We start from the raw sequence: 115,343 nt of genomic DNA on the forward strand, positions 1-115,343 counted from the left end.
AGATAGAAAATTTAGATATCTTTGAATATCTCAAAGATATGAGCCCAGATTGAAGCATTTGTTTGAGCTCTTTTTTTATGCTATACTTAAATTAAATGCTTTAATAGTAATTCAATTACTTCTTTTAAAGAAAAGATGCAAAAATACATTCACCATAAAAAAAAGCGAGTGCTGAAAGCTGGAAATAGCTTCTATAAAAACTTTTTAATAGATCTTATAATTCCGTAATGAATGCCTTCATGAAAATTATTAAACGGAATTGCAATGTTTATACTATCTAAAACAACGCCTGTACTTGTTGGATATTCTGTATAATTCTGAAAAATACCTGCGTTAAAATCTTCTTCTAAAGTGTCTGGTAAGCCAATTAAAAGTTCTTTTAACTCTTCAAATTCTTCTGCTGTAAAGGTTTTTGTTGGTACTGTTCCTTTTCTGTGTGCCTCTATCAATTCGTCTGGACATAAAGGATTTAAGCCTGATAATTTATAGTGCAACAATTGTTGTGTTACTACCAAATGTGCCACATTCCAAGCAATGTTATTTTTAAAACCTTCAGGAATTTTATGAAGATCATCTAAGGTTAAGCCTTCTAATTCTTTCATTAAAAGTGCTCTCGATTTTTTTAAAATATAAAAGTGAGTGTTCATTTTTATCAGTAATTTTGATACTGTAAATATAATTGATTAAACATGAAGAAAGTCTATTTTTTGCAAACTTGTGATACCTGTAAAAGAATTTTAAAAGAGGTAAATACAGCTGGGTTTGAGCATCAAGAAATTAAAACGAATAATATTACTGAAACACAGCTCGACGAAATGTATGCGCTTTCTGGCAGTTATGAAGGGTTATTTAATAAACGTGCAAGATTATATACATCTATGGATTTGAAAAACCAAAACTTATCTGAAGCCGATTATAAGAACTATTTGTTGCAAGAATACACCTTTTTAAAACGTCCTGTTTTTATAGTTGATGATACAATTTTTATAGGGAATAGTAAAAAAGTGGTTGCGCAATTGAAAGAAGTTCTATAAAAATTCGTTGTACTTGTCATTTTGACTTTATAAAGAAATCTAAACAAATTCTTATTTGTGTGATTTCATCACAAGGTTGAAATGACAAGTTGATTGTTTTGTTAATCGGTTTTGATGTTAGATTTCGACATCATTTCTGCAAGCTCATCTGTGGTTAAATTGGTTTTTATGCCCAATAGTACCAATTGATCTCCTTGGCTATTGGCTTGTAGAATAATTTCTTTTATAATATTATTCTTTTCTAAAATGTAAAAAGAAGCTTTACCATCATCTCCTTTTACACGAGCCATAGTTTTTAACCTGTTCTTTTTAATGTACTTTTTAAAATCTTTAGATACAGTTGCATCTTCATTATTAAAAACCATTAATTTAAAATCGCTCGATTTTTTTAGTAATTTTTGTAAATCGTCATGATCATCATCACTTAAAAAAGAACCTGCAAATGATGCGTTTAAGTTTATTGAAAAAGCAGATTGCTCTTTATGTGTTTTGTAAAAATTTTTAAAAGTAACTTCTTGCGCTGTGCTGTTTAATGCAAAAAGCAAGCATAAAAAAAAGGTAAATCGTTTCATGTTATTTGGTTTTCTTATAAAACGATTCACCTTTAATTTTGTTACAACAAAAAGTGTAACTATCAGAATTTCATTGCAATACCCATATTTGCACCTTGTATATTAAAATGAAACGAAGGATTAAATTTATAACTTGTAGAAGATATACCTGCATTATACAATTCAACCGCTTTTGAGGCTTTTTTATTAAAGCCTTTAATAATTGGAATTGTTGCTGCAATTAAAGCAGCGCCTGCACCTGCTAATGCCCATTGAGGATCTCCACCACCTATTGACGTTCCTAGAGGGTAACCTACTAAAAATCCACCAGCAGTACCCAATGCTAATGCCCAATTTTGATTTGATTTTGCTGATGATATTAAATCTAACGCTTCTTGATTATTTTTCATAATCTCTTGCATATTTTTTACATTCAGCATTTTACCATCTTGTAAAAATTGATAACCACCCCAAACTTTTTTCATTTCAATTTCTTGTGCATGAAATGCTACTGCCCCAAATAAAATAGCTGCAATAAAAATTATACGTTTTTTCATGTTTATATTAATTTTGATTGATATACTTTAATTAACTGTTTGGCTTCTTTTTCTGCACTCCAATTTTGTACTATTTCTGTTCTTGCTGCTGCCCCTAAAAGTGGGTTTTCTCCTTTTATTTGTTTTAATAATAATTTTTCTAATTGATTGCTATTTCCAGCATCAAACAAATATCCATTTTTTTGGTGAGTAATTAACTCTGAGTGTACACCCACATTTTTGGTTGCAATTACAGAACATTCACAAGCCATAGCTTCTGCAGTAACCAAAGAAAAACCTTCAGAAAAACTGGGTGCCACAACTATTTTTGAAGTTTGGTAATACTTAATAATTTCTCTAGTTTCGTTTACAAAATAAACCTGTTTTTCTATGTTGTATTTTTTTGCTATTGTTTTTAATTCTTTTAAAAACTCAGGTTTATCTACTTGCCCAACAATAACTAATGCCCAATCTTTATGATGTTTTAAAACTTTAGCGGCTTCTAGCAAAACAATTTGTCCTTTTGCTTTTCGCACTCTTCCCGCATTTAAAATTATGTTTTCTTGATCTACATTTCTAAGCCATACGCTTTTTTTAGGAACAAATTCGCTAACGCGCACTCCATGGCCAACAATGGTGTTTTTAATGCCCAAACCTTTACTCATACTTTTTACAAGCGTAATAACTATATCTGATTTGTTGAGTAAAAATAGCGTTAATTTAGATGGTTTAGTTTCTGCATGCCTAGTAGCTACCAAGGTAAATTTTGCGCCTAACATACGATACCAAAGCATTTTTAGTATTTCGTTATTTCTATGACAATGCACCACTGTTTTTTCATCAGAAAATAAAATAGATTTTAATTTTGAGGTGGTTATATGAGTTCCGTCTATATTTGAACCATATACGTAGGTTTCAAACTCGTCATCAAAAAAAGGAAGTACATTTTCTATACTTCTTGTAATACCTGTTTTACGTTTATGAAAATGGGTATGAATTAAAATGGGTTTCAAAGATTAAAATTTGTAGTTAGATGTATGAAGTTGGAAGTATCAATTTTGAACTTTAAACACAAAATTTTAACTATTTATGCAAATTTACGTGATATTATTTCCATAAAACGATTTTCTAACTCTTCTTTTTCAGACCAATCGTAATCTGGTTTTACTAAAGTTTTGATAAATGTTTTTGCATCTTTTTCTGACTTAAACGTATTTAACTGAGAAATAACGCGATTATAATCTTCATGTTGATTATTAAATAAGTGTTTTACAAAGGCAATTCTATCATTTAAACCAATTTGTATGTTAGCTGCCAATTTGTCGTTTAACGATTTTGGTTGTGCATTTTCAAAAAAATCAGCCATAACATCTACAGAAACAATATCTTGCAACTCTTCTTCTAAAGACATTATTTTACACTCTTCAACTTTTGCAGCATCACTTACTATTGGTGTATTAGGTTCACTCTCGTTTTCAACCTCTTTTAACTGCGATTCTATAACATCTTCCACATTTTCTTCTGATATTACTTCATCTGATGCTTCTTTTGATGAAAACATTAACGCTTCTAATTCATCAAAGGGCTGCTCTATTGGTGCTTCTGTTTTACTTTCTTGTATTTGATGTACTTTTTCTTTTTCAGCTTCATCAATTACTGTTTCTTGAACTTTTTGTTCAGTAGTTGATTCTTCTTCTTTCAAATTTTCTTTAGCATTAAAAGCTGTAGTTATTTTTTCTATCAATACCTCTTTTGTAGTTTCTAAATTCGGGGTGGTATTTACATATTCTTCTACAAAAGCCAACATAGACAGTTTTTCATATACTTCTTTAGATTTTTCTTTTAGCGCAAACACATCATCTTTATTTTTCATAGTTAAAATGCTGTGTGCTAAACTGATTAAATCTGCTTCCAATTTTTTGTGCATAAGTTCTCTGTTGATATTAAATTTTACTATGATTTATTCCTAAATTTGTAAGCGCCGAAAAATAGACTTAATTTATAACGCCTAAAATTACAAAATGTTTCTTGAAAATACCGTAAATCATACAGAACAATTTGGTTGGATAGAAGTTATTTGCGGATCTATGTTTTCTGGCAAAACAGAAGAATTGATCAGACGCTTAAAACGCGCCCAATTTGCAAAGCAAAGAGTAGAAATTTTTAAACCTGCTGTAGATACACGTTATGATGAAGAAGAGGTAGTTTCTCATAACGATTCTAGAATTCGCTCTACACCTGTACCTGTTTCTTCTAATATTAGATTATTAGCCAATAATGTTGATGTGGTGGGTATTGATGAAGCTCAATTTTTTGATGATGAAATTGTAGCGGTTTGTAATGACTTGGCAAATAGAGGTGTACGTGTTATTGTGGCTGGTTTAGATATGGATTTTAAAGGAAATCCTTTTGGACCAATGCCTGCCTTAATGGCAACTGCAGAATACGTAACCAAAGTACATGCGGTTTGCACACACACAGGAAATTTAGCACATTATAGTTTTAGAAAGGCGCAAAATGATAAGTTGGTGATGTTAGGTGAAACTGAAGAATATGAACCTTTAAGCAGAGCTGCATACTATAAAGCTGTGAGGAATAAAAAAGAAGAAATTTCTTCAGAAATTAAATCTGAGTCTAATAAAACAGATTCTGAAACAAAGTAATAAGATACTGAAACTAGTTCAAGAGATACTGAATCTAGTTCAGCATAAAAATATGAATAACCATGTAACCGTTTTAGAAATTGACGGAAATGCGTTGCTGCATAACCTGAATTATTTCAAGAAAAAACTAAATGCTGACACTAAAATTTTAGCCGTTGTTAAAGCTTTTGGCTACGGATCAGATGGCGTTCAAGTGGCGCAATTTTTACAAGATAAAGTAGATTATTTTGCAGTGGCTTATACTCACGAAGGTGTTGCTTTACGTAAAGCTAATGTAAAAACACCTATTTTGGTTTTGCACCCACAAATACCAAATTTACAAGCTGTTATTGATTATCGTTTAGAACCAAATTTATACAATTTTAAAATTTTTAATGCTTTTTTAAAATTGGCAGATAAATTTCCGTTAATGAATTACCCTGTGCATCTTAAATTCAACACAGGTTTAAATAGATTAGGATTTTGGCATACAGATATTCCTAAAATAATAGCAGATTTAAAAGAAACCAATCATATTAAAATACAATCTTTATTTTCTCATTTGGCAGCAAGTGAAGATTTAGAAGAGCAAGATTTTACCATCAATCAAATTAATAATTTTGCATACATTGCTCAGCAATTTTACAAACACTTGGGTTACGAACCTATGTTGCATATTTTAAACACTTCTGGAGTTGTTAATTTTGCAAAAGCTCAGTTTAATATGGTTCGCGTTGGCATTGGTTTATATGGCTTTGGAAATGATCAACAAGAAACAGCGCAACTAAAAAATACACACAATCTAAAATCGATAATTTCTCAAATTCATATCATTCAACCAGGTGAAACTGTGGGCTATAACAGAGCATTTGTAGCTAAAAGACCAACCAAATCTGCTACAATACCTGTTGGTCATGCAGATGGTTTATCTAGAAAATTAGGAAATAAAAAAGGATTTGTACTCATCAACAATCAAAAAGCAAAAATAATTGGCAACGTTTGTATGGATATGATTATGGTTGATGTTACCAAAATTGATTGTAATGAAGGTGATGAGGTTATTATTTTTAATACTCAACAAATGATACAACATATAGCTACTATTTCTGAAACTATTGTTTACGAAACCCTAACTGCTATTTCTACACGTATTAAAAAGATTTTAAAATAATATTCCACAAAACTTAAAAATCGGAAACTTAAAAGGGCAAACGATACCTTTTATCGAATAAACAAATTGCCCAAAAATTATTTTTTCTACTTTAGCTTAGATTAACTAATTAAAAATCAAATACAAATGGGAATGCTTAAAGAATTTAAAGCCTTTGCAATGAAGGGAAACCTTGTAGATATTGCTGTAGGTTTTGTAATGGGTGCCGCTTTTAAACAGGTTGTAACTTCTTTTACTGGAGGAATAGTTTCTCCTTTAATTGGCTTAATTTTTAAAGCTGATTTTAAAGATTTAAAATGGATTGCTAAAGAAGGTGTGGCTGATGAAACAGGTAAGGTTGTGGGTGAAGTTGCTGTTTTATATGGAGATTTTATTACCAACGTTATCGACTTTATAATCGTAGCTTTTGTAATGTTTATGATGATAAAAGGAATTAACGCCACAAAAAAGAAAGAAGAACCTAAACCTGAAGCTCCAAAAGGTCCAAGTCAAGAAGATTTATTGGCTGAAATTAGAGATTTGTTGGCTAAGAAATAATACCAAAATTATTTTTATAGTAAGAGGCTTTCTGAGAAGATAGCCTCTTTTTTGGTATCTTTAGGTATGTATTCTAGATTGATGTGGCTACTCCTATTTTCATAATCTAGATGATGAAATGACAACTTTTGCCCAAAAACACTACAAACCTGTTTTTATTGCAGAAGCTTATCCTATTTTAAAAACAAAAACGGATTTTTTTCGCAAACTTTAACAACAAAAACACAGATAAACAAATAACGGAAAAATTGGTTTGTTCCTTTTTTTAAAAGTGATAAATACCAATACAAATGTTGTAAAAGCATTCAGTTCAATTAATTTGGAATGAAAATCTCAAAGCATATGGTAAAATATCGATTACTTTAAAAAGGCATCCTCTCAAATTCAAAAAAGGAAGTACATTACTAAAATTAGTCGTCAAATATTAGCAAAACCGAGTATATAGTACCTCAAAAAATTCTATTTCTCAAAAAGAAATAAGTAATAATTTGGCTTTTCAATCGACTATAAAAAACAAGATATTGTATCTTTAACCCTTTCATGAAAAGCAAATAATATGCAGAAAAATAAAGTACTAAACTATATTGAAGATGTTTTAAACAACATGCCTTCAGATTGGTTATATTTAACCACACACAGACTTGATATTTATAATGAATCTTTAGCTAAAACCGCATTTTTAGACAACTTTACACATTTATATCATCATAATAATTCTACAAAAAGTGCTTTAAAAAACTTACCAACTGCTTACGACTATATTCGCTTAGGGCATCCATTATCTTGTATTTTAGAGTGGACCATTGCAAATTTAACCGCTCAGAAATCAGAAAATATCATTAGTTTTTCTTCAAGAACAGCTCCAGTTTTAGCAATACTTAGAAAAAATTTACTAGATAACAAAAACACTCAGATTCTTTATATTGATGAGCTCCCTGAATTTTTTAATACAAATCTTATTAAAAACGTTTATGGTTATCAATTTGAAATTAAAAAAATTGAGTCGCTGAACAATACTTCTAAATTTGACGGAAGCACTATTTTTATCTCGCAAAAAAATGATATTTCTAATTTTAATAATCACACAAATATCGATTTTTTTGTAAACTGTACCCAAAACCTGGGCAGTATCATTTTGGTTAACGGACAAAAAAACAAAAGCTATATTTCAGACATTCAGCATGTAAGGAGAAGAGAAACTATTGCAATGACGCCTAAAAATGCTCTTATGGCTTTACAGTCTTTAATTCAATTAAATTCTGTTGATTTTTCACAAATTGATATCACATCTAACAAAAAAATAGTGTTAGAAGTTATTAAAAAAATTACAGGTACTCGTACAAAACCCTTAGTAGCTTCGAGTGGTTTGTCTATGCAGTATGCTATAATGATGGGGTTAATTGATGACGCTCAAAAGCAGCATCCTCAAAAACCCATTAAATTTATTGTGCCACCCAATTGTTATGGGGGCACAAATGACCAGGCCAGAAGAGTTGCTGCGTGTTTAAAAAATGTAGAGATTGTAGATTTACCTGTAGATGGTGATAATGATATGGTGCAAAGTATTGATACAGTTTTGGCAAAAATTGCAAAAGATGATGCTATTCCATATATCATTGCAGAAATTCCAACCAATCCAAGAGTAGAAGTACCAAATTTAGATGATTTAAAAAATGTTTTAAGTAAAAAAAGGACTACAAATTCTGGTAAAATTGCCATTGATCCTGTGTTTATTTTAGACCAAACTTTTTGCCCAAATGTACACTTTTTAGGTAAAGGTAAAATACTATCTGAAGTACGCACAATTTCGTATGCAAGCGGTTCTAAGTTTCCAAGTGGAGGAAAGTGTACAGCTGGCTATTGTGTAGGAACTGATAAAACACAGCTTTTGTTAGATAAAATAGCTATTCATTTACAGCTTTTCGATAACGAAGCTACAAATCATCAATATGAAATCTTAGCAAACCAAATGCCATCAATGAATCAAAGAATTGAGGCTGCTTATCAAAATACACGTGAGTTTGTTACTTTTATTCAAAAAAATTTACCCACTGCAAAAATAAATTTTGTTTCAGAACATTTGGCTAAAAAAGGTTTTACACCCTCTGTATTTTCTTTAGATTTACCTACAAAAGGAAATTCTGACACTGAAAAAGAAGCTTATAAGAGAGCACTTAACTTGAAGTTAATCAATAAAATGATTACCGAAATTCCTGATGAAAGTAAATTTTGTGTAAGCTATGGGCAACTAAAAGGTTCTTATTGGACTATCCCTGCAACATCAACTCAAGGCACAACAAAAGAAGGAGATAAAGATTATATTGTACGTACTTCACTTTCTGGAAATATGAATCTTGAATTGCATAAAAAAGTATTTTTAAATTTTGTAAAAGAAATTTAAAACGTTCAATTTGTAATAAATACTTAATTTAGCACAAAAATTTTTGATTACCATTGATGAGCTCAAAAATCTTACTATTTACAGTATTAAGTTTTAATTGTTTTTTTGCGATAAGCCAAACTACGTACACAGAAAATTTCGATACAAAAGGTTATCCTAAAAATATCCCGAAAAATAGTTATTGGAAATTTTTTAACGATATTCATCCACAACAAATAGGTTGGGAAAGTTTTATACCTGGTGACGGATTTGCATACATTACTGTAGATGCCGATAAAAGTAACGATACGGATTTAACATACCCGTATCAAACCATAGTTTTTGGAGGTGTAGGAGAAAATCATCGTTTAGAAGTACGCATGAAAGGTGCTGCTGTAGATGGTGGTTTGGCTGCGTTTATTTTTACATATGGTTATGTTGGTGATGTTTTTAATGAAGTTGATATTGAGGTTGTTGCTCAAGATTTACAATCAGGAATTCCTAAACATGATATTTTGCCTCCAAATGGATGGACAGATGCAAGATTTAACACTTGGCGAGATGCAAATGAAATTACAGCATTGCCTTTTACAGGTTCTTCAAAACCTGTGATTGATATAAACAACAACAGAATATCTTTAATAGATGATAAATTTCATACCTATACCATAGACTGGAAAGAAGATCAAGTAGATTTTTTTATTGATAATGTATTACAAGAATCTTTTAACACCAATATTGCTAGAGGATGGTCTGAAGTAATTATTGGATATCGAAATTTGCCTTGGGCTGGCGATTTTAGATGGACAGGCACACACACTATGGTTATTGATTACTTTAAAATAGAAGAACTTAATGAAGTATCAAAACTATCGGTTGCCGACCAAAATTCGGATATTGAACCTCAAATTTCAATCTTTCCAAATCCTACAGCTAATGAAATAAATTTGAGTATTAAAACACCTTTAAAAGTGGTAAAAATGGAATTATTTAATGTGCTATCTTCTAAATTTTATAAGGTTGATGCTATTGATTTACAATCTAAAGAAATTCAAAAAATTGATATTTCAAAGCTATCAAAAGGTGTTTATTTCTTAAAAACAGCATTTGAAAACGGCAAAACCATCTCTAAAAAACTGGTTAAACTTTAAGTTTTTAAAATCTTTAAAAAAATATTTCTATTAATTTCTTTAGCTCCTAAACTTGCCAAATGTTTATTATAAATTTGGCAATCTATCAATGTATAATTTTTATTTTTTGCTAAGTGAACAAATGCCAATTTAGAAGCATTAGACACTTTGCTAAACATGCTTTCTCCACAAAAAACTTGGTTAATTTCTACACCATACAAGCCACCAACTAATTTTTTTTCTTTCCAAACTTCTATAGATTTTGCAACTCCTCTTTTGTGTAAATTGATGTAAGCTTGCTCCATATCATCTGTAATCCACGTGCCAAAACCATCTTTTCTGTTGATGTTTTTGCAATTATAGATTACCTCTTCAAATGCTTGATTTTCTGTGATTACAAACTCATTATTTTTAATGATTTTTCGCATCGATTTTGACACTTTTATATCCTCAGGAAACAGCACCATTCTCTCTGATGGGCAATACCAAACAATAGGATCACCTTCAGAAAACCAAGGGAAAATTCCGTTTTTGTAAGCGTAAATTAAACGTTCTTCAGACAAGTCGCCTCCCAAAGCTAAAATACCATCTGGTGTTGCAAATTTATAATCTGGAAAAGAAATTGTATCCGTAAGCCAAATCAATTTTAGTAGTTTTTATAAAGTAAAATTAACAAATTCTTAAAAATGCGTTAATGTTAAATATAAAGGAAATTTGTCGAAAATTGTCACTATTTTTGCAAATCATTTTGATAAATGATCCCTGCAAATGCCAAAAAGAGAAAAATCGAAAGGAAAAAGATTCAAACTGATTCATAAATATTATGAACGCACTGGTTTTTATGCTTTTGTTGGCAAAAACCTTAAAAGTGCAATTTTACCAATTTTAGGTATTGTTTTAGTCATTTTTTTATTTAACAAATACGTGTACAATGTTAATGAGGGTTTGCGTCATTTTACAGAAACGTTTTCTAGAGGTACTGTATTGGCTGTATTTTTTATATCTGAAACTTTATTGGGCTTAATTCCTCCAGAAATATTTATTGCATGGACAAAAAAAACAGGAACACCTATAATTAACTTGGCTATTTTAGCAACACTTTCTTATTCAGGAGGGTTAATTTCTTACTTTTTAGGAAGAATGACCTTAAAAATACGTTCAGTAAAAGAATATTTAGAAATTAAAATGGCAAAGAATTTGGCAAATACCAAAAAATGGGGTGGCATTTTAATTTTAGCAGGCGCTTTATTACCTCTACCTTTTTCTATTGCTTGTGTTGCTGCTGGTATGATTAAATATCCTTTTAAAAATGTTTTTTTCTTCGGATTATTTCGTTTTGCAAGATTTGCAATTTATGCGTGGGCAATTTTTAAAGTAGTACATTAAAACAATTATCTTTGCAATATGGGATTAACAAATAACGATATTTTTAAAAAACTAAGAGTAGCACACAAACTGCGTGATACAGATATTATAGAAATTTGTGCTTTGGTAGATTTTAAAGTAACTAAAGGTGAGTTAGGGGCTATTTTTAGAAAAGAAGATCATCCTAAATATGTAGAATGTGGAGATCAGTTTTTGCGTAATTTTTTGAACGGATTGATTATTCATTTGCGTGGGCCAATGCCTAAAAAATCGTAGATTTTTTTTTAGACACTTAGTCAGTTAGATTTTTAGAGACAAGAACCAAGACTAAAAATATATTAATCAAAAAAAAGAGAGAATTCATTAAATGAATTCTCTCTTTTTTATCTTGTCTCTTAATTCTATAAAATCAAAAAAACAAAACCATTAAATATCTAATAATCTAAAATGGTAAATCATCTGGCTCATCATCAGAAACCTTAGATGCTGGCTCAAATTGATCTACTGGTGGTAAGTTGCTGGGTGCACCTTGTTGAGATAAATTTTCAATTCTCCACCCCTGTACAGAGTTAAAATATTTTGCTTCTCCTTGTGGATTAATCCACTCTCTACCTCTTAAATTGATAGATACTTTTACGTCTTGCCCTACTTTAAAATTGTTTAACAAGTCTGTTTTGTCTTGTATAAACTCAATCATAATCATTTGCGGATATTGTTCATCAGTAGTCACTACCATTTCTCTCTTTCTGAATCCGTTTGAACCAAATGTTTGAACCTCTCCAATCAATTTTATTTTTCCTATAACTTCCATACTATAAACTTAACTATTTAATTAAAAGCACTTTCCAAGCACTTTCTACATCATTTATTTTTAAAAACTTCTGAGCAAATGTATGTTTTTTTACGGTTTCTAACCCAATAAATTCAGGATGTTCTTTCGCAAAGTTATCAACAGCCTTTGCATCTGGTAATTGAGCAACATTGCCCAACATTCCTAGATTATTACCTGTTAAAACATCACTATTTTTTATTGATTGTGGTATTTGATCTACCCCCATTCCTAAACTAGATATTGGTTTCGGAATTTCGAAAAAACCATCTTTGGCTCGCGAATAGTAACTCCCTCCTGCCCTTGCTACTAAATCAATTTTATATTGATCTATTGCATCATTATCATCCAAAACAGCCTTACTAATATGTATTTTTACTACTTCACAAATAATTAAATTTCCAGCTCCACCTTCATTTCCAGTATAAATAATGTCGGTAACTTTACACTCAAATTGCACAGGAGATTCTGCGACTCTAAAAGGTTGTACAATATCAGATTTTAGCATCGTTAAACCCGATTTTTCAAACTCGTTTACACCTTTTGGGTACATTGTACTACTCAAAGACATTTGCTGTACAATGGCATAATTTACCACATTAATTACAACCTCTTTTGTAATTTCTACATTATCTAAGGTATCTTTTGTAGTATTATTTCGTACACTTCTTGCTGGTGAAAAAATCATTATTGGCGGATTTGCACCAAATACATTAAAAAATGAAAATGGCGATAAATTGGGGTTTCCATCAGCATCAATAGTACTTGCAAAAGCTATTGGCCTTGGAGCTACTGCACCTAATAAATAACTGTGTAATTTGGGGGTTGATATTTCTTTTGGGTCTATTGAAAGCATAATCAAAAAATTTACTAGTAAAGATACTATCAAATCTTGAAACGAGTTATATACAAGAAACCTTTATATTTGTTTTTAATGGAAATTTTCTCAAATACACTTTTATTCAAACGCATTACAATTTTTGTTTCGTTTATAATCGTTTTGTCTATTCTTTGGAATACCTACTCTTTTTTTCAAAAATTTAAACAAGAAGAGCGTATTAAAATGGAAATTTTAGCAGCTGCGCAAAAAGAAATAGGTTCAAGCACAGATTTAAATGCAAAAGTAGATCTACCGCTTAAAATACTAGAAAATAATAGTAGTATTCCTATGATTTTAGTTGATGCAAAAGATAACGTTATCAATACGCAAAACTTAGACTCTGTTAAATCATTAAATCCAGAGTACTTAAAAAAACAATTGGCTATTATGAAAGAACAGAATGAGCCAATTTTAATTAGTTATGATGGAAAAAACAAACAATATATCTATTACAGAGATTCAGATTTATTAAACAAACTTACTTATTATCCATTAGCTTTAATTTTAATTTTAGTGCTGTTTTTAGCTGTCATTTATTTATTTTACAGCTCTAATAAAGCTGCTGAAACCAATAAATTATGGACAGGAATGGCCAAAGAAACTGCACATCAAATTGGCACACCTCTATCTTCTCTTCTAGGTTGGATATCTATCTTAAAAATGGAGAAAGTTGATGAAACCTATATTGATGAAATTGAAAAAGATGTTCATAGGTTAAACACAATTGCCAATCGTTTTTCTAAAATTGGTTCGATACCTGAACTAAAAAAAGAAAATGTTGTTACGATTACAAAGCAATCTTTTGACTATTTAGAGTCTCGTAGTTCTAAGCAAATTTCATTTTCGTTTTCTTCTCCCAAAAACGAAATTTACACCAACCTGAATACTGAATTATTTGGCTGGGTTATAGAAAATTTAATTAAAAATGCCATAGATGCCATGTTAGGCAAAGGAGAATTAAGTTTACATATAGAAAACACATCAAAGAAAATAAATATTACAGTTACAGATACAGGAAAAGGAATACCCAAAAAACTATTTAAACAAATTTTTAAACCTGGTTTTACAACCAAAAAACGGGGTTGGGGTTTAGGTTTATCGCTTTCTAAAAGAATTGTAGAAGATTATCATAATGGAAAAATATTCGTAAAAAAGTCTGTAATTGATAAGGGTACTACTTTTACGATAGTACTGAATAAGATGTAGTTTATTGGTGATAAATAACACTAGCTGCGCTGAGAATGAATTCTAAAAAAATAAAATTTATCGTTTTTTAAAAATCAATATGCATAGACACAAGTAAAACCTTCAAATTCTAAAAACTCTACTGCATAAGAAAAAGTTTCTCCGTTAAAACGGATTTCTCCAGCCGTTTTTCCATCAGCAAATTTAAAATCAGCAACATAAATATCACGTAAAAAAAGTAGTTTTTTCTTTCCGTAAATTTTGTACAAACTTTCTTTGGCTCCCCAAACAATGGTTAGTTTACTAATTAAAGCATCAGCATTGGCAATGGTTTTATACTCTTCAATTGGTGTAAATTTATGAGCCATTTTTAAAATTTTATCACGCTGTTTTTCAATATCAATACCAACTTCTTTTTCTGTAGAATATATAATTGCTGTAAAATTAAAAGAGTGTGTAATAGAAATATATCGTCCTTTATCTAAATGAGGCTTCCCAAATTCATCATACATTAAATCAGCATCAGTTAAATTAATTTCTTTTAACAAGTGTCTTATAGATAAAAATCCTTTTTGATGTAAATCAGATTTCATCGAATTAAATCGAATTTTATTCTTTTCGGTCAAAGAAATTCCTGCTTTTAATTCATCAATAGATTCTTCTATTTTCCAGATAAAAATTTTGGTTTCTGGGCTGATAGTTAATGTTTTGTAAAGAGCCATATATTTTAATTTCTATGTTGTAACTTTGCAGTCGCAAAAAATAGACAATAAATATACATAATATGAGCACAAAAACAGCTTACGTACCATTTAAAGTTAAAGATATTTCTTTAGCAGATTGGGGTAGAAAAGAAATAGAATTGGCAGAAGCAGAAATGCCAGGATTAATGAGTTTAAGAGAAGAATATAAAGATGCTCAGCCATTAAAAGGTGCAAGAATTGCAGGTTGTTTGCACATGACCATTCAGACTGCGGTTTTAATTGAAACGTTACAAGCTTTAGGAGCTGAGGTAACTTGGAGTTCTTGTAACATTTTTTCTACACAAGATCAAGCTGCTGCTGCAATTGCTGCTACAGGAACACCTGTGTATGCATGGAAAGGGATGAATGAAGAAGAATTCGATTGGTGTATTGAGCAAACTTTATTTTTTGGTGAAGACAAAAAGCCATTAAATATGATTTTAGATGATGGTGGAGATTTAACCAACATGGTTTTAGATAAATATCCAGAATTGGCTGCAGGAATCAATGGTTTATCAGAAGAAACAACCACAGGAGTTCATAGACTTTACGAAAGAGTAAAAAACGGAACGTTACCAATGCCAGCAATCAATATTAACGATTCTGTTACCAAATCTAAATTCGATAACAAATACGGTTGTAAAGAATCTGCTGTAGATGCAATTAGAAGAGCAACAGACATTATGTTAGCAGGTAAGCGTGTTGTGGTTTGTGGTTATGGTGATGTTGGTAAAGGTACAGCTGCTTCTTTTAAAGGTGCAGGTTCTATTGTTACGGTTACAGAAATCGACCCAATTTGTGCATTACAAGCTGCAATGGACGGTTTTGAAGTTAAGAAATTAGAAACTGTGATGGCAAATGCTGATATCATTATCACAACAACAGGGAATAAAGATATTGTAAAAGCAGAGCACTTTAAAGGTGTAAAAGACAAAACAATTATCTGTAATATTGGGCATTTTGATAACGAATTAGATATTGCTTGGTTAAATGATAACTATGGTGATACAAAAGTAGAAATCAAGCCACAGGTTGATAAATATACCATTGATGGTAAAGACATCATTATTTTAGCAGAAGGACGTTTGGTAAACTTAGGCTGTGCAACTGGGCACCCAAGTTTTGTAATGTCTAACTCATTTACCAACCAAACTTTGGCACAAATGGAGCTTTGGAACAATGCAGATGCTTACGAAAACAAAGTATACATGTTACCAAAACATTTAGATGAAAAAGTAGCAAAATTACACCTAGAAAAAATTGGTGTAGAGTTAACAGAATTACGTAACGACCAAGCAGAATATATTGGTGTTACTGTAGAAGGACCATACAAACCAGAGCATTACAGATACTAAATTATATAGTTCTGACTAAGCATAATTAGCCTATCAAAGGTTTTTTCTTTCACTAGAAAAAGCCTTTTTTTTATTCATGTCATCCTGTAAATAGTCTTGCAATAATTTTATTTAAATTAAGTCTAAATAAAATTTGTGATTTCAAAGTCAATTATTATTTTCGCATTTTATTTATATTCATTCTAAACAACTGATATTTTTTGTGTGTTTTAGAAGTATAGATATTAAGTTGATTATAAAATAGAGGTCTCATGCGTAAAAAGAAGTATAGTTTAAAAAAGTTCATCAATGATATTCACCTTTGGTTAGGTTTAGGCAGTGGAATTATTCTTTTTTTGGTTTGTTTCAGCGGAACCATTTTAGTTTTTGAACATGAAATTAAAGATGCTTTTTCTGATGAATTTCGTATTGAAAAAAAACCTCAAAAATTAAGTGTAGACACTTTAGTTTTAGCTTTAAAAAACAATAATCAAGGGGTAGTTTCGAGTGTAAAAATACCTTCTGATGACTTAAAAGCCTATAGCTTTAGAGTAAAAAAAGACCCTAAACAAAGAAGAGGAACTACAATTTTGGTAAATCCGTACACTGCTGAAATCAAACAAGTAGAAAAATCTAGTGCAGATGCATTTTTATCAACTATGTTTAGATTACATAGGTGGCTGTTATTAGACACCAAAATAGGCAGACCAATTGTAGGTGTGGCTACCATTATATTTATACTATTGGCTATTTCTGGTATTGTTTTATGGTTTCCTAAAAAATTAAAATGGAAGTATATAAAACAAGGCTTAAAAATTAAAACCAAAGCAAATTTAAAAAGGATTAATTATGATTTGCACAATACATTGGGCTTTTATGCATGTATTTTTTTAATTATAATGTCTATAACCGGTTTGTGTTGGTCTTTTACAAGTTACAGATCTGGTTTAAGTACTTTAATTGGCGCAAAAGTTTTTAATAGAACTAGCCCCAAACTTGACGTAAAAAACCATATTGAAGACAAAACAATATCATATAATCAGGCTGTAGCAATTGCAAATACTACCTTAAATTACTCAGGGGATCTTTCTATAAGTTTCCCTTCTAAAAGAAATAATTATTTCAGTATTAGTAAAGCTAATAAAGCAAATTGGTCTCCTGTAACTTCTGATAAGTTATACTTAAGCACTTCTGGTGAAATTTTGGATGTACAATATTTTAAATATAAACCCTTAAATGTACAATTTGCTTCTTTAATAAAACCAATTCATACAGGTGAAATTTTTGGAAATATTTCTAAAATAATTTACTTCTTGGCTTGCTTAATAGCTACAAGTTTACCGATTACAGGAACCATTATCTGGCTTAATAAATTAAAGAAAAAGAAGAAGAAAAAAGATATTTAAGGCGTGTTTGATTTAAAAACCACTAATTATTAATCGATTATAATCTTTGCTCTTTGAAAAGACCGTCATTTCAACTGTAATGAAAAAATCTTAATTTACATTTGAGATTTTTCAGCTACACTATTTGCTTTGTAAGCTAATTTCAATAAAAAATTTATTTTTATCGTTGTTGTATAAGAAAAGTTGCGTGGTTTAAGCACTAAAGTTAGCAAATAAATCACAGATAGAAAGTCCGCGAGGACTTTCGTAAACTGGCTTTTACCAGCAATTTTTTTTATACGTTGTTAGCTGTAGTTTTTATTTTTTCTTTTTTATTACTCCAAAACTTTTTGAATATTTCATTTCAATTTCATTATTTCCTCTTTCTATTATTTCAATTGGTTCTTTTTCCATAAGTTTTTGATGAAATTCAAACATTCTTTCGTTGTTTAACTTATCTAATTCTTTTTCAAAATTAGGGTCATCTATTCTTTCTCTTAACAAAATAATATTTTTTTCATATGTTCTTAAATGACTTGAACCAAGTCTATAAACACTTTCAAATTTTTTAATCAAATCAATGTCGGATGTGTTTTCTACATTTTTTACATAAAGTTGATGAATTTGGTCTTTAAACTTCTTTTCTGTTTGATTAATGTTGTCAATGTTCAGATTATGAGCAAATTCATTTCTTATTTTTCTAACGCAATCACACATTATGATTATGTTTAAAGGAATAAGCCTTAAAGATTTTAAAATAGAAATTTTAACAGAAAATGTAAAATCACTTCTTTTAGTAAGAATTTTATAATCTATAAATAAACATTTTAAAATTCTATCTAAATACCATTCAACAATAATTCCAGCTAAAATTATTTTTGAACGGTCGTCTCCAGTTTCAGAAATTCTGTTATATAATTCAACAGTTTTGTCATTGTTTAAATCGACATTTTCAAAATCGAAAAGAGATTTAGTGAATACAGTTTTTTTCTCGTTATTCATCTGTATATGTTGTTAAAGAGTCTTTAAATCTGAATGCTAAATAATTTTTTTTGTTAATATCTACATAATGGTCTAAATAGTATTCAGTTCCATTTTTGTCTTTTAAATCGTAAACATTTGAAGGTCCAGTTTTGTCAATCCATTTTTTTAAAACTTTGAGCGATTTCGTTATTCTTTCATTTTTATTACAGATTAAAATTTCTTTTTCAGATATTTTTATGTAGTTCTTTTCAGATATTTCAATTATTGAGTTTCTGTTTATTGGAAATTGTGTTTTCTTTCTGTTTTTAGTAGAATATATTTTCTTTGCTTTTCCTGCTATTAAATTTTTAGTTTTGTAAACTGTAAACCCAGAATCTTTTTCTTTAACAAATTCAATATTTTTCTCTTTTTTAAATTTGTTCTTGTTGTTTGAATTGCAAGATATTAATGATAAAGTTAATAGTCCTAAAATTAAAATTCTTTTCATAAATTTTCAGATTTTGAGTTTGCTTGGAAATTACAGCTAACTCAGTAATATTAAAAATAACAATTTGCTGTTTTTCGATACATAAAACCTGTATCAACCTGAAAAGCTATATCGAAATCACATTATTTAGTTCTTAGTATATTGTAAAAAAGTAGTTGTATTACTCTAATAATTTTGTAGAAACTTTTACTATTTTGCAAATACTTACAGGTACTATATGAAAACAACACAAAAAACAGGCTTACTTCTTGGGCCTCTTTTATTTTTTATCATTCAATTTTTACCAGTAGCCTTGGTTTCTAATAAAGGTGATGCAGTAATTGCAGTAGCAGTTTGGATGGTAATTTGGTGGATCACAGAAACCGTAAATATTGCAGTTACAGCACTATTACCTTTAATTTTATTTCCACTATTAAAAGTGATGCCCATTGTAGATGTTGGTGCCAATTATGGTAGCCCAATTATCTTTTTATTCTTTGGTGGTTTTGTGTTGGCATTGGCTTTAGAAAAAGTGAATTTACATAGAAGAATTGCCTTAACTATTGTGAAATTGACAGGGACAACTCCAGAAAAAGTAGTGCTAGGTTTTATGTTGGCCACAGCTTTTATGAGTATGTGGATTAGCAATACAGCTTCTACTGTAGTAATGTTACCAATCGCGATTTCTGTAATTAAACTTTTGATAGATGATAAAGATGGTTTTACAAAAGGCAATAAAAATTTTGCATTAAGCATTATGTTAGGTATTGCATTTGCTGCCAATGCAGGTGGAATAGCCACAGTTATTGGCACACCACCAAATTCGGTTTTAATAGGTTTATTAGAAAATCAGTATAACATTCAAATTTCCTTTTTAACTTGGATGAGTTTTGGTTTGCCATTTTCTTTACTAATGATTACAGCAGTTTATTTTGTATTGGTAAAATGGATGTTTCCTTGTAAAGGCATCGTATTTACATCATCAGAAAATTTAATTCATCAAGAATTAGAGCAACTAGGTAAAATTTCATCCGAAGAAAAAAGAGTAATGACCATTTTTTTAATCACCGTTTTTTTATGGATTTCTAGAACATTAATCAATTCTATTTTTCCAGGATTAAAGTTGTCTGATACCATTATTTGTTTAATAGGTGCTTTAGCTTTATTTGCAATTCCAATAAACTTTAAAAAAGGAAATTTTATATTGGAATGGAAAGATACCAGCCAATTGGCTTGGGGAATTTTATTATTATTTGGTGGTGGTTTAGCCCTTGCCAAAGGAATGGCTTCTTCTGGTTTGGTGGCTTTAATTACGGATACAATTGCAGCAGGAGAATTCAATATTTTATTGACAGTTTCATTACTAATTGTACTTATGTTATTTATGACAGAATTGATGAGTAACGTGGCTTTGGTTGCTGTTTTAGCGCCTGTTGTTGCAGGAATTGCAATTGGGTTAAACATCCCGATTTTAAATTTATTAATTCCAGTAACTATGGCAAGCAGTTGTGCATTTATGTTGCCCATGGCAACACCACCAAATGCCATTGTTTTTGCGAGTGGTTATGTAAAAGTAAATCAGATGGTAAGAGCAGGTGTTATTTTAAATGTTATTGCTGTGTGTTTGCTGATTTTCTACTATCAGTTTGTAATTCCACTTTTCTTTTCATAATTCTAAGTTGATGTATCCTTAAAATCATCAATCTGAGCCTGATTAAAATTTAAACAAGCACAGATTAATGAAAAGATTATTTATCAGCTAAAAACTCAACTGACTTTTTTTTTGATGTATTTACATCATTTTTAGAAATAGAAAAATTAGATTTTACCTTTATGATTATCGGATAAAATAATCCGATTGCAGATAAGCATCCACCTAAAATTAATATGTTATGAATACTTGTAAACGTATTTCCAGCAGTTAAAATTCCTAAAATAAGAATTACAGAAATAGGTAGGGATAATGCTAAAATGGATAGCGCAAAATTGGTGTCAAAAGTTTTGTCTTTCGTGTTTTCTTTTTGTTCTTTAAAGTTTACTGCAGAAATATGGGCAAAAGGCCAAAAACTAGCAGAACTTAAAGAAAAAGCAATCATTACTAAGATGTCTTTTTTTATAGAAATATCAGCAAAAAAGACAATACCAGCAATTAACAACAAAGTAAATCCGGCTCTTAAAAGTAATAAAGAAAACAATTGAAAAAATTGTTGCTTTTTAAACTTTACTGCCAAACCTATAAAAAGTAGCACTAAAGGTGTCATAATATAACTCAACCTTGTTAAGGTACTTGATAAAAAGTTCGGAATTTTATCTAAAGTAATGCCAAAAGAAACTAATATTAAGGCAACCAAAATAAATAGATTTACGGGTTCGTAAACTAAGGTTTTAGCCAACGATTTTAATTTTGTTTTAAGTGAATTGGCTTCGAAATCTGCATTTTTATAATGCCATTTTAAAGCGACTAAATACAATAAAAAGAGCACAAAAAATTTGTTACCCAAATCTGCCATTGCAGCTTTTGCTAAAGATCCATCACCCAAAAATTCTAAAATAAAAGGAAAACAAGACAAACCAGGTGCTAAAGATGGTATTAATAATCTTGCACTTCTTCCTTTATCAGAATTCATAGGTATGCCAATTAGCGAAAGTAAAATAGGCGTAATTGCAAATAAAACAATGTTTAAACCTAATGCCAATACAGGAAAAAGAATTAGGTTACCATCTATTTTTACTTTTAAAAGTGCAATAAAAATGGTTGCAGGTAAAGCAATTGTAAGAATTAAACTTTTAATTCCGTTTGTTTCATCACCAACAGAAATCTTCTTTTTTAAAAGAAATCCGATAAAAATAAAAAGTAAAAATGAAATGGATTTTTCTAAAGCTCCATCCATAAATTAAGCAAAAATTTCTGTGATTGCGTTGGTAAAGGTTTTCATTTCTTCCATAGTACCTATACTAACTCTACACCAATTTTTATCCCAGAATTTAAAAGCTCTTACAGCAACGTTTCTGCTATAAATTTCTTTTAAGAATTTTTTTCCTGTCATCGGAATTTCAAAAATAATAAAGTTGGTTTCAGATGGTAAATAAGAATAGTTGTTTTCTTTTAAATAAGACATGGTGTAATCTCTTGCATCAGCAATTTTAGTTTTACACATATCTAAAAAATCGGTATTTTCTAAACTTGTAGTTGCTGCAGCAATAGATGGCCCTGTAATACCCATTCCACCTCTTGTAATTTCAGAAATTACATCTAAAGTTTCTTTTTTTCCAATAACATAGCCAATTCGTAAACCAGCCATTCCGTGAATTTTAGAAAAAGTTCTGGCAACAATTACATTTTTACCTTCTGCAACTAACGTATTCATAGAATCTTTTATGCCGTTTTTAGACAATTCAATATACGCTTCATCTACAAACACAGGTACTTTTTCTGAAACTCTGCTACAAAATTCTCTTAATTTTTTTGCATCTGTAATAGAACCAGTTGGGTTGTTTGGGTTACAGATGTATACTAGTTTGGTATCTTCATCAATACCAGCTTCCATGGCATCTAAATCGTGTTGAGAATCATCTAATAATTTATAAGATTTCCATTTACCACCTACAGATTTTGCCACTACAATTAAAGACATATAACTTGGGTCTGCACTCACTACATTTCCTCCATTTTGAAATAAAACCATGGCAACTTTTTCTAATAAATCAGAAGAACCTGGCCCCATTAAAATTTGATTTGGATCTATCCCTTCATTTTCTGCAATTTTTGCTTTTAAATTGGTTAGGGTTTTCCAAGAATATCGATTTCCTGAAAACACTTCTTTTTGAAAAGCTGCTGCTGATTTTGGTGGTGGCCCATAAGGATTTTCATTCGCTCTTAAAATGGTCATTGGAGCCTCTTCTTTTAAAAGTGGAGGTGTAAATTCGTTAAAATAATTGTTAGAATTGTATAAGAAAGTTCGGTTTTCTTTTTGAGCAGTTAGTACATTAGAGCTCCAAATTTCATGAGGTACAAGTGCCAAAGCACCTAGCGTTAATGTTCCTTTTTTTAGCCAATCGCGTCTGCTTAAATTTGATGATTTCATTAGTTGGTTTGTTTTTTGAATTTACATCAACTAAGTTATAAAAGATTATATTTTTTGAAGTATAGATATTTCAATATAAATCACAAATAATTTGTTTTTATTGAAAAATATCTTACAAATTTAATAAAACGATATTTATAATACGCAAAACACCTTTTTATACTGATAATTATTCAATGAATAGAAAGTTAGATCTGAATATTTAAGATTTCTATTATAGTTAGAATATGGTTAATTTCTTATCAAACTAAAATTACCTGATCTGGTTTTTATAACATCATTTTGACTGACCAAAATTACTTGGAACCAAAAATCATTTGAAGGTAAAGGTTTGCCATTATAATTACCATTCCAACCCATATCAGTTATGGTAAACTTAGCAATTTGTTTACCAAATCTGTTAAAAATTGTAATCTGCCCACTTTTATAAAAACTATTATTTAAGCCTTTAATTTGCCAATAATCATTATTACCATCGCCATTTGGTGTAAAAAAACTTGGGAAACTAATTAAAGAAATTTCGAGTGGAATTGTACCACAATTATTTTTATCGTTAACCTCTAAAGTGTAAATTCCTCCATCTAAATTTTCAAAATTTGGGTTTTCTTGATAATCATAAACAATGTTATAATTTTCATTTAACAAACGATACTCATAATCGCCTAAACCCAAGTTTGTAGTATTTACTTTTATAAAATTATTATCAGAATCATCTTGTACAATAACATCAACAATTGAAATAGTTGATGCAGAAGACTCACTAATTTTTATGCGCATTTCATCAGAATTACAACCTTTATCTGATGTAGCCAACACAGTATAAACTCCTCCTTTAAATACGTCTATTGCTTGAGATGTACCTACAGTTGCTCCGTTTTCATCTGTCCATAAATAGGAATAATTACCTAAAGGATTCTCAGCTTTAATTGCTAATCTTGGATTGGTATTCATACAGATGATATCTTCTGTAATTAAATTGAAAGATGGTTTTTCATTTACAATAAAATTGATGGTGGTTTCTTGAAAACAAACATCATAAATTGGGTTTTCTAAACGCACTTTTATAATTTGTGATGCGGTTGTAAATGGGTTTGGTAATGGACTTGGTAGTGGATTATCGTTTTCATCAAAATAAGTAACAATTAAATTTGTTTGCGTACCTAAAATTGTATTTTGAATGTTTGATGTATCAAAAGCTGCTATTCCATCAAAATCATCATCACATGCTTCTTGAGGTAAAATTGGGTTGGCAACAGGTACTGTATTTACTACAAAATTAATAGTGGTTTCATCATAACATTGGCCATCTGCATCTTGAGAATTTGTATTTGTTACTCTAGCAATTATATTTTGTGAAGCTGTTACAAAAGGATTGGGTAATGGGCTACTCAATTGCGCTCCATTTTCATCAAAATAAGTAACAGTAACATTGGTTTGGTTACCAATAATTGTAGATTCTATTGTGGATGTATCAAAAGAAAAGAATCCATCTCTATCATTATCACATTCAGGATTTATAACAACCGAATTTGCAACAGGAACTTTTTCTACATTTAAAACAATATGTGCCCCAAGCCCCAAACAATCGTTATCTACCTCACTATCAACACGAATAAAAATAATTTGTTGATTGGGCGAGTTTGTATTTTGATAATTGCTAATATCTGCAATTGCATTTTCTTCTTTTAAGGCATCAAATTCGTTTTGATAATAATTGATGATGAGTTGCTGATTTGGCGGAAAAATATTTTGAATTTCTTCTGACACAGAGCTAAAATTGAAAGTGGCTATACCATCAGTAAAATCATCGCCATCATCACATTGAAAAAAAGATTTGGAATAATTTAGGGGAATTTGAGTGGTAGAGACAAAAAGATTTACTTCACCCACTTTATAACAACCATTGGTATTTTCTACTCTTGCCCAAATTTTATCTACACTTACAGTTTCATTTTCGTATTGAGTGCTATTTGTGATAGCAGTTCCATTATTTTCAGCTTCAGTTTGATCTTCATAAAAAGTGATCCTGTAGTTTTTTGGGTCTGTAATAATTTTTTCTTTGACTTCATTTAGATTGAAAAAACTAAAGCCATCAATATCAGCATTGTCACATTGTTTTAAAGAAACTGAAGGGTTGATGTTAGGTGCTTCAAAAATTTCGATTTCCTTAGGAATTGTATAAACTGTATTATCTATGTGAGTAACTGTAGCTTTAATATTGTAAATTCCTGCTGATGAAAACTGATGATTCACATCAATATTAGTAGAGGTATTATTTGCTCCAGAATCTGGGTCATCAAAATTCCAAACCACAGATTTAATTTCTGATTGATTGGTTAGACTTAAATTATTTGTTAAGTTACTACAAGTATTATCATTGGTAATTTCGAAAGGAAGTATTGTTTTTACTTCTCCATTTACAGTGATATAAAAATTAGCATTTGGTCTTGCTAACCTCATATCTTTGGTGGTTTGATAAGTGTTAGATTCACAGCCTATCGATCTAAACCAAGAAAAATCTGTATCACTTTCTGTACCTGCAATAAAAGCATTTGCATCACCATAATTAACACCTTTGTGAACTTCAACTAATATGTTTTTTACATCAGCAGGAATTGTAATTGGTTGATTAAAGTTAATTGTAATAATTTTAGAACTTACTGCACTCCAAGAAAAAGGTTGTAAATCTTCTATTTGACTACTTCCAATTAAATCGTCTTCAGAAAATGAATTAGGGAAGTTTTCATCTACTTTGTAAATATTAAATTGAAGAGTAGCTAACCAACCTGCACCTGTAATACCAACATTACCTGTATTTATTATAAGCTCTTCATTTTCATTAATATTAAATTCAGATAAATCAAATTTTCTAGCCCAAAATAAAGAGCTAGAAGAACAAGAAAACATATCTGATTTAATAAGTTTATCACCTATATTATTAGATAAAACAATATTATTATCAGAATTAATAATACTTCTTTTCTCTCCTGTAACATTAATAAAAAAATTGGCATTTAAAACTGGTGTGCTTAAATCTTCTGTAGAGGTATATGTATAAAGTTCTCTGCATCCCTGAAACCAAGAAGTATCTTTATCTTGTTCTGTACCTGCTATTAAAACTTTTTTATAATCAGCATTGTAAATATCATCTGATTGAGTTGCTACAACTAAGATTCTTTCGGTATTTGAAGGAATGACAGCAGGCGTATTAAAGTTTATTTGAATAATTTCTGGAGAATCATCAATTTTTGGCGCTAATATTCCACCTCCTCCAATATAAATTGCTGTGGAGTTAGGAAAGTTAGAATCGATTGCATAAATTCCAAGAGTTAATCTAGCGCCATCATAAGAATTACTAATTGCTATTTGACCAGATCTAACAATAAATTGATCAGTTGTTTCTATTCCAAAGTCTGCTAGCGTAAATGTTCTAGCCCAATATTCTTGGTAATCACAAGATTTCCAATCTGTTTTAATAGGTGTATTTCCTACATTATGGGTAAGTGTAATTTGTGCGTTAATGTTTAAATAAAATAGAAAGCAAAAAATAAGAGGTAAAAGATTTTTCATAGACTACAAAAATAGAAAATTTACCCCAACCAACCCTCTCTATCTAAACTTCTGTACTGAATTGCTTCTGCAATATGATCTGGGGAAATATCCTTAGCATTTGCTAAATCTGCAATAGTTCTAGATACTTTTAAAATTCGGTCATAAGCCCTTGCAGATAGATTTAATTTTTCCATCGCTGTTTTTAAAAGCGATAAACTTTCTGGTGATAATTTACAGAATTCACGAATTTGCTTCACATTCATTTGTGCATTATAATGTATATTTTCTAGTGCTGTAAAACGCTCTGATTGAAGTTCTCTTGCAGCTGTTACTCGTTTTCTAATTTCTACGGATGATTCTCCTTTTCGTTCTTCGGATAATTTTTCAAAAGGTACAGGAGTTACTTCTATATGAATATCAATTCTGTCTAAAAGTGGTCCAGAAATTTTACTCAAATAACGTTGCATTTCTTGTGGAGTAGAAGTCATTGGAGAATTTGGATCGTTAAAAAAACCAGAAGGACTTGGATTCATACTCGCAACCAACATAAATGATGACGGATAAGTAACCGTAAATTTTGCTCTAGAAATGGTAACTTCTCTATCTTCTAAAGGTTGACGCATTACTTCTAAAACTTCTCTTTTAAATTCTGGTAATTCGTCTAAAAACAAAACTCCATTGTGTGATAATGAGATTTCTCCTGGTCTTGGATATTGACCTCCACCAACCAAAGCTACATTGCTGATAGTATGATGTGGACTTCGAAATGGACGCGCATACAACAACCCTTCATTTTTTGTTTTACCAACCACAGAATGAATTTTTGTGGTCTCTAAAGCTTCATGTAATGTCATTGGTGGCAAAATACTTGGCAATCGTTTTGCTAACATGGTTTTCCCAGAACCTGGAGGTCCAATTAAGATGATGTTATGCCCACCAGCTGCAGCAATTTCCATACAACGTTTTATAGATTCTTGACCTTTTACATCCGAAAAATCAAACTCTGGGAAATCGATATTTTTGTAAAATTCAGCCCTTGTATCAACAATAGTGGGTGCTATTTTTTGATGACCATCAAAATGATTGATGACTTCTAAAATATTTTCTACACCTAAAATTTCTAAATCATTAACAATCGCAGCTTCTTTGGCATTTTCTTTAGGAAGAATAAAGTATTTAAAACCTTCTTCTCTAGCTTTTATCGCCATTGGTAACACTCCTTTTATAGGTTGTAAACTCCCATCCAAAGAAAGCTCACCCATAATAATATAGTCATTAATATTCTCTGATTTTATTTGATTGGAGGCAGCTAGAATTCCCATAGCTAAAGTTAAATCATATGAAGCCCCTTCTTTTCGAATATCTGCTGGTGCCATATTTATAATGATTTTTTTACCAGGAAGTTTATAGGAGTTGTTGTTGAGTGCAGCAGAAATTCTATAGGAACTTTCACTTACAGCTTTATCTGGCAAACCTACCAGATGATAGCCAATTCCTTTATCAATATTTACCTCAACAGTAATTGTGGTAGCTTCTATACCGAAAACAGCAGAACCAAAAACCTTTACGAGCATTCTTTTTTTTTCTTTAAAAATAGAAAAAATCAAAGAAAAATAAGAGAATTAAAGATATAATTACCAATTAATTGAGATATTCTAAAATCAAAGCGACTTATATTTGTAAATTACTAAAAAATAGAACCCAATGAAACCATTTATATTTATTTTCTTGTTTAGTATTTTTGGTTTACAAGCACAAACTATACGATTTAACGAGGTGGTTTCGTCTAATTCTGTTTATTTTGATGAAGATGGAGATACACCAGATTGGATTGAGTTGTATAATTCTAGCCATCAAACAATTTCTATAAATGGTTGGTCTTTGTCTGATGATGAGGATCATCTTTTAAAATGGACATTCCCAAACGTTTCATTAGCTCCCAATCAATACCTACTTTTGTGGGCTTCTTCTAAAGATAAACGTTCTATTGAGTATCCAAAAACTTTGGTTAATAAAGGAGATTCTTTTAAGTATATCCTACCCACATCAGAACCAAATACCAATTGGAAAAACTTAAATTTTAATGATACCAATTGGGCGCAAGGAATTTCTGGATTTGGATATGCTGATGGAGATGATAACACAATTATTCCTAGTGGTACAAAATCTATTTACTTACGAAAAAATTTTACCATTGATGATGTTGATAATATTGCATCTTTAATTTTAGATATTGATTATGATGATGCTTTTGTGGCTTATATTAATGGGCAAGAAGTGGCACGCGCAAATATTAATGGAGTACCACCAACTTTTAATGCAAATACCATTCAAGATCACGAAGCCAAAATGTATACTGGTGGAAAACCTGATCGTTTTTCGATTTCAAATTTTAAAAATTTTTTAAATGATGGCGAAAATATATTGAGCATTCAAGGGCATAATGTGAGTGCTAATTCATCAGATTTTACCATTATTCCCTTTTTATCAGCAATTTTTAAAACACCAAATTCGTTAGGGGTTGATCCGCCAGCTATTTTAAATCTGAAAGGCAATAATTTTCATACAAATTTTAAAATAGCCTCTAAATCAGAAACCTTATTTCTTGCTGATGCAAATGGAGAAATTGTAGATGAAATTACTGCTGCAAAATTACCTCCAAATAGTTCTATAGGAATATCAATAAACTCTGACAATATTGTTCATTATACAGAAACCACACCAGGATTTAAAAACTCTACAAATGAATTTTTAGGAGTTGTAACCAATAGCGTGGTTTTTTCACATCAAGGAGGTGTTATTCAAAATCCTATCAATTTAGTTTTATCTGGCAATGCATCAAACGAAGATATTCGTTATACTTTAGATGGTAGAGAACCAAACGCATCTTCATTGCTGTATACGAATCCAATTCAAATCAACAATAACAAAAATATTAGAGCTAAACTGTTTTCTAATAATCAACTACCCTCTAAAACGTACACGAAATCTTATATTTTAGGCGCAAATCACCAATTAGATATTATTTCGTTAACCACAGAACCTAGAAATTTATTTGATGAAGATTATGGCATTTATGTTTTTGGTGCAGAGGGTACTTATAATAACCAAGTACCTTATTATGGAGCAAATTTTTGGGAAGATTGGGAAAGGCCTATTCACTTTGCTTTTTATGAAAACGACAGTGATGAAATAGCCGAATTTAATGGAGGTATAAAAATTTTTGGAGGCTGGAGTAGAGGCCAAAATGACCAACGTTCGTTAGCGCTTTTTGCAAGAGGACAATATGGAGATACTGAGTTTAAACATTCTTTTTTTAACACATTAAATTATACTGATTTTCAATCTTTAGTATTAAGAAATTCGGGGCAAGATTGGTTAAAATCGTCTATGAAAGATATTATGCTTACCAGTTTAATGAGAGGTAGCAATTTAGATTTTCAAGAGCATAATCCTACAGCTACTTATATTAATGGGAAATATTGGGGCATGTATAATTTGCGCGAAAAAGTAAACGAACACATGCTTGCCTCTAAACACAATATTAATGCTGATGATGTAACTTTATTAACCAATAACGCAGAAGTATTAGAAGGCAACAATGAAGAATACAATAATTTAATTAACTATATCAATACCACAGATTTATCTATTGCTACAAATTTTGAATATGTAAACCAACAAATAGATATAAAAGAATATATACTGTATCAAGCTGCAAATATTTTCTTTAATAACACAGATTGGCCAGGAAATAATATTAAGTTTTGGAAACATCCTGAAGGCAAATGGAGGTGGATTATGTACGATACTGATTTTAGTTTTGGTCCTTTTTGGAATGCAGGTAATTATTACGAAGATACTTTAAACTTTGCATTAGAACCTTATGGCCCTGCTTGGCCTAACCCATCTTGGTCTACATTATTATTTAGAAGATTAATAACAAACACAGCCTTTAGAAACCAATTTATCAATAGATATGCAGATGAACTGAACTCTCGATTTTTACCTGAACATATAAAAAATCATATTGATGCCATTCATCAAACCATTGCCCCTGAAATAGAAGCACACTATAACAATTGGGGAGAAAACCCTTCTTTAGCAACTTATTTCATCAACCAAATGAAAATTTTTGCAGAGAATAGGCCTTTGTATGCTAAAAATCATATCAAAGCTAAATTTAACTTGGCTAATTTTCATCAAATAACAATTAGCTCTAAAGCTATTGAACAAGGCTTTGTTGAAATTAACGAAAACTTAAAAATTAAAACAACTTCTTGGAGTGGAGATTATTTTGAAACTGTACCCATACAATTAAGAGCAATACCAGAAGCTGGTTATGAGTTTTCGCATTGGAGTGGAGCTATTTCATCAACAAATAAAATGATAACTATAGCTTTAGAAAAAGCGATTGAAATTACACCTAATTTTAAAAAATCTACTACTGAAATACCTTTGGTTATTAATGAAATCAATTATAAATCTAATGATGCATTTAATGCAGATGATTGGGTAGAAATTTATAACCCAAATACTTTTACTGTAGATATATCTAATTGGCTATTTAAAGATGATGATGATACTCATGTATTCACGATTCCTTCTGGTACCACAATTTCTGCAAAAGGATTTCTTATCGTTGTAAAGGATATTTCAGATTTTACAGCTGTTTATCCAAAGGTAAAAAATTTTGTAGGAGCGTTTGATTTTGGTTTGGGCACTTCTGATGCAGTACGCCTATTTAATGCAGATAATGTGCTGCAAGATGAAGTGATTTATGATGATAGTTGGGCCAATTGTGCTGATGAAACTGGTAGAACTTTAGAGTTAATTGCAACAGATTTAGAAAATCATTTACCACAAAATTGGGATTGTTCAAATTCATATGGAAGTCCGAATATTATAAATGATGCAACACTGTCTGATGATGATATTGTTTTGTCTAATTTAAAAATATACCCTAATCCTGTTATAGACAACATATTTATTGCTGGTGATTTAAATGATTTTAGTATTCAAATACACAATGCTATTGGTCAAAAAGTATTAACTTTTAAAAACACAAAAATCTTAACGGTTAAACCGCTTACAAAAGGCCTTTATTTTATGACTATTTACGATAAAAACAAAAGAACAACTTTAAAATTTATCAAAAAATAAAGTTGTTCTTTTGAAAAAAGTTAACGCAAGTTATTATTATTTGTTTGGATTTTCTGATGCACCAACAGTTGCATTTTTATACCAAACCTCAGCATAACTACCGTTTGCATATTGCTTGGAAATATCACCACCGTAAATTTCTGATTTGGTACTTTTAGCATTTGCTTGATTATATGCTCCTTGTTTAAAATAGTTAATTTCTCCAGCATATGCAATTTCTTTCTCTTCACTTATAGCTCGTCTAGAAGCATAATTATCTATAACCTGTTGAGGAATATCTGCTTTAGTTGGAAAATCTGATTTTATTAAGCTTTTTGTAAATCTAACGGTTTTATGGCCTTTACTTTTAAAAGTTAGATACATTATACCTTGATGTACATTAACTTCGTAACTAAACTCTTCTCCTAAGGCTATACCATCTTTGGGCTCTTCTGGTGCTTCTGTGGGGCTTTTACCTACTACAGAAAAATCGTGACCCCAAACCGCAGTTGAGTAATCCCATCTACCAGAATTGTTGCCTTTTGTATTGATTTCATAATTCCAAAAAACAGAACCTTTTGTATGTTCTGGAAATTTTTTGTAAAATATTTTCAAGGGCTCGTTTTCATGACCTTCGTCACTATGAATTTGCCCTACAACCACAGAAAAAGAAGAAGATACATTTGCATGGCCAGTTGTAGAAACGTGCATTACTTTTAATGTACCTGTTAATTTACCTCCTTCTTCAGGAATCCAATGTTTCTTTTCTCCTAACTCAGATCTAGTATTGCTTGAGGTTTTTGAGGTTATGCCAGAATTTGGGGTTTTATAAACTACCCAATTTGTAGTTCCATCATTCTCTACATAAAAAAAATCTTTTTTTTGAAAATTGACTAGATTTTCTGAACGAGTTCCATCACCTAAAAGAATTTTCCATTTATGCATAAACGGAATTACATCATTTGGATAGGTAACTTTTTTTGTTTTTTCTTCTTTATTTTGTTTGTTAGTTTTAGAACAACTATTAAAAAAACAAACGGATAAAACTGTTAAAAATATGTAGAAAATTGATTTGATATTCATTAAATATGGTTTTTTAAAATGAAAATTTAAAGTGTTATCTTTTTATAGCTCCAGAAGTATCTCCTTGCATTAAGCTTTGTACATTTTCTAAAGAAACCATATTTACATCTCCAGGAATGGTATGTTTTAATGCACAAGCTGATGCTGCAAAATCGATAGCTTCTTCATCATTATAATGTAACAATCCGTAAATTAAACCAGAGGCAAAAGCGTCTCCAGTACCCACTCTATCAATGATATGAGTTATGTTTAGTGTTTCTGTTTTAATATAGTTTTTGCCATTCCAAATTTTACCTTGAATTTGATGATGAGAAGCGCTTAACGTTCTTCTAGTTTTTTTAACTACTTTTTTTATTTTAGGAAACTCTTTTATCAGTTGTTTGGCTAGAGATTTAAAACTGTCTTCTGGTTTTCCTAACGCAAACATTTCTTTAATGCCATGACTACTTGTAATTACAACATCTGTATGTTGTACTAATGTTGGAATTACGTCTTGCATTGTTTTACCGTATTTCCACATATTGTTTCTAGAGTTGATATCTCCAGAAACTGTAATTCCTAATTGATTAGCCGCTTTAATAGCATCTAAACAACACTGGGCAGCACCTTCTGAAATTGCAGGAGTAATCCCTGTCCAATGAAACCAGTCTGCATCTTTTAGCACCTCTCGCCAATTGATCATTGAGGGTTGAATTAAAGAAAAAGCAGAACCTTCACGTTCGTAAATAACTTCGCTAGGTCTGTGTACAGCCCCTTTTTCAAGAAAATACTTGCCCATCATATCATCACCATAAATAACATGCTCTGTACTTAACCAATGTTTTCTTAAAAACTGCGCACCAGCTTTACCTAATGCGTTGTTTGGAAAACGAGTTACGTGTGCAGCTTTCATTCCTAAATAGGCACAAGAAATAGCTACATTAGCCTCACCACCACCATAAACGAGTTCTAGTGAAGAAGCTTGTGAAAATTTTTCGTATCCTGGAGGAGATAATCGCATCATTACCTCACCAAATGTTATTAATTTTTTCGGCATAATTTTAATACATTAAGGTCATTACTAAATTTTCTTCAGTTTTAATTTTTCCTGAATTCATTAAAATATTATTAGATTCTATATTATTTTTTGCTCCCCAAAGAATGGAAACAAACTTAACATTATTGTTTTTAAACGTGTTATTATTAATATTTACATTTACAATACCATTATGATTCAGTAACCTTTTGTTTCTTTCTTTAGCACCACAATTTGTAAACGTACTATTTGTTATCAGTAAGTTACCTCCAATAGTAGACTCATCATAACCCCCTCTGTAATAATCTACAACGTTTTGTTTTACGTTGTTAAAAGTACAATTATCTATCGTTAGGTATTCTGTATTATAATCTCCTCTGTCATTGGTTTCTTCTGATAATTCTATGCCATTTTCACAATTTAAAATTGACGTATTTTTAAACGTAATTTGTTCTGAAAACGATTGTTTATATACTTTTAAAGCGTACTTAAAGTTACTTATTTTAGAGTCGATAACCGTTAAACCAAAATGATTGAACATATTTTCTTTTAAACTCGCAAAAGCGTAATTGGTAGAATTTCCTTTAAGTGTAATGTTTTTTAAGGTTAATTTACCATAAGGATGCAAAGCTAAAGCAGGCGTGTTGGCTGCCCCTTTGTAAACTATTTCTGCGTTAGCTTTAGATTGTATTGTAAGCGTTTTGTTGATAATTATTGATTCAGAAATATTAAATATACCATCATTTAATTCTATAATATCACCATTATCTGCGGCATCAATTTTTGTTTGAATCTCTGTTTCGTTTAACACTGAATGTATTTTAGGTGCTTTTGGTTCTGTTTTATTTGAATACCAACTTGCACCATATTTAGAGGGATTTAACAGGTTTAAATTGATGTTTTCTACATTTAAAATAGCACCAATTTGATTGTTTTTACCTCTAACGTTTCCTAATAAATCTTCTGTGATTGTTTCAAAATCGAAACCTGTATAAACCTCTATATCATCAAAACCTGTTGTTGGAACAGAAAGGTTGGTTCCGATATCAGTAAGTGTTAAATCTCTAGAAATTAAACCGTGATTATTTTTAATTGACACCCCATTATTATCAATAACATTACTTTTAAAAGTTACCCCATCTGCTTTATCGTGTTCAATAATTGGGTTTACATCTCCTTTAGAATTGTAAATTACATTATTAACAACCTCGGTTCTTAAGGCTCTTGCAGAACGAATTTCTGATTTTGGTAAAACATCTTTTTGTGCTAAGTTTTGCCCAACACCAAATTGAAAGGGAGCATCTGAATCTACAAAGGTATTGTAGGCAACCACTACATCTGTTACTTGATTATATCTGTTTAATGGCGATTTTGGAATTCCGTTCATCACTGCAATTGGACTTCTAAAATTTTTTCCTTTAATGTTGTAAAACAGATTATTGATTACCCAATGTCCTGTATTGATAATTCTAATTCCGCCATATTGTTCATTTACCCCATCACCAATAAAATAATTACCTACTACAGTTACATAGTTACCATGCCTTGTAACTACAGAACCTTCGCTTTTATAGAAAACATTATTTTTAATGATGTTAAAATTGGTTTTGCTTGATATAATTTCTACTTCTCCATTACATTCTTCAAACAAATTATTTGCAATTGTTGTGTTACTTGGAGACATTGATGTAAAACTACTACCTAACTGAATAGTTTCTCCTCTTGCACCACCTTTTCTTGGTCTAGGACCAAAGTGATTATTGATAATTTTATGGTAATTTCTAATACTTTGATTTCCTTTTAAATCTACTCTAACAGTGGGTCCGCCATTGGTTTTACCAGCAATATAACAATTGCTTAACTCATTGTGTTTACCATAGAATTGTACCCAAAGATTATCTTGATCTCTTTCTAAATTATTAAAATCTAAAATTACACAATTGGTAACTTTACTATAATTAGCAACTTTTTTTTTACTTGTTCTAAAAGCAATTACGTTTTTTTTAGGTGAATGCCCTTTTCTAAAAAATAAACCACTTACCTCTAAATGGTTACCGCTAATTTCTAAGCTAGAGGTTCCTTCTATAAAAACCTTTCCTGGATTTTCTGCTCTTAGTTTTATAGGATTTTCTTTAGTGCCTTGCCCAACAAACTTAATTTCTATATCTGTATAGATACCATTTTTTAGCACAATATCATCTCCTGCTTTTGCTTCTTTAATTGCTTGTTCTAATTCTTGAGAATCAGCAACTAAAATCTGTTGTTTTGTTACTTGGTTACATGAAATAAAAAAAAAGATAAAACCAAGTACTAAAATTGTATTTTTCATAAACATAAATAGTATTAATGTGTTACAGACAAACTGTAGTATTTTACTCTAGCAAATGAGCCAGCGTCTGTTGTATTTAGATAATTACCAGCTTTAAAATAATTTTCGAATGGCCATTTTGCCATGCTAATATCTTGATAAATTACGGGTGTATCGTTATTTAACTGTAATTCTAATTTTCCTGTAGAAGCTGTAATTCTAAAATCGAAAGCATCAAAACCTACATAACCCATATTTGTTTTTTCGTCTACCCAGGTGTCTCTTGAGGTATCTAATAAATCATCGCCAGAAGTGGTAATATCAACTAAAGATTTTTTAAACGCCCAGATATACCCATCTTCCCAATATATTTTTATTAAAGGTGGCCCATTGTTAGAAGAAGCATTTAGTTTTGCAACGTCTGCAATAGATAAAATACCATGAATTTGCATTACAATAGTTCTGTGATATTCTCTACTACTGATGTTATCTTTAGAAATGTCTAACATTTTTAGTCTCCCAACCATTGCTCCACCTGTATCTAAAGACCAATTTACGCGAGAGTTTGAGGGTAGAATTAGTTCTCTTAATTCGGTTCTTGAATAACTACTATTTGCTGTAGATTGTCTTGGAAAGGTATAAAATACAATAGATTTGTCTGTTTGGTCATCATACATATAAGGTTTTACAGCTTCTAATGTTCTGTAACCTCCATTTACCAAATCAGCAGGTTGGTATTCATCTGGACTTCCGTTATTATTTGCATCTACAGGTAAAGTAACTTTCCAATTGGTAAAATCAATTTGTGCATAATCATCAAAATTATTTTCTTCAATAACCTCAATTATTTCTGGCTCTTCTGTTGTTTCTTCTGATGAACAAGCACATAGCACCACAACACCAAATACAAACCAAAGTATTTTTTTAAAACTTATCATTTGATATAACATTTCAATACTTTTAATTTTACAGTATCTTTCTTAAAAACTATAAAATATAATCCTTTAGAAAAATCTGATACATCTAGTTTATCGTTTTGAAATTTGTTATCTATATTTATTTGTCGGCCAGAAAAATCCAACAGTTCAATGGTATTATAATTTAGTGATCCGATATTTTTAAATTCTATTTCTTTGGATGATGGATTTGGAAATAATACAATTCTTTCTGCTTGTTTTTTTAAATCATCAATAGAAAGTGAATTCGCAATTTCTTCAACACTAAAATCTGCATATTTTACAATTTCGTCTTGTAAATTCTGCGGATTGTTTAAACTTCTGTAAATGCCCCATTTTGGTCTTGTAAAATCTGCACCATCTTGCCACATATCTATTGATGTGTTTGTGTAACTAAATATAATTTCATTAGTTAGCGTTTTTCTAATTTCTATTGCATAGCTTCCAGCATCACCAAATTTTACAGTTTCTTTTACAGAAACCCAAGTTCCTCTTAATGCCTCTAAATTTAATGTTTTTAATGTATTTTGATCATTTGTGGGTGTGTATCTTAACTCTAATCGATCTGGATTTGATTTTCGTAATGTTAAGGTAATCATTGGGATGGATGCATAAGAACCTCCCACAGATTTTATTTGATGAATGTGTGTAAAGCCGGTAGAGGGTTTAAAAGTATCACTCAATTTAAACTTCCATTTGTATACTACATTTTCTCCAATATTCCCTTTTAGATTTTCTGGAGAGTCGTCAAAAGATTTTATTTCATTTCGTTGTCTATCAAACTTTTTACAACGATCATTATCTGGGGTAACATGAATATAAAAGCGGAATACGTTTTTATTGAGTTCGTTATCAAAAACCTCATCTATGTGCCTGCCAAAATCGTTATGATTACAATCTGGAGATTCCACGATATCTCTGCCAGGGTTTGCAAATGTAGCATTAATAAGCTCATACGTATTACCTGGGCCATCAGCCTCTAAAACAACTTGAGCTTGCATTATGACAGAACATAACAATAGCGCATAAAATATAGATTTCTGTTTCATTATTCTTGTTTTAAACCTATTCTGGCTACTTTATTTTTTGCTTTCAATAAAGGTGATTTTTCGCTTGGCGTAAACAACTCGTCATCTTGCCATTTTGGGTTTTTATATAAAACATTTTCTTTTACGGCACCTTGCGAAACTTTTACAAATCCGCTTCTATGAATTACACAGTTTTTTATAAAACTATAATTCCCTTTTAAATCTACAGGAGATTTTATTTTGTAACTATCATCAAAAACAGTGTTTGAAATTTCAACAACTTGAATACCATTTACTTTTAATACTTTTCCTTTTTCTTGATTGTGTACGTTGCTAAAAACACAATTTTTTACAACCAATTTACCTCCTGGTAAATTTACAGTTGGTGTTGTTCTTATATAATTCACAGCAAATTCATCAATATTTTTAAATACTGAATTTTCTAAAATAATTGTATTTGCATTATAGAAACCCATAATATCTTTATCATAAGACAGGTTTAAACCTCTGTAACTATCTTGAAATCTAGAATTGATAAAACTTAAGGTATCTGCCTTAGTGCCATTGTAGGCCTTAAAAATAGAACCTCCATTTGTGTTTTTAAAATTGACAAATGTTACATTGTCTACAAATACATCATACAAACCACTTTCTTGTTTGTCTGGTGATACTATAGCGTACTTTGTATCAGAATCTTCAGCATCAATAATTACATTGCTTAATAACATTTTTGCACCTTCTGCCATTCTAAAAAAATAGGTTAATGGCTTTTCAATATCTTTTTTAACGCTAATGATAGATGCGCCATCTTTATCACCAATAATAGTGATGTTTTTGGTGATTGTTATTTTCTTTTCTAAGATATATTCTCCTGTTTTCAAAATTAGTTTAGAGCCTGAAGCTGCATTACTTACAGCTTTTCTTAAAGTTTCTACACCTGGATCTACTGTAATATCTTTAGGTTTTAGTATTGGTGCTACAATATTAGGTTTCCAACCTGGGCCAGCTCTTAAACTTAAGGCTTTTGGTAATTTGTTAGCGTTTAAATTAAATGCACCTGCATTAAAAGTTTGTCTTACTGTTTTTGTAATATCGTTTTTAGGACTTTTTGTATTTTTAGAAACTTGTAATAAATCTGGATTTTGATTGGTTGGAATAGGGAAACCTTTTAATTGTTTCCAATTTAGTTTTGTAGTTGTAAAACCTTTTACAGGCGTACTAGCATCAATATAATTACTACTAAAGTTAATTTTAGCAGCTTCATCTACAAAAAGTACATTTTTATCTGATTTTGTATTGAATACTATATTATTTGCAAAATTCACATTTTCGGGTGCTAAAGACTTTTCGTCATCTTTACCTTCACCAAATGAAATAGGCCCTGAATCTATAATGGTATTATTCTGAATATCAACGTTTTTTACTTGATGATATCTATTTAAAGGTGAGTTTGGCACTCCATTCATTGTCACAATAGCCCCTCTATAACCATCACCCAATAAACCAATCATTAAGTTATTTCTAATGATATGACCAGCATTAATTACTCGAATTCCCCCAGTTTTAGAAACACCATTACCTAAAAACACGTTTCTTTCTACCAATGCATTATTACCATGTCTTAATGTTAAGCAACCTTGACTACCAACAAATAAATTGTCTCTAAAAATATTATCGCCAGATTTGTTAGAGATGATTTCTATTTCACCATCGCAATTGGCAAACACATTTCTTTCCACCAAAGTTTTGGAAGATTTCATAGAATTAGCACTTGTACCTATTCTAATGGTTTCGCCACCATTAGTACCTAATTCTGGTCTTGCACCAAATAAATTATTATCTATTCTATGATTATTTTCTATATGTTCATCACCTTTTAACCAAACTACAAGTGTGGTTCCTGGACTGGTTTTTCCTGTAAAATTATTATGATCTACTCTGTTATTTTTGCCCCAAATATCTACCCAATGATCTTTAATACCATCAGCCACTTTGTAATATGATATGGTTGAATTGGTAAACCTGCAATGGTTAGCAAATCTTTTTGAATCTTTACGGAATTGCACTACTGATTTATAGTTAGAATTACCATCTTTAAACCACAAACCACTAACAATAATATGCTCTCCATAAATATTTAGTGTAGAATTACCCGAAATAATTACCTCACCAGCAGTTTCTGCTTTTACAATTATTGGGTTGTCTTCCTTACCTTTTCCGTAAGCATTTATTTTTACATCTTTCCACACGCCATTTTTAAGAGTAATAATATCACCAGCTTTAGCTTCATTTATTAATTTGTTGTACTCATCAATTGAACTTGCTATTTTTTGCTGACTATGAGCACTCTTGAAATACAATAAAAATATGAGGATAAATACTTTATATAGATGGATGTTTTTCATGAAATTAAAATTGGTAAACCAAATTGGTAAACCAAAAATACATAAGATATTTGAATAAAAAAAATTATGACTGTTTTTAACTTATTACAAGTGCTTCTAATAATAGGAAAAATTAAATCAATTAAACTATTTAGCATCGTCTTTTAAATCGCACGAATAACAGTATCTTTTTGTTGTGTCCATTTTTTTTTACTTTTAGATGTTGTCAATCAGCATTTAGAAAAGTTCTCGATACAATTTTATCATAAACTCGAAAATTACTCGAACTAACATTAATGATGTATTAAACTTTTGATTTTTTATATGTTGAATATCCGTAGGAAGCAACAACAGCCAAACAGAATAAAGGTAAAATGAATGAGAAATTGACTTCTGGAATGAATCCTAAAATTTTTACATCAGCAAAACCAGAACCTCCCCAATCTAAAATTCCACCTTGTAAAACTGGCATTAAAGCACCACCTACAATTGCCATTACCAAACCAGCTGAACCTATTTTAGCTTCATCACCCATATCTTTAAGCGCAATTCCATAAATGGTTGGAAACATGATAGACATAAAAATAGAAACTGCAACCAAAGAAATTAAACCAGGCATACCTGATAATAAAATTGCACCTGCACAACAAATTACGCCTCCTAAACCAAATAACATTAACATTTTAGATGGATTAATGGTTCTCATTAAAGCAGTTCCAATCCATCTACCAATTAAAAATGAAATCATTGCAGCCACATTAAAATAAGTAGCTGTTAATTCCATTCCAAAAGTTTCGTTGATATTATCAACATACTGAAAAATATAGGTCCAACACATAATTTGTGCACCTACATAAAAAGCTTGTGCAACAACTCCAAATTTATAATTGCGGTTACTAAATAATTTTTTAAAAGATTCTGAAAGCGACATTTTATCTTCTTCTGCTGTTTTTGGCATTTTGGTAAAAATAATGATGGTCATAATTACCAAAACTAAAATACCTAAACCAATATAAGGTACACTAATAATCCCTAAATCATTTTCTCTAACTGCTGCTAATTCTGTTGCAGAAAGTGCATTATAAGCTTCTGTTGTATAATCATCTGAACGTAAAGCGCTAATTACAAAAACCTGAGCAATTATCATTCCTGTTAAAGAACCAATGGGATTAAAGGCTTGTGCTAAATTTAAACGTTGTGTTGCTGTTTCTTTATCACCTAAAGCTAAAATTAACGGATTTGATGTGGTTTCTAAAAAAGCCAATCCGCAAGTAATTACCCATAAAGAAATTAAAAAGAAAGTAAATGTTTCGTTTGCTGCTGCAGGATAAAATAAAAATGCACCAATGGCATACAAACACAATCCTAAAATAATACCCGATTTATAACTGTATTTTCTGATAAACAAAGCTGCTGGCAAAGCCATAAAGAAATATCCAAAATAAAATGCAAACTGCACTAAAGAAGCTTGCATATTAGACAACTCTGGCATTACCTTTTTAAATGCAGAAACCATCGGATTTGTTAAATCGTTGGCAATTCCCCATAAAGCAAATAGCGATGTTATCATGATAAACGGAAATAACAATTCCTTTTTTACTACGGGTATTTTTTTAAGTTGATTCATAATTATTTTATCTTAGAGTTGTTATTGTCTTGGTAATTTCATTAAAAATATCTTCTGATAACTTCCCTTCTTCCCAAGCATTTAAAACATCTTTGAGTTGCTCCATTTTTGTGGGTCCCACAACTACTCTATCTGCTTCTAATATTGAAAACACATATCTTAAAGCCAATCTTGATAAAGGAATATTGTGTTTTTTAGCAATTTTGTTTACTTCTAAAGCTACATCTACATCAGCATTAGAAATCCATTCATTATTTGGTCTTTCAGTATTGTACTGTTCTAATCTACTGCCCAACAAACCCATATGCAATGCAGAAGCTGCATAATATGCCATATTCTCTTTTTCGATTTGAGGAAGATCTTTGTTGAAACCCGTTAAATTACAAGCATCTAACTTTAAAAATCCTGAAACAACATCAAAATTTTCTTTGATCATATGAGGATAAAAACGATCAATTGGATTACCTCCAACTCCTAAAGCCTTTACAATTCCTTCTTTTTTAAAGGATTGTAAACAGTCCATTATTTCATCTATTTTTTCTACAGGAACCAAATGTGGCTCATGCAAAAACAACAAATCTATACTATCTACCCCAATTACTTCTAAACTTTCATACACGCTTTTACGCATTGTTTCAGGCGAATAATCAACAATAGTATCTTCTGCTTTGTCTGCTTTTAAACGACCTACTTTTGTGCTTATAAAAGGCTTTTTTCCTGTCCAAAGCTTTAAGGCTTTACCAACAAATTCTTGAGATTTATTATAAGAAGGTGCAGTGTCTAAAACGCTAACACCATTTTCTAAAGCGTGCAATAATATGCCAATTGCTGTTTTTTCTTCAATTGGTCTCCAAACTCCTCCTAAACCAGAACAGCCTAAAACTAATCTGCTATCATTGTTAAAAAACGCATTCTTTTTATAGTTTCCTGAAATGTAAGTTGGTTTTGTTTTCATTTTTATAAATTGTAAAATTTAATTGCATTTAAACCCATAATATTTGCTTTTTCATCCGCAGAAAAATTAGCAATATAATTGGTTACTATATTTTTTACTTGTTGATAATTACCAGCTACCAAACATACAGGCCAATCAGAACCAAATAAAATTCTGTTTGCACCAAAAGTATTAAAAACTAAATCTAAATAAGGATGTAATTGTGCCTGTGTCCAAGTTTTATAATCGGCTTCTGTAATCATTCCTGATACTTTACAGCACACGTTTTTATGCTTGGCAATTGCTTTCATTTGATTTGCCCAACCATCAAAAAAACCGTCTTTTATATACGGTTTTGCAATATGATCGATTACAAATTTGATGTTTGGAAACTTTTTAACAAACTCTAAAGTTGCCCCCAATTGATGTGGAAAAATCAAAATATCGTAGGTGAAATTGTGTTTTTCTAGAGCCGAAATTCCGTTTAAAAAATTAGGTCGTAATAAAAAATTATGATCTGCTTCTCCTTGCACAACGTGCCTAAAACCTTTTACTTTTTGGTGATGACTATACTTTTCTAAATCAGCTTCAACAGCATCACTTCGTAAATCTACCCAACCCACAATTCCTTTTATAAAATCGTTTTTTGAAGCTAAATCAATTAAAAAATCGGTTTCTGCTAAAGTTTGATCTGCTTGTACAGCCACACAGCCGTCAACACCATTTTCTTGATAAACTTTTTGTAAATCTGATGGTAAAAAATCACGGCGAATTACAGCCATTTCATCATTAATCCAACTGTGTTTTACAGGTTCGTATTGCCAAAAATGTTGATGTGAATCTATAATCATAATTTCTTATAATTCTTTTAAAGCTGTTTGCATTCCTTTTTCTGTAATTGCAGTCAAGTGTTTTTCTACAACTGCTTGTAATCCTTCGTAAGAAGTTAAATCTACACCCCAAAAATCACTATTTGATAAAGTCGCTTTTACAATGGCTGATATATCATTTGTTGCCCATTGATTTGCGAAGAAATCTAATGCAGATTGATCGTCTTTTAACGGAATTGCTGTGCCATTTCTATCGCCTTTATAAAAAGCAATTAACGATGCCAAAGAGAATAACAAACGATTTGGTAATGCATCTTTTCTTTTGATATATTCTAAAACTGATGGTAATACTCTTGTTTTGAATTTTGATGTTGAGTTTAAAGAAATGCTAATTAAAGCGTGCTCTAAATAAGGGTTTCTAAAACGATCTAACACATCATTTGCAAACTGACTTAACTCTGCTTCTGGTAAATCTAAAGTTGGACAAATTTCTTCGAAAATAGCATCTTTTAAGAAACCACCTACAACTTCGTCTTCTAAAGATTCACGAACTTTATCTATACCATATAAATATCCAACAGGCACTAAACTTGTGTGAGCACCGTTTAAAATTCTTACTTTACGAGTTCTGTAAGGTTCTTGATTATCTGTAAAAACGATATTCAATCCACATACCTCTGCAGGAATTTCTTCTTTTACTGTTGATGGTCCTTCAATTACCCATAAATGGAATTGCTCTCCTTCTACAACCAAATTGTCTTTATACCCCAATTCTTTGGTAATTGCATCCATTTTATCTCTAGGATATCCAGGTACAATTCTATCTACCAAAGTATTACAGAAAATATTATCTTCGTTTATCCATTCAACAAAATCATCACCTAAATTCCAATCTGATGCATATTGTAAAATGATTTTCTTTAGGTTTTCACCATTTTTATCAATCAATTCACAAGGAATTAAAATTAAGCCTTTGTCTGAAGCACCTCCAAAAATTTGGAATCTTTTGTATAATAAAGCGGTTAATTTTCCAGGAAAACTACTTTGTGGAGCATCAAATAATTTATCATCTGCATTGTATGCAATACCAGCTTCTGTGGTATTTGAAATCATAAAACGCAAATCAGGATTTTCTGCAATTGCCAAATAATCTGCATTGTTTTCATAAGGATTAATTCCTCTTTGAATACAATCTACAATTTGATGTTCGCTAATGGCTTCACCATTTTTAATTCCGTTTAAATACAAAGTGTACAATCCATCTTGATCGTTCAACATTTTTATTAAACCCTGTTTAATAGGTTGAATCGCTACAACTCCAGCATCAAAATTAGCTTGTTTGTTCATTTCGTGAATCATCCAATTGGCAAAGGCTCTTAAAAAATTACCTTCTCCAAATTGTACAATTCTTTCTGTATAGGTGTTTGCGTTTGCTGTTTTTCTGTTTAATTCTTGCATTTTTTTTGCTTTTATCCTGCACGGTTTTTAGAACCTTGTAGGTCTCTTTTTTTGTTTATTTTTTAAGACCTTTCATGTTTTAAAAACCTGAAAGGTCTTATTTTTACTTATAATGAAACTCCTCTTTTCCAAGGAATAAAATCGTTATTTCCGTGTAAAACTGCTTTGGATGGTGTTTCTCCACTTGCCACTCTAATAATGTGATCTAAAATCTTTTCGCCCATAGTTTCTATAGTGTCTTCGCCAGTAATTACAGTTCCTGCATTGATATCTATGATATCATTCATACGTTCGTATAAATTGGTGTTGCTCGACATTTTTAAAACTGGTGCAACCGGATTTCCTGTTGGTGTTCCAAGACCTGTAGTAAACACAACCACATTACAACCAGAACCTACTAAACCTGTTGTAGATTCCACATCATTTCCTGGTGTACACAATAAGTTTAAACCTGGCTTTGTAACTTGTTCTGTATAATCTAAAACCTTCACAACTGGAGATGTTCCTCCTTTTTTAGCAGCTCCAGCAGATTTCATTGCATCTGTAATTAAACCATCTTTAATGTTTCCTGGTGATGGATTATTTTCAAATCCAGAACCTACAGCAACTGCTGCTGCAGAATACGCTCTCATTAATCCGTAGAATTTTTTAGAATCTTCTTCTGTTTCACATCTGTTGATGAGCTCTTGCTCTACACCATTTAATTCTGGAAACTCAGCCAAAACTGGGCTACCACCTAAACCAACCAATAAATCTGATGCATACCCCAAAGCCGGATTTGCAGAAATACCTGAAAAACCATCAGAACCTCCACATTCTAAACCTAAAGTTAGCTTGCTTAAAGGTGCTGGTTTTCGTTCTAATTTGTTGGCTTCCATCAACCCTAAAAAGGTATGTTTTACAGCTTCTTCAATTAAATGTCTTTCGCTTACACTTCTTTGTTGTTCTAAATAATGAACAGGTTTTTTATTATCAGGTGCAATCGCATCTATAGCAGCTTGCAGCATTTCAATTTGTGCATTTTGGCATCCTAAGCTAAAAACTGTAGCTCCTGCAACATTCGGATTTGTAATATAACCTGCCAATAATTGACACAACATTTGGGAGTCTTCACGTGTACCTCCACAACCACCATCGTGTTTTAAGAATTTAATTCCGTCTACATTTGGGAAAACTCTGTTTTTAGACATTTCTTCTTTAGTGGTAATAATTGGTGTGTTTCGGATTTCTTCTGATGAAGCTCCTGATTTGTATTGTTGAATCAATGCATCAGTATCAACTGCAAAATCTTTCTTAGTTTCGTAGCCTAATTTTTCTGATAACGCACCTTCTAAAACATCCACATTTCTATTTTCACAGAATGTTAAAGGAATTACTAGCCAGTAATTTGCAGTACCTACTTTACCATCTTCTCTATGAAAACCGTTAAAAGTTCTGTCTTTAAAATTAGAAACATCAGGCGCAGACCAAGTAAATTTTTCTTGAGAATCGTTAAATTCTGCTGATGCGTGTTTAACATTATCAATTGTAATGGCACATCCTTCAGGAATTTCTTGAACAGCTTTACCAATTAAAACACCGTACATGAAAATTTCATCACCAATAGAAAAATTGTTTAATGAAAATTTGTGTTTTTGTTTGATGTTTTCTTTTAAAACAACTTCTTTACCAGCTATATGTGTTACTCTTCCTTTTTCTAAAGGATTAATAGCTACAATAATATTGTCTCTTACATCTATTTGAACGTAGTCTTTAGACATTTTTGTTCTTCTTTTTAATTAAAACTAACTGTGGCTTTGATGACACCCGTTTTTGGATCTAACCAACTATCAAAATTTTCTATCATTTCTGTAAAATCCACAGAATGTGTAATAAAAGATTCTGTTGGAAATTGATTTAAGACACTAATTACATGTTCAAAATCTTCTGTTGTAGCGTTTCTACTGCACATTAATGTCATTTCTTTTGCATGTACTTTTGGGTGCGTATAAGTCAACTCTCCTTTCGATAATCCTACTAAAACAAAACGACCTCCATGAGACATATAATCAGGACAAGCTTCTAAAGCATATTTATTTCCAGAAGCATCAAAAACAGCCGTACATAAATCGCCATTGGTAATTTTTGAAACTTCTTCTACAGCATCTGCACCTGCCTTAACAATATAATCTACACCAATTTTTTCTTTGGCATATTGCAAACGATCTTCATTCATATCAATCGCAATTACTTTTGCACCAGCAATTTGCGCTAGTTTCATAATTCCAATTCCTATAGGACCTGCACCCACAACTGCTACAATTTCATCTTTTTGAATTGCTGCTCTACGAACTGCATGTGCACCAATTGCCAAAGGTTCTACAATTGCCATTTCATTATCAGACAAATTATTTGCGGGTAATAAAATATCAGCAGGTACTGTAATTTGTTGCTGCATTCCTCCATCTCCATGTACACCTAAAACTGTAATATTTGTACAACAGTTTGTTTTTCCATTTCTACAAGCAATACACTTTCCACAACTTACATATGGCATTACAACAACTTTATCTCCAGCTTTTATACCTCTTGCATTTTCTCCAATTTCTAAAACTTCGGATGCCAATTCGTGACCTAAAATTCTTGGATAAGTAAAAAACGCTTGGTTACCAGCATAAGCATGTAAGTCTGTTCCGCAAATTCCCACCTTATTAATTTGTAATAAAGCTTCTTTTTCTTTTCTTATAGGAGCCTCTTTTTCTTTTAAGATAAATTCTCCTGATTTTTCACAAACTATGTATTTCATTTGTTGTGTTTAAATACTATTAAATTATTTAGATTGAATTACTTAGACAACTTAAGTGTAAAGGCAAAATCTCCTTTTTTAACTTTTGGCATTTGTACAGTTAACCCTTTGTCAGTTTGTTTCCAAGTTAATTTTTCGTCACTACCAAGCATGGTAACATTTTTAATGTTATCGCTTTCTTTTATTGATGAAATAGTAACATTATTTTTTTCTGGCCACTCCATAAGAATTGCATAAATATTACCATCTTTTTGCGTAAAACGCATATCTTGACCCGTAAATGCTTTATTACCACCTTCTGAATGATGACCTGTACCCACTTCTGTAGGACCTTCGCCAAACGTTCTCCAGTATTTTGTATCGTAAATTGCTTCGCCATTAATAGCTAACCAAGCCCCAATTTGTAATAAAATTTCTGCTTGATCTTCAGGAATTGTTCCGTCTGCTTTTGGACCCACATTTAATAATAGATTACCATTTTTAGAAACAATATCAATTAAATCATCAACCAAAGAATTTGCCGTTTTAGATTTCCAATTGGTAACATGAGACCATGAATTTTTACCTATTGAAGTATCTGTTTGCCAAGGAAGTTTACGAATATCTGGTAATTTTCCTCTTTCTAAATCATAAATAACTGTACCTTCTGGAAAAGCTTGTTCGTAAAAGTTTTTGTCTTGTAAAACCACTTCTTTGCCCCACTCAAGACCTTTGTTATAGTAATAAGCAGCCAATTTTGGTCTGTATTCTCTAAATTCTGGAGTATCTAACATAAAATCGAACCAAAGAATATCTGGTTGATAGTTGTCTATTAAATCTTTTGTTCTTAACCACCAACGTTTTTTAAATGCTTCAGAAACTGGTTCTCTTAAATCTTTTCCTTTTGATGAATATAAATCTGCATATTCTGGATCTGTAGTATCAAAATGATCTTTTTTATTGTAAAAAGACCAGTTAAACGCAAAGTGTGAAGAAGCCCCCATTATTAAACCTTGCTTTCTACCTTCTTTCATTAACTCACCCAAAACATCTCTTTTTGGTCCCATATCAAAAGAATTCCAACGAGTTGTATTCGATTTATACATTGCAAAACCATCATGATGATCTGCAACTGGCACTACATATTTAGCTCCGGCTTTTTTGAAAAGTGAAATCCATTCTTCTGGTTGAAACTTTTCTGCTTTAAACATTGGTATAAAATCTTTGTAACCAAAATCTTTAGGATTACCATAAGTTTTTACATGGTGTTTATGTGCCATATGTGGCCCATCTTTTTGATGTTTTAATTGGGCTGAAAAAACAGCAGAATCCATATACATATTTCTAGGATACCATTCTGAAGCGTAAGCAGGAACAGCATAAGCACCCCAATGAATAAAGATTCCGAATTTCTTTTGATTAAACCATTCAGGATCTTTGTAGTGTTTTTTTATAGATTCCCAATTTGCTTCATAAACTGGTTTTTTTTCTTCTGTTTTACAAGAAACAAGAACAACAATTGCAAATAAAATTAGTGCTGATAATTTCCTACTCATTATAACTTTGGTTTATTAATTTTATACTCATACAAATTAGGTTCATTTTTAATAAATAGTAATAATCGTATGTTTTAATTTGTACAACAAATAGTCATTTGTTCTAAATTGCTAGTGTTTAGAGCAAGTTTATACAGATTTAGGATACAAAAAAGGCCTTTAAAATATTTTTAAAGGCCTTAATTAATCAAAAGTTCTAAAGAAATAAATATTATTTATCCCAAATATTTTCCATTTCTTCTAGAGTTTTTCCTTTGGTTTCAGGTACATATTTCCATACAAACCACATGGCTAATAAAGACATAATACCATACACCCAATAGGCAAAACCGTGATTGAATTGCTCTGTAAGTTGTGTGTTATCGTTCATCATCGGAAAAGTTAAGGATACCAAATAATTAGAAATCCATTGTGCAGCTACAGCTATTGCCATTGCTTTGCCTCTAATTTTATTCGGAAAAATTTCTGACAACAACACCCAAGTAACTGGCCCCCAACTTAAGGCAAAACTAGCTACATACAACATCATACATGCTAAAGCCAAATAACCTGTTGCCCCTGAGAAAAACACAAATCCAAGTGCTAACATAGCTACTGCCATTCCAAAAGCACCAATTAACATTAATGGTTTTCTACCTTTTTTATCCACAGTTTTTACAGCGATAATTGTAAATAAGAAATTTACAATACCAACAATAATGGTTAATAATAATGCACCATCTGTGTTAGGATCTATAGATTTAAAAATTTCTGGAGCATAATACAATACCACATTTATACCTACAAATTGCTGAAAAACAGAAAGCAGAATACCAATAACAATTACAGTCCAACCATAAGATAATAGCTTACCAGAAGTTTCTGTTACAGAATTTTTAATTTCTGATAAAATTCGTTTTCCTTCTGATTCTCCATTAACTTTAATTAAAACATCTAAAGCTTCTTCTGGTTTATTTTTTAACATTAGAGAACGAGGAGTATCTGGCACAAAAAATAAGAGTCCCAAAAACAAACCAGCAGGAATAACTTCTGAAGCGAACATCCATCTCCAACCCACTTCATTTAACCAATCATCAGAACCACCACTTTTAGAAATAAAATAGTTTACAAAATAAACCACCATAAAACCACCTACAATAGCTAATTGATTAAAAGAAACTAACCTTCCTCTGCTGTCTGCAGGTGCAATTTCTGCAATATATAAAGGAGATAACATAGAGGCTAAACCAACACCAATACCACCCAAAATTCTGTAAATGATAAATACTGTAGAAAATGTATGATCTAATTCGCCAATTGGCGCAAGAAACATTTCTGGCATTGCAGAACCCAATGCAGAAATTAAAAACAATATTGCAGCTAGAATTAAACCTTTTTTTCTACCTAATTTTTTACTTACAAGGCCACCAAAAACACCACCAATTATACAACCAATTAAAGCACTAGCTACTAAAAACCCTTTAAAAGCATTTGCAGCACCTTCTGATAAACCTTTAGGGCTTACAAAAAAACTTTCTAAAGAACCTACTGTTCCTGAGATTACACCAGTATCATAACCAAAGAGGAGTCCTCCTAAAGTGGCTACCAAAGTTAATTTTAGCAGATAACCTGAGTTTGTTGTTTTTTCCATAATAGTGTTTTTAGTTAATTCGTTTTTAGTTAAAAAACCCAATTCAATTTTAAAATTGAATTGGGCCGATTGTTTTTAAATGTATTGATTGATTATATTTTCAAATAATTCTTGTTTACCACTTTGTAAGGTTAATTCTCCATTTTCTTGAGCAATTTTATATAAATCTTGCATGCTTAATTTTCCATCTTCAAAAGATTTTCCATTTCCAGAATCGAAAGAAGCATAACGTTCTTCTCTCATTTTGTCGTAAGGTGATGAAGTAATGATTTTATCTGCAATTAAAAGCGCTCTAGCAAAAGTATCTGCACCACCAATGTGTGCGTAAAAAACATCTTCTAAATCTGTAGAATTTCTTCTGATTTTTGCATCGAAATTAACACCTCCACCTTGTAAACCACCAGCTTTTAAGAACACCAACATAGCTTCTGTAGTTTCTTGAATGTTGTTTGGAAACTGATCTGTATCCCAACCATTTTGGTAATCTCCACGATTTGCATCTAAACTACCTAACATGCCTGCATTTGCAGCAACTTCTAATTCGTGCTGAAAAGTATGTTGTGCTAATGTTGCGTGATTTACTTCGATATTAATTTTAAAATCGTCTTGTAAACCATATTTATTTAAAAACCCTATGGCTGTTGCAGAATCAAAGTCGTATTGATGTTTCATTGGCTCCATTGGTTTTGGCTCTATAAAGAAGTTTCCTTTAAAACCTTGGGCTCTTGCATAATCTCTTGCCATGGTTAAAAACTGCCCCATATGATCTAGCTCACGCCCCATATCTGTGTTTAACAAAGACATGTAACCTTCTCTACCTCCCCAAAAAACGTAGTTTTCTCCACCTAATTTAATGGTAGCATCCATTGCCAATTTAATTTGACCTCCTGCTCTTGCAACTACATTAAAATCTGGATTTGTAGAAGCACCATTCATATAACGTGGATTTGAAAAACAATTGGCTGTACCCCAAAGTAATTTAATACCTGTTTCTGCTTGTTTTTCTTTGATGTAATCTGTTATTGTTGATAATCTTTTTTCTGATTCTGCAAATGTTGCGCCTTCTTGAATTAAATCGTAATCGTGAAAACAGAAATAATCAAAACCCATTTTAGTGATAAATTCGAAAGCAGCATCTGCTTTGTCTTTTGCTGCTTGTACTGGATCTGATGATTGATCCCAAGCAAAATTTTGTGTTCCAGGACCAAAAGGATCTGATCCTTGACCACAGAAGGTGTGCCAATATGCAATTGCAAATTTAAAGTGCTCTCGCATTGTTTTACCTGCTACAACTTGATCTGGATTGTAGTATTTAAATGCTAAAGGATTGTCTGATTCTTTGCCTTCGAATTTAATTTTTTCTATGCCTTTGAAATACTCTTTAGTTGCCATTTTATTCTTTTTTATTGTTTATTATATTTATTTTTCTACTTGCGTTAGGGATTGAAATGGAAATCCTTTTTTGAGGAACGAAAAAAAGATTGGAGTGTAAAGCCCGACTTTAATTCTGAACGCTTTCAGAATAAAGTAACGCCCAAAACCTTTTAATTTTTGTTCAATCTAATTTCTAATTCTGTTTTCCAGTTTTGATAAGCCTCTTCGTAAACCGCTTTGTTTTTTAAGGGCTCAAATGTCATAACATGATCGTTTTTGGTGATGTTTTCTCCAAAGGTTTTAAAATCGCCATTGCGTAAACCCACTGCTCTTGCTGCACCAATTGCACCTGTTGTATTGTAAATTTCGATTTCTTGACCAATTAATGTAGCCACTGTTTTCGAAAATATTTCTGAACGATATAAATTGTCGTTTCCTGCTCTAATTACATCTATTTTAGCATTGTCGTTTTTTAGAATTTCCATTCCGTAAACAAACGAAAAAGCTATACCTTCTAGAGCTGCTCTGCACAAATGCGCTTTGTTATGTATATTAAAATTTAGGTTGATGATATGTGCATCTATATTTCTATTGTTTAGCATTCTTTCCGCGCCATTACCAAATGGTAAAATGACAACGCCTTCTGAACCCACAGCAACTTCTGATGCTTTTTGATTCATTTCTTGGTAAGAACTTACGTCTAAATTATTCAGCAACCATCTGTACTGAATTCCTGAACCATTAATACACAATAATTTACCTACATTTTTATCTGTTGCAGCAACATTAATGTGTGCAAAATTGTTGATTCTTATAGATTCTTTAGATTTTAATTGATCTGTAACTGCATAAATAACACCAGATGTGCCTCCTGTAGAAGCGACTTCTCCTGGTTTAAAAACATTTAAAGACAATGCATTGTTCGTTTGATCTCCTGCTCTGTACACCACAGGAATTCCTTCTGGCAAACCTGTTTTTTCTGAAGCTTGTTTACTAACCTCTCCTTGATTTGTGAAATTATCGACAACTTCTGGTGTTAAATCTGGTGAAATTCCATAGTATTCTAACAACCAATCTGCCACTTTATTCTCTTTATAATCCCAAAGAATACCTTCTGATAAACTATTTTTTGTGGTACAGACTTTGCCTGATAATTTGGCTGCTATAAAATCTCCAGGCAACATGTATTTGTAAATTTTCTGATAAATTTCTGGCTCATTATCTTTTACCCACTTTAACTTAGAAGCTGTAAAATTACCAGGAGAGTTCAACAAATTTGTGGTACACTTTTCTTCTAAATCTGTAAACGCTTTGTTGCCAATTTCTACAGCTCTACTATCGCACCAAATGATAGAATTTCTTAAAGCTTTTAACTGTTTATCTACCACCACCAAGCCATGCATTTGATAAGAAATACCAATACCTGCAATTGTTGAAGCGTCTATTTTAGATTCTGCAATAACTTTTTGAGTTGCTGTACAAATATAGTTCCACCACATTTCTGGGTCTTGTTCTGCCCAGTCTTTTTGAACCGCTAGAATTTCCATTTCTACTTCTGGTTCGTTTTTAGTGATGATATTTGCGCCTGATTTTGCATCTACCAATGCAACTTTTATGGATGAACTACCAATATCGTAACCTATGTAATACATAATTATAAAGATTCTCTTAATGTTAATTTTGTTGGTACATAATGCTGCATCTTTTTTTCTTGCATAACAAATTCTGCAGCTTTAGTACCTAATTCTTTAAAATCTGTTGAAATAACTGAAATACCTTTGTATATAAATTTTTTCATAGGCGTTTCATTATAAGAGAGAAAGCCTACATCTATACCAGGTTCGTAATTTTTTTCTTTAGCTTGTTCTAAAAAAGTTCCCAACATTCTATCGCTTGTACTTATATACGCTGTATGTTTTTTAACTTTAAAAGTATTTGGATCTGTTACAACTTTATATGTAAAGTTATGTTTAGAACAATATTCTTTAAAATAATGAACAGTTTCTATGGGATGATACGTAAAGGTTGGATACAAAAAAACCAACTCTTTATATTTTTTAAATGCTTCTGTTGCCTCTTGTAGTGCTTCGAAAAATGCTTTGCCAAAATCTTGAAAAACATAATTGTTTTTACTGTTAGAATGCACACTCCAGTCTATTAATAATAATTTATCATTATCAATATCAGAAATAACTTCAGGAACATCATTATGATTAAAAGGCATTACGATATACTTGTAATACTTACCCTTAGAATTGTTAAGAATTGTTTTAAAATTATCGATATTATAATGATGAAATTGCAAATCGACAATAATATTTTTTGATATTTTTTTTACAAAAGAATGATAAACCACTTCTTTATACGCCTTAAAAGTATCTAGTACTAACAAAACTTTTTTAGTTTCATTAGCCACATAGTACCCTTTATTAGGTACAGATTCTATAACTCCATTTTCTTTTAACATAGAATACGCTTTAAAAACGGTATCTCTAGAAAGTTGAGCTGTTGTACAAATTTTATTTACTGAAGGTATGGCATCACCTTTTTCAAATAGATTTTCTGCAATTGCATCGTTAATTGCATTTACTACTTGTTGATATTTTGGTATATCACTTTGATGATTAACTTTTAAATAAAAATTGTTATCCATACTGTTCTGTTGTGGTATGTAAATTTAATAAAAAAAATTGGATACAATAAAAAATAAACTTAAAAAATAGTAAAATCATAAAATAAAGCAGATTTAATTAAAAATCTGCTTTATTCAATTTTATAGTTCTAACTATTAATCATTCCAATGTTCGTCAATTACTTTCTGAATATGTGGATATTTCTCACCATCTTCTTCGTTTAATTCTTTACGTTTTGCAATTAATTGTTCTTTTAAATTGGCAATAATGGCTTTGTACTCTGGATTATTGTATGCATTGTTCATTTCTTTAGGATCTTTGGTTAGATCGTAAAACTCCCAAGCTGCTGGTGTGTGTAAAGTAAATCGATTACCCCAACTCTTTTTGTTCCATTCTGCATCTGGATTGTCTGTATCTACCCAATATTTACCGTAGAAAAATATCAACTTGTATTTCTTAGTTCTAATACCAAAATGCGCAGGATTTCCATGTGCATGAGCCATATGCATCCAATATCTGTAATAGGTAGATTGTTGCCAACCTTCTGGTTCTTCGCCAGTTTCTAAAATATGCTTAAAACTATGTCCTTGCATTTCTTCTGGAGGTGTACCACCTGCCATTTCTATTAAAGTTGGTGCAAAATCTGTATTATTAATAATAGCATCAGTTCTGGTACCTGCTTTAATTTTTTCTGGATATCTTACAAAAAATGGCATGCGTAAAGATTCTTCGTACATCCATCTTTTATCAATATAATCATGCTCTCCCAACATAAATCCTTGGTCTCCTGTGTACACAATAATTGTATTGTCGTACAAACCTTCTTCTTTTAGGTATTTGATTAACCTTGCGACATTATCATCAACTCCTTTTACACATCTTAAATATCTTTTTAAATATTCTTGATAAGTAGCACTCAAATATTCTTTACCTTCTAGTTTTTCAGCTTGTTTATAATCGAAATCTGGGTTATTACGCTTTATAAACTTATCACTCCACAAACGCATTCCCATATGTCTAATGGTATTTCTTTTTGATAAAGAAGAACCAATTACGTTTATTAAAGAATCGTTTTTACCTCTTGTAGCTTCTGAACCATTGTTTTTGTTATCATAAAAACTTTCTGGTTCTGGAATAAAAGTATCTGCTAAATAATCTTTATATCTTGGTGCGTACTGAAAATCGTCATGAGGTGCTTTGTATTGATGAAATAACACAAATGGTTTGTTTTTATCGCGCTTATTTTTTAACCAATCTAAAGTAATGTCTGCCACAATATCAGAACTGTGCCCTTTGTACATTTTACCTTCATATTCTGGGTCTTTCTCATTTTTGAATTTCATACCAGTTTCTGTCATGTACGGATCAAAATAAGAACCTTGTTGCCCGTGTTTTGTAAACACACTGTAATAATCGAAATTTGGCTCTTCTTTTAAATGCCATTTACCAATCATAGCAGTTTGATAACCCAATTTCTTCATTTCTATTGGTAAATATTGATGATCTTTTGGCAAGCTACCTTCTAAATCTAGCACTCCATTTGCTTGTGAGTGTTGGCCAGTTAAAATAGCGGCTCTACTTGGTGTACAAATAGAATTATTTACAAAACAGTTATCGAAAATAATACCTTCTTTTGCAATTTTATCTAAAGTAGGTGTAGGATTTAATTTTGATAAACGACTATTATAAATACCAAATGCTTGCGAGGTATGATCGTCTGCCATAATATAAATTATATTTGGCTGCTTGGTTGTTTTTTGACTTTCTGCTTGTTTACAAGAGAAAAAACTTAGTACTAAAGTTAGAATTGCAATTCTTTTTAAAAACATCATTTATAGAATATTTACGTAAATTAATTATCAGCTAAAACAAATAACTAATAATTTACAACAAAGTAATTACACAAATAGGTTAATCAATAAAACAAATGTTCTTTTAGCAAAAGATTTTTACTGTGTTTTATCTTTACTTTTTAATAATTCTTGCTCCCAATAAGCAACAATTTGCTCATCTGTAGCATTTTCTGGTAAACCTTTCTTTTTTAATCCTTTTAAATAATATGCATAAGAACCGTTTTTTGCTTTTTGAATAGCTTCTAAAGATTCTGGTTTTCTATCTTTTTCAATTTCTCTTAAGTGCGATGATAAAGTTGTAAAAAGCGTATTTTTTATAGTTTGATAAGCTTCCTTATCCGCTAAATTATACAATTCATTTTTATCATTTTGCAAATTGTACAACTCTATTTCTGGGCGTTTTTCTGCCATAAATTGATTGTATGGATATTTCAATTCACCTTTTTTATGCAATACTTTATATAACGAAAAAGCTGGGTATTGTAACTTTTTATAAGATGACAATTGCATGTAAGGCAAATGTGGCATTATAAATACCAAATTTTGCATCTAAAAACCATTCAGGTGTTTCGTGTTGTTTTAAAGACTCCCAATCTGCAGTGTATTTTGGGGTAGATTTTACGGTTTCTTTTTTACTGGTTTTGCAAGATGTTACCAAGCAAGAAACTATAATTATTAATAGTATTTTTTTTATGAAATTCATATTTAAATTGTTTAGTTTGTAACTAAAATTATTCTAAAAATCAGCAGTTTATGATGACTTTTATCATAAAGAAAAAGATGAAATAGTTATTATTTACGATGCAATTACAGATTTTTAAATTCTGATGGAAATTTAGAAATAGGCCTGATTTTTATGTTTTTATAATACACTTCTGCTGCTTTAGATTGTATTTGAATTTTTCCTTTGTCTATGGCTATTGTTCTATCACCAATATTATATTTTGCATTTTTAACTCGGTTTACAACATGACCATTTACTAAGTGAATACTTTCATTCCCTAAACAATAAATTTCTAAAGTATTCCATTCTCCATTTGGTTTTTCGTGTAAAGTAGATTTACTAGCTTGTCCTGCTTTAAAATTTTTACCCCATTTTAAAGGAGTTAGCTCACCTTTTGGATGGTACACAAAATATTTTTTACCATTTTCTCGCGTTTTTTCATCAACAGGAGTATCACCATAAACATTACCTAAAGCAATAAAATCGCCACAATCACCTTCTTGTACTTGGTATTCTAAACTGGCCATCCAAACATTCCAAAAAGCACCATGAACACCTTGTGCATGATATAGAATTCCACTATCTCTTTTATCCTTTAAACGAGGAGCCCATTTTTTTTCTCCCCATTTAAATTGTGTCGTAAAATGATAATTTCCATATTCGTTTTTTGTTGTTAATCCACCATAGATTTCACCAGTAATTTTTAAAACATTTTCGCCATTTTCTTTAATTACAGAAAACACTTTTTTAGGATCATTATTTAAACCCATTGGTTTTCCTTTTCTAACATCTTTAGATTTCTCAAAATCAATGTCTACAGTTGGATGAACAGCACCCATCCAAACATCCCATTTAGATAAATTTGTATCTAGTAAATCTTCGCCATTTTCATCAATTTTAACATTGGTTTTATCCATAGACCAAAGAATTCCTTCTTTTAAATGCGTTAAAAAATCTTGATTTTGGTAAGATTTAATAGTGTGACCCATTCCTGTATAAAAAATACGACCACCCTCATAATGATGATACCAAGCAATAGCATGTTTTGTGCCCATTTGTTTACCAGAATAAGAACTTTCATCCAATTCTAAAAGTACATTTACATGTTTAGCAACCGGTTTTTTAAAGTTATACCATTCATCAAAATGCTCAAAAGTATCATCATAATGAGCAATTGCTGGATGATTATTTTCTTTGTGAACAATAAGCTTAGCTTTTTGTTGCTTTGGATGCGATTGAAATTGAGCGCCAATCATTTCTGAATAAAAAGGCCATTTAAATTCTGTATCACTTGCAGCGTGAATTCCCACAAAACCTCCACCTTTATTAATATATTCTTCGAAGGCTTTTTCTTGTTCAGTGTTTAAAATATTACCAGTAGTATTTAAAAAAATGATGCTTTTATACTTTTTTAAATTCTGATAATTAAATTGTAAACTATCTTCTGTAGCTTCTACTAAAAAATCATTTTCTACACCTAATTTTTTAATGGCTGCTATTCCAGAAGGTATAGATTTATGTCTCCAGCCATTTGTTTTAGAGAAAATTAAAACCTTATTTTTTTCTTTTTTTACAACTTTAATTTCTTGATTTGCCTTACAACTTGTTATAATTATAGAAACTGCTAAAACAGCAAATAGTATTTTTTTCATATGATTGATTTTTAAAAGTTGATGGTTGTTTTAATGGCTTTTGAACTCCCTAAATCTTCACTTCTTTTTGATGGTAATGCTCCATTTACATAAAGTTGATAAGTTCCTTTTCGAATCACTTTATTCCCATTTTCATTAAATTGATGAAAGCTATCTTTTGATAAATTAAAAGTGATTTCTTTAGATTCACCAGCTTTTAAAAATACTCTTTTGAAAGCTTTTAAATCGTAAATTGGATCTTTTTTACCTGCTAATGGAGAGCTAATGTACAGTTGTACAACTTCTTCAGCATCAGTTTCACCTGTATTTTGTAAGGTAACTGTGGTTTTATAATCATCATTTATTTGTAAATCTTTGTATTCGAAATTTGTGTAGGTTAAGCCAAATCCGAAAGGAAATAAAGGCTCTTCTTTCATATATTTATAAGTTCTGCCTTTCATATTATAATCTTCATAAGCAGGCAATTGATCTACAGATTTTGGAAAAGTAATTGGTAATTTTCCTGAAGGAGAAACATCACCAAAAATTACATCAGCAACAGCTGTACCACCTTCTTCACCTGGATACCAAACAAATAAAACTGCATCTACCAAATCGTATAATTCAGGAATTGCTATTGGGCTACCACCTGTTAGCACCAAAACAATCGGTTTTTTGGTTTTGCTTCATCAGAAATTGCAGTTCCTACTTTAAGAATTAAATCCGGATCAAAAGTAGCACCTAAACCAATGGCTTGGGGAAAAACTGTGGCTCTTCCATTTCTTGCAACTCCGTGCAAAGCTTCATTCCACCAATTGTATTCAGGAATTCCTAAACGTTCTATTGGAGGGCAAACATCTAACATTTGAGAAATTTTTCCTTCTAATGTCATTGTTGCAATAAGTTTATTTACTCTTTCATCAATAGAAAAAGAAGTATCATTCCAAGCAAATTTTGGTTTTTTAACCTGAGTTTCTTTACTCATTATTTCTTTCTTTTTACAGCTAAAGATTAAAAGTAAAAAGCATACTACTATCCATTTTACATTTCGTAAACGTTGTTTTTTCATATAAAGTTGATTTTCTTTATAAATATCCTACTTTATTTTTGTAAGTTGTAATACATATGTTTTAATTATGATCATTTTTGTTACACTTCATTTTTTATCAAAATAAAAATCAAAAAAATCAATACTTCTATCGTTTACTACTAAAGCGTTCATTCGTATTACTAAAGAGAACATTTGTTTTATAGATATTTTTTTAAAAAAAATACATTTACAATTCTGTATTGAACTGAATAAATGATAAGATTAAAGGTTTAAAACTTCAGCGACTGTAGATGTATAGCTATTTATTTACTCTTTTATTCATAAAAAAAAGATTTGACTATAGATGGATATACTTTATAAAACATCATAATCATTTTTAGTACAATTAAACCGACCAAGAACACGAAAAATTATAGTGCATAAAACTATAAACTAGGCTCACAATTGTGCAATTCTTGCCAAATAATACTATAGCTTTATAAAACAAAACTTCTTTTTAACTATGAAACAATTAAACTTTTTACTTTTTATTTTGATACTTGTGGGTACAATTTCTAATGGAGCTTATGCGCAAGGAAAAACAAAAATAGAAGGTATAGTTTTAGATGAATTTAATAACCCTATACCATTTGCTGCAATAAGTATTATAGACAAAAACAAAGGAACTTCTACCACAGAAGATGGCGAATTTTCTTTAATCTTAAATAACACCACATTAGATGGTTCTTTTTCGGTTACCTCATTAGGTTTTGTTGCTGTTACAATTAAAATTAAAGACTACCTAAACCAAAAAGAAAAAAAGATAATTCTTAAAGAAGAGGTAGTAGAAATGGACGAGATCGTTATACTACCACCAAAGCAATACGTACTAACTGCAATTAAAAAGTTAAAAGAAAACACACTAAGTACTCCTCATTGCTTAGAAATGCTTTTTAGAAGAGCTGCAACAGAAGAAAACAAACCCAAATTTTTTGTAGAAAATTATCTAAAAGTAAGAGATCGAGGGCCTGCTTATCCAACAGGTCAGGTTCAGGTACTTCAAGCAAGAAAATCTGCTGATTATAGATTTTGGAAAAGAGAACAATGGAGGCATCCTATAATTGGCATGCACGAAGTTAACCCGCTAAGACCTATTTCATCACAACACAGAAGAAATTTAAAAAAATTTAAGTGGAAAATAGATGGAGAAACCTCTTATGAAGGGGAAGAGGTATTAATACTTAAAGGAACTAACCCCAAGAAAGATTGGGAAACAATTGTACTATATATAGGGATAGAAAGTTATAAAGTTTTTAGGATTGAAAGAGCAAAATCTCTATATATTTATAAAAACCATAAAAACGGTAAATTAGTCTTAAATTATTATAAAAATGAATGGAGCTTTCCGAAATGGAATATTCCAAAAGAACTTCATGGTACGGCCGCAGAAACTTTAAAATACCAATTAGAAGCTTTTGTTTATGATGTAGAAACGGATAAGAAAAAAATAAGAGTAAGAAGTTTTGGAGCTGACCAAGATATGGGGAATTTAAAATTACCTTATAACGCTGAATTTTGGAAAAATTTAAGTATGCCACCTGATACTAAATTTTATAAAAAAATTAAAAAAGGCTTAGAAAATAATTTTGGTGTGCCTTTAGAAACTCAATATAATATTATTAATAAATAAATTTTAAAATATGAAACATTTTGGTTTAGTTTTTCTTTTTAGCTTTCTTTTTTTAGGGCTTATACCTCAAAAAATGTTAGCACAACAAAAAATAAAAATTGAAGGTATTGTTGTAGATGAGTTTGATAATCCAGTACCTTTTGCAGCCATTAGTGTTTTAAAGAAGAATAAAGGAACATCAAGTACAGAAGATGGTGGATTTTCTTTTTTAATAAATTCAACAGATAGGGATGCTATATTGTCTTTTACATCTTTAGGGTTTACTCCTTTTACAATTACTGTAAAAGATTATTTGGCTAAAACAGTAAAAAAGGTAGTACTTAAAGAAACAGTAATGGAAATGGATGAAATTAAAATTCTAGCTCCAAAACATTATGCTATAACTGCACTTAAAAAACTTAAAGATAATACCATAAGTAAACCTCACCAGATTGAGTTATTGTACAGAAGAGCAGCCACTGAGGCCGGAAAATCTAAATTTTTTGTAGAAAATTATATTAGAATTCGAGACAGAGGAGCTGCATATCCTTTAGGTATTGTGCAAGTTTTACAGGCTAGAAAATCTGCAGATTACAGAATTTGGAAAAGAAAACAATGGACACATGACATCAATTGGATGGCTACTGCAAACCCTTTAAGACCTACAGATAGAAAACCGAATCTTAAAAAATTTAAATGGAAAATTGTAGATGAAAGCTCTTACGAAGGAGAAGAAGTACTAGTTTTAGAAGGAGTTGGAAAAGATAAATGGAATAAGGTAAAGCTTTATATTGGTGTAAATACGTATGCTATTTATAGAATAGAACGAAATAAAGCACTATTTGTTTACAAAAAACATGAAAATGGAAAACTTTATTTAAGCTATTATTCTAACGAATGGAGCATTGGTAGAAAACAAATTCCTCAACAATACTGGGGTACTGACGCAGAAAAGATGAGTTACAGACTAGAAGCTTTTGTATACAATGTAGAAACCGATAAAAAGAAAATAGATGTTAGAGCATTTGGTGGACAAACAGACATGGGTTCTTTAGATTTAGCTTATGACACTAAATTTTGGCAGAATTTAAGTATGCCTCCAGATACCAAATTCTTTAAACAAATTAAAAAAGAGCTAGAAAGTAATTTTGGTGTGCCTCTAGAAAAGCAATATAATTTAGTCAACAATTAATTTTAACCAATTTATTAAAAAATATGTTTACCTATTTAGTTCCATCAAACGTTACACTATTTTTAACATTAAACCATATGAATCTTAGAACCATTTTATTCTTTTGTTTACTAGTTACTCAAATTTCTGCACAACAAAGAAATGATTGGGAAAATCCGCAAGTAAATCAAATTAACAAATTACCAGCAAGAGCCACTTTTTACACTTTTGAAAATAGTGAACAAGCTATTTTGGGTGATAGAGAACAATCTAAATACTATAAAACATTAAATGGAGATTGGAAGTTTAAATATGTAGCAAAACCCGCTGATGCTTCTAACGATTTTCAAAAAACAAGTTTTAACAGCACTAAATGGGATATCATTGATGTGCCTTCTAATTGGGAAATGAGAGGTTATGGAACACCAATTTATACAAATTCTACTTATCCTTTTTACAACGATTTTCCTAATATAAATCATCACGATAATCCTGTTGGGCATTATATTAAAACATTTACTTTAAACGAATCTTGGAATAATAGAGATGTTATTTTACACTTTGGTGGGGTTTCTTCGGCTTATTACGTTTGGGTTAATGGAAAATTTGTAGGATATAGTGAAGATACCAGATTACCATCAGAATTTGATATTACAAAATTGGTGAAAACAGGTGAAAACAAAATTGCTGTTAAAGTATATAGATGGGCAGATGGTAGTTATTTAGAAGCACAAGATCATTGGAGGTTAAGTGGTATTGAACGCGAAGTTTACCTACAATCTGTACCTAAAGTTAGGCTTGCAGATTTTAATGTAAGAACAGATTTAGATGATGACTACAAAGATGCCGTCTTAAAAATCAGACCAAAAATAGAAATCAATTTGCCAAAAAAATACAAAGCTCCTATTGGTAAATTTGGTAATACAGATTTAAAATCTGTAGTTGATAATTGGACCTTAACCTCAACATTAATTGATGCTGATGGAAATAAAATTGGTAATGAAACGATAACGCAGTTCAGTAAAATTATTGGCGAATTTTATCCTCAAAGAGATAATGTTCCTTTTGGGTTGATTCAACAAAAAGTTCAGAATCCCAAAAAATGGTCTGCTGATGTACCTTATCTATACACCTTACTCTTGGAAGTAAAAAATGCCAAAGGAGAATCCATTCAACATACTAGTACAAAAGTCGGATTTAGAGAGGTAAAAATTGATGATAGAGGGCGTTTTTTGGTAAACGGAAACCCTGTAAAAATGATTGGTGTTAACAGACACGACCATCATCAAACAGAAGGTAAAGCGCTATCAAGAGCAGATCTAGAACAAGATGTAAAACTATTGAAGCAATTTAATTTTAATGCTGTTAGAACATCTCATTACCCAAATGACCCTTATTTCTATGATTTATGTGATAAATACGGTTTGTATGTGATGGATGAAGCCAACTTAGAAACTCATGGAGTTCGTGGAAAATTAGCAAATGTACCCAACTGGGCTAACGCGTATTTAGAAAGAGCCATTAGAATGGTTGAGCGCGATAAAAACCACCCAAGTATTGTAATGTGGAGTTTGGGTAACGAATCTGGAATGGGTCCAAATCATGCTGCAATGGCTGCTTGGATTAAAGAATACGACCCAACAAGATACATTCACTACGAAGGTGCACAAGGCGTACCCACAAATAAACTTTACAAACAAAACTATTTTAATAAAGGTATAGGAAATCCTACAGACCCAAAATGGGTAGATATGTTAAGTAGAATGTATGCCACTCCTAGCGAATTGCAGTCTTTAATTAACAACACAAATAATTTTGACCAAAGACCTGTTGTACTATGTGAATATGCACATTCTATGGGAAATTCTACAGGAAACATGAAACAATATTGGGATGTTATTTATAAAAATGATAGAGCACTTGGAGGCTATATTTGGGATTGGATTGACCAAGGACTACTTACCAAAGACAAAAACGGAAACGAGTTTTTAGCCTATGGTGGTGATTTTGGTGATAAGCCTAATGATGGTAGTTTTTGCATTAATGGTATAATTGCATCAAACAGAACTCCAAAACCTGCCACTTATGAGTGTAAAAAAGTAAATCAACCTGTGGTGATTTCTGCTATAGATGCAAAAAATGGACTGTTTAAAATTGTAAACAGACATCATGCTTTAGATTTATCAAGGTACAATTTATCTTTTGAAATGATACAAAACGGAGTTTCTATTACGAAAGGAAATATCAATTCGTTATCAACCAAACCTTTCCAATCAGAACAATTTAAGGTAGATTTTAAATCTCCTAAATTGGTTGCAGGTGCTGAATATTTTATCAATATAAAAGGTACTTTAAAAGAAAAAACATTATGGGCACCTGCTGACTATTTGGTTTTTGAAGAACAGTTTAGGTTAGATTATAAAATAGCAGCAGTAAAAAACATGTCTAGTAATTCTAAATTAATAGTAACTGAAAATAGTAATATTATAAAAGTTACGAATCGTAAAATTACTTTACAAGTTGATAAAAAAACGGGTTATATTACTTCTTATAATTCTAAAGGAATTGAGGTGCTATCATCACCTTTAAAATTAAATTTTTGGAGAGCAGAAACAGAAAATGATGAAGCATACAGAAAAGCTAAAAAATTACAAAAAGAACTAAATTGGATAAAAGCCGAAGAACGTTTCAAAGCATCAAAGGTACATATTGTTACCAACGAACAAGGGAAAATAGTAATTGCTGTTGATGGTAGTATTGCTAACCCAAAAACTACAATAAGTCTTAAATATACAGTTTTAGGAAATGGAAGTGTTAAAGTAAATTATCACTCAATTATTGATGCATCAGCTCCTAATCCTCCAAGAATTGGCATGCAATTTGACATCGCCAATTCTTACAAAAACCTAACTTATTATGGTAGAGGACCTCAACCAAATTATGCTGACAGAAATTTTGGAGCGCATGTAGGTTTGTATTCTGGAAATGCATTTACAATAAGTTATATGTACGTGTATCCAGAAGAGTATGGCAACCATACAGATACAAGGTGGTTTAAATTGCAAGATAATCAATCTAAAGGTATTTTGGTAAAAGGGGAAGATAACATTAGTTTTAGTGTGTTACCTTATAGTATTTATAATTTGCAAAACGCAAAACATACCAATGAATTGATTGAAAGAGATGTGTTGAGTGTTCAGGTAGATTTGATACAACAAGGTGTTGGAGGCGATGATACGTGGTCTAAAAGTGCTGCCCCACACAATAAATATTTAATTAAACCTGGTGCATATGCTTACTCATTTTACTTGGTTCCATTTACATCAAAAATAAAACCTGAAAGAGTTCGGTTTTAATAGATTAATAATGCATTTAAAGTGATTAGCAAGTAAGTATAGTTTACCTACAAGGTTTTATACCTTGTAGGTTTTTTGTGTTTATCTGCCTAAAGAATACCACAAGGTAAAAAAAAAGACCTTTCAGGATATAAAATCTGAACTATTGTATTGAGAAATTTATATAAAATTTAGCTTACTAAAAGATTTATTTAGAATATTTGCATCATCAACCTGTAACCATTTGTCTAAAATTGTGGCATATACAGCTCTAAAATCTACTGTATGAATTAAGTCACCATTTTGGTCTAGGTTTGTCAAATTTGGTGCATCATTATAAAAACCTTTTTTGCTTAAATTTTCACCAATTAAAAAGATATTATTTGCAGCTCCATGATCTGTACCTCCTGCAGCATTTTGTTGCACCCGTCTACCAAATTCAGAAAACGTAAGAATTAAAGTGTCTTTAAACGTATCGTTTTGTTTTAAATCCTCAATAAAAACCTCAATAGACTCGCTATACGTTTTTAATAAACGGCTTTGTTTATTCGCTTGGTTTGCGTGGGTATCAAAACCTCCCATAGAAACATAATATACTTTAGTTTCTAAGTTAGAATTAATAAATTCTGCTGTAGTTTTTAGTTGACCACTAAATGGATTTTTAGGATAAGTAAAGTTACTCTTATAGGTTTTAGAGGTTTCATAAATATACTTTGCAGACGAGTTGGCTTCAATCATTGTTTTATACAAATACCCCAAATTATGCTCGCTTAAATGCTCATCGGTTTGATGTTTTAGCACTTTACTAAAAAAAGGTGTTCGAGTATTATTAAATAATATTTTTGGGTTTTTAGTTGCAATTCCATTCATATTTTCCCCCTTCATTATTAGTGATAAACTATCATCTAACTCAATGGCATTGTATGGGTTTTTGCCATATTTCTCTAAATATCTACCTATCCATCCAGAGGTTAATGTTTCATGTGCATCACTTGCTGTATGCCAAATATCTGTAGATCTAAAATGAGATCTATTTGGATTTGGATATCCAACGTTATTTATAATTGATAAGTAACCTTGATCGTATAAATTTTTTAGAGGTGCTAAATTTTGATGAAAACCTAAATCATCAGTAATTTTTAAGATCTGATTTTTAGGAATAGAAAGTTTGGGTCTGTTCTTATAATAGATATCGTTTGTATACGGAATTACAGTATTTAAACCGTCATTACCACCAGATAATTGAATGATTACCAATTTTTTATGTTGAAAATCATCTTTTGAAACTTGCTCAAAAGCCTTAACGAAATTTGGTACAAAAAACAAGCTACTCGCTAATGTACTCTGTTTTAAAAAGTTTCTTCTTTTCATCATAATAAAATTAACAAAGTTGATATTCTGGTATAGACATAAGTTGCACACAAAAGTTTCTGTTTGACTTTACTTCTAAATTTTGTAAGTAACTGTTTGTGTCTTTATCTAAAGGAGGTACAATTAGCAATTTACTTAATTCTTTTGCACTTACTTGTCCATACTGTTTTTCAAAAGCATTCCAATCTTTAGTGGTTTTTATAAACTTATTCCACTTTTTGGTGTTTTTATAATACTTATCAAATGAATCTTCAAAGTTTCCTTTTTCTTCTAAGTTGATAATCGCATTATTTAAAACCAAGGATGGCAATTTCATTCTAAACATTAAAGTGTTAGAATCTATCCAGCTTTTACCACCTTTCCAACCAGCAACATTTTCTGGATATAACAAAACTTGCCCCATCATTTTTTGGAGATAGTTTAATTGTTGTGGTTTATTAAATGTTACAGGAATTATTTTATTTAAGCCAACCAATAATTCTATTGGAGATTTTATTTTTACCCCTATATTTTCATCAGCATAAAACCATTTTGAGGCAAAAATATATTGCATTACATTACCAATATTATAATCTTTATAAAATATGTTGGTAATTTCTTCTAATCGTTTTTTATTGATTGTAGGGTTAATAAAATACTTGTAAATCTTAGTACAGATAAATCTAGCACATTGCTTTTGCTCTAAAATAATATCAATAATATCATCACCATTAAAGTTGCCTGTTTTACCAAAAAAAGTTTTTTCAGCATAATCGTGCTGTCTTTTTTTTAAGAAGAAATCGCCATTTTTTTTAAAAGACCAACCTGTAAAAGCTCTTGCAGATTCTTTAATATCTTGTTCTGAATAATTACCAACTCCTAGAGTAAAAAGTTCCATCAATTCTCTGGCAAAATTTTCGTTAGGTTTGGCTTTAACATTTTGGTTATTATTTAAATATTTACTCATAGAAGGCTCTTTGGCTACAGCCTTTACAAATTCTCTAAAATTTCCTAAAGCATGTTTTCTTAAGGTGTTGTTGTATTGCTGAATAAAAAAGATATTATTATCTCTACAAACAAAAACATTGGCCCAAAAAAGCGTCATTTTTTCTCTAAGCATTGCATTTGGAGATTGTAATCTATCAACCCAAGCATGATTTAAAGCCCTTACTTTTTTCTGTAGTTTATTTCTAAGTTTTTGCAACTCAAATTCGGTAAACTCTTTTTTTAATTCTTTGTAAGATTTATTTTTATATTGAAGCAGTTCTCCAAGCTCTAGCTCTAAAGGAGTGTACTTTTTTGAATCTTTAAACAAAATAGAAATATTTTCTTTTTTTGTTTTTTTCTCTAATTTCTTTAATTCAGAAATATGAATTCCAAAACTGGCCCTCCAATATAAATGTTGAATATGTTTCTGCTTCATAATAGCTTGGTTTACATTGCTTAGACTAAAGTTACGAAAAAAGGTTTAATGTATTTAATTTAAAAAATTAGCTTTATTACATAAAAAAACTCCAGCCTAAGCTGGAGTTTTCCTCGTTTTAAATAATTCAAATTCTAACTAGTTCTTTAAATCCTTTATAATATTTAAAGCATTTCTAGTCATTTCTTCAATTTTATTATAGTCAAAGTTACCATCGGCATCTTTTGCCATTAATTTAGAGCCCATACCTACACAAGTAACTCCTGCAGCAAACCAAGCTGATAAGTTTTCTTTTGTTGGTGCAACTCCACCTGTTGGCATAATAGACGTCCATTGTTGTGGGCCTTTAATACCTTTTACAAATTGTGGTCCGTAAATATCACCAGGGAAAAGTTTTACGATTTCGCATCCTAACTCTTCTGCTCTTGTAATTTCTGTTAATGTACCACAACCAGGAGACCAAAGTACTTTTCTTCTATTACAAACTATTGCAATATCTTCTCTTAATACAGGTGTTACAATAAAGTTTGCTCCTAAAGCCATGTATAAAGATGCCTGTGCAGCATCTGTTACAGAACCTACACCCATTACCATTCCTGGTAATTCTGCAATGGCATATTTTGTTAACTCACCAAAAACTTCGTGAGCAAAATCTCCACGTGCTGTAAATTCTAAAAGTCTTGCTCCACCATCGTAACAAGCTTTTAAAACTTTTTTACTTACTTCTATATCTTTATGAAAAAACAAAGGAACCATTCCTGTGTCTTTCATAATTTGTGCTACTTCTATTCTTGTATATTGTGCCATAATTATCTTGCTACTCTACCAGAAGCATCACCTCCCATTAATTTTTCTACTTCTGCAACTGTTGCTAAGTTAGCATCACCTTTAATAGTGTGTTTTAAACAAGATGCAGCTACTGCAAAGTCTAATGCATTTTGATCATCTTCTGGGTATTTTAATAATCCGTAGATTAAACCTCCCATAAATGAATCTCCACCACCAACTCTATCTACGATATCTGTAATTTGGTATTGACGTGTTTGGTATAAAGTTGTTCCATCATATAAAACACCAGCCCAAGTATTGTGAGATGCAGAAATTGAACCTCTTAAAGTAGTAATTACTTTTTTAGCTCTTGGGAATTTTTTCATCATTTGCTCACAAACTGATAAAAATGCTTCTGCTTTTACGTTATGCCCTTCTGTTTGTACAGAAATTCCTTCTGGTTTAATACCAAAGTGCATTTCAGCATCTTCTTCGTTACCTAAAACAATATCACAGTAAGACGTTAATTCTGTCATTATTTTTTCTCTATGAGCTGCGTCACAGAATTTCCAAAGTTTAGCTCTATAATTTAAGTCTGTAGAAATTGTAATTCCTTTAGCGCTTGCAACTTTAACAGCTTCTAAACAAACATCTGCTGCACCTTGTGAAATTGCAGGTGTAATACCTGTCCAATGAAACCATTCTACACCTTCAAAAACAGCATTCCAGTCTATCATACCAGATTCTATTTCTGCAATAGCAGAGTGCGCTCTGTCATAAACTACTTTAGAGCCTCTAGATACAGCACCTGTTTCTAAGAAATAGATTCCTAATCTGTCTCCACCCCAAACAATTTTATCAACATTTACACCACGTTTTCTCATTTCCATCATTGCACACTCACCAATATCATTCTTAGGTAAACGCGTTACAAAGTCTACATCTACTCCGTAATTTGCTAATGAAACTGCTACGTTAGATTCTCCTCCACCATAAATAGCGTCGAAATTATTTGCTTGTGAAAATCTTAAAAATCCTTGTGGAGCTAATCTTAACATGATTTCTCCAAATGTTACTACTTTACCCATTTCTTAGTATTAAATAAATTATAAATCTTTTTGGTTAAACGTTTAAACAATACTTAAAAATAAAATCAAAACACATATATAACTATTAGTTTTGATTGTACCAAATAAACTGTATCTTTGTTTAAACGATTAAGCAAATATATAAAATTTTGGTAAAAAAAAACAAAACTACCATAAAAGATATTGCAAATGTGTTAAATATCTCTGCTGCTGCTGTTTCTAAAGCCTTACATAACGACCCTAGAATTAGCGAAAAAACTAAAAAAGCGGTAAGGCAAGTTGCCAAAAATTTAAATTATCAGCCTAACCATTTGGCAAGTGCTTTGCGAAGTGGTCGGAGTAATTTAGTGGGTGTTATTGTGCCAAAAACGAATAGTAATTTTTTTTCTGCAACCATACATAATATAGAAGAAGTATTAAATGAAAAAGGGTATAACATCATTATTACACAATCTAACGAATCTTATGAAAAAGAATGCAAGAATATTGATGCCTTGTTGTACACACAGGTTGATGGTATAATTGCTTCTATGGCTAATGAAACTGTAAACTTAGAGTGTTATGAAAAAATTAAAGCCGCAGGTATTCCATTAATAACCTTTGATCGTGGTGAAAATGATTTGAATGTAGATTATATTGGTATTGATGATTATAATAGCAGCCACATGATTGTAAATCATTTGGTAGAACAAGGTTGCAAACGTATTGCTCATATTGGCGGTTTTAAACGTACTAGAATTTATAACAACAGAATAAGGGGTTATATAGATGCCATTAAAAAGCATAACCTACCTTTAGATGAAGAACTTTTAATAGAAAGTAATTTAACTGTAGAAGATGGCAGACAAAAAATGGAACAACTTTTAGCTTTAGATAATAGACCAGATGCTGTATATGTTGCTGGTGATTATGCTGCTTTGGGTGCTTTACAGGTTATTAATGAAAATGGAATTAAAATTCCTGATGAAATTGCTTTGGTTGGTTTTGGTGATGAGCCTTTTGCCAAAATGGTAACCCCTACTATGACATCTGTAAACCAACATAGCTATAAAATTGGAAAAATTGCAGCCGAAACATTTTTAAACTACGCAAACTCAACAAAAGTAAAACAATCGCTAAATAAAATTATATTGGATGCCGAATTGATTGTTAGGCAATCTTCTTTAAAGAAAAAATAAATATTTTTAATTTATGCTTAGCGTCCAATATTTATAAATGAACAAAATAATATCTGTTGTTTTATTAAACAAAAAAAGAGCTAATTTTAAATTAGCTCTTCTTATTTTTAATTTATAAATCCCCCAACTTATAATTATATCGTAAATATAAAATTAAAGAATGTTTTTAACACTGATTTTCGGTTAGTGGGTTTTTACAGTCGACGAATAACCTTAAAGTTTCGACGAGTAACTATAAGTTATAATAGATTTAACATTTTCATCAACTCGCTTTTATTAGATCTACTTACTGGAATAACATCTTTTTGAATCAAAACAGAATTATCTTCTATATCTATAATCTCAGCAATATTAATAATGTAAGAACGATGTGCTTTAAAAAAAGTTTCTTTAGGTAATTTATCTTCGATTTTTTTTAAAGTAGAATGTACTATATAATTTTTTTCTTGCGTTTTAATATTGATATAATCTCCTTTAGCTTCAACTAAATAAATGTCTGATATATTTACTTTTACTAATCTCCTATCAACATTAACATAAATAAATTCAGAGGTCTTTTTTTCTGGTACTCTTTTTTCTTCAACAAGAGTTGATAAGGATTCTAATTTAGATAACGATTTGTTAAACCGTTCTTTAGTTATAGGTTTTACCAAATAATCTACCACACTTTTATACTCAAAAGCTTCTAGTGCTAAATTTTTATCACTAGTAGTTAAAATAATTTTAGGTGGGTTTTTTAAGGTTTCTATAAAATCGAAACCTGAAAAAGTAGGCATGTGAATGTCTAAATACACCAAATCTACATTAGTTGTATTTAAATATTTAATAGCTTCTATTGCTGATGAAAATTCATTAACAACATTAATTTGTTCTGATTTAGCACAAAGTTTTTTTGTAATTAACCTTGAAGTTGCATCATCATCTATAATTATACAATTCATACCCTTACAAAGAAGATTCTTATTCAGTATAAATATACGTGAATTTTATCTAAAACTTCAAGAAATTTTTTGTGCAATTTTGTATTTCCTTGTTTTAGGTCTGTTTCGAGCTCTGTTGCCAATTTTACACCTTCTTGTAAACCTAATAAACTAATTTTATGTTTTAATTTATGAACAATACTTACAGATTCAGTAAAATCTTTACCATTAAAACTGTTTTTATAGGCTTCTACTTCTTTTGCAAATTCTGATTTTAAAATATCTAAAATACTATTTTCAAAATCTAAATCATTTTCTGCAATTTCTTTAATTACTGATAAATTAGGCTGTTCCATAAAAAGGTTTTTTAATGTATTTGCTGCCAGTTTATTGTTAAGCCAAATTGGCTTTACCCCAATATTCTAATAATGATGTTACTTTGCTTAAATACTCTTTGTATTTTAATGGTTTCGAAAAATAACCCGAAATTCCTAATTTATAGCATTTTTCTAAATCTTTGATATCTTCTGATGTTGACATAATTACTACAGGAATCATTTTTGATTCTTGGTAAGTATTTAATAGCTCTAGAAATTCAAATCCATCCATTCTTGGCATATTAATATCCGAAATTATCAAATCAAAAGTAAAATTTTCTTTTTGTAAAATATCTAATGCAATTGCACCATTTGAGGCTAAACAAATAGCATTGTGTACATTAAGTTCTTTACACACCTTAAGAAATTTTAACCTTTCAATTTTATCATCATCTACAAAAAGTATGGATAGCGATTTCATTTAATGAGTTTATTATTGGTACAAAAATCTCATAAAAAATCGAATTAAAATATTTAATTTGATAATTCGCTTGTAGCGACCCTTAAATTGCAATATACCATAGACAACTGGTAATTTTAAATACTTATTTGCCTGTCTATTTGCTGATCTAAAGATATAAAGGTTTCTGTTCTAGAAACTCCTTTAATATTTTGTATATTTTTATTTAAAAGGTGCATTAAATCTTCATTATTTTTACACATTATTTTAATAAATATTGCGTAGTTTCCTGTGGTATAATGACTTTCTACTACTTCTGGTATATCTTGTAATCTTTTTATTGCAGAAGAATATAAGCTTGCTGAATCTAAAAAAATACCAACAAAGGCTGTAGTTGTATACCCCAAAGATTTTGGGTTAATAACCATTTTATAACCATCAATTAATTTTGATTTTTCTAATTTACGTAAGCGCTGATGAATTGCTGCGCCAGATATACCTACTTCTCTAGCAATACTTAATACTGGTGTTCTGGCATCTTTAACCAACCTTTTTATGATAATTTTATCAATTCCGTCTATTTTCATATTTACCCTATTTTGGTATAAAGATAAAAAAATAGAGAATACGAAACTGTATTCTCTATTTTAATATTAATTTAAAACTAAAAAATGCTTTATGCTTTCATTTCAAAATCTTCCATAAACTTGGTGGTATAATTACCTGCTATATAATCTGGGTGATCCATTAACTGCCTATGAAATGGTATTGTAGTTTTAATTCCTTCAATAACAAATTCATCTAAAGCTCTTTTCATTTTATTAATGGCTTCTTCTCTAGTTTGCGCTGTTACAATTAACTTTGCAATCATAGAATCATAATTTGGTGGAATCATATAACCTGCATACACATGTGTATCCATTCTAACTCCATGACCTCCAGGTGCATGAAATGTAGTTACTTTTCCAGGAGCGGGTCTAAAATTGTTATAAGGATCTTCTGCATTAATTCTACATTCTATAGAATGCAAATTTGGATAGTAATTTTTCCCAGAAATTGGCACACCTGCTGCTACTAAAATTTGTTCTCGAATTAAATCATAATTCACAACTTCTTCTGTAATTGGGTGCTCTACTTGAATTCTGGTATTCATTTCCATAAAGTAGAAATTTCTGTGTTTATCTACCAGAAATTCTACAGTTCCTGCACCTTCATATTTTATGTATTCTGCAGCTTTAACAGCAGCATTACCCATATTTTCTCTTAATTCGTCTGTCATAAAAGGAGAAGGTGTTTCTTCTGTTAACTTTTGATGACGCCTTTGTACAGAACAATCTCTTTCTGATAAATGACATGCTTTACCATAAGAATCTCCTACAATTTGAATTTCGATATGTCTTGGCTCTTCAATAAGCTTTTCCATATACATATCGTCGTTACCAAAGGCAGCTTTAGATTCTTGTCTTGCAGAATCCCAAGCATCTTTTAAATCTTCTGGTTTCCATACAGCACGCATTCCTTTACCTCCACCACCAGCAGAAGCTTTTAACATTACTGGATAACCAACTTCTACAGCTAATTTTTTACATTCTTCAAAATCTTTAATAACTCCTTCAGAACCTGGTACACAAGGCACACCAGCAGCTTTCATAGTTGCTTTTGCGTTAGCTTTATCACCCATTTGGTCTATCATTCTTCCAGAAGCACCTATAAATTTAATATTATGCTCATCACATAAATTAGAGAATTTGGCATTTTCTGATAAAAATCCATAACCAGGATGAATGGCATCTGCATTAGTAATTTCTGCAGCTGCTATAATGTTGGGCATTTTTAAATAAGATTCGCTACTTGGAGCAGGACCAATACAAACTGCTTCGTCTGCAAAGCGCACATGCAAGCTTTCTTCGTCTGCTTTAGAGTAAACAGCAACTGTTTTTATACCCATTTCTTTACATGTTCTAATAACACGTAAAGCAATTTCGCCTCTATTGGCTATCAATATTTTTTTAAACATAGTATAAGAGTTTTAGGTTATGAGTTTTGAGTTTTGAGTTAGAAAATCTACTATCTAAACCCTAAAATATAAACTCTTTCTATTATGATGGATCTACCAAAAATAATGGTTGATCAAATTCTACTGGAGAAGAATCATCTACTAAAACTTTAACAATTTTTCCAGAAACTTCAGATTCAATTTCATTAAATAATTTCATTGCTTCAATAACACAAACAGTATCACCTGCATTTATAGTTGACCCAACTTCTACAAAACTAGGTTTATCTGGTGATGGTTTTCTGTAAAATGTACCAATTATTGGAGACTTTACTTCAACTAATTTAGAGTTATCAACTTCATTAGATTTTGCTGCTGGTGCAGATGCAACTGGTGTGTTTGGTACTGGTGTTGGTTGAGGAGCAGCTTGTACTGGAGCAGCTTGTACAATAGTAGTTTCTGTTTTTCCTGAACCTGTTCTAATGGTAATTTTAACATCTTCCATTTCTAACTTTACCTCGCTAGCGCCAGATTTTGCTACAAATTTTATAAGATTTTGAATTTCTTTAATATCCATACCTATGATTGTTTAGTTAATTTATTATTATGAATTGTAAGCCCATTTTAAGTAAATAGCTCCCCAAGTGAAACCACCACCAAATGCAGCAAAAATTAAATTATCTCCTTTTTTTAATTCACTTTCGTAATCTGCCAATAAAAGTGGTAACGTTGCTGAAGTTGTATTTCCATATTTATGGATATTCATCATTACTTTTTCTGAACCAACACCCACTCTATTTGCTGTTGCTTCTATAATTCTTTTATTTGCTTGATGAGCAACCAACCACTGAATATCTTTTTCTGTTAGGTTGTTTCTAGTTAACATTTTTCCGGCAACATCAGCCATATTTGAAACTGCATATTTAAACACGGTTCTACCTTCTTGATATACAAAATGTTTTTTAGCTTTTACAGTTTCAAGGGTTGTGGGCATTATAGAACCCCCAGCTTCAATGCGCAAAAAGTCTCTTCCAATTCCATCGCTCCTTAAATACTCATCTTGCAAACCTAAACCTTCTTCATTAGGTTCAAATAATGCAGCACCTGCACCATCACCAAAAATAATACAAGTTGCTCTATCTTTATAATCTATGATTGATGACATTTTATCAGCACCTATCAACAGAATTTTTTTGTATCTACCAGATTCTATATAGCTGGCAGCCGTAGACATTCCGTATAAAAAACTGGAACAAGCAGCTTGTAAATCGTAAGCAAATGAATTTTTAGCTCCAATTTCTGAAGCTACATAAGCAGCAGTAGATGCAACCATTAAGTCTGGTGTTGCAGTTGCCACGATAATCATGTCTATATCTTCTGCTTTGGTTGTTGATTTTTCAAGTAATTCTTCAGCAGCTTTAATAGCCATATATGAAGTGCCTAAACCTTCGCCTTTGAGAATTCTTCTTTCTTTTATTCCTGTTCTTGTAGTTATCCACTCATCATTGGTATCTACATAAGTTTCTAACTCTTTATTTGTTAGAATGTAATCTGGAACATATTTTCCTACTGCTGTAATTGCTGCAGAGATTTTTGTCATAATTAAAGTTTAAATTCTAAAGTTTAGAATGGTCAAAAGTAATGAAAATTATTTCACTTTTTTAAGAGAACAACCTCAAAAAGAGTTCTTTTTAACTAAAAAACGAAAAAAAACCCTCAAAATTTGAGAGTTTTCGTAATTTTTAAAAAGCTAGTTTTTAAGCTTCTGCTGCTGCAGATTCTAAAACAACTTGACCTCTGTAATATAATTTACCTTCGTGCCAGTGAGCTCTGTGGTATAAGTGTGCCTCACCAGTTGTTGGATCTGTTGCAATTTGTTGAGCAGATGCTTTATAATGTGTTCTCCTTTTATCTCTTCTAGTTTTAGATATTTTTCTTTTAGGATGTGCCATTTTATGTCTTTTTTTCTGTTATTAAATTCTTTAATTTATCCCATCTTGGGTCTGTAGTTTCTACAGTTTTTTCTTCTTTTATTTCTAGTTCTTTTAATTTCTCTAAGGTTTCAGACTCCATTGTGCCATCTAATACTTTTGGATGCACTCTTTTATTAGGAACTGCTAAAACAATCATTTCGTAAATAAATTGAGCCACGTTAAATTCGTAAGCTTCGTGAGGTAAAATTAAAATCTCCTCATTATCATCATTATATTCTGGCCCAAACTTTACAACTAAAGGTAATTCTGAATCTATTTCTTGATCATATAACTCATTTGTTACATCACAAGGAACTTTTACAGTACCTTCTGTTATAAAATTAAGCTCGAATAACGTGCTTTTTTTTACAAAATTTAAAGAAACTTTAATTGACGAACTTGTAAATTCATCGTAATTAAAAGCTTCAAAGAACTTGTTATCAATTGAATAATCAAAATGGTGTTTTCCTTCTTTTAATCCTACAAACTGTATGTTGAATTGCTTTAAGTCTTTCATTGTCAAACATCAATTGAGCGTGCAAAGATACAAAAAAATGTATTTCTGCCATATTTTTATAAAAAAAAGATTAATTTTTAACTTTATCTTACTACCAAAGGTTTTTCTGTTAGCTTTTTGTACTCTTCTCTACTTTTAAAAACCTGTATTGCAGTAAATAATGCTTCTTTAAATGAAGATGGGTTTGCTAAGTTTTTACCAGCTATGTCATAACCTGTTCCATGATCTGGAGAAGTTCTTACATGGCTTAAACCTGCTGTAAAATTAACCCCTTTACCAAAAGACAGTGCTTTAAAAGGCGCTAAACCTTGATCGTGATACGTAGCTAAAACTCCATCAAACTGTTTATAGGTTTCAGAACCAAAAAATCCATCTGCAGCATAAGGCCCAAAAACTAACTTACCTGTAGCTGCAATTTCATTTACTGTAGGTTTTATAACCTCATCATCTTCTTTACCAATTACTCCATGGTCTCCACAATGTGGATTTAATCCTAAAACTGCAATTTTTGGTTTGCTAATGCCAAAATCTTGTTTTAAAGATTTATGCATGGTTTCTACCTTACTTTTTATCAACTCTGGTGTAATAGATTCAGCAACTTTAGATATTGGAATATGACCTGTAATTAAACCAATTCGTAATTCATCCGTCATTAAAATCATTAAAGATTTACCTTCTAAATTGGCTTCTAAATATTCTGTATGGCCAGGAAAGTTAAATTCTTCTGATTGAATATTCTCTTTATTAATAGGCGCCGTTAATAAAACATCAATCTTACCTTCTTTTAAATGTTTGGTTGCAGATGCTAAAGATTTAGCAGCATAGCTTCCAGAAATTTTAGTAGCTGTACCTAATTCTATTTTTGTATCTTCTTTCCAAATATTTAACACATTAATTTTTGAATGGTTTACCTGATTAATAGAATTTATTCCTTGCACAGGAACTTCTAATTTTAAAGCTTTTTTATGAAACGAAATAGTTTTTGTAGCTCCAAATAAAACAGGCGTACAGAAATCTAACATTCGCTTATCTTGAAACGTTTTTAAAATTACTTCAATACCAATACCATTTAAATCTCCAATTGAAATTCCTACAATTATTTTATCAGTTTTATCCATAGTAAACCTTGTAATATGCTTATTTTTGTACTACAAAAGTAACCAATTTTTAACGATATGTTTACAGGAATCATAGAAACACTTGGCACAGTAACAAACGTAGTAAAAGAACAAGAAAATGTTCATTTAACTATTCAAAGTACAATTACAAATGAATTAAAAATAGACCAAAGTGTGGCTCATAATGGTGTTTGCTTAACTGTTGTTGCCATTAATAATGATGAATATACTGTAACTGCTATTAAAGAAACGTTAGATAAAACCAATATTGGCAAACTTAAAATTGATGATATTGTAAATCTAGAACGTGGTATGAAATTAGGCGACAGACTTGATGGACATATTGTTCAGGGTCATGTTGATGAAACTGGGATTTGTAAAAAAATAAAAGACGAGCAAGGTAGCACTGTGTATACTTTTGAATACAATTCTGATAAAAATAACGTAACTATAGAAAAAGGTTCTATTACCATAAATGGCGTAAGTTTAACTGTGGTAAACTCAACCAAAAACGGATTTTCAGTGGCTATAATTCCTTATACTTGGGAAAACACCACTTTTAAAACATTACAAGTTGGTGATTCTGTTAATTTAGAGTTTGATGTAATTGGTAAATATGTAGCGCGTTTAACGAATTTGTAACGTCATTGCAAGTTTACGAAGCAATCTCTAACTTACTTGAAGCAGATTAATTCATTTGTTCCTGCTTCGAATGACAAAAAAACCTAAACTTTTGCCTCTTTTTTATGCAGAAAACGTGTTAATTTCATAGATAGGTCTAACAAAATAATTTTTGCATTTCCATTTCTTTCTATGTGATACATCGCTTCACTAATTTCTTTTTCTATTTCTAAGATATTTCCAGAATGCACAAAAGGAGCAAATTTAGACAATTGAAAACCCGTTTTAGATTCCATAAAAACCAAATGATTTGACTTATAATTGAGTAAAAGAGCTTGTCTAAAAAATTGTAAACAATATTCTAAAAAGCGTTTTTGGGTTTCTCTACCCGATTTTGCAATAGCTTCAGACCAACCAATTAATTGTTGTACAACAGCTGCATTTCCTTTGGCTTTAAACGCAGTTCTAATCCAAGTTACAAACCATTCTTCAAAAACCAAATCAGAAGAATCGTTATGCAAAAGGTGCAAAGCTTTATTAAAATTACCTTCTGCTTGGTGGGCAATATTTGCTGCTTTATTATCTTCTACTTGATGATTAACCACCAAAGCATTTGCAATATCTTGCTCAGACAAAGCAGGAAAATGTAAAGCTTGGCATCGCGATTTAATGGTGTTTATAATCTGTTCTTCGTTTTCGGTTATCAACAAAAAAACAGTTTTTTCTGGTGGCTCTTCTATCAGTTTTAATAATTTATTGGCAGCAGCAATGTTCATTTTTTCTGCCATCCAAATAATCATCACCTTAAAACCACCTTCGTAACTTTTCAGTTTTAGTTTTTTTACAACATCTTCAGCTTCATCAACACCAATTAAACCTTGCTTATTTTCTACTCCAATATGTTGCAACCAATTGAACAAACTTCCATAAGGTTGCGTATCTATAAAATTACGCCAATCTTCTAAAAACAAATTACTAACTGGGTGTTTTTTAACAGAATCGTTTGTAGTTACAGGAAAGGCAAAATGCAAATCTGGATGTTGTAATTTGTTGCATTTTAAATTACAAGCATCAACATTATCAGAAAAATTACACAATAAAAACTGTGCGTAAGCAATTGCCATTGGCAAAGTACCACAACCTTCTTTACCCACAAATAATTGTGCATGAGGCACTCTTCCGTTTATCGCAGAAGTTTGCAGGTGTTTTTTAATATGATCTTGACCTATAATTTGGTTAAAAAGCATAGGCAAATATAAAAATTAGTTCGCCACAAAATCACAAATTACAATTATTAATAGCAAGTAGTTTCTTTACGTTTTGGTTGATGAAATTGTAGCCCACTTCTAAACCCTATATTTACGCAAACGTTATCTTAAATTTTAAGGTATCAATTTTAGTAAACGTAAATAAAAAAGTATTTTTGTTAAAAATACTTTCAAACAATGAAAACATTAAACGATTTTAATTTTAAGAATAAAAAAGCAATTATACGTGTAGATTTTAATGTGCCTTTAAATGATAAATTTGAAGTTACAGATGCAACAAGAATTCAGGCTGCAAAACCTACTATTATTAAAATTTTAGAAGATGGAGGAAGCTGTGTTTTAATGTCGCATTTAGGAAGACCAAAAGGCAAACAAAATGAGTTTTCTTTACAACATATTGTTGCCAAAGTAAAAGAAATTATTGGTGTAAACGTAAAATTTGTTGAAGATTGTATTGGTGATAAAGTAGAAGATGCTGTTGCCAATTTAGAAGATGGAGAAATTCTATTATTAGAAAACTTACGTTTTTACGAAGAAGAGAAAAAAGGTGATGTAGATTTTGCAGAAAAACTATCTAAATTAGGTGATATTTATGTAAATGATGCTTTTGGTACTGCACACAGAGCGCACGCATCTACAACAATTATTGCTCAATTTTTTGAAGAAAACAAATGTTTTGGTAGCTTATTAGCAAGAGAAATTGAAAGTATAGATAAGGTTTTAAACAACTCAGAAAAACCAGTTTTAGCAATTTTAGGTGGTGCAAAAGTATCTTCTAAAATTACAGTAATCGAAAATATTTTAGACAAAGTAGATCACTTAATTATTGGTGGTGGTATGACGTTTACTTTTGTAAAAGCACAAGGTGGTTCTGTAGGTGATTCTATTTGTGAAGATGATAAAATGGAATTAGCGCTAGATATTTTAAAACAAGCCAAAGAAAAAGGTGTACAAGTACATATTCCTGTTGATGTAATTGCTGCTGATGATTTTAGCAATACTGCAAATACGCAAGTTTTAGATGTAACAGAAATTCCTGAAGGATGGCAAGGTTTAGATGCTGGACCAAAATCTTTAGCCATTTTTGATGAAGTAGTGAACAAATCGAAAACTATTTTATGGAATGGACCTTTAGGTGTTTTTGAAATGGAATCTTTTGCAAAAGGTACTATTGCTCTTGGGCACTCTATTGATAAATCTACCCAAAATGGAGCATTTTCTTTAGTTGGTGGTGGAGATTCTGTTGCTGCTGTTAAACAATTTGGTTTTGCAGATAAAGTAAGCTATGTTTCTACTGGTGGTGGAGCAATGTTAGAAATGTTAGAAGGTAAATCTTTACCTGGTATAGAAGCGATTTTAAAGTAAGATTTTCTTAAAATATATGTTAAAAAAAGTTCTCAAAATTGAGAACTTTTTATGTTTACCAAAAAACATTAAAATAAGCCTTATTTTTGCAATTCTTAAAATTACAATTTAATGAAATACACAAAACTACCCAATACCAATCTTAAAGTTTCTAAAATCTGTTTAGGAACCATGACTTGGGGAAATCAAAATACAGAAGCAGAAGGTCACGAACAAATGAGTTATGCGTTAGATAATGGCGTCAACTTTTTTGATGCTGCTGAGCTCTACCCTGTACCTGCAAATGCAGAAACCTATGGAGATACAGAACGAATTATTGGAACTTGGTTTAAAAAAACAGGAAATAGAGACAAAATTGTTTTAGCAACTAAAATAGCCGGTGGTGGCGATTATACTGCTCATATTAGAAGTGGTGGTATCACCAAAAAAAACATATTCGACGCTATTGACAAAAGTTTACAACGTTTACAAACCGATTATATTGATTTGTATCAACTGCATTGGCCAAATCGTGGAGTAAACTGTTTTGGAGTTAGAGATTTTCCTCTAAAAGCAGCAAATGCAACCATAGAAAATCATTTAGAGATTTTAGAAGGCATACAAGAGCTTATCAAATTAGGTAAAATAAAACACATAGGCTTATCTAATGAAACTCCTTGGGGAACCATGAAATATTTACAAACTTCTGAACAACATAACTTACCAAGACCTGTAACCATTCAAAATTCCTATTCTATGATTCATAGAGGATATGAGGTTGGTATGAGTGAAGTTTCTTTAAGAGAAAATATCGGGTTATTAGCCTACTCTCCTTTAGCACAAGGCGTTTTGTCAGGAAAATACCTAAATGGAAATAAGCCTGAAGGAGCAAGAGGAACCTTGTTTCCGCGGTTTATTGCACGTTATATGGGTGATGGATCTTTAAATGCTGTTAAAAGATATGAAGCCATAGCAAAAAAACATGGAATTACATTATCTGAGATGTCTTTAGCTTTTGTAAATCAATTGCCATTTGTTACAAGTAATATTATTGGAGCAACAAAAATAAATCAATTAAAAGAAAATATTAATTCTATAAATATTGATTTATCAAATGAAATTTTAACTGAGATTGAAGAAGTACATAAAGACATTCCTAATCCTGCTCCTTAACAAATCGGTTTTAAACTAACTATCACTTACAAACCTTGGTATTAACTTGTTTTTTAAAATAAATCACAAAAAAATTAAAAAGTATTTGCCAATTATATAAAACTTATTATATTTGCAACCGCTTACAGTTTTAGGGATTAAGAAATTTTTAATAAGTAAGTAAAGTTCTTAAAATTATGACTGCGAAAGTAGCTCAGGGGTAGAGCATCACCTTGCCAAGGTGAGGGTCGCGGGTTCAAATCCCGTCTTTCGCTCTATTTTATAAATACCAATGCTGAAGTGGTGGAATTGGTAGACACGCTGGACTTAAAATCCAGTGAGCAGTAATGCTCGTATGGGTTCAAGTCCCATCTTCAGTACAAGAACCGTTGTTAATCTTTTGATTTTCAACGGTTTTTTGGTTTTTATAAATCAATCTTGCCAACCATTTGGAATCAAGGATCAACACCAAAAGTTGTGGGATTTTAAAATTAAGCATAAATATTTGTTAGTCTAAAAAGGAAGAATTCTATATTTCTAACCCCTCTAAATTGTGCTCTAAAAGCTTTAATTTTAGCATTAAAAGATTCAGCTGAAGCGTTTGTGCTCCTATTATCAAAATAATTTAGAATATTCTTATAGTGAATATTCATTGTTCTGGCAATACTATTAAAACTTTTAAACTGTGCTTGTTTTACTTTCTCATCCCATTTAGCAAGTCTAATTAAAGCAGAAGTTTTGTTCTTTGTTTGATCATAAATCCATGATAAATTTTGATAAAGTTTGTAAGCTTTTTCTATATCAGGGTATTTTTCAAAAAGTATTTTGGCTCTATTTTGTTGATTTTTAGTCCATTTGTGGTTAGGTTTATAAAGTAGGTATCTACTTCTGGCTAATAATTGTTTTAATGTATCTCCATTTTTAAATAGTTTAGGTACATATTTTACTGATGCATTTCTAGCTTTTTCTATAGCATCATTCTCTTTGTCTAAAGCTTCCCATCGATGTTTAATTCTTATTTCTTGAAGTGCGTCTAAAGCTAATTTTTGCACATGAAACCTGTCAATAACTTGTGATGCGTTGGGAAATGATTTTTTAGCAATCAGAGCTCCTTTTTTACCTTTTGCTTTTTTATTAGTTATAATGGTGTCTTGGATTAAATTTAGTTGTGCAACTCAAAGATATTTGAGATACTTGAATTTATCCTCTTATTTTTGATGTTTAGGACGCAATTGATTAAAGCTCTATAATTTTTAAAATAATTCTTTGTTATAACGAAGTATTAATATCCATATAAACAGTATTTTAATTAATGTAAATGATCTTAGTTTATAATAAGTTTACTTTTCTAAACAGATCATTACTTATGAAAAAAAATACTTTTAAAATTCTAAGCTTTATTTCCATTTCAACTTTCTTAATATTAATTCTAATAAACAATAATATATTAGGTGAAAGTATAAGTCATGATACTGATGAATACCATAAAGAATATGGTGAAGATTATGAAGAAACCGAGGAAGAAATTGCTTTTGAAATGGCTATGGAAAAAGATGGTCATCCAGCAGTTTTTGACCCTTCTAAACTTCAAGGTAAAGAATTAGAAGACTATAATAAACGTTTTACGAAACTGAATGCTTCAGGTTTTAAATTTAATAGTGAACAAGATTTTGCCGATTATAGAAAAAAGGCTAAAAAAAATATGCAAACATCTTCTTTAGCTTTAGAAGATTCTTATGCAAACAATACCTTATCTGGTTTTTGGGATCAAAAAGAATTTACCTTATTTGATAAGAGTGGTTTTAGAGCTGATGGTTCTGTTTATGACCCCGTAAATAAAGACTTTTATATTGTTTCTTTTGCTGGTCATCTCTATAAAATAGATGAAGACGCCGAAAATCAGTGGCTTTTAAGAAATGATCAAAAAAGTTTTTCAAATAATAATTTTAGACTTGCTGGTTTGCATTTTAACGGTGTTAACTTACCAGATGGTTCGTTTAGATTATTACATCAACAAAAAAACGGAGGTATGGAGTTTTCTGATGATGAAGGAAGAACATGGATAACTGCAAATGGAGCATTTTTTACAAACGGAAATAACTACAAAACTCTAGTAACAGAAACAGCAACTGGCAAAAAAATTGTTGCTTTTGGTAATCAAAAAAACACAACAGGTTGGAAAGATGTAGTATATATTTCTGATGATTATGGGTTAAATTATCGTGAATCTAATGTTGTTGTTTACTCACCTGCTTACGACACAAACATACTTAAACCCTATGGAAGTAACACCATATATTATTTTGCACTAAGAACTAGCGATAAAAGATTATCAATATATAAAATGGAGGAAAACGACTCAGATTTTACTTTATTGAGCGAAACTTATCCTGGTATAGACGCTGTAACCTCTTTAAAAGGCGCAACTGTTAATGGCACCACTACTATTTATGTTAGTTATACCAATAACACAATTTATTACTCTACCAATGAGGGTGGTTCTTGGACAAAAACAGGAAGCACTCCTCAAGATAGAGATATTATAGACATACATCCTACTAAGCCAAACATTTGTTTTTCTGGCTTTACAAGGTTAAATATTTCATTTGACTATGGTAATACTTGGGTTAATAACGGCAATAAACTACCACCAATAGACCATGTTTGGGATCTACAACACATGAGGTCTTACGAAAAAGAAGATGGAACTTTCTTTACATTTGGTGGATTTGATTTTGGTTCTTTTTACTCTTCGACTCCAGAACAATGGGATTCATGGATTCCAATTAACAAAGGGACACCTGCAATGATGAGTTATGATTCAGCAACTAGTGAAAAACACAATAGAATATATAGTGGAAATCAAGATAGAGGCTCTCAAAGTATATTAGGAGATGACAAAGGAGAAGAAGGTTTTGTTTCACCAGCATTAAGAGAAGCTAATACTGATGTTTTAAGAGTAGCTACAGCAAAGGGTGGAGAATCTGCATGGTATTGGTATTATTATGGTTCAATTGGTAGAAGTCCTGTAGTTGGTGGTGGAGATATTAGAGCAGTTTCTAAAAAAGATTTTTACGATAACTGGACAGCTACAATGATGGTTGCTTCTCCAAATAGTACTGAAGATGCTGTATACATTCCTTGGGGCAATCAATTACAAAAAATTTCATATGATGGAAGCGAAATAAATAGAACATTACACCCTTTTGTTTTTCCAGAATCTACACTTAGTTTTGGCTATTCAACAAAAAACACGAACAGATGGTATGTAGCGTTAGCATCAGGTAAAGTCATGTATTCTGAAGATGGAGGTAATAACTTTTCACAATCCAATTACTCTGGTACCTGGCCAAAAGGTAGTGTAAGCACTTCTAGAAAAAGATCTCCTGCAATTGCAACAAGCCCAATAGATGAAGCAACAGTGTATTATGCAGGTGCAGGTAATAGTTTTTTAATTTCTACAGATGGAGGAAAAACATTCACAAATCATAATGATGGATTAGATGTAGACAGAATAGTAGGTTTAGCTGCCTCACCAAATGGACAATTTATTTTTGCTGCCTGTGTTTTTGATGGTGCTTGGGTTTTTTCTGTACAACAAGACAAATGGTTTAAAATGGAAAGCAGCAAACTCCCAAAAGAAATTAGATATTCTGCTGTTCAGTTTATAGAAAGTGAAAACTTAGTAAGATATGGAACCTATGGAAGTGGTATTTTAGACTTTAGAATTAACGAAGATTTTTCTACTATTTATTTAGCTCCAGATAATTTTAAAATTGAAGTTGTAGATGAAACCTGTGTAGGTAAAAACGGGAAATTAAAAATTGAAACAAAATTTAAACATAATTATAATGTAACCATTTCTGGTGTAAAATATGATTTTGAAAACACTTTAAATGTACCAAACTTAGAACCTGGATTTTACAACATTTGCATTGGTATAGATAATACAACATATAATTATTGTGCTACTTTAGAAATTAAAGAATCTGAACTTTTATCAGGTAAAACCTCTGTGAAATCTAATAAAATTAATATTGATCTAAAATCTGGAACTGCACCATATACAGTGTATATAAACACAATTAAAGTATTAGAAACGCATAGTACATCTTTTAGTTTACCTGTAAAAGAAGGCGATTTTGTTCAAGTAGCATCAAAAGCATCTTGCGAAGGAAAAATCACAAAAACAATAGGAGAAACGATTAAACTAAAGGCATTTCCAAACCCTACTGACAACTTTTTTGAAGTTCGAATTCCTGCAAATGATAAGCAAATAACTATAGAGTTATATTCTCTAGAATCTGGTCTAATATCCAAAAAACAATATCCAGTAATTAACAATAAAGTAAGGGTTGACGTTAAAAACATAGCTTCTGGAGTTTATTTTGCAAGATTAAATTTAGAAAAGCCGAAAACAATTAAAATCATAAAAAAATAAATATGAGAAAACTATTATATATTTTTATTTGTAGCATTATATATTCATCATGTTCTAAAAGTGACGATGGTGGTTTAAATCAAAGTACAGATAGTATTCCTTCTGCTCCTTCTTTAGTATATCCTGCTCAAAATCAATTGTGCATAGATAATACGCTTGAGTTTAAATGGAATACATCAACAAATGATGATGGAAGTTCTGTAGTGTATATCTTTGAAATCGCAACAGACAATCAATTCTCTACTATAATTACATCTGAAATACAAACTTCTTTGTCAAAAATTGTAACACTCGATAAAGGAGTTGCTTATTACTGGAGAGTAAAAGCAAAAAGCAGTAAAGGTATAGAAAGTGATTATTCAAGTACTTCTCAATTCTACACAGAAGAAATCCCCAACAGTAACAACTTACCTTTTTCTCCTGATAATGTTACTCCTTTTGTTGGACAAAATTTTGACGGAGTACATACTATAGATCTGCAATGGACAGCCTCTGATGTAGATAAAGATCCTTTAAAGTATGATGTCTATTTTGGTAAAGACAAAGATGCGCTTACCCTAATGGTAGAAGACACAGAACAAACAACGTTACAAGTAACTGCTGATTCTCCTGAAACCACTTATTACTGGCAAATAATTGTTAAAGATGATAAAGGTGCGGAGACCAATGGACCTATATGGAATTTTAAAGTAAATAGTTTTTAGATTTTTATTATTTGTATTTTTTGTTAATTAAATATCCTTACTTTATCATTTCAGACTGAAGTAAGGGTGTTTTTCATGTTGTATTATTTATATTTTTTTTCCTTAAAAGCAGGACTCCAAATATCTTTGTATTCTGGAATCTTATTTTGCATAAGCTTTTGATGAATATGATAAGTAACATTCATCCAATCTTTTCCTTCTACCCAAAGTGGAGTTTTCATTTCTTGTTGCCAAATGTGATAAGAAAGAAACATACTATCTAACTGAGATTTATTTTGTTTAGAAATATCATTTATTTCTCCCAAATCTTCGTTTAAATTATACATTACAGCTCCATAGTTCTGTAAATTAATCATTTTAAAATCACCCTTTCTAACAGCAAATTCTTCCAATTTTCTCCAAAACAATGTTTTATGCGGATTGCCTTTTTTTTCGCCTTTTACATAAGGCAACAAGTTTTTACCATCTAATTGTAATGCTTTGGGGTTATTAATTTTAGCAGCACTTAAAGAGGTGGTAAAAATATCTAGTGAAGATGTTAAACCTTCAAATTTTTGATTTCCATTAACCATTTTTGGCCAACTGATTACAAATGGAACTCTATGACCACCTTCAAATTTATTTCCTTTCCACCCTTTTAGAACTCCTGTAGAAGATTGATTAGTATGAGCCCCACCATTATCACTTAAAAAATAAATTAATGTATTTTCTCTTATTCCTAAATCATCAAGCTTTGTTAATAATTTACCTATGTTCTTATCTAAATTCCAAGTCATAGCTGCTAACTTTTGTCTTGGATGATTTTTAAATTTTTCTAAATCTTCTTTTTTAGCGTGCATTGGAGTGTGAACCGCATTGTAAGACAAGTACATAAAAAATGGTTTCTCTTTTGAATCTGCAACAAATTGAACAGACTGATCTCCTAAAACATCAGTCATATAGCCATCAAAAACTACACGTTTTCCATTGTGTTGTAGCATTTTTTCTTTTGATGGATTTTCTAATGAGAAATAAGAACGACTTCCTGCTAGAAATCCATAAAATTCATCAAACCCTCTTTGGTTTGGATGATCGGAAGTTTCTTCTCCTAAATGCCATTTTCCTAAAGCATAGGTATTGTAACCATTGTTTTGAAATACATCTGCAATGGTGGTTACGTCATCACTTAAACCAATTCCTCCTGTTCCATTGGCTTCAAAACCAAAACGCTGTTGGTATTTTCCTGTGATTAATCCAGCTCGTGATGGCGCACAAACAGTAGCACTAACATGCGCATCAGTAAAAATTACACCACTTTTAGCTAAGTCATCAATATAAGGCGTTTGTAAATCTTTACTTCCCATAAAACCAAAATCTACATAACCTGCATCATCTACCAAAATAATGATTACGTTAGGTAACTTGTCTTTTGGAGTCTCTAATTTTGATTTACATCCAAAGCTAACAATGAGTGAGAAAAGAAATAGTGAAAAAAAACGATTCATTTATAAAAATAATTAACCATAACTATTGAATGGGAATGATACTGTAAGAAAACGATTGATTTTTTGCTTTAATTTGGTATTGCTCTAAAGGCCTTGTCCACCAACTTGTGTCTCCTCCAACACCCATTTGTTCATTATCTATATTAATATTTACAAAGTCTCTTTTTTTAATATCTATAGTATGGCGTTGTTGTTTAGTTTCGCCAGCATCAAAATCTGAATTGTATTGATGATGCGCACTAAAACCAATATTTTCTGGACCTAACACTTTAATACCTTGCCCTAAACTATTTGTAAATGTTACCCAACGCACATCAGTTCTATAGCCATTTTCTTGGGGCCTGATATACGGAAAATACAATTCTGAAACAGAAGCTTTATAATTACCAACAAATTGCGATGTTTTTCTATCTTGATAATTTTCTAAAGGCCCTCTACCATACCAATTTACTTGATTTAAGTCTTTATTTATAGTAAAATTAGTTCCAAAACGAGGTAAATTAGGCAACGCTTTTTTTAGGTTTTGTAAAGCGCTTTTAATTGTTATTTGCCCAGATGCATCAATAACATACTCCATCTTTATTACTGCAATGTCTTCAGGCAGTTTATAAGTCATTTCTAGATGTACAGCATTTCCATTAAAACTAATTTTATCTGCGGATAATAAATCAAGTGTCGATTTTTCATCATTTAAAAGCATAGAGGTTAACTCTTGATTTTCAGTTGCTTTTTTCCAAACACCAAAATGTTTAGGCATGTTAAATCCGTAATCGTTATCTGTGGTTGCTCTCCAGAAATTGGCAGATATTCCTTTTTGGATAATATTTCCGTTTCCGTAATCTAACTTTGATAGTACTCCTGTTTTCTTATTAAAACTAGCTGTAAAATTTTCTGATTTTAAAACAACTTCCTTTTCTGTGGAAGAAAGCATGAAATGCTCTGTAGATTTTTCTTTGAAATTAGGTATAAAAGTACCTGTTACAAATTGCGCTTTTGCTAAAGGAAATTCTTTAGATAGTAATGGTAAATCTTTATGGGTAGTTGCTAAAAAATTAAGTTGGTATTCATGCTTTTTATCATCTAATTCAGGCAAGTCCAATTGTACCATTTTTGATTTTTGAGGAGCGATATCTAAAACTCCTAGACTCCCTGAGGTTACTTTTTCGCCTTCTTTTAATAACTCCCAGTCTATTTTAAAATTATTTAAATTAGTAAAGAAATATTCATTAAAAATTTTTACTTGACCTGTCTTAAAGTTAACGTCCGAAAATTGAATGTTTTGGTATACTTTTTTCAATTCTTCTAAACCAGGGTGTGGTGTTCTGTCTGGATTTACAATTCCGTTCAAACAAAAATTAGCATCATGTTGCAAGTGAGCCGCTTTAAAATCACCTCCATAACCCCAATATTTTTGTCCATCTTCTGTTTCAGTTAAAAGACCTTGATCTACCCAATCCCAAATAAAACCTCCTTGTAACACATCGTATTTTCGAATAACGTCCCAATAATCTTTAAAATTCCCCAAACTATTTCCCATAGCATGAGAATATTCACATAAAATTAGAGGTCGTTTTGGGTTGTTTTCTGCGTATTCAATCAATTGAGGAATACGATCGTACATTGGTACTTGAATGTCTGTATTCTCGTATTTGGTTGCACCTTCGTATTGAGTAGGACGTGTTGCATCGTTTTCTTTCAACCAGTGGTAAGTTGCAAAAAAGTTATCTCCATTTCCTGCTTCATTACCTAAAGACCAAGTAACAATTGAAGGATGATTCTTATCACGTTCAAACATTCGAATTGTTCTATCTAAATGTGCAGCTTTCCAATCTTTTCTATAAGCTGGATGTATTTTTTTTATCTCAGGTTTTTTGTCTAAACCTTGGTTCGTTGTGCCCATTCCATGGGTTTCTATATTGGCTTCATCAATTACATAAAATCCATATTTATCGCATAAATCGTAAAAAAATGGGTTTTTAGGATAATGACTACAACGAATGGCATTTACATTATTTTGTTTCATTAGCCTAAGGTCTTTAATAGTTAATGCTTCATCTACCACGTGCCCTGTAGTTTCGTCATGATCGTGAAGATTAACTCCCTTAATTAAAATAGGTTTTCCGTTTACTAAAAATTGGCTATTCTTAATTTTTATATTTCTAAAACCTACTTTTACTGAAGTAGTTTGTAAAAGCGTCCCATCAAGATTGCTTAATGATAAAACTGCTGTATATAAGTTGGGAGTCTCTGCTGTCCAGGGTTTTACATTTTTAATATTTTCTTTAAAGGTTATGTTTAATTTGGCTTCTGAAATATCAACTATTTTAGTTGTAGAAAAAATTTGTTTTTTGTCATCGTCTAGAAGTGTAACCTCTAGTTTTCTTTTTTCTACAGACAGTTTTGTGTTTTTAAGTTCTATATCTATACTAAATGCCCCATCTTTATAATTGTTTACCAAATCACTACCTACTTTAAAATCATTAATTGCTATTGGGTGGTCTGCTCTTAAATATACATCTCTTTCTATACCACTTAATCTCCAAAAATCTTGATCTTCAATATAACTCGCATCAGACCAACGTAAAACCTGTACTGCAATCTGATTTTTTCCTGACTTAATATATTCTGTAATATTAAACTCAGCTGGTGTTTTACTGCCTTCTGAGTAACCTACTTTTTTTCCATTTATATATACGTACATAGCTCCACTTACACCAGCAAAATGCAAATAAATGTCTTTATTTTTCCACTTCGTGGGGATTTTAAAATCACGTTTATAACTTCCTACGTTGTTTATATTATGAGGAATAAATGGTGGATTTTTAGGAAAAACATAGACAACATTTGTATAAATAGGTAATCCAAAGCCTTTTAGTTCCCAATTTGAAGGTACTGAAATGGTATCCCAACCATCTAAATTGAAGTCTTCTTTGTAAAAATTTTCTGGTCTTCCTTGAACGCTATCTGAGTAATAAAAATTCCAAATGCCGTTTAACAACTTATAATTTGAAGATGATTTCCAGTCTTTAGCAAGAATTGCATTATCTAAATTGTCGTAATTGTAAAAAGTAGCTTTTGGAGATTCTCTATTTATTTGAAATATTTCTGGATTTTCCCATTCTGGATTCTCCCACAATTTCGCGGTATATTTAGGCCTTAATTTTATTTGTTGTTTACAAGAGATCATTAAAAAGGCGAACAAGAATATTCTTAAGAAAAACTTCATGACATGAACATTATAATCGTGAATTAAAAAATAAAAAAACAGACATATAAATACGTCTGTTTTTCTAGTTAAACTTTATCTAATCAAATAGATAGTTAGTAAACAATATTTATTTTACAAATAGTTTTTTAGAAGCTATACTCCCTTTACTATCTTTAATTTTTACCATATACATTCCTGTAGATAAAGAAGAAATATCGAACTGATTTACACCAATGTTAAGAGCATTTACTTTTTTACCTAAAATATTATAAATAGAAATCTCTTTTATAATAGTATTGTTTAAAGTATTTACTTTAAAAATGTTGCTTGCAGGATTAGGAGATAAAGAAATAGTATTATTCAACTCAAAGTTTGATATACTCAATGGATTACTATCTAAAATTTGTATTTGATCTATATACAAAAAAGAGTCTGAATCATTTAGTATCTGACCTCCTTCAACGATAGTTGCATCAGCTATATCTGGGTGAAATACTAATTTAAAAAGTGTACTGCCTGTAAAACTTGTAGCTGTTTGACTATCGACAATTGGAATTACAATTTGTTCCCATTGAGCTTCTCCAGAATGTAAAGTTGCAGGTCTTATAATACCTCCATTAGTTCCGTTATTATCATCAGCTGTTGCGTTAAATCTTACAGCTAGATCAGTTTTAGGGCCATAAACCATAAAACTTAAAAATTTTGTTTCAGAATCTGAAATGGCAATATCTGCAACATCGATACCAGCAAAAATCCACCACTGTGTAGCGTTTCTACCAATTTTTAAAACTTTTGCTGTGGTATTATCTCCACTAGCATTGGGGTTATCTACAATTTCGGCGGTAATACCACCACCTACATTTGTTAGTGCATCCTCTGTTGTTCCATTTTCAAAGTCATTAATCATAGTCTGCCCGAACATTAAGTTTGTTGAGCCAATTAATAAAATGAATAAATAAGTAATTTTTAGTTTCATAATAAAGTATTTAGTTAAAATTGTTTGATATAAAACTACCCAATTAAACTAACTAAAAAATGGACTTATATTAGTAAAACATAGACATAATTACTTTTTAACTTACTTCATTTTCCATACTCTAATATAATCTACTTTAGCTTCTGTAAACTCTCCTATATTTCTTTCTGAAAAATTAGTATTTGCAGCGCCTCCAAAACTTGCACCTGTAGATAACCATAAGAATTCTTCAACTTTTGGAACCCATATACCTTGGTAACGTGTTTTAAATTGCCCATCATAATAAACCTCTAACTTATCTTCATTCCAAAGTAACCCAAAAGTATGATAACCAGAATGAAGACCAGGAGTTTCATAACGTCTTGTATTTGCTTTATGGCTTTGTCCATAGCCATCTATATGTACTACACTTTTTGTGTAATCACCAATCCAAGCAGATTCAAAAACATCTATTTCTGCGCCGTCATTACCTGTACCATCTATATTCCCCATATTATCTCCTTGCAACCAAAGAGCGGTATGAGTGCCAAAAAAAGTTTCTGCAATTTTTATTTTAGCTTCTATATAACCGTACTTAAATTCGAATAAATTATTTGTGAAAACACCTCCACAATGCAGTACATCATTAGCTACTTTTTCGCTTTTAAGAACTAAGTTTCCCTCTTTATAACTTACATTTTCTGGTTTCCAAAACCATTGATTTATACCAACTCCTGGACGAGCTGCTCTACTTTTTGCAGAGTTATTTTTAGTCCATTTAGTAGGTTCGAATTTATCAAAATTATCTTCGAACATTAAAATCCAATTGCTTGTATTTTCTGAATTAAGCAATGGTTTTGCGGCTGCAACTGTATCATCATCTAAATCATTAAATTGTTCGTCATCAGGTGATGTAGAATTACCCTCTGTACAGGAAACAAACACAAATGCGAATAAAATAAGACTAAATAAAAACTGACTGCTTTGAATATTAAATTTGATGTACATTTTTAATTTTTTTAGGTGATATATTATTATTGATAAATATCTTTTGCAGAGAAATTAGATTGTTTTCCCTTTAATTTTAAAGACTTTATATCTTCTATATTTATTAAGTTTGAAGGATTAAAAGAGCTGCTTTTCATGTAATTGACAACACTATGTTTTAACTGTCTAGCAACAGGTCTTTTATTTAAATTTGAAGTTAAGTCTATAGATGAAAACACCAATTGACCTTTACCAACTTTAGCTTCGAATAAATTGGTTAAATGATGATTGGTTACAAAATTATCGATTACTCTAACCAATGGTTTAGCATTAATAGCATCTACAACAATTGATTTTGAATTGATACATAAATCCCACCATTGCCAGTTACTGTAAGAATCTGTTGGGAATTTATTAAATGCTGGATGTTTTTCATCTAACAATACTCCCATTGTTGCTGGTTGATTTGGAAAGTGAACAGGACTCCAAAATACAGGAACAAAACGACCTGTAATTCCTTTTAATGATTTTGGGTTTGGGTTTAAAAATACCTTTTTCCCTTTTTGCAATGCTTTTTCGGCTTCAGTTATTGATGCAGTAAAAATTATATCATCATCTGTAGTAGAAATATTTTTAGGATACACCCAAATATTCCAACTATTCTTATATTTCGTATTGTTTACACTAAGTGTTATTGTTAATTTTTTAGCCTTATCAACATTAATATTATGGACAATTTTACCTAAATCGGTATTGTTGCCTATCATTAAGTTTACATCTGTTAAAGATCCTTTTTTTACTACATTTTTTGCTTCATCAGTAATAACCCAATCTATAGTTTTATTTTTTAACTCTTTATAAAAATTAGCAATTTCTATAGAAGCTTCAAATGTTTCTCCATTTTCATAAACTGCTTTTTCAAATCGAATTAGCGGAACTAACTCACTATTAAATTGACTAAATTCTTCTGCAGAAATTACACCTTTAGATTCCCAGAACGCATTTAGCAAACCAACTAAAGCTGTACCTTGACCCGGAAAATCTTGCAATTGTAATAATTGAAAACCATCAAAACTTGGTGTTTTTAATGCGCGTTCTATTTCTTCTTTGTATAATAGTGCTGCTAATTTTCCTGAAGCATACGTAAAATCTGGCGCTAAATCGATAAGTCCTTTTTTCTTTAAATCATTTTTTACAGCAATAAAATTTAATGGTTTTAGTACCCCAGTGTATTTTTCAATTTCACTCATATCTGGGTATACAGAATATTGTCCTATTTCATGGGATACTAAAGGTACATTTATATGACCTGCTCCTGATGTGTAATCTGCATTAAAGTGAGGTGCTTTTGCATTAAAAATACCTTGACCTCTAATCCATCCTTTATCTGTCCATTGTGCAATAAAAAACTCATCTTCTTTTTCTGGCCTTGTACCAGTTGGTTGTTGAAATGAAAATGCAGTAGTTGCATACAAATGTCTATTATCTTTAGGTTTTAAATCTGCAACCATATCATTTAAAACACTGATGTCTCCTTGTAATTCGTTACCTAAAGCCATAAAAATAAACGATGGGTGATTTCCGTAATCTTTAATTATTTTATCTGCTTCTTGTTTTAAAAACTTGGTTGTTTTTTTGTCTTCACCAACTTTTAAACTCCAATGAGGCAATTCTACTTGCACATAAAACCCTGCTTCATCTGCAGCTTCAAATGCAGTTTTTGGTGGACACCATGAATGAAAACGTAAGTGATTTAATCCATAATCTTTAGCTTGCTTTATCAATGTAGCCCATTCTTCTTTTTTTGTTGGGGGATGTCCTGTTAATGGAAAAATTACACATTCTAAGTTTCCTCTTAAGAAAATTCGCTTATCATTTAATAACAAATCTCCCCCCTTACTGCTCACAAACTTATAACCAAATCTTGTACTAGTTTTTCCTGTATTGGTAACTACCTCAACATCATATAATTTAGGGTTAAACTCGTCCCATAACTCTAAATCGTTAGGTTTATTTATTTCTAATACAAACTCATTTCCTTCAGTTTTAGAGGTCTTCACTTTATTGTTATACACCTCAACACCATCAGTAGATTTTATAATTAGGCTTACAGACTCTCCAACTTGACTAGGTTGCGTAAATGTTACTTTCAATTTATTCAGCGCTGCATTTGGGTAGATTTGAATGTTTTCTGGTTCATTTTTATCGTGAGCAACTAACTCCATATCGCCTAAAATACCATTCCATTTTATTTGCGTATGATTAGTGTAAGCATGAGCCATATCTTGATTAACCTTAATTGGATACATTGTTCCTGCAACATTAATCAGTGGAAACTTATTCGAATTATCTATACAAATTGTAAGCAAATGTTTTCCTGAAGTTAGGTTATTGGTTAGATCATAATTATGACTACCAACAAGACTATTTGCGCTTCCTATCAATTTACCATCTATATAAACTGATGATTCCCAAATGATACGTTCTAAACCTAATTGAATATTTTTATCTTTCCAAGAAGTTGGAATTTCTATTTCTTTTTGATACCATGCTTTACCAATATATTGATACTTTCTGGTTAAATTAGACATTACATAATTGTTAATAGCAGGCTTTAGCGTATCTGGTGTTCCTATTTCTGCACCATCTAAAGTGTTTGGTAAGTTTATAGAAGTTCCTGTAAATTTATTGTTGGCCCAACCTTGTGAATTACCAATATTTGTTGAATCTAGCTTTACTTGCCATTGACCAGAAATATCTATCTTATGAATCTTGGAAGTACAAGAACTTAAAATTAAAAGCGCTATTATAATTGTAATGTGGAGTATTTTTCTCATATGTTTTTCAGTTTTTTTATGTACTGCTTAAATCGTGTTTTTTATTTTTTGACTATTGATAAAATCATGGCATGCACTCTTAACATGCCCTTTAAGATTAGGTCTTTCTAATAGCTCTACAACTGCTGTTTCAAATGGTTTTCTATCTTTAAAATAAAGCATATAATTTATACTCATTAAGGATAACTGCCAATCTTGATTGCTACTCTTACAATATTTGTTTAAAACTTCTATTGCCTTATTATTTTTATCAAATTTTTGATATAATAAAGCAGAAATCGTTATAGAAACTGGAGGGTAATTATCTAAAAGCGATTTATTTAATTGCTTTTGATAAGATTGTAAAGAAGCTTTGTCTTGAGACATTAATCCAATACTTGCCCAATAACGTACCATAGCATTTTTATGCTTTAAGTAGGCTATTTGAGCTTTAGTAATATCTTTTCCTTTTTTACCAGACAAAGATGCTACTTTGTAAATCTCATCAAAATTATATTCGGATGTTTTTAAACGGTATTCGTAAGGTGTTTGTCTTTCTGAAATTTTAGCCATTTCATATTCTGGCATAAACATGATGTCTTTCGCCTTTAAAAGCTCAGCATCCATAAATTGCCTCATATTATCAACAATAGACTTATACTTTGGATTACCAGCTAAATTATTGGTTTCCCAAATATCATTTTCAATATCATATAATACTTCGTATGGTCGTTCATTAAAAATACCAGACTGTAATGCATTAAGTTTACCGTCTTTTAAGTCTTTTCGCATGTGTTTGGTTATATCTGCTATTTCTAAATAATTGATATAACGCACTTCTGGTATAAATGGCATATAGTTTCTTGAATAAATATACTTTCCATCTGTTACACTTCTTACTAAATCTAAGCCATTATCTACTCGATCTGTAGAAAGTAATAACAACTCATTCTTATCATTTGAATTACCACTGAAAAGTTTTTTTCCTTTCATGTGTTCTGGCACTTCTCCTCCTAATAAATCTATCATACTTGGCCCTAAATCTTCAAAACTAATAAGTTCTTCAGAAACCTCTCCTGTTTTCCAAGGTGATAAATGCTTGTATTTTTCTGGAAACCAAACTATAAATGGTACTCTATATCCTAAATTTATTCCATTAGTTTTTCCTCTTGGAATTCCTTCTCCATGATCTCCATAAAAGAAAATAATAGTATCATCTTTTAAGCCATCATCCTTTAGCTTTTGTAGTAATTCACCAATTCTATTATCAGTTAATTTAATAGAATTATAAACTCTTGCAAATTGCTTACGCATTTCTGGAGTGTCATTATAAAAAGGAGGCATTTCAAAAGCATTATCGGCTATTCTATCTTCTTCTGGTAGATGATTCCAAACATGCTTTACATATTGCTTAAAAGACCAAGACATGGTTCTTGATTGATGTGACTCAGCAAAATTAAATACTGAAAAAAAAGGTTGCCCTTCTTGTCTATCTTTCCAAGTTGCTTTATTAGAACTTTCGTCCCAAGCTTCTTTTATGAACTCTCTTTCGTTAGCAATATTATAATCTGTTTTTGAATTATTAGTAGTATAATATCCTAGTTGTTTTAAATAATAAGAAAATCCTTTTATATAATTTGGAATTGGATATTGACTTCTTTGGTGCCCTGTACCAGTTCTAAAAGTTCTAGCTCCTGTAATTATGGTAGATCTACTTGCTGAACATACAGTACCAGTTGAAAATGCATTGGTGAAACGAACACCTTCTTTTGCCAATTTATCTATTACAGGTGTACTAGCGTTCTCATTACCAAAAGACCCGATAAATTGTGGAGAAGTATCCTCAATGGTTATCCATAGAACATTTGGTTTATCTTGAGATTTACAAGATAAAATCGTTAAACAGCATAATATGTAGAATACGTATTTCATAACAGTTTATTCTCCTAAAATTTCACTTAATTTTGCCTTCATTTTAGCAACAACTTCTGGGTAATTTAAAGCTATATTATTTTTTTCTGATGGATCATCATCCAAATTAAATAATTGCACTTCTTCTCTAAATCCTGGATCTACAAATTTTTGAACAATCCAATTAGGTACAGGTTTCTTTTTAGGTTGTATGTATTTCCACTTTCCCATTCTTAAACCGTAAGTATACGCTTCTTCTAATAAAAATTTACGCCCTTTATTCGATTTCCCTAACCACGACTTTAAAAAATCTTGGCTATCTGGAGCAGCATCTTTTTCAACATCTTGCTTTACTAAACAAGCCAGAGATTTGTACAAATCTACTTGAGATAACAATGCAGAACTCGTACCTGGTTTTACTTCTTTTGGCCAATGTACTATAGTTGGCATTCTTGTTCCTGCTTCATAAACAGAATATTTACTCCCTCTAAAAATACCTCCTGGTTTATGGTCTCCAACTAATTCTCTAGCATAATCTACATATCCATCATCTAAAATAGGTCCGTTATCACTTGTAAAAATGATTAACGTATTTTCTAAAAGGTTTTGTTTTTTTAGACTTTCTGTAATTTGACCTACACACCAATCCATTTGCGCAATAACATCTCCACGAGGTCCCATAGTACTGCTTTCTACAAACTTAATATTGGCTATTCTTGGTTGATGAATATCGTGTAAAGAAAAATATAAAAAGAATGGTTTTTCTTTATGATCTTCTATAAAACCTTTAGCGGTTTTGGTTAATACAAAAGGGATATCTTCATCAACCCAAAGCGCATCTTTTCCGCCTTTCATGTAACCAATTCTACTAATTCCATTAATTACAGCTCCTTGATGATAAGGATCTGTATGTTGTTTTAATAATTCTGGATGTTTAAATCCCCAAGGATAACCTTCAATTCTAGTACCATAACTTACAGTTATTGGATCATTAATATCTAAACCAACAACTTCTTGGTTTTCCAAAAATACAGTAGGAACTCTATCTCCAGTTGCAGGAATTAAAAAACTATAATCAAAACCAACTTCTTTTGGACCTAAAGGAATACGCTTGTTCCAGTCTATTTTTCCTTTACCCAAACCTAAGTGCCATTTACCAACTACACCTGTTGTGTATCCTGCTTTTTGCAACATTTTTGGTAACGTCTCTTTTTGGGGATCTATTATTAAGGGAGCATCACCCTCTAAAATAGCAGCATTACTTCTAAAAGCGTAACTACCTGTTAATAACGAATAACGAGATGGTGTACAAGTTGCAGCAGAACAGTGTGCATCAGTAAGATTTAAACCGTTTTTTGCTAAAGTATCTATATAAGGTGTTTTTACCCCAATTGCTCCATTTACTCCAATATCACCAAAACCTAAATCATCTACATAAATGATGACAATATTGGGTTTATTCTTTTGAGAAAAAACAGTACTATTTACTCCCATAAGGAAGAAAATAATACTGTAATATATTAAATATTTAAAGTTCATGAAGTTTAGTAATATTATGAAACACCAACCAATTGTGCATGAATATTAGCTGGTATGTGAGATAGGTTCGTATGTTTTACTTTATCAAAAGCTTCAATAGCCTCAGCATCATTACCTTTACCTAATTGACCAAGACCAATTAAATAGTTACAATGTATTTTGTTGATAACGTTTAAATCCTCTTCCCAAATTAATAAATCTGGTAGTGAAATTGCAAAGTAATCTAATTTTACATTATCGTTCATATGCTCTATACCATAGTTTAAGAGATTATCAAATCTCTTTTCTGCTTTTTTAGATTTTCCTAATTTTTGTAAAGCTAAACCTTGGTAGAATATTTTATCTGGTTGCTGATCGTTATAAAATATTGCAGGACTAGGATCACTTAACCCTTCTGAAGCCATTTCAAAATAAGTTTTTGCTGTTTCTTTATCACCTAAACCTTCATAGGCGCAACCCAACCAATAATCAATATCATTTTCAACTGTACCATGTAATTTACCTTCTCCCAAATTATGAGGATACGTTTTTGCTGCTATTAACAACTCTATTGCGTAATCAAAATTCTTAAGGTTGATGTTTTTCTTAGCCAGTTCTGTATAACAGGTTAAATATTGAAATGGCACTTTACCTTCTCCTCCTTCCCAAGGATGAAACTGACGATTTTCTATCAATTCTTTGGCTTTTTCAAAGTCGCCTTTTAAATTATACAGAGAAATACGCTCTAAATATAAATCGTCTCTAGAATTGGTTAACTCTATATATTGCTCTAAGAGAGATAAACGCTTGTCTATAGAAACATTTATTTTCTTATACAATTGATCAAGTTCCATTAACAATCTAGCATCTGTATTATCTATCTTAAAGGCTCTTTCTAGATGTTTTACGGCCAACTCTTTTTGATTGGTTTTGTTGTAGTACAACAGTGCCAAATTACGATGAATGATTGCAAAACGGTCATCTAACTTCACAGATGTTTCCCAACATTCTTGCGCTTCTACATATTGTCTATTTGCAAACCAAAAATTACCTACATAGTAAAATGCTTTAGCATCAGATGGGTTTGCTTTACATGCAGCCTGTAACGCTAAAACTTCTTCTATTTTATTTGGGAAACAATATTTATCTGGCATTTGAGATGCTTTTTTATAAGCTTCTAATGCATTTGTATGATCCCCTTTTTGGTCATAAAACCATCCCATAAAATAATATACCATAGGATAAACCTTAGTATTCTCTTCTGTATGTACTTTTAATAAAGCAACAGCTTCATCAAACTGACCTGCAGAAGCATAATCTAAAGAAAACTCAATATAATTATGCGCATTATTTCTTAAAATATGTTTAAGAACCTCTAAATCTTCTTTTTTTTCTGATAAAATATAACGTTCATATAAAATACCAAAATTGAACTTATCGATAGCTAAAGATTCTTCTATTAATTTATTAGCTGCTTCAATTTTACCCTGCTTTCTTAAAATAATAACTTTTAAATGTCTTGCTTTATGATTGTGCCAGTTTTTAATTAATGCTCTATCTACAAGGTCTAACGCTTTTTCTAAATCGCCTTTAGAGCAATCTATTTGAGCCAAATTAAAGTAACCTGCATCTTGCCATTGTGCATTCCAACATGCTTTAAAGAAACTAGCATAGGCTTCTTCTTTTTTACCTAAGAAATTTAAAGCCAATCCTTTATTAAAATAAGGTTCTCCATCATACGGATTTGGATTATGACTTGTTAAAGTTTCAATAGCAGTATTAAAATATTTGATAGATTTTTCTAATTGCCCTTTGCGCATAAACCAAAGCCCCATTGCATTATTACAACGCACATCTTTTGGTGCTCTTCTTAACGCTTCTTCGTAATAATCTGTGGCATTAAAAGTGGCATGTCTGTACTGCTCTAAATGTAAACCTCTTAAATACAAACCTTCTACAGTATCTATATCTTTAGGATCTTTTGCAGCTTTTGCTGGCTCAGGAATTTCTTCAGATAAATCTTTGTCTGGTTCCCAAGAAACCAATACTTTACCAGCAGCATCATTTACTGATATTTGTAAATTATCAAACGTATTACTTCCTATTTCTACAGATTGTTCGAAACCTACTTCTGGAGAAAGGTTTAAAACTTCTTCGTGCAATACTGTATCATTTGCTTTTAAAGTAATTACACAGTTATTATAAGTCGACGTAACATGAACTTTTACTAAAGCTTTACCATCAACCATTTCTAGGTTTACTAAAGCCTCTTTTGTTGCATTTTTTACTACACCAACATTATAATAAGGCATAAAATACTGCTTAAAGCTTTTTTCTTCGTAAGGATGCATCCAAGAGAAATCTGGTTGATTGTCTGTGTACACACCACACATTAATTCGATATATGGTCCATCTGCATCTGTTAAATTTCGATCCCAAGCTTTTCCAAATTCTCCATTACCCCAAGTCCATTGTTTTTTACCTGGTGAAACATTATGGTCTGCTACGTGTAATAATCCTCCTTTTGAATCATTTTCATAACCACCCACAAAATCATATTTAGACGTAATTGCCATGTAACTTGTTGGCACTGGAATGTTCTTATATCTAGAAATATCTGTACCTGGTGCGTAATCTACTTTGTAGTATTCTCCTTTTGCAATTGGAAATTCAGAAACATCACGTTTTCCGTGGTCAAAAACGGCATTTACATCAGGAGGAAATACAGATTGATAATGATCGTTAACTGCTACAGCAGGATTTGCCCACCACAAAAAAGTCTGTGGATGAGGTGTTCTGTTGTACAAATGCGCTTTAATTTCTATGTAAGCTTTATCCGGATGTAAGGTAAAACCTGCCATACCTTTTGTACGGAACATACGTTCTAATTCGCTTACCCAAATAGTTTTACTACCATCTTCATTGTCTTCTATATAAAAATCTGTTGGGTCGTAAGTACTTGGTCTATGGTGTTGTGGCCAGTTGAATTCTATTCCTCCAGAAATCCAAGGACCAGTTAAACCTACTAGTGCTGGTTTTATTACATGATTATAATATACAAAGTCACGTTTACGAATTTTATCATAAGCTCTTTGAATTCTTCCACCTAAAGCAGGTAAAATCATTAATTTTATATAATCATTTTCTATAAAAATAGCATCCCATTCTTTATCTACTTTTGTATCGCTAATCTTTTCTATTACAGGATGTGGATATACTGCTCCACTACTTGCTTGATATACTCGTTTTTCTAAAAAAACAGGATATTTTTCTGGAGTTCCAACTTCATAAGTAGGAATCATCACTTTCTCCTCCCAGGCTTTTACAGTTCTCATATGACTTTGTTTTACATAACACTCAAAAAAGTGAGTATTAATACTTTAACATTTGTTTTAATTGTTTCTCTTTTAGGTCTATTTTAGGATTAAAAGCATCACTTGACACATAGTTTTCTAAACTATACAATAACTGTTTTGCTTCTAATCTTTCTTCTAAATTTGTGTGTAAGTCTATTCCAGAAAACAGAAGTTTTCCTTTACCTACTTTAGCTTCAAAAAGTAGTGCTGTTTTTCTGTTTTTAAACCAATCGTCAATTACTCTAACTATTGGATTAATTTCTGGAATTTCATCAAAAATGATAGCGTTAGAATGACTCATAGCATCCCACCATTGCCAATTAGAGTGGTATTCTGTTGGAAAATGAGCCAGAGCAGGGTGCTTAGGATCACAAAGGATTCCTAATGTATGTGGTTTCTGTTCTTTAGTCCAAGAGGTATTCCAGAAAATACTTGAGAACCCAATTCCAATTTCTCCACCATATTCTGAAGTAATGTCTCCTTTGGTTATGTTTAACAAAACACTTCCACCATTTTTTAAATAGGCTAATGTTTTCTCATCTAACTTACTGGTTATTTTATAGTTTTTTGTAGTTTCTATTGTTGGTTTTTCAGTAGGATACACCCAAACATCCCAGCTGTTTTTAAATTCATTAACAGCAATACTTAATGTTAATTTTTGGGCTTTAGTAATTTTCTTAAAGGATTGATTTATTACACCTAATTGAGTTCCATTTCCTAACGGGATGTTGGTTGTTTTTAATTCTCCCTTAGAAAAAATACTCCCATCAGGCTTTGTGAATGTCCATTTTGGAGTTACATTTTGCAATGCTTTTTCTCCAAAATGAGCAATTTCAATGGTTGCCGATAAAGTTTCTTTATTTTCAAAAGTTCTTTTTTCTAAACGCGCTAACGGAACTGTTTTTCCACTAAACTGTTTAAATTCTTCTGGAGTTACGTATCCTTTTTCATCCCAAAAAGCATCTAAAACCCCCACTAAAGCTGTCCCTTGTCCAGGAAAATCATGTAAATCTAGTAATTGAAAACCAGCCATTCCTTTGGTTCTTAAAGCCGCTTCAATATCTGCTTTATAACAAAGGGTTTGCAATTTTCCTGAAGCCATCAAAAAATCCTCTGCCAATTCACTCATCCCATTTTCTTCTAAAGTTTCTTTAAAAATTTCAAAGTTTTTAGGTTTTAAAACACCAGTGTACTTAGACATTTCTTTAAAGTTAGGATACACACACCATTGCCCCATTTCATGGCTTACATAAGGCATTGGGGTTTTATCTATAAACTTGCTCCAATCAAATACTGTTTGAGGAGCTTTGGCATTAATTACGCTTTTTAAATTTTCATTCCAACCTTGAATTCTAGGACCTCTATGATTATAATAATCCATATTTGGCAAATACGGATACCCTGCACCACTTGTATACAAACGTCTGTTATCTAAATTTTTAAAATGATTTACGTATTTGGTTAAATATTCTTTGTGATATTTTCCACTAGGCTCATTTCCATAAGTCATTAAAACAAAAGAAGGATGATTTCCATAAGCATCAATAATCGCTTCACCTTCTTTATACAACCATTTATCAACTGGTGTTCCATCTCCTAAATTAGCTAACCAAGCAGATGCTTCTGCTTGAATATACACGCCCATTTCATCAGCTGCTATAAATGCTGCTTCAGGTGGACACCAAGAGTGAAAACGAACATGATTTAATCCATGTGATTTAATAATTTTTAGAATTCGTTTCCACGAATCTACATCTGTTGGAGGATAGCCCGTTTTTGGAAAAATTGCACACTCTAGAGTTCCTCTTAAATATATAGGGCGGTTATTTATTTTAAAAATAGTTCCATCAGCTTTAAACTCTCGCATACCAAAATCTATACGTTTTGCATCAACAGTTTTATTAGATTTTAAAACAAGCTGCATCTCATAAAGATTTGGGTTGAATTCATCCCAAAGCTTAGGGTTCTCTCCCATATCAAAATTTACAACAACTTTATTATCAACATCTAGTTGTATATCTTTTATAACTGCTTTTATAGTATTTTTTTTATTTGATTTTTCACTAACTTGAAGCGTTAATTCTGGTTTAACATTTTCTGTGTTACCTTGTATTTGGGCAACTACTTTCACTGAATTAGCAGAAACATTTGGATACAATTTTACTACCCCTAATGACAATTTAGGAGAAACGTTAAGCTTAATACCACCAACAATACCATTCCAGTTTGTCTGTGTGTTATCAGAAATACTATGGGCATCTTTACCAACATTAATGTTTTTAATGCTATTATCAACTCGAATAGAAATAGTATGAACTCCTGAAGTTAAGAAATCACTTAAGTCATAATTATGTGCTGTGGCTAGACTATTTTGCATGGCTACTTTTTTGTTATCTACCCAAACTGTAGACTCCCAGTGCACACGTTCTAAATGCAGTTTGATGGTTTTACCATTCCAATTTTCTGGAATAGTTACCGTTTTTTGATACCAAGCAGCTCCTTTATAATCTTTAACAGGTTGCAACCAAAAAGGAATTTTAATATTTCCTTCTTTTCTGTACTTTGCCATTTTTGGGTCTGTATACCACAAACTATCATTCCACATATTACCCGTATAATTCGTGTTTACAGTAATATCATTTCCTTTACCATTTTCTGCCATAGAACCTGGCAACTTAATAGTATCTGATAGTTTATCTAAAAACCAGTTTTGCTTTTCTCCTACATTTAAAGAATCAATTTTAAAACTCCAATTGCCAGATAAATCTATTTGTATTTGCTCTTTATCTGTACAAGCATTGAGTGCTAATAAAAATGAGCAAATAGCAATAACTTTTATGGTTTTTAATAACTTCATTTAGTTTATATTCTTTCTTGTATTAATGTATTTTGAAATATTCGAAAATAGCATCAGCAACAAATTGATGTCCTTTTTGATTGATATGATTGTTTTGAGACATATACCCTCTTAATGGTTGAATTACTGCTAAGTCTTTAAATAACTTGTAACTATCAACCAAACCCACTTTATATTTTTTTGCCAAAGCCCTAATTTGTTCACTATGTTTCGCTAAAGGAGTCTCGTTTGAAGAAATATCTTCTTTTAAATCTGGTGTAGGAGTTAGCAAAATTACTTTTGTTCCATAATGCAAGGCTTCTTTTATCATTTGCTCCCAAGCAATTTTTGCTCGTTCTAAACCAATACTTCTATCGTTTAATCCGTAATCAATAAAAAGCACATCTGGCCTATGATTTAACACCTCAGCTTTAAAACGTTTTGCCCCTTGTTCTGCTTGTTCTCCACCAATTGAAGTTGTGATGGTATTTACCACAGAATACGGATAAAAGTCGTTGACCTTTTTTAAGGTTCTATATGGATAAGAATTTGAGCGATCTATAACACCTCTTGTAGTATAACCTGTAGGAACAGAATGCCCGTGAAAAACTAGATTAATAGTTCTATTCTTTGGCCACTTTACTTTTAATTCTTTTTTTAGTGAATCTAAATAATGCTTTACAATATCCTTATTTGAATTAGAAAATTCTTGCGCACAAGCAAAGTTTAAACTCATTGAAAATATAGCAATCAGAGTTATATAATTTTTTAATTTTATCATTTACTCTTTATCTTTTGTTAGTTCTAACTCTATTTCTTCTAAGCTTTTTCCTTTTGTTTCTGGTAATTTATTTTTTATAAATAAAAACCCTGCAATACAGATGAATCCATATACCCAAAATGTACCTGAAGCTCCTAAAGCATCATTTAAAATTGGAAAAGTGAAGGTTAATATAAATGAAGCTACCCATAGTGAAAATGTTGCGATAGACATTGCTACACCTCTTATTTTATTTGGAAAGATTTCTGATAAAACTACCCAAGTAATTGGTGCTAGAGACATCGAATAAATTGCAATGGCAGTAATCACTAAAATTAAAACAGGTAACCCAGTAAACTCCATATAATAAGCTCCTCCTAAAATGATGTATACAACACCTAAACCAATAGAACCTAATAGCATTAATTTTCTACGACCCCAACTATCTACAGTTCGCATTGCAACAAGTGTAAATATCAGGTTTACACTACCAGTAATTACAATGTTAAATAACATATCTCCAACACTATAACCTGCTGCTGTAAAAATTTCTTCAGCATAATTGAAAATAATATTGATACCACACCACTGTTGGAATATTGCCAAAACAACACCTATAATTAGGATCGGTTTAATCTTTGGACTTTTAAAATCAGAAAAACTAATTTTTGAAGTACTTCCTTCTTGAAGTGTTTGCTTAATATTAGCTAACTCTTCTTCTGCATAACTAGTTCCACCTATTCTAGATAAAATCAATTTGGCAGTATCATTATTGTTTATTTTTACTAAAAATCTTGGGCTTTTAGGTACAATAAACAACAAACCAAAAAATAAAACTGCAGGAATCAATTCTGCCCAAAACATCCAACGCCATCCGGTTTGACCGTTCCACGAACCTAAAATCATTTCAGGCGAAAAACCATCTGGTATAGCTTCTGCAATAAAAAGGTTAGCAACCTGAGCAGCTAAAATTCCTATTACTAGTGTTAATTGATTAATTGCTACAAATTGCCCTCTATATTTTGCTGGTGCTATTTCTGCAATATACATTGGCGATAAAGTAGACGCTAAGCCAATACCTAAACCACCTATAAGACGATAAATTATAAAGGGAGTAAATTCATTTACATAACCTGTACCAAATGCAGATAACGTAAACAAAGCTGCAGCTAAAATTAAAGGTTGTTTTCTACCAAATTTATCCGCGACAAAACCAGAGATAACTGCCCCAAAAATACAGCCAATTAACGCACTACTCATTGCCCAACCTTGTAATGTTGGTTGTGAACTAATATCAAAAAAGAGTTCGTAAAATGGTTTTGCTCCTCCTATAACTACCCAATCGTAGCCAAAGAGAAACCCTCCCATAGCAGAAACTAGTGCTAAAAAAAGAAGGTAGGTAAAGTTAAATTTAGTTTTAGACATAAATTGTGATTTTGGTCGATTAATTGTAATTGTCTGGTATTGTTTATTTCTTAATCTTTTGTATTTAAGCTACTGTCGTACCAGTTATTCTTAGGATCAAAATCTTTACTCAAAAAGTTTTTACGCTGTTTTTCTAAACGTTGTAGCATTTTTGTTCTTCTTTCCTCTTGTTTTTTTGCTGCTTTAGCTGCATCATAATCGGCATAAACTTCAGGTATTTTAGCATTCATATTTTTTAAATATGTATCTAACTCTACTCTTAAACTTTTAGCAATTACTTCTTCTTTTTTAGAAATATCATTTTTCTCTCCTGGATCATTTGATAAATTATATAACTCATCATGCCCATCTTCCCAATAGTGAATCAATTTATACTCTTCTTTTCTGATGATACTTACAGGATCACCTCCTTGATTACCATAATGAGGATAATGCCAAAATAATGGTCTTGTATCTAGAGGTTTTCCTTTTAATAATGGTACTAAACTTACTCCATCAATAATCTGTTTAGGATCTTTCTTAGCACCAACTAAATCTAAAAGTGTAGGATAAAAATCGATACCTGAAACAGGATAATCAATAGATTTAGGTGTGTTTTTTAACATTGGTGCTTTGATCAAAAAAGGCTCTCTAATACCACCTTCCCATTGATATCCTTTTCCCCCTCTTAATGGAAAATTAGTCGTAGAAAATGCATCTCCACTAGCAACCCCTCCATTATCAGAAGTAAAGACTATTATTGTATTATCATCAATTCCTAATTCTTTTAATCTTTTTAAAACAACACCAACAGCATCATCCATAGATTCTACTAAACCTGCGTAAATAGGATTATCTTGTACATTTCTGATAGGTAATCTTGCCTCCATTTCAAAACCAGATTCAGGTATACCTTGAGCTTCTGCTTTATTTCTATATTTACTCCATTTTTCTTGTGTAGTTTGAATAGGACCATGAACTGCGTAAAAGGACAAGAAAGCAAAAAATGGTTCGTCTTTATTAGTTGAAATAAAATCTGCAGTTTCTAAAGCCAATCGCTTAGTTAAATTCTCTCCTTCGTATTTGTAATCTAACTTTGGATTTCTCCAAGGAGCATAATATCCTCCTTTTGGTCCACCAACTTCCCATCCACCAATATTAATATCAAATCCATTATTTTCTGGTGAATAAGGTTCATCACCTATATGCCATTTTCCTGCAAAAAAAGTTTTGTATCCGTTTTGTTTTAAAGCTTCCGCAATTGTAATACTCTCTTCTGGCAAAGCATGAGCGTACTCTGGTGGCATCACTTTAGTGTTGTAATAATCTCCCCATTTTTTTCCAGTTGCAGCACCAATCCAATCTGTTACTCCATGACGAGCAGTATATTGCCCTGTCATTAAACTTGCTCTAGATGGGCTACATACTTGAGCTGCAGCATATCCTTGCGTAAATTGTACTCCTTCATTGGCAATAGCATCAATACTTGGCGTTTCATAATATTTACTACCTGAATAGCTTAAATCATGAGCACCAAGATCATCTGCCAAAATAAAAACGATATTCGGTTTTTTTTGAGTACTATTATTACTTTTCCCCTCTTTATCCTTACAGCCATTTAATAAAATGGCAACTAAACAAAGGCTTAAAACTGATTCTAAAAAATTATTTTTAAATTTCATTTACTGATGTATTTTTATTTGGATGTACTACCTATTAATGTATTTACTGAACGTCCACTTACTGTTATTATTTGTTTCGTTACTTTTTGATGCTCTAAATTTTTATCTTTTGATGTTTCGTATTTAGCTTGAATGTTATAACCTGAAAAATCAATTGTTTTATCTGTATCACTGTAATTTATGGCAACGATTACTAATTTTGACGTCTTCTTATCTATATAAGCAGACAACATTAAATCTTTATATTGTTTTTTTAATGTTTTCTTTTCATTTAATTGAATCTTTATACGTTGCATGTTAGGCCTAATAAATCTTGAAAAATTACCAAAAGCCCATAATAATTTAGAATCATGGAAATTTCCATCCGATTTCATTTTATTCAAATTGTATAAATCTTTTTGATCTCCTGTATCTAAATAAATTAAACCGTCTTTAAAGTTGGCATTTGTTAAGGCTGTCCACCACTGCCAAGAACTTGCATTTGCAATAGTTAAATCTGCATGAATTACACGTGCTACATAAAGTGCAGTATTTATACCTAAATCTCTTTTCCATCCTCCTCCAATGTCATCTGTATTTTCAAGGATACAAAACTCACTTTGCCAATAATTTACGTTGTACGCTTTTAATTTACTACTTAATTTTTTTCTTATTGATATTAAACTATCTACTGGCCAGGTTGTAAAATAACTGTGACCTGAAATGGTTTGTTTTACATTTTCTATTTTATTATTGGGATTGAAAAAGTACTCTATTTGATTTCCTCTTTCTGGTTTACCAAAATCGGAATACAACCAACGTAAATCTGCAGCTTCTCCTAATACAATCTTTGTTGATAGATTATTTTCTTCTATTTTCTGATTTAATGATTTTGAAATTTTTAAAATATTAGCATTGGTTGCTGGTGTTCCTTCTTGCGATTTTTTTTCCCAATCCCATTGGGGTTCGTTAATTGGACTTAAATAATCAAAAGCAATACCTTTAGATTTAAAGTGTTTTAAAAACTCAACCATAAACTGAGCGTAATCATCAAAATGCTCTGGTTTTAAATTTATCTCTCCATCTTTATTATCGCCATTAAAACCTTTTCCGTTTTTTGTCCATTGAACAGGAGCTGAAATAGAAAATGCTAAAAATTGATCTACTCCATATTTTTTAGCTGAATTTAAAAACCATTGTTGCCCTTTCTGTTTTGTCCAATCATAATTTCCTTTAACATCTAAAAAAGATTCACTTCTTCTCCATTCATTTTCTATATAAGAACTATCTTTTTGTTCGGTTGTTCCTGCACCTATATAAAATCTCCAAATTGATAATCCAATTCCTTCTGGGTTTCCTTGTTTGTCAACTTCTTGACTAAAAAGTAACCTGGCTATTTTTTTTCTTTTTTGTTCAGGCCAATTTTTACCAACAAATTGACATCTCCATGCATCAGACGCACCAAAACCTTCAATTGTTTGATATACTTCTTTAGAATTAATATTTATTTTTGAAACTTGTTGTTGAGCTTTAGACTCACAATTTATCAGAAAAATAAAAATTATAAAAACATATAAAATACTACTCTTATTCATTTACTGTAAAAAATTACCAAAAACCTAATTTACCAATCTATTTCATTAACAAAATTAACAAAACATCAATTAATGAAAATAGACATCAAGAGCACAAATATGGACAAAAACACTTATATTAAAGAACTAGTTACCCTTTAAAATAATTTTATATATTTGATGTAAACCCTCTTTATTTATATCAAAAACTACTTCATTATTTGAAGATAATTTTGCAGAAGCTACTTCTGTTATATATGGTTCTGCTTTGGCTGTATCATTATAATCAAAAGGAACAAAACGATGAACGCTTTCTATAGAAGTTATGGTAAATCCATCTACTTTGACTCCAACTTTTTTACCACTTTCTCTAGCTCCTGTAACATATAAAACCATAGTGCTTGCATCTTGTAAAGCTGCTGCAATATGAAATGTATTAGATGTTGTTTTTAATGCCTTACCTTTATATTCACTTGCCATTTCTCCTAAAATTTGACCTGTTGGGAAAATTTTAGAAAAATTCCAATTCGTTAAACCTAAACCTGGAACAGGAGTGTTTACTGGTGGCCAATAAGCTGCTGCTTCAGAACCAGATCTTGCGTAAATATGAATTATATCTGGAATAATATTAGCTGCCTCCATATAAAGCGCTCTTTCATTATAGTCTCTAGAGGGCATCCACTCTGACAAATACTTGAAATTTTTGTTTGGGTTGAAGTTATTAGCACAATCTATTATTCTTTTTTCTAAGTCTTTTATATTGTGTGTATTTGTTGTATACCCTGTATAAGTATGTAAAGCCACACCATCTATAACATCGTATGCTTTTGTAAATTTCTGCTTCATCGTTGTAAACTCATCAGGAAAAGTATAATCACCATTCACTAAAAGTTTAAAGGTGTGATTTGGGTATTTTTCATCTAAATGCTCTGCTATTTCCATAGCAACTTTTACATATTTATCTAACTTCTGAGCCCTAGAGACACCTCCTGCCCATTGTAACCACCACTCATTACCAATCTCTACAATACCATTATCAATACCTGATGCTTCAATCGCATTTTCTGCAACTTGCTCTAACTTTCGTACTGCATTGTTCCATTGAGAAGAACCAGGGTTTGCATTCATAGCATCTACAGTAGGAATTACTATACTGTAATTATTGAAGTTCTCTTTTAGTGCAGATACAGAAGCCCCAGGTTCTGCTGGAGCGTCGTTCCAATTAGGAGTTGTATTACTTGTCCAAGCATAAAATTCTGACTCCCAACCACCAGGAAATCTAAAAACTTTAGAATTTAACCCCATATCTTC

90 protein-coding genes and 2 tRNA genes (1 of these 92 running past the window's edge) are annotated in these 115,343 nt (G+C 31.0%); 24 read left to right on the forward strand and 68 right to left on the reverse strand.

Annotation, left to right across the window (positions count from 1 at the left end):
- Positions 1–191 precede the first annotated feature (191 nt).
- Positions 192–647: a DinB family protein gene (locus ACW9UN_RS09265; RefSeq protein ID WP_459485987.1), complete on the reverse strand. Its 456-nt coding sequence runs from the start codon at positions 645–647 to the stop codon at positions 192–194.
- Between the two features lie 42 nt (positions 648–689).
- Between ACW9UN_RS09265 and ACW9UN_RS09270 the strand changes: the two genes are divergently transcribed.
- Positions 690–1,034: an arsenate reductase family protein gene (locus ACW9UN_RS09270; protein WP_459485988.1), complete on the forward strand. Its 345-nt coding sequence runs from the start codon at positions 690–692 to the stop codon at positions 1,032–1,034.
- 101 nt (positions 1,035–1,135) lie between these two features.
- Here the strand turns inward: ACW9UN_RS09270 and ACW9UN_RS09275 are convergent, their stop codons facing one another.
- The 4 genes from ACW9UN_RS09275 to ACW9UN_RS09290 all read right to left on the reverse strand — a co-directional run bounded on the left by ACW9UN_RS09275 (position 1,136) and on the right by ACW9UN_RS09290 (position 4,048).
- Positions 1,136–1,606, reverse strand: coding sequence for a DUF4252 domain-containing protein (locus tag ACW9UN_RS09275; RefSeq protein ID WP_459485989.1), 471 nt, complete (start codon positions 1,604–1,606; stop codon positions 1,136–1,138).
- A gap of 62 nt (positions 1,607–1,668) precedes the next feature.
- Positions 1,669–2,142: a hypothetical protein gene (locus ACW9UN_RS09280; RefSeq protein WP_459485990.1), complete on the reverse strand. Its 474-nt coding sequence runs from the start codon at positions 2,140–2,142 to the stop codon at positions 1,669–1,671.
- A 2-nt stretch (positions 2,143–2,144) separates the two neighbouring features.
- Positions 2,145–3,134 carry a glycosyltransferase family 4 protein gene (locus ACW9UN_RS09285; protein ID WP_459485991.1) on the reverse strand — a complete coding sequence of 330 codons (990 nt, stop codon included), beginning with the start codon at positions 3,132–3,134 and terminating at the stop codon, positions 2,145–2,147.
- Positions 3,135–3,208: 74 nt separating this feature from the next.
- Positions 3,209–4,048: a DUF8457 domain-containing protein gene (locus tag ACW9UN_RS09290; RefSeq protein WP_459485992.1), complete on the reverse strand. Its 840-nt coding sequence runs from the start codon at positions 4,046–4,048 to the stop codon at positions 3,209–3,211.
- 94 nt (positions 4,049–4,142) lie between these two features.
- Here ACW9UN_RS09290 and ACW9UN_RS09295 point away from each other — a divergent pair, with 94 nt between their 5' ends.
- The 5 genes from ACW9UN_RS09295 to ACW9UN_RS09315 all read left to right on the forward strand — a co-directional run bounded on the left by ACW9UN_RS09295 (position 4,143) and on the right by ACW9UN_RS09315 (position 10,002).
- Positions 4,143–4,784, forward strand: coding sequence for a thymidine kinase (locus ACW9UN_RS09295; protein ID WP_459485993.1), 642 nt, complete (start codon positions 4,143–4,145; stop codon positions 4,782–4,784).
- A gap of 52 nt (positions 4,785–4,836) precedes the next feature.
- Positions 4,837–5,934 carry an alanine racemase gene (alr, locus tag ACW9UN_RS09300; RefSeq protein ID WP_459485994.1) on the forward strand — a complete coding sequence of 366 codons (1,098 nt, stop codon included), beginning with the start codon at positions 4,837–4,839 and terminating at the stop codon, positions 5,932–5,934.
- A 132-nt stretch (positions 5,935–6,066) separates the two neighbouring features.
- The gene (mscL, locus tag ACW9UN_RS09305) at positions 6,067–6,471 is read left to right on the forward strand and encodes a large-conductance mechanosensitive channel protein MscL (RefSeq protein WP_459486114.1); all 405 of its coding nucleotides are present in this window, start codon (positions 6,067–6,069) and stop codon (positions 6,469–6,471) included.
- Between the two features lie 556 nt (positions 6,472–7,027).
- Positions 7,028–8,872, forward strand: coding sequence for a PLP-dependent aminotransferase family protein (locus ACW9UN_RS09310; protein WP_459485995.1), 1,845 nt, complete (start codon positions 7,028–7,030; stop codon positions 8,870–8,872).
- Positions 8,873–8,928: 56 nt separating this feature from the next.
- The gene (locus tag ACW9UN_RS09315) at positions 8,929–10,002 is read left to right on the forward strand and encodes a T9SS type A sorting domain-containing protein (RefSeq protein WP_459485996.1); all 1,074 of its coding nucleotides are present in this window, start codon (positions 8,929–8,931) and stop codon (positions 10,000–10,002) included.
- Here ACW9UN_RS09315 and aat read toward each other — a convergent pair.
- Positions 9,999–10,625: a leucyl/phenylalanyl-tRNA--protein transferase gene (gene aat / locus ACW9UN_RS09320; protein ID WP_459485997.1), complete on the reverse strand. Its 627-nt coding sequence runs from the start codon at positions 10,623–10,625 to the stop codon at positions 9,999–10,001. The genes ACW9UN_RS09315 and aat overlap by 4 nt on opposite strands.
- A gap of 124 nt (positions 10,626–10,749) precedes the next feature.
- Here aat and ACW9UN_RS09325 point away from each other — a divergent pair, with 124 nt between their 5' ends.
- Together ACW9UN_RS09325 and ACW9UN_RS09330 are read left to right on the forward strand one after the other, a co-directional pair.
- The gene (locus tag ACW9UN_RS09325) at positions 10,750–11,367 is read left to right on the forward strand and encodes a YqaA family protein (protein WP_459485998.1); all 618 of its coding nucleotides are present in this window, start codon (positions 10,750–10,752) and stop codon (positions 11,365–11,367) included.
- 18 nt (positions 11,368–11,385) lie between these two features.
- A complete protein-coding gene (locus ACW9UN_RS09330; RefSeq protein WP_397444577.1) occupies positions 11,386–11,622 on the forward strand; it encodes a DUF1456 family protein in 237 nt (78 codons plus the stop codon).
- A 166-nt stretch (positions 11,623–11,788) separates the two neighbouring features.
- Here the strand turns inward: ACW9UN_RS09330 and ACW9UN_RS09335 are convergent, their stop codons facing one another.
- Positions 11,789–12,157: a DUF3127 domain-containing protein gene (locus tag ACW9UN_RS09335; RefSeq protein ID WP_459485999.1), complete on the reverse strand. Its 369-nt coding sequence runs from the start codon at positions 12,155–12,157 to the stop codon at positions 11,789–11,791.
- Positions 12,158–12,170: 13 nt separating this feature from the next.
- Positions 12,171–13,031 (reverse strand): flavin reductase family protein, encoded by an 861-nt coding sequence (locus ACW9UN_RS09340; RefSeq protein ID WP_459486000.1) that lies wholly within the window; start codon positions 13,029–13,031, stop codon positions 12,171–12,173.
- Positions 13,032–13,109: 78 nt separating this feature from the next.
- On the opposite strand from ACW9UN_RS09340, the gene ACW9UN_RS09345 reads away from it, so the two are divergent.
- Complete coding sequence (locus tag ACW9UN_RS09345; protein ID WP_459486001.1) at positions 13,110–14,261, forward strand: sensor histidine kinase; 1,152 nt, start codon at positions 13,110–13,112, stop codon at positions 14,259–14,261.
- Between the two features lie 74 nt (positions 14,262–14,335).
- On the opposite strand, the gene ACW9UN_RS09350 is transcribed toward ACW9UN_RS09345, so the two are convergent.
- Positions 14,336–14,962 carry a 4'-phosphopantetheinyl transferase family protein gene (locus tag ACW9UN_RS09350; RefSeq protein ID WP_459486002.1) on the reverse strand — a complete coding sequence of 209 codons (627 nt, stop codon included), beginning with the start codon at positions 14,960–14,962 and terminating at the stop codon, positions 14,336–14,338.
- A 62-nt stretch (positions 14,963–15,024) separates the two neighbouring features.
- Here ACW9UN_RS09350 and ahcY point away from each other — a divergent pair, with 62 nt between their 5' ends.
- Both ahcY and ACW9UN_RS09360 read left to right on the forward strand, forming a co-directional pair.
- Positions 15,025–16,338, forward strand: coding sequence for an adenosylhomocysteinase (ahcY, locus tag ACW9UN_RS09355; protein ID WP_459486003.1), 1,314 nt, complete (start codon positions 15,025–15,027; stop codon positions 16,336–16,338).
- A gap of 251 nt (positions 16,339–16,589) precedes the next feature.
- Positions 16,590–17,723, forward strand: a complete 1,134-nt coding sequence (locus tag ACW9UN_RS09360; protein WP_459486004.1) for a PepSY-associated TM helix domain-containing protein — start codon at positions 16,590–16,592, stop codon at positions 17,721–17,723.
- A gap of 297 nt (positions 17,724–18,020) precedes the next feature.
- Here ACW9UN_RS09360 and ACW9UN_RS09365 read toward each other — a convergent pair whose 3' ends face one another.
- Complete coding sequence (locus tag ACW9UN_RS09365; RefSeq protein ID WP_459486005.1) at positions 18,021–18,704, reverse strand: hypothetical protein; 684 nt, start codon at positions 18,702–18,704, stop codon at positions 18,021–18,023.
- A complete protein-coding gene (locus ACW9UN_RS09370) occupies positions 18,697–19,173 on the reverse strand; it encodes a hypothetical protein (RefSeq protein WP_459486006.1) in 477 nt (158 codons plus the stop codon). The genes ACW9UN_RS09365 and ACW9UN_RS09370 overlap by 8 nt, the downstream gene beginning before the upstream one ends.
- A gap of 217 nt (positions 19,174–19,390) precedes the next feature.
- On the opposite strand from ACW9UN_RS09370, the gene ACW9UN_RS09375 reads away from it, so the two are divergent.
- The gene (locus ACW9UN_RS09375) at positions 19,391–20,824 is read left to right on the forward strand and encodes an SLC13 family permease (protein WP_459486007.1); all 1,434 of its coding nucleotides are present in this window, start codon (positions 19,391–19,393) and stop codon (positions 20,822–20,824) included.
- A gap of 76 nt (positions 20,825–20,900) precedes the next feature.
- Here ACW9UN_RS09375 and ACW9UN_RS09380 read toward each other — a convergent pair whose 3' ends face one another.
- The 4 genes from ACW9UN_RS09380 to ACW9UN_RS09395 form a co-directional block, all read right to left on the reverse strand.
- Entirely contained in the window at positions 20,901–22,043 is a 1,143-nt protein-coding gene (locus ACW9UN_RS09380; RefSeq protein WP_459486008.1) for an AEC family transporter, read from the reverse strand.
- 3 nt (positions 22,044–22,046) lie between these two features.
- Entirely contained in the window at positions 22,047–23,237 is a 1,191-nt protein-coding gene (locus ACW9UN_RS09385; protein ID WP_459486009.1) for a pyridoxal phosphate-dependent aminotransferase, read from the reverse strand.
- A 231-nt stretch (positions 23,238–23,468) separates the two neighbouring features.
- Entirely contained in the window at positions 23,469–26,807 is a 3,339-nt protein-coding gene (locus tag ACW9UN_RS09390; protein ID WP_459486010.1) for an FIDD domain-containing protein, read from the reverse strand.
- A gap of 20 nt (positions 26,808–26,827) precedes the next feature.
- Positions 26,828–28,363 (reverse strand): YifB family Mg chelatase-like AAA ATPase, encoded by a 1,536-nt coding sequence (locus tag ACW9UN_RS09395; protein WP_459486011.1) that lies wholly within the window; start codon positions 28,361–28,363, stop codon positions 26,828–26,830.
- Between the two features lie 130 nt (positions 28,364–28,493).
- Between ACW9UN_RS09395 and ACW9UN_RS09400 the strand changes: the two genes are divergently transcribed.
- Entirely contained in the window at positions 28,494–31,952 is a 3,459-nt protein-coding gene (locus tag ACW9UN_RS09400) for a CotH kinase family protein (protein WP_459486012.1), read from the forward strand.
- Between the two features lie 36 nt (positions 31,953–31,988).
- Here ACW9UN_RS09400 and ACW9UN_RS09405 read toward each other — a convergent pair whose 3' ends face one another.
- The 23 genes from ACW9UN_RS09405 to ACW9UN_RS09515 all read right to left on the reverse strand — a co-directional run bounded on the left by ACW9UN_RS09405 (position 31,989) and on the right by ACW9UN_RS09515 (position 60,704).
- Positions 31,989–33,014, reverse strand: coding sequence for a polysaccharide lyase family 7 protein (locus ACW9UN_RS09405; RefSeq protein ID WP_459486013.1), 1,026 nt, complete (start codon positions 33,012–33,014; stop codon positions 31,989–31,991).
- Positions 33,015–33,048: 34 nt separating this feature from the next.
- On the reverse strand, positions 33,049–34,050 hold the full coding sequence (locus ACW9UN_RS09410) for a sugar kinase (protein WP_459486014.1): 1,002 nt from the start codon (positions 34,048–34,050) through the stop codon (positions 33,049–33,051).
- Between the two features lie 4 nt (positions 34,051–34,054).
- Complete coding sequence (locus tag ACW9UN_RS09415; RefSeq protein ID WP_459486015.1) at positions 34,055–36,358, reverse strand: chondroitinase-B domain-containing protein; 2,304 nt, start codon at positions 36,356–36,358, stop codon at positions 34,055–34,057.
- Between the two features lie 14 nt (positions 36,359–36,372).
- Entirely contained in the window at positions 36,373–37,275 is a 903-nt protein-coding gene (locus tag ACW9UN_RS09420) for a polysaccharide lyase family 7 protein (RefSeq protein WP_459486016.1), read from the reverse strand.
- Positions 37,272–38,342: a T9SS type A sorting domain-containing protein gene (locus ACW9UN_RS09425; RefSeq protein WP_459486017.1), complete on the reverse strand. Its 1,071-nt coding sequence runs from the start codon at positions 38,340–38,342 to the stop codon at positions 37,272–37,274. The genes ACW9UN_RS09420 and ACW9UN_RS09425 overlap by 4 nt, the downstream gene beginning before the upstream one ends.
- Entirely contained in the window at positions 38,342–40,726 is a 2,385-nt protein-coding gene (locus ACW9UN_RS09430; RefSeq protein WP_459486018.1) for a polysaccharide lyase 6 family protein, read from the reverse strand. The genes ACW9UN_RS09425 and ACW9UN_RS09430 overlap by 1 nt, the downstream gene beginning before the upstream one ends.
- A 283-nt stretch (positions 40,727–41,009) precedes the next feature.
- A complete protein-coding gene (fucP, locus tag ACW9UN_RS09435) occupies positions 41,010–42,332 on the reverse strand; it encodes an L-fucose:H+ symporter permease (RefSeq protein WP_459486019.1) in 1,323 nt (440 codons plus the stop codon).
- Between the two features lie 7 nt (positions 42,333–42,339).
- Positions 42,340–43,287 carry an aldo/keto reductase gene (locus ACW9UN_RS09440; protein WP_459486020.1) on the reverse strand — a complete coding sequence of 316 codons (948 nt, stop codon included), beginning with the start codon at positions 43,285–43,287 and terminating at the stop codon, positions 42,340–42,342.
- A gap of 2 nt (positions 43,288–43,289) precedes the next feature.
- Positions 43,290–44,117, reverse strand: a complete 828-nt coding sequence (locus ACW9UN_RS09445) for an amidohydrolase family protein (RefSeq protein WP_459486021.1) — start codon at positions 44,115–44,117, stop codon at positions 43,290–43,292.
- Positions 44,118–44,123: 6 nt separating this feature from the next.
- Positions 44,124–45,554 carry a tagaturonate reductase gene (locus ACW9UN_RS09450; RefSeq protein ID WP_459486022.1) on the reverse strand — a complete coding sequence of 477 codons (1,431 nt, stop codon included), beginning with the start codon at positions 45,552–45,554 and terminating at the stop codon, positions 44,124–44,126.
- Positions 45,555–45,661: 107 nt separating this feature from the next.
- Positions 45,662–47,314 (reverse strand): UxaA family hydrolase, encoded by a 1,653-nt coding sequence (locus ACW9UN_RS09455; RefSeq protein ID WP_459486023.1) that lies wholly within the window; start codon positions 47,312–47,314, stop codon positions 45,662–45,664.
- A gap of 14 nt (positions 47,315–47,328) precedes the next feature.
- The gene (locus tag ACW9UN_RS09460) at positions 47,329–48,339 is read right to left on the reverse strand and encodes a zinc-binding alcohol dehydrogenase family protein (protein ID WP_459486024.1); all 1,011 of its coding nucleotides are present in this window, start codon (positions 48,337–48,339) and stop codon (positions 47,329–47,331) included.
- Between the two features lie 38 nt (positions 48,340–48,377).
- A complete protein-coding gene (locus ACW9UN_RS09465) occupies positions 48,378–49,874 on the reverse strand; it encodes an alpha-L-fucosidase (protein ID WP_459486025.1) in 1,497 nt (498 codons plus the stop codon).
- Positions 49,875–50,085: 211 nt separating this feature from the next.
- Positions 50,086–51,546 carry a D-xylose transporter XylE gene (xylE, locus tag ACW9UN_RS09470; protein ID WP_459486026.1) on the reverse strand — a complete coding sequence of 487 codons (1,461 nt, stop codon included), beginning with the start codon at positions 51,544–51,546 and terminating at the stop codon, positions 50,086–50,088.
- Positions 51,547–51,579: 33 nt separating this feature from the next.
- A complete protein-coding gene (gene xylA, locus ACW9UN_RS09475) occupies positions 51,580–52,896 on the reverse strand; it encodes a xylose isomerase (protein WP_459486027.1) in 1,317 nt (438 codons plus the stop codon).
- Positions 52,897–53,048: 152 nt separating this feature from the next.
- Positions 53,049–54,530, reverse strand: a complete 1,482-nt coding sequence (locus ACW9UN_RS09480; RefSeq protein ID WP_459486028.1) for a xylulokinase — start codon at positions 54,528–54,530, stop codon at positions 53,049–53,051.
- A gap of 2 nt (positions 54,531–54,532) precedes the next feature.
- Positions 54,533–55,531, reverse strand: a complete 999-nt coding sequence (locus ACW9UN_RS09485) for a GntR family transcriptional regulator (protein WP_459486029.1) — start codon at positions 55,529–55,531, stop codon at positions 54,533–54,535.
- 135 nt (positions 55,532–55,666) lie between these two features.
- Positions 55,667–57,343: a sulfatase family protein gene (locus tag ACW9UN_RS09490; protein WP_459486030.1), complete on the reverse strand. Its 1,677-nt coding sequence runs from the start codon at positions 57,341–57,343 to the stop codon at positions 55,667–55,669.
- A 117-nt stretch (positions 57,344–57,460) separates the two neighbouring features.
- The gene (locus ACW9UN_RS09495; protein ID WP_459486031.1) at positions 57,461–57,874 is read right to left on the reverse strand and encodes a hypothetical protein; all 414 of its coding nucleotides are present in this window, start codon (positions 57,872–57,874) and stop codon (positions 57,461–57,463) included.
- Entirely contained in the window at positions 57,855–58,067 is a 213-nt protein-coding gene (locus ACW9UN_RS09500) for an alpha-L-fucosidase (RefSeq protein WP_459486032.1), read from the reverse strand. Before ACW9UN_RS09500 ends, ACW9UN_RS09495 begins: the two co-directional genes overlap by 20 nt.
- Positions 58,068–58,171: 104 nt before the next feature.
- On the reverse strand, positions 58,172–59,740 hold the full coding sequence (locus tag ACW9UN_RS09505; RefSeq protein WP_459486033.1) for a ThuA domain-containing protein: 1,569 nt from the start codon (positions 59,738–59,740) through the stop codon (positions 58,172–58,174).
- A gap of 11 nt (positions 59,741–59,751) precedes the next feature.
- On the reverse strand, positions 59,752–60,378 hold the full coding sequence (locus ACW9UN_RS09510; RefSeq protein ID WP_459486115.1) for a glycoside hydrolase family 3 C-terminal domain-containing protein: 627 nt from the start codon (positions 60,376–60,378) through the stop codon (positions 59,752–59,754).
- Positions 60,372–60,704 carry a glycoside hydrolase family 3 N-terminal domain-containing protein gene (locus ACW9UN_RS09515; protein ID WP_459486034.1) on the reverse strand — a complete coding sequence of 111 codons (333 nt, stop codon included), beginning with the start codon at positions 60,702–60,704 and terminating at the stop codon, positions 60,372–60,374. Before ACW9UN_RS09515 ends, ACW9UN_RS09510 begins: the two co-directional genes overlap by 7 nt.
- Before the next feature lie 568 nt (positions 60,705–61,272).
- Between ACW9UN_RS09515 and ACW9UN_RS09520 the strand changes: the two genes are divergently transcribed.
- From ACW9UN_RS09520 to lacZ (ACW9UN_RS09530), 3 genes are all read left to right on the forward strand, one after another.
- Complete coding sequence (locus ACW9UN_RS09520) at positions 61,273–62,439, forward strand: carboxypeptidase-like regulatory domain-containing protein (protein ID WP_459486035.1); 1,167 nt, start codon at positions 61,273–61,275, stop codon at positions 62,437–62,439.
- Positions 62,440–62,512: 73 nt separating this feature from the next.
- On the forward strand, positions 62,513–63,610 hold the full coding sequence (locus ACW9UN_RS09525; RefSeq protein ID WP_459486036.1) for a carboxypeptidase-like regulatory domain-containing protein: 1,098 nt from the start codon (positions 62,513–62,515) through the stop codon (positions 63,608–63,610).
- A gap of 77 nt (positions 63,611–63,687) precedes the next feature.
- Positions 63,688–66,945: a beta-galactosidase, LacZ type gene (gene lacZ / locus ACW9UN_RS09530; RefSeq protein WP_459486037.1), complete on the forward strand. Its 3,258-nt coding sequence runs from the start codon at positions 63,688–63,690 to the stop codon at positions 66,943–66,945.
- Positions 66,946–67,104: 159 nt separating this feature from the next.
- Here the strand turns inward: lacZ (ACW9UN_RS09530) and ACW9UN_RS09535 are convergent, their stop codons facing one another.
- From ACW9UN_RS09535 to ACW9UN_RS09550, 4 genes are all read right to left on the reverse strand, one after another.
- A complete protein-coding gene (locus ACW9UN_RS09535) occupies positions 67,105–68,298 on the reverse strand; it encodes a DUF1501 domain-containing protein (RefSeq protein ID WP_459486038.1) in 1,194 nt (397 codons plus the stop codon).
- Positions 68,299–68,305: 7 nt separating this feature from the next.
- Positions 68,306–69,697 carry a DUF1800 domain-containing protein gene (locus ACW9UN_RS09540; RefSeq protein WP_459486039.1) on the reverse strand — a complete coding sequence of 464 codons (1,392 nt, stop codon included), beginning with the start codon at positions 69,695–69,697 and terminating at the stop codon, positions 68,306–68,308.
- A 138-nt stretch (positions 69,698–69,835) separates the two neighbouring features.
- A complete protein-coding gene (locus ACW9UN_RS09545; RefSeq protein WP_459486040.1) occupies positions 69,836–70,504 on the reverse strand; it encodes a bifunctional 4-hydroxy-2-oxoglutarate aldolase/2-dehydro-3-deoxy-phosphogluconate aldolase in 669 nt (222 codons plus the stop codon).
- 2 nt (positions 70,505–70,506) lie between these two features.
- Positions 70,507–71,553, reverse strand: a complete 1,047-nt coding sequence (locus ACW9UN_RS09550; protein ID WP_459486041.1) for a PfkB family carbohydrate kinase — start codon at positions 71,551–71,553, stop codon at positions 70,507–70,509.
- A gap of 149 nt (positions 71,554–71,702) precedes the next feature.
- On the opposite strand from ACW9UN_RS09550, the gene ACW9UN_RS09555 reads away from it, so the two are divergent.
- Positions 71,703–72,731, forward strand: coding sequence for a LacI family DNA-binding transcriptional regulator (locus tag ACW9UN_RS09555; protein WP_459486042.1), 1,029 nt, complete (start codon positions 71,703–71,705; stop codon positions 72,729–72,731).
- Between the two features lie 239 nt (positions 72,732–72,970).
- On the opposite strand, the gene ACW9UN_RS09560 is transcribed toward ACW9UN_RS09555, so the two are convergent.
- The 10 genes from ACW9UN_RS09560 to pdxA form a co-directional block, all read right to left on the reverse strand.
- Positions 72,971–73,672 (reverse strand): LytR/AlgR family response regulator transcription factor, encoded by a 702-nt coding sequence (locus ACW9UN_RS09560; protein WP_459486043.1) that lies wholly within the window; start codon positions 73,670–73,672, stop codon positions 72,971–72,973.
- A 23-nt stretch (positions 73,673–73,695) separates the two neighbouring features.
- Positions 73,696–74,007: an Hpt domain-containing protein gene (locus tag ACW9UN_RS09565; RefSeq protein ID WP_459486044.1), complete on the reverse strand. Its 312-nt coding sequence runs from the start codon at positions 74,005–74,007 to the stop codon at positions 73,696–73,698.
- Positions 74,008–74,044: 37 nt separating this feature from the next.
- On the reverse strand, positions 74,045–74,449 hold the full coding sequence (locus ACW9UN_RS09570; protein WP_459486045.1) for a response regulator: 405 nt from the start codon (positions 74,447–74,449) through the stop codon (positions 74,045–74,047).
- Between the two features lie 116 nt (positions 74,450–74,565).
- Positions 74,566–75,015, reverse strand: a complete 450-nt coding sequence (locus tag ACW9UN_RS09575) for an Lrp/AsnC ligand binding domain-containing protein (RefSeq protein ID WP_459486046.1) — start codon at positions 75,013–75,015, stop codon at positions 74,566–74,568.
- Positions 75,016–75,104: 89 nt separating this feature from the next.
- The gene (gene accC, locus ACW9UN_RS09580; protein ID WP_459486047.1) at positions 75,105–76,445 is read right to left on the reverse strand and encodes an acetyl-CoA carboxylase biotin carboxylase subunit; all 1,341 of its coding nucleotides are present in this window, start codon (positions 76,443–76,445) and stop codon (positions 75,105–75,107) included.
- Between the two features lie 82 nt (positions 76,446–76,527).
- Positions 76,528–77,001 carry an acetyl-CoA carboxylase biotin carboxyl carrier protein gene (accB, locus tag ACW9UN_RS09585; protein WP_459486048.1) on the reverse strand — a complete coding sequence of 158 codons (474 nt, stop codon included), beginning with the start codon at positions 76,999–77,001 and terminating at the stop codon, positions 76,528–76,530.
- Between the two features lie 27 nt (positions 77,002–77,028).
- Positions 77,029–78,024, reverse strand: coding sequence for a beta-ketoacyl-ACP synthase III (locus ACW9UN_RS09590; protein ID WP_459486049.1), 996 nt, complete (start codon positions 78,022–78,024; stop codon positions 77,029–77,031).
- A 157-nt stretch (positions 78,025–78,181) separates the two neighbouring features.
- Positions 78,182–78,376: a 50S ribosomal protein L32 gene (gene rpmF, locus ACW9UN_RS09595; RefSeq protein ID WP_068361688.1), complete on the reverse strand. Its 195-nt coding sequence runs from the start codon at positions 78,374–78,376 to the stop codon at positions 78,182–78,184.
- Position 78,377: 1 nt separating this feature from the next.
- Positions 78,378–78,914 (reverse strand): YceD family protein, encoded by a 537-nt coding sequence (locus ACW9UN_RS09600; RefSeq protein ID WP_459486050.1) that lies wholly within the window; start codon positions 78,912–78,914, stop codon positions 78,378–78,380.
- A gap of 83 nt (positions 78,915–78,997) precedes the next feature.
- Positions 78,998–80,032: a 4-hydroxythreonine-4-phosphate dehydrogenase PdxA gene (gene pdxA, locus ACW9UN_RS09605; RefSeq protein ID WP_459486051.1), complete on the reverse strand. Its 1,035-nt coding sequence runs from the start codon at positions 80,030–80,032 to the stop codon at positions 78,998–79,000.
- Between the two features lie 57 nt (positions 80,033–80,089).
- On the opposite strand from pdxA, the gene ACW9UN_RS09610 reads away from it, so the two are divergent.
- Complete coding sequence (locus tag ACW9UN_RS09610; protein ID WP_459486052.1) at positions 80,090–80,674, forward strand: riboflavin synthase; 585 nt, start codon at positions 80,090–80,092, stop codon at positions 80,672–80,674.
- An 83-nt stretch (positions 80,675–80,757) separates the two neighbouring features.
- Here ACW9UN_RS09610 and ACW9UN_RS09615 read toward each other — a convergent pair whose 3' ends face one another.
- The gene (locus tag ACW9UN_RS09615) at positions 80,758–81,900 is read right to left on the reverse strand and encodes a DNA polymerase III subunit (RefSeq protein WP_459486053.1); all 1,143 of its coding nucleotides are present in this window, start codon (positions 81,898–81,900) and stop codon (positions 80,758–80,760) included.
- A gap of 198 nt (positions 81,901–82,098) precedes the next feature.
- On the opposite strand from ACW9UN_RS09615, the gene ACW9UN_RS09620 reads away from it, so the two are divergent.
- The 4 genes from ACW9UN_RS09620 to ACW9UN_RS09635 all read left to right on the forward strand — a co-directional run bounded on the left by ACW9UN_RS09620 (position 82,099) and on the right by ACW9UN_RS09635 (position 84,797).
- Positions 82,099–83,286 (forward strand): phosphoglycerate kinase, encoded by a 1,188-nt coding sequence (locus tag ACW9UN_RS09620; RefSeq protein WP_459486054.1) that lies wholly within the window; start codon positions 82,099–82,101, stop codon positions 83,284–83,286.
- 111 nt (positions 83,287–83,397) lie between these two features.
- Positions 83,398–84,438: an NADP(H)-dependent aldo-keto reductase gene (locus ACW9UN_RS09625; protein ID WP_459486055.1), complete on the forward strand. Its 1,041-nt coding sequence runs from the start codon at positions 83,398–83,400 to the stop codon at positions 84,436–84,438.
- Positions 84,439–84,620: 182 nt separating this feature from the next.
- Positions 84,621–84,692, forward strand: a tRNA-Gly gene (locus tag ACW9UN_RS09630).
- A gap of 19 nt (positions 84,693–84,711) precedes the next feature.
- A tRNA-Leu gene (locus ACW9UN_RS09635) sits at positions 84,712–84,797 on the forward strand.
- A 111-nt stretch (positions 84,798–84,908) separates the two neighbouring features.
- Here the strand turns inward: ACW9UN_RS09635 and ACW9UN_RS09640 are convergent.
- Positions 84,909–85,574 (reverse strand): ISAon1 family transposase, encoded by a 666-nt coding sequence (locus ACW9UN_RS09640; protein ID WP_459486116.1) that lies wholly within the window; start codon positions 85,572–85,574, stop codon positions 84,909–84,911.
- 209 nt (positions 85,575–85,783) lie between these two features.
- On the opposite strand from ACW9UN_RS09640, the gene ACW9UN_RS09645 reads away from it, so the two are divergent.
- Together ACW9UN_RS09645 and ACW9UN_RS09650 are read left to right on the forward strand one after the other, a co-directional pair.
- Positions 85,784–88,858 (forward strand): T9SS type A sorting domain-containing protein, encoded by a 3,075-nt coding sequence (locus ACW9UN_RS09645; protein WP_459486056.1) that lies wholly within the window; start codon positions 85,784–85,786, stop codon positions 88,856–88,858.
- 2 nt (positions 88,859–88,860) lie between these two features.
- A complete protein-coding gene (locus tag ACW9UN_RS09650) occupies positions 88,861–89,562 on the forward strand; it encodes a fibronectin type III domain-containing protein (protein WP_459486057.1) in 702 nt (233 codons plus the stop codon).
- A gap of 83 nt (positions 89,563–89,645) precedes the next feature.
- Here the strand turns inward: ACW9UN_RS09650 and ACW9UN_RS09655 are convergent, their stop codons facing one another.
- The 14 genes from ACW9UN_RS09655 to ACW9UN_RS09720 form a co-directional block, all read right to left on the reverse strand.
- A complete protein-coding gene (locus tag ACW9UN_RS09655; RefSeq protein ID WP_459486058.1) occupies positions 89,646–91,046 on the reverse strand; it encodes a sulfatase-like hydrolase/transferase in 1,401 nt (466 codons plus the stop codon).
- Between the two features lie 22 nt (positions 91,047–91,068).
- A complete protein-coding gene (lacZ, locus tag ACW9UN_RS09660; protein WP_459486059.1) occupies positions 91,069–94,272 on the reverse strand; it encodes a beta-galactosidase, LacZ type in 3,204 nt (1,067 codons plus the stop codon).
- 109 nt (positions 94,273–94,381) lie between these two features.
- Complete coding sequence (locus ACW9UN_RS09665; protein ID WP_459486060.1) at positions 94,382–95,230, reverse strand: T9SS type A sorting domain-containing protein; 849 nt, start codon at positions 95,228–95,230, stop codon at positions 94,382–94,384.
- Positions 95,231–95,332: 102 nt separating this feature from the next.
- Complete coding sequence (locus ACW9UN_RS09670; protein ID WP_088323807.1) at positions 95,333–96,217, reverse strand: glycoside hydrolase family 16 protein; 885 nt, start codon at positions 96,215–96,217, stop codon at positions 95,333–95,335.
- A gap of 26 nt (positions 96,218–96,243) precedes the next feature.
- Entirely contained in the window at positions 96,244–99,033 is a 2,790-nt protein-coding gene (locus ACW9UN_RS09675) for a DUF8487 domain-containing protein (protein WP_459486061.1), read from the reverse strand.
- A gap of 27 nt (positions 99,034–99,060) precedes the next feature.
- Positions 99,061–100,944 (reverse strand): sulfatase family protein, encoded by a 1,884-nt coding sequence (locus ACW9UN_RS09680; protein ID WP_459486062.1) that lies wholly within the window; start codon positions 100,942–100,944, stop codon positions 99,061–99,063.
- Between the two features lie 6 nt (positions 100,945–100,950).
- Positions 100,951–102,417, reverse strand: a complete 1,467-nt coding sequence (locus tag ACW9UN_RS09685; protein ID WP_459486063.1) for a sulfatase family protein — start codon at positions 102,415–102,417, stop codon at positions 100,951–100,953.
- 59 nt (positions 102,418–102,476) lie between these two features.
- On the reverse strand, positions 102,477–105,776 hold the full coding sequence (locus ACW9UN_RS09690) for a DUF5107 domain-containing protein (RefSeq protein ID WP_459486064.1): 3,300 nt from the start codon (positions 105,774–105,776) through the stop codon (positions 102,477–102,479).
- A 37-nt stretch (positions 105,777–105,813) separates the two neighbouring features.
- Positions 105,814–108,654: a glycoside hydrolase family 2 protein gene (locus tag ACW9UN_RS09695; RefSeq protein ID WP_459486065.1), complete on the reverse strand. Its 2,841-nt coding sequence runs from the start codon at positions 108,652–108,654 to the stop codon at positions 105,814–105,816.
- A gap of 22 nt (positions 108,655–108,676) precedes the next feature.
- Entirely contained in the window at positions 108,677–109,369 is a 693-nt protein-coding gene (locus tag ACW9UN_RS09700; RefSeq protein ID WP_459486066.1) for an SGNH/GDSL hydrolase family protein, read from the reverse strand.
- 45 nt (positions 109,370–109,414) lie between these two features.
- Complete coding sequence (locus ACW9UN_RS09705) at positions 109,415–110,818, reverse strand: sugar porter family MFS transporter (RefSeq protein ID WP_459486067.1); 1,404 nt, start codon at positions 110,816–110,818, stop codon at positions 109,415–109,417.
- A 50-nt stretch (positions 110,819–110,868) separates the two neighbouring features.
- Positions 110,869–112,479, reverse strand: a complete 1,611-nt coding sequence (locus ACW9UN_RS09710; protein WP_459486068.1) for a sulfatase — start codon at positions 112,477–112,479, stop codon at positions 110,869–110,871.
- A gap of 14 nt (positions 112,480–112,493) precedes the next feature.
- Positions 112,494–114,053 carry a glycoside hydrolase gene (locus ACW9UN_RS09715; RefSeq protein ID WP_459486069.1) on the reverse strand — a complete coding sequence of 520 codons (1,560 nt, stop codon included), beginning with the start codon at positions 114,051–114,053 and terminating at the stop codon, positions 112,494–112,496.
- Between the two features lie 126 nt (positions 114,054–114,179).
- Positions 114,180–115,343 carry the 3' portion of a hypothetical protein gene (locus tag ACW9UN_RS09720; protein ID WP_459486070.1) on the reverse strand. It continues 273 nt past the right edge of the window, so 1,164 of the gene's 1,437 nt are visible here — the last part of the coding sequence; its start codon lies beyond the right edge, outside the window; the stop codon is at positions 114,180–114,182.

The organism is Polaribacter litoreus, from assembly GCF_054584775.1.

Bases quoted from the DNA above. Each gene is read 5' to 3' on its own strand.
- ACW9UN_RS09265 (WP_459485987.1), bottom strand. From the start codon at position 647: ATGAACACTCACTTTTATATTTTAAAAAAATCGAGAGCACTTTTAATG.
- ACW9UN_RS09270 (WP_459485988.1), top strand. From the start codon at position 690: ATGAAGAAAGTCTATTTTTTGCAAACTTGTGATACCTGTAAAAGAATT.
- ACW9UN_RS09275 (WP_459485989.1), bottom strand. From the start codon at position 1,606: ATGAAACGATTTACCTTTTTTTTATGCTTGCTTTTTGCATTAAACAGC.
- ACW9UN_RS09280 (WP_459485990.1), bottom strand. From the start codon at position 2,142: ATGAAAAAACGTATAATTTTTATTGCAGCTATTTTATTTGGGGCAGTA.
- ACW9UN_RS09290 (WP_459485992.1), bottom strand. From the start codon at position 4,048: ATGCACAAAAAATTGGAAGCAGATTTAATCAGTTTAGCACACAGCATT.
- ACW9UN_RS09295 (WP_459485993.1), top strand. From the start codon at position 4,143: ATGTTTCTTGAAAATACCGTAAATCATACAGAACAATTTGGTTGGATA.
- alr (WP_459485994.1), top strand. From the start codon at position 4,837: ATGAATAACCATGTAACCGTTTTAGAAATTGACGGAAATGCGTTGCTG.
- mscL (WP_459486114.1), top strand. From the start codon at position 6,067: ATGCTTAAAGAATTTAAAGCCTTTGCAATGAAGGGAAACCTTGTAGAT.
- ACW9UN_RS09310 (WP_459485995.1), top strand. From the start codon at position 7,028: ATGCAGAAAAATAAAGTACTAAACTATATTGAAGATGTTTTAAACAAC.
- ACW9UN_RS09315 (WP_459485996.1), top strand. From the start codon at position 8,929: ATGAGCTCAAAAATCTTACTATTTACAGTATTAAGTTTTAATTGTTTT.
- ACW9UN_RS09325 (WP_459485998.1), top strand. From the start codon at position 10,750: ATGCCAAAAAGAGAAAAATCGAAAGGAAAAAGATTCAAACTGATTCAT.
- ACW9UN_RS09330 (WP_397444577.1), top strand. From the start codon at position 11,386: ATGGGATTAACAAATAACGATATTTTTAAAAAACTAAGAGTAGCACAC.
- ACW9UN_RS09335 (WP_459485999.1), bottom strand. From the start codon at position 12,157: ATGGAAGTTATAGGAAAAATAAAATTGATTGGAGAGGTTCAAACATTT.
- ACW9UN_RS09340 (WP_459486000.1), bottom strand. From the start codon at position 13,031: ATGCTTTCAATAGACCCAAAAGAAATATCAACCCCCAAATTACACAGT.
- ACW9UN_RS09345 (WP_459486001.1), top strand. From the start codon at position 13,110: ATGGAAATTTTCTCAAATACACTTTTATTCAAACGCATTACAATTTTT.
- ACW9UN_RS09350 (WP_459486002.1), bottom strand. From the start codon at position 14,962: ATGGCTCTTTACAAAACATTAACTATCAGCCCAGAAACCAAAATTTTT.
- ahcY (WP_459486003.1), top strand. From the start codon at position 15,025: ATGAGCACAAAAACAGCTTACGTACCATTTAAAGTTAAAGATATTTCT.
- ACW9UN_RS09360 (WP_459486004.1), top strand. From the start codon at position 16,590: ATGCGTAAAAAGAAGTATAGTTTAAAAAAGTTCATCAATGATATTCAC.
- ACW9UN_RS09365 (WP_459486005.1), bottom strand. From the start codon at position 18,704: ATGAATAACGAGAAAAAAACTGTATTCACTAAATCTCTTTTCGATTTT.
- ACW9UN_RS09370 (WP_459486006.1), bottom strand. From the start codon at position 19,173: ATGAAAAGAATTTTAATTTTAGGACTATTAACTTTATCATTAATATCT.
- ACW9UN_RS09375 (WP_459486007.1), top strand. From the start codon at position 19,391: ATGAAAACAACACAAAAAACAGGCTTACTTCTTGGGCCTCTTTTATTT.
- ACW9UN_RS09380 (WP_459486008.1), bottom strand. From the start codon at position 22,043: ATGGATGGAGCTTTAGAAAAATCCATTTCATTTTTACTTTTTATTTTT.
- ACW9UN_RS09385 (WP_459486009.1), bottom strand. From the start codon at position 23,237: ATGAAATCATCAAATTTAAGCAGACGCGATTGGCTAAAAAAAGGAACA.
- ACW9UN_RS09390 (WP_459486010.1), bottom strand. From the start codon at position 26,807: ATGAAAAATCTTTTACCTCTTATTTTTTGCTTTCTATTTTATTTAAAC.
- ACW9UN_RS09395 (WP_459486011.1), bottom strand. From the start codon at position 28,363: ATGCTCGTAAAGGTTTTTGGTTCTGCTGTTTTCGGTATAGAAGCTACC.
- ACW9UN_RS09400 (WP_459486012.1), top strand. From the start codon at position 28,494: ATGAAACCATTTATATTTATTTTCTTGTTTAGTATTTTTGGTTTACAA.
- ACW9UN_RS09405 (WP_459486013.1), bottom strand. From the start codon at position 33,014: ATGAATATCAAATCAATTTTCTACATATTTTTAACAGTTTTATCCGTT.
- ACW9UN_RS09410 (WP_459486014.1), bottom strand. From the start codon at position 34,050: ATGCCGAAAAAATTAATAACATTTGGTGAGGTAATGATGCGATTATCT.
- ACW9UN_RS09415 (WP_459486015.1), bottom strand. From the start codon at position 36,358: ATGAAAAATACAATTTTAGTACTTGGTTTTATCTTTTTTTTTATTTCA.
- ACW9UN_RS09420 (WP_459486016.1), bottom strand. From the start codon at position 37,275: ATGATAAGTTTTAAAAAAATACTTTGGTTTGTATTTGGTGTTGTGGTG.
- ACW9UN_RS09425 (WP_459486017.1), bottom strand. From the start codon at position 38,342: ATGAAACAGAAATCTATATTTTATGCGCTATTGTTATGTTCTGTCATA.
- ACW9UN_RS09430 (WP_459486018.1), bottom strand. From the start codon at position 40,726: ATGAAAAACATCCATCTATATAAAGTATTTATCCTCATATTTTTATTG.
- fucP (WP_459486019.1), bottom strand. From the start codon at position 42,332: ATGAATCAACTTAAAAAAATACCCGTAGTAAAAAAGGAATTGTTATTT.
- ACW9UN_RS09440 (WP_459486020.1), bottom strand. From the start codon at position 43,287: ATGAAAACAAAACCAACTTACATTTCAGGAAACTATAAAAAGAATGCG.
- ACW9UN_RS09445 (WP_459486021.1), bottom strand. From the start codon at position 44,117: ATGATTATAGATTCACATCAACATTTTTGGCAATACGAACCTGTAAAA.
- ACW9UN_RS09450 (WP_459486022.1), bottom strand. From the start codon at position 45,554: ATGCAAGAATTAAACAGAAAAACAGCAAACGCAAACACCTATACAGAA.
- ACW9UN_RS09455 (WP_459486023.1), bottom strand. From the start codon at position 47,314: ATGTCTAAAGACTACGTTCAAATAGATGTAAGAGACAATATTATTGTA.
- ACW9UN_RS09460 (WP_459486024.1), bottom strand. From the start codon at position 48,339: ATGAAATACATAGTTTGTGAAAAATCAGGAGAATTTATCTTAAAAGAA.
- ACW9UN_RS09465 (WP_459486025.1), bottom strand. From the start codon at position 49,874: ATGAGTAGGAAATTATCAGCACTAATTTTATTTGCAATTGTTGTTCTT.
- xylA (WP_459486027.1), bottom strand. From the start codon at position 52,896: ATGGCAACTAAAGAGTATTTCAAAGGCATAGAAAAAATTAAATTCGAA.
- ACW9UN_RS09480 (WP_459486028.1), bottom strand. From the start codon at position 54,530: ATGTATTACATAGGTTACGATATTGGTAGTTCATCCATAAAAGTTGCA.
- ACW9UN_RS09485 (WP_459486029.1), bottom strand. From the start codon at position 55,531: ATGGATAACAATTTTTATTTAAAAGTTAATCATCAAAGTGATATACCA.
- ACW9UN_RS09490 (WP_459486030.1), bottom strand. From the start codon at position 57,343: ATGATGTTTTTAAAAAGAATTGCAATTCTAACTTTAGTACTAAGTTTT.
- ACW9UN_RS09495 (WP_459486031.1), bottom strand. From the start codon at position 57,874: ATGCAATTGTCATCTTATAAAAAGTTACAATACCCAGCTTTTTCGTTA.
- ACW9UN_RS09500 (WP_459486032.1), bottom strand. From the start codon at position 58,067: ATGAATTTCATAAAAAAAATACTATTAATAATTATAGTTTCTTGCTTG.
- ACW9UN_RS09505 (WP_459486033.1), bottom strand. From the start codon at position 59,740: ATGAAAAAAATACTATTTGCTGTTTTAGCAGTTTCTATAATTATAACA.
- ACW9UN_RS09515 (WP_459486034.1), bottom strand. From the start codon at position 60,704: ATGAGTAAAGAAACTCAGGTTAAAAAACCAAAATTTGCTTGGAATGAT.
- ACW9UN_RS09520 (WP_459486035.1), top strand. From the start codon at position 61,273: ATGAAACAATTAAACTTTTTACTTTTTATTTTGATACTTGTGGGTACA.
- ACW9UN_RS09525 (WP_459486036.1), top strand. From the start codon at position 62,513: ATGTTAGCACAACAAAAAATAAAAATTGAAGGTATTGTTGTAGATGAG.
- lacZ (WP_459486037.1), top strand. From the start codon at position 63,688: ATGAATCTTAGAACCATTTTATTCTTTTGTTTACTAGTTACTCAAATT.
- ACW9UN_RS09535 (WP_459486038.1), bottom strand. From the start codon at position 68,298: ATGATGAAAAGAAGAAACTTTTTAAAACAGAGTACATTAGCGAGTAGC.
- ACW9UN_RS09540 (WP_459486039.1), bottom strand. From the start codon at position 69,697: ATGAAGCAGAAACATATTCAACATTTATATTGGAGGGCCAGTTTTGGA.
- ACW9UN_RS09545 (WP_459486040.1), bottom strand. From the start codon at position 70,504: ATGGCACAATATACAAGAATAGAAGTAGCACAAATTATGAAAGACACA.
- ACW9UN_RS09550 (WP_459486041.1), bottom strand. From the start codon at position 71,553: ATGGGTAAAGTAGTAACATTTGGAGAAATCATGTTAAGATTAGCTCCA.
- ACW9UN_RS09560 (WP_459486043.1), bottom strand. From the start codon at position 73,672: ATGAATTGTATAATTATAGATGATGATGCAACTTCAAGGTTAATTACA.
- ACW9UN_RS09565 (WP_459486044.1), bottom strand. From the start codon at position 74,007: ATGGAACAGCCTAATTTATCAGTAATTAAAGAAATTGCAGAAAATGAT.
- ACW9UN_RS09570 (WP_459486045.1), bottom strand. From the start codon at position 74,449: ATGAAATCGCTATCCATACTTTTTGTAGATGATGATAAAATTGAAAGG.
- ACW9UN_RS09575 (WP_459486046.1), bottom strand. From the start codon at position 75,015: ATGAAAATAGACGGAATTGATAAAATTATCATAAAAAGGTTGGTTAAA.
- accC (WP_459486047.1), bottom strand. From the start codon at position 76,445: ATGTTTAAAAAAATATTGATAGCCAATAGAGGCGAAATTGCTTTACGT.
- accB (WP_459486048.1), bottom strand. From the start codon at position 77,001: ATGGATATTAAAGAAATTCAAAATCTTATAAAATTTGTAGCAAAATCT.
- ACW9UN_RS09590 (WP_459486049.1), bottom strand. From the start codon at position 78,024: ATGACAAAAATCTCTGCAGCAATTACAGCAGTAGGAAAATATGTTCCA.
- rpmF (WP_068361688.1), bottom strand. From the start codon at position 78,376: ATGGCACATCCTAAAAGAAAAATATCTAAAACTAGAAGAGATAAAAGG.
- ACW9UN_RS09600 (WP_459486050.1), bottom strand. From the start codon at position 78,914: ATGAAAGACTTAAAGCAATTCAACATACAGTTTGTAGGATTAAAAGAA.
- pdxA (WP_459486051.1), bottom strand. From the start codon at position 80,032: ATGGATAAAACTGATAAAATAATTGTAGGAATTTCAATTGGAGATTTA.
- ACW9UN_RS09610 (WP_459486052.1), top strand. From the start codon at position 80,090: ATGTTTACAGGAATCATAGAAACACTTGGCACAGTAACAAACGTAGTA.
- ACW9UN_RS09615 (WP_459486053.1), bottom strand. From the start codon at position 81,900: ATGCTTTTTAACCAAATTATAGGTCAAGATCATATTAAAAAACACCTG.
- ACW9UN_RS09620 (WP_459486054.1), top strand. From the start codon at position 82,099: ATGAAAACATTAAACGATTTTAATTTTAAGAATAAAAAAGCAATTATA.
- ACW9UN_RS09625 (WP_459486055.1), top strand. From the start codon at position 83,398: ATGAAATACACAAAACTACCCAATACCAATCTTAAAGTTTCTAAAATC.
- ACW9UN_RS09645 (WP_459486056.1), top strand. From the start codon at position 85,784: ATGAAAAAAAATACTTTTAAAATTCTAAGCTTTATTTCCATTTCAACT.
- ACW9UN_RS09650 (WP_459486057.1), top strand. From the start codon at position 88,861: ATGAGAAAACTATTATATATTTTTATTTGTAGCATTATATATTCATCA.
- ACW9UN_RS09655 (WP_459486058.1), bottom strand. From the start codon at position 91,046: ATGAATCGTTTTTTTTCACTATTTCTTTTCTCACTCATTGTTAGCTTT.
- lacZ (WP_459486059.1), bottom strand. From the start codon at position 94,272: ATGAAGTTTTTCTTAAGAATATTCTTGTTCGCCTTTTTAATGATCTCT.
- ACW9UN_RS09665 (WP_459486060.1), bottom strand. From the start codon at position 95,230: ATGAAACTAAAAATTACTTATTTATTCATTTTATTAATTGGCTCAACA.
- ACW9UN_RS09670 (WP_088323807.1), bottom strand. From the start codon at position 96,217: ATGTACATCAAATTTAATATTCAAAGCAGTCAGTTTTTATTTAGTCTT.
- ACW9UN_RS09675 (WP_459486061.1), bottom strand. From the start codon at position 99,033: ATGAGAAAAATACTCCACATTACAATTATAATAGCGCTTTTAATTTTA.
- ACW9UN_RS09680 (WP_459486062.1), bottom strand. From the start codon at position 100,944: ATGAAATACGTATTCTACATATTATGCTGTTTAACGATTTTATCTTGT.
- ACW9UN_RS09685 (WP_459486063.1), bottom strand. From the start codon at position 102,417: ATGGGAGTAAATAGTACTGTTTTTTCTCAAAAGAATAAACCCAATATT.
- ACW9UN_RS09690 (WP_459486064.1), bottom strand. From the start codon at position 105,776: ATGAGAACTGTAAAAGCCTGGGAGGAGAAAGTGATGATTCCTACTTAT.
- ACW9UN_RS09695 (WP_459486065.1), bottom strand. From the start codon at position 108,654: ATGAAGTTATTAAAAACCATAAAAGTTATTGCTATTTGCTCATTTTTA.
- ACW9UN_RS09700 (WP_459486066.1), bottom strand. From the start codon at position 109,369: ATGAGTTTAAACTTTGCTTGTGCGCAAGAATTTTCTAATTCAAATAAG.
- ACW9UN_RS09705 (WP_459486067.1), bottom strand. From the start codon at position 110,818: ATGTCTAAAACTAAATTTAACTTTACCTACCTTCTTTTTTTAGCACTA.
- ACW9UN_RS09710 (WP_459486068.1), bottom strand. From the start codon at position 112,479: ATGAAATTTAAAAATAATTTTTTAGAATCAGTTTTAAGCCTTTGTTTA.
- ACW9UN_RS09715 (WP_459486069.1), bottom strand. From the start codon at position 114,053: ATGAATAAGAGTAGTATTTTATATGTTTTTATAATTTTTATTTTTCTG.